Here is a 114,753-nt window from a genome sequence, read left to right on the forward strand (position 1 = left end):
GTGATATCAAAGTCTTTTGGTTTCTTACCCAGCAGTAAATCGCGTACGCCGCCGCCGACCAGGTAGGCTTCAAAGCCGGACTTATTCAGGCGGTACAGCACCTTCAGGGCGTTTTCACTGATATCTTTACGCGAAATCGCATGCTGCTCACGTGGGATCACGGTCATAGGGCGCGTTCCCTCGGCGGCGGATGACGGCGCGCGTTTACGCGGCGCAGGGCGACGGCCGGCATGCTCCCGGCCTTTATCGTCGGAGCGCGGGCGCGGTGCGGCAGGCTTCTGGGCGTCGGCGCGCTCTGCGCGAACCGGCTCGTGATCGTTGGCCGGCGCATCATCGCGGGCTGATTTGTCGTCGCCGATGAGTACCTTACGGCAGAAATTGGCTACTCGGGTAAAAATGGTACACCTCGATAGTGACGGATAAAAATGGCTCTCCCTTGCCGATGGCAAACCACAGCCGTATGGGGTTGCTGTGGTTTGACATCACTCGGGCTTATAAAAAAATAGCGGCTAATCATAGCTCACCATGGCGCCTTTGAGAATGCCGTTATGTTTTGCGGCAGGGCGAGGGCGGTCTGCCGCGGCACCTTCGCCAGCGTCCAGTTTTCTATTGCCCAGCTCAATAATAACGGCAGATCAAGATCTTGCCAGCTTTGCGGCAGCGGTTGCCGCAAAAAATGCAGCGCGGCGATCAGCACCGGTCGCGGATCGCCGTCTGGCAGCGGCGGCGCGTGATTTTGCTTCGACAGCTTCAGTCCCTGATTCCCCAGCGCCAGCGGCAGGTGGATATAATCCGGCACCGGCGCCTGCAGCTGACGGTACAGCGCAATCTGGCGTACCGTCGGTTCAATCAGGTCGGCGCCGCGCACGATTTCTGTCACGCCCTGAAAATGGTCGTCGACCACCACCGCCAGGTTATAGGCGAACAGGCCGTCGCGCCGGCGGATGATAAAATCTTCCTGCGCCAGCGCCGGGTCGGCATGCAGCTCGCCCTGCAGGCCGTCGTGGAAGCCGTAGACCGGCGCGCTCTGCCGCAGGCGGATGGCGGCGTTCTGTGGGCCGAGCCGCAGCGCGCGGCAGTGGCCGTCATACAGGCCGCCCGCCTGCTGAATACGGCTGCGGGTGCAGGTGCAGTAATAGCTGAGCCCCTGGCGTTGCAGCCAGTCCAGCGCGGCGCGGTAGGCGTCGTGACGTTGGGATTGATAGAGAACCTGGCCGTCCCAGTGGAGGCCATAGTGGTCGAGCGTGGTCAGAATACGGTCGGCGGCGCCGGCGACTTCGCGCGGCGGATCGATATCTTCAATGCGAAGCAGCCACTGCCCGTGGCGGGCGCGGGCCTGCAGAAAACTTCCCAGGGCGGCGATCAGCGAACCGAAGTGCAGATCCCCGGAAGGAGAGGGGGCAAAACGCCCCACATAATGACTTTCTGGCATAATAACTCTGTGCGGCGCGCCGGTATTGCGCGCCGCGGGTAATAACGACTGAATCAGCCGGCCATCTGCTTTTCGCGGATCTCGGCCAGGGTTTTACAGTCGATGCACAAATCGGCAGTCGGACGCGCTTCAAGGCGACGAATGCCAATCTCTACGCCGCAGGATTCGCAGAAGCCGAAATCATCGTCTTCCACTTTCTTCAGCGTTTTCTCGATCTTTTTGATCAGTTTACGTTCACGGTCGCGGTTACGCAGTTCGAGGCTGAATTCCTCTTCCTGAGTGGCGCGGTCCGCGGGATCAGGAAAGTTTGCTGCCTCTTCCTGCATGTGCGACACGGTACGGTCTACTTCGTCCCTGAGCTGGTTGCGCCAAGCTTCAAGAATGCGCTTGAAATGCGACAGCTGGGCGTCGTTCATATACTCTTCGCCCGGCTTCTCTTGATACGGCTCCACCCCAGCGATGGCGAGAATGCTCAAGGACGAGGTTTTACGGTTTTGCCCTTCTTGCATGTTGCTTCTCCTACATACACACGCACTATCGAATCCCCAATGCGGGGGAAAAACAGGCCGCTATAAATAACAGATGGTGAGTAGGTTGGCAATTATTCCTGTCGCCCGCTTGACAATGGTGTGAAGGAAGGCGTATTTGGCGATCTAATAATCGGCGGCCGATTTATTGGCAGCCAGACTATCTAATCGATAAAAAACGGTAACTTATCGGTGAGACTGATACCGTCAGGTGATAATTTAGCCCCATAACACACCACTTCTACTCCCGCCTGCTGAACCTGAGCCAACAGTGCCGCATAATGCGCATCTATATGATGAGCCGGGGCGACCTGGTCAATACCGCTGTGTAACACGGCAAAAAACAAGACCGCCCGCTGCCCGCTGTCGACCACGTTTTGCAGCTCGCGCAGATGCTTCTGGCCCCTGAGCGTCACGGCGTCAGGAAAGTAACCACGTTGTTGTTGCAGTAACGTGACAGACTTAACTTCAATATAGCAGTTAACCCGATTTTCTGCCTGTAATAACAAATCGATACGGCTGTTTTCGCTGCCGTATTTCACTTCGCTGCCAATTTTACTGTAACCAGATAATTCACTGATTAAATTGCGCTCAATTGCCTCGCGCACCAGCGCGTTGGCGCGCAGGGTATTGACGCAGATCCAATCCCCCTGTTGGGTGTGCGTCAGCTCCCAGCTGTGGGCGTATTTGCGCTTGGGGTTGTCCGAAGTGGAATACCAGACGGTATCGCCGGGCGTGGCGCAGCCGGTCATGGCGCCGGTATTGGCGCAGTGCAGGGTAAAGGTTTCGCCCTGCGGCGTGACGACGTCGGCCAGAAAGCGCTTGTAACGTTTAATCAGGGTGGCGGATTGCAGCGGTGGCGTAAATTGCATGCGGTGTCTGTCCTAACTGAGCGCCCACTGTTCCAGCGGGTGGTAACGGGTGCGGCCGTTGTCAAACGACGACTGGTATAAGGAAAAATGCGTGACCGGCAGGCTCCAGCCCGGCGTGGCCGGCGGCAGCGCCACCGGGCGCACGGCGGCGCGCAGCAGGGTGATATGCGGGTGAAACGGCAGCGGGCTCTGATAACAGCCGCTGCGCGCCGCCTGCGAGCGCAGCATCTCCGCCAGCTGCAGCAGCCCGCGCGGCGCGCGTTTGCAACCGAGCCAGACCACGCCGGGGCGCGGCCAGTGGCCAAGATCGTCAAGCTGTAGGCTGAAGCCGGGCTGGCTGATGCGTCCCGCCAGCCTTTTTAGCGCCGCCTCTTTCTGGCTGCTGACCTCACCGAGAAACGCCAGCGTCAGGTGCAGATTAGCGGCGGCAACCGGTCGGCCGTCCTGCGGCGCAAAGGCGCCGGCGCGCCAGCGGATGACCTGCTGCTGCAGGCTGTCCGGCAAGGGCAGGGCAAAAAACAGACGGCGCGAACTGGACATGTTTCCTCGGTAACTGAATGAATCTCTGGGCGCAATGCTACAATGAGCGCCGTTGATTAACTACCCCGTGGAGCGTTTTGTGTCTTTATTGCCCGTCAGCCAGGTGTTGGATGAATTGCTTGCCGCGCTGCGCAGCGCGCCGCAGGTGTTGCTGCATGCGCCGACCGGCGCCGGTAAATCCACCTGGCTGCCGCTGCAGATCCTGAGGCAGGCTGGCCAGCCGGGGCGAATCATCATGCTGGAGCCGCGGCGTCTGGCGGCGAAAAACGTCGCTTATCGCCTGGCGCAGCAGCTGGGTGAGGAGCCGGGCCAGACGGTGGGTTACCGCATGCGCGCAGAAAGTAAAAGCGGGCCGCAGACGCGGCTGGAAGTGGTCACCGAAGGCATTCTGACCCGCATGCTGCAGCAGGACGCGGAGCTGCAGGGCGTCTCGCTGGTGATTCTGGATGAGTTTCATGAACGCAGCCTGCAGGCCGATTTGGCGCTGGCGCTGCTGCTGGACGTGCAGCAGGGGCTGCGCGACGATCTGAAGCTGCTGATTATGTCGGCGACGCTGGATAACGTCCGTCTGTCGCAGCTGCTGCCGGACGCGCCGGTGGTGGTATCACAGGGGCGCAGTTTCCCGGTGGCGCGCCACTATCAGCCGCTGGCCAGTCATCAGCGGCTGGAGGACGGCGTCGCCTCGGCGGTGAAACGCCTGCTGGTGGAGCAGTCTGGCTCGCTGCTGCTGTTTTTGCCGGGCGTGGCGGAAATTCAGCGGGTGATGGAGCGTCTGCAGGGTGAAGTCGCCGGCGATGTCGACCTGTGCCCGCTGTACGGCGCGTTGCCGCTGGCGCAGCAGCAGCGGGCGATTCAGCCGGCCGTCGCCGGGCGGCGTAAGGTGGTGCTGGCGACCAATATTGCCGAAACCAGCCTGACGATTGAGGGGATCCGGCTGGTGGTGGACAGCGGTCTGGAACGCACGGCGCGCTACGATGTGCGTAACGGCCTGACGCGCCTGATGACGCAGCGCATCAGTCAGGCGTCGATGGTGCAGCGCGCAGGGCGCGCCGGCCGTCTGGAGGAGGGAGTCTGCTGGCATCTGTGTGCCAAAGAGCAGGCCGAGCGCGCCGCCGAGTACGCCGAGCCGGAAATCATGCACAGCGATCTCGGCGCTTTCTGGCTGGAGCTGCTGCAGTGGGGCTGCGTTGACGCCGGCCAGCTGAACTGGCTGGATCTGCCGCCGACTGCGGCGCTGGCGGCGGCTCAGCGGCTGTTGCAGACGCTGGGCGCCACCGATGAACAGGGCAAGCTGACGGCAGACGGACGCCGGATGGCGGCGCTCGGCTGTGAACCTCGCTTGGCGGCGATGCTGTGCGCCGGCGCGGCACTGGGGGAGGACGGCCTGGCGACCGCCGCGCTGCTGGCCGCCCTGCTGGAAGAGCCGCCGCGCAGCGGACAGCTGGATATGGATTACTGGCTCAGCCGACCGCAGCCGAACTGGCAGCGGCGCGCCCGCCAACTGACGCAGCGCCTGAAGGGGCGCGGCGGCCATGTGGACGCCACGCTGGCGCCGCAGCTGCTGGCGCACGCCTTTGCCGACCGCATTGCCCAGCGTCGCGGGCAGGACGGCCGCTACCTGCTGGCAAACGGCATGGGGGCGGCGATGAACCAGGACGAGGCGCTGTCGCGCGCGCCGTGGCTGATCGCGCCGGCGCTGCTGCAGGGGGCGAACAGCCCGGACGCGCGTATTTTGCTGGCGCTGCCGGTGGACGTCGAACGGCTGGCGGCGCAGCGGCCGGAGATTGCCCACCAGCGCACCGCGGTGGAGTGGGATGAGGAAAAAGGCACATTGCGCGCCTGGCAGCGTCTGCAGATTGGCCGTTTGACGCTGCGCGCCCGGCCGTTGGCGAAACCGGCGGATGAGGAGCTGCAGCAGGCGCTGGTCGACTGGGTGCGTGGCCAGGGCTTATCGGTGCTGAACTGGGAGGGCGCCGCCGGCCAGCTGCGCGCGCGTCTGCAGTGCGCCCGGGAGTGGTTGCCGGAGGCCAACTGGCCGGCGGTGGACGACGAGGCGCTGTTGGCGGGGCTGGAGCAGTGGCTGCTGCCGGCGCTCGGCGGGGTGCGCGATCTGCGCGGTTTGCGGCAGGTCAATCTCGCCGAGGCGCTGGGCAACCTGCTGGAGTGGCAACAAAAACAGCGGCTGGATAATGCGCTGCCCACTCATTACACTGTGCCGACCGGCAGCCGCCTGCCGATCCGCTATGAGGCCGGCAGGCCGCCGCTGCTGCCGGTGCGTTTACAGGAGATGTTCGGCGAGCGGCACAGCCCGATGCTGGCGGAGGGTCGCATCGCGGTGGTGCTTGAGTTACTCTCTCCGGCGCACCGGCCGCTGCAGATTACTGCCGATCTGGCGGCGTTCTGGCAGGGCACCTACCGGGAAGTACAAAAAGAGATGAAAGGGCGCTACCCGAAGCACGTCTGGCCCGATGACCCGGCCAATGCACTGCCGACGCGGCGCACCAAGAAGTATCAGTAGCTGAATTCGGATGTTTCTTCTGTTCAGCCGGCTGATGCGGGAACAGATTAAGCACAAACTTTCACGGCCATCCTGGCCGTGCAGCGTGGAGAGTAACAGCAATGGCCGGGGATGACCGCGAGCCCATCGGGCGCAAAGGGAAACCACCCAAGCGCAGCGCGCCGCGCAGGCCGCCGCGCCGTCGTCTGGATGACGACGATGATGACTACCAAGCAAATAACTTTCAGGATGAGTATGACGATGATGAATATAACGACGAGGAAGAACGCATGCCGCGTAAGGTAAAGGCCGCGCCGCCTCGTAAGAAACGCCGTTGGCTCGGCTTGATGCTGAAAATCATACTGGTGATCGCCGTGCTGCTGGCCGGTTACGGCGTCTATCTGGATTCGCAGATCCGCAGCCGCATCGACGGCAAGGTCTGGCAGCTGCCGGCGGCGGTGTATGGCCGTATGGTCAACCTGGAACCCGGCATGCCGTACAGCAAAGGCGAAATGGTCAAGCTGCTGGAGGGGATGCAGTACCGCCAGGTCAGCCGGATGACGCGCCCGGGCGAGTTTACCGTGAAGGCCAACAGCATTGAGATGCTGCGCCGTCCGTTTGATTTCCCGGACGGTAAAGAGGGGCAGATTCGCGCCCGTCTCGACTTCCAGAATAACCGTCTGGCGAAGATCGAAAACCTGGATAACCAGCGCAGCTTCGGCTTCTTCCGCCTGGATCCGCGCTTGATCACCATGCTGCAGTCGCCGAACGGCGAGCAGCGTCTGTTCGTACCGCGCAGCGGCTTCCCCGATCTGCTGGTGGACACGCTGATTGCCACCGAAGACCGCCACTTCTACGAGCATGACGGCATCAGCCCTTACTCGATCGGCCGTGCGGTGCTGGCTAACCTGACCGCCGGCCGCGCGGTGCAGGGCGGCAGTACCCTGACCCAACAGCTGGTGAAGAACCTGTTCCTGACCAACGAGCGTTCGCTGTGGCGTAAGGCCAACGAAGCCTATATGGCGCTGCTGGTGGACTACCGTTACAGCAAAGACCGCATTCTGGAGCTGTATCTGAACGAGGTGTACCTCGGGCAGAGCGGCAGCGACCAGATCCGCGGCTTCCCGCTGGCCAGCCTGTATTACTTCGGCCGTCCGGTGGATGAGCTGAGCCTCGACCAGCAGGCGCTGCTGGTGGGGATGGTGAAAGGGGCGTCGCTGTACAACCCGTGGCGCAACCCGAAACTGGCGCTGGAGCGCCGCAACCTGGTGCTGAAGCTGTTGCAGAACCAGGGCGTGATTGACGCGGAGCTGTATAACATGCTCAGCGCGCGTCCGCTGGGCGTTCAGCCGAAGGGCGGGGTGATCACACCGCAGCCGGCCTTTATGCAGCTGGTGCGTCAGGAGCTGCAGAGCAAGCTGGGGGACAAGGTGAATGACCTGTCCGGCGTGAAGATCTTCACCACTCTGGATCCGGTGTCGCAGGACGCGGCGGAGAAAGCGGTGGAAGCCGGCGTGCCGGCGCTGCGCGCTGCGCGTCACGTGAAAGATCTGGAGGCGGCAATGGTGATCGTCGACCGCTTCAGCGGGGAAGTCCGCGCGATGGTCGGCGGTGCCGAACCGCAGTACGCCGGCTTTAACCGTGCGCTGCAGGCCCGCCGTCTGGTGGGGTCGCTGGCCAAGCCGCCGACCTATCTGACCGCGCTGTCCGAGCCGGACAAGTACCGCCTGAACACCTGGCTGGCGGATGCGCCGCTGTCGCTCAAGCAGCCGAACGGCAGCGTCTGGCAGCCGAATAACTACGATCGCCGTTTCCGCGGCAAGGTGATGCTGGTGGATGCGCTGGCGCATTCGCTGAACGTGCCGACGGTAAATCTGGGGATGGCTGTCGGGCTGGATCAGATCAGCGCCACGCTGCAGCGCCTGGGCATTCCGAAGTCGGAAATCAATCCGGTGCCGTCCATGCTGCTGGGGGCTATCGGCCTGACGCCGATGGAAGTGGCGCAGGAGTACCAGACCATTGCCGGCGGCGGCAACCGTGCGCCGCTGTCTGCGGTGCGTTCGGTGATTGCCGAAGACGGCAGCGTACTGTACCGCAGCTTCCCGCAGGCGGAGCGCGTGGTACCGGCGCAGGCGGCCTATCTGACGCTGTACGCCATGCAGCAGGGTGTGGCGCGCGGTACCTCGCGTTCACTGTCGGTGAAGTTCCCGAACTATCATCTGGCGGCGAAAACCGGTACCACCAACGATCTGCGCGACAGCTGGTTTGCCGGCGTTGACGGCAAGGAAGTGGCGATCGCCTGGGTTGGGCGCGATAACAACGGCCCGGCCAAGCTGACCGGCTCCAACGGCGCGCTGACGCTGTATCGCCGCTATCTGGAAAACCAGACGCCGCTGCCGTTGCAGCTGCAGGCGCCGGAAGGGATCAACCAGATGAGCATTGATTCCGACGGTAACTTCCTGTGCGGCGGGGGCGGCTGGCGCACCATCCCGGTGTGGACCGATAACCCGGACGGCCTGTGTCAGGCCAGCCAGGCCGCGTTGCAGCAGCAACAGCAACAGGAACAGCAGACGCAGGAAGAGCAGAAAGGCTCCGACGGCGTCGCCGGCTGGATCAAGGATATGTTCGGCCAGTAAGGCCGAAGCGATAACGGCGGCTGCGACCGGCGGCGCGCCGATGCTAAAAACCCGTAACGGACGTTGCGGGTTTTTTTATTTTTCCGCTTAAGTTATTTCCATAGGGTTAACGGGGCTGAATCAGGTGACGGCCGTGGATTAGCGCGCCGAAATGCGCTTGCAGTTAAACTTCCCTTCTGCATAAAATGCGACGCTTATAATAATTATTATCGTTTACATTCTTCATTTAAATACATCAGAGAAACTAACATGGCTACCAAGCGTCCATCACCATCACCAACGGCGTTCAACCGTTTCCCCGTGCGCGGCAGCGCGATAGCCATCGCCGCCGCCCTGAGCGCCCTCAGCCTGTCGGTGCAGGCCGCCGAGAATAAAGCGGCCGGAGCAAAAGAAGATACCCTGACCGTGGTCGGCAGCAGTAACCGGCAGCAGGAAAGCGCCTGGGGCCCGGTCGGCACCTATGCCGCCAAGCACAGCGCCACCGGCACCAAAACCGATACCCCGCTGGTGAAAACGCCGCAGTCGGTCTCGGTGGTAACGCGCGAAGAGATGGAGATGCGCCAGTCGGAGACGGTGAAAAGCGCGCTGGGTTACACGCCGGGCGTGATGGTCGGCAACCGCGGCGCGTCCACCGCCTATGACTCGGTCAATATCCGCGGCTTCAGCTCGGTCGGCACCAATCTCTATCTGGACGGCCTGAAACTGCAGGACGACAACTACTCGATCTATCAGGTTGATCCCTATTTCCTGGAGCGCGCCGAAGTGCTGCGCGGGCCGGTTTCCGTCCTGTACGGTAAAAGTAACCCGGGCGGTCTGGTGTCGCTGGTCAGCAAACGGCCGACCGGCGAAGAGCTGCGTGAAGTGCAGTTCAAGATGGGCACCGATAACCTGTTCCAGACCGGCTTTGACTTCGGCGGCACGCTGGACGACGACGGCGTTTACTCCTACCGCCTGACCGGGCTGGCGCGCAGCGAAGACCAGCAGCAGGTGGGGGAACAATCCAAGCGTTATGCCATCGCGCCTTCCTTCAGCTGGCGGCCGGACGATCGCACCACCTTTACCCTGCTGAGCAGTTTCCAGGACGATCCTGACGTCGGCTACTACGGCTGGCTGCCGAAAGAGGGCACGGTGGAAAACGGCGTCAACGGCAAGCTGCCGACCAGCTTTAACGACGGCGAGCCGGGCTACAACAACATCTCGCGCAAGCAGCAGATGATCGGCTACAGCTTCGAGCATGCCTTTAACGACACATGGAGCGTGCGGCAGAACCTGCGCTACTCCAAGATGGACGTCGACTACCGCTCCATCTACGGCCTCGGCATCAGCCCGACCAACCCGAGCGAGCTGACGCGCGGCGTGATGAACTCCAAAGAGCATCTGTCCAGCTTTGCGGTTGATAGCCAGGCGCAGGCCAAATTCGCCACCGGCGATGTGGATCACACCCTGCTGATGGGCGTCGACTATATGCGTATGCGCAACGATATCGTGTATGAATACGGCACGGCGTCCAATCTCAACGTGGTGGCGCCGAACTACGGCAACGACAGCTACACCATCAACGGCAGCGCCAACCAGGTGAACCGTCAGGAACAGACCGGCCTCTACCTGCAGGATCAGGCGGAATGGAACAACTGGGTGCTGACGCTGGGCGGCCGCTACGACTGGAGCCAGACCTCCACCACCAACCGCGCGGCGCAGAATACGCGCAGCGAGCAGAACGACAGTGAGTTTACCGGCCGCGCCGGGCTGAACTATGTGTTCGACAACGGCATTGCGCCGTACTTCAGTTACAGCGAGTCGTTTGAACCGACCGCCGGCACCGACGCCTTCGGCAAACCGTTCTCGCCGTCGAAGGGCAAACAGTATGAAGCCGGGGTGAAATATGCGCCGGATAACCGGCCGATCACCGCCAGCGTGGCGCTGTACCAACTGACCAAGACCAACAACAAGGTGGCCTACCCGGACAACCCGGTGTTCAGCATCCAGGGCGGTGAAATCCGTTCCCGCGGCGTAGAAGTCGAAGCCAAGGCGGCGCTGTCGGCCAACGTCAACGTGCTGGGCTCGTACACCTATACCGACGCCGAGTACACCAAAGACACCACCAATCAGGGCCATACGCCGGCGGCGATTCCGAAACATATGGCGTCGCTGTGGGCGGATTACACCTTCCATGAAACCGCGCTGAGCGGCCTGACGCTCGGCTCCGGCGTGCGCTATGTCGGCTCCAGCTACGGCGACGAAGCGAACACCTTTAAAGTGAAAGACTACACGGTGGTCGATGCGGCGGTGAAATACGATCTGGCACGATTCAACCTGCCGGGTTCATCCGTTGGCATTAATATCAACAACCTGTTTGATAAAGAGTACGTCTCCAGCTGCTTCAATACCTACGGTTGCTACTGGGGCGCGGAACGTCAGGTGGTTGCGACCGCAACTTTCCGTTTCTAACCGGACAACCCCGGAGCGGCCGCGCTGCTCCGGGTAAAAATAGGGCCTATGCAGGATAAACATCTTCTCCAAGAGGCGACGTTCACGCTGGATAACGTGAGCTTCGCCGTCCCCGGCCGCATACTGCTGCAACCGCTGTCATTGACCTTTCCGCACGGCAAGGTCTGCGGGCTGATCGGCCATAACGGCTCTGGTAAATCCACGCTATTGAAAATTCTCGGCCGTCACCAGGCGGCGACCGGCGGGCAGGCCTTGCTGAACGATACGCCGCTGGCGCAGTGGGACAGCAAGGCGTTCGCCCGCGAAGTGGCCTATCTGCCGCAGCAACTGCCGGCCGCCGAAGGCATGACGGTGCGCGAACTGGTGGCCATCGGCCGTTACCCGTGGCACGGCGCGCTGGGACGCTTTTCCGCCGCCGATCGTCAGCACGTTGAAGAGGCGATCGCGCTGGTGGGCTTAAAACCGCTGGCCGGCCGGCTGGTGGACAGCCTGTCCGGCGGCGAACGTCAGCGCGCCTGGCTGGCGATGCTGGTGGCGCAGGACAGCCGCTGCCTGCTGCTGGACGAGCCGACCTCGGCGCTGGATATCGCCCATCAGGTGGAAGTGCTGGCGTTGATTCAGCGTCTGAGCCGCGAGCGCGGCCTGACGGTGATCGCGGTGCTGCACGATATCAATATGGCCGCCCGCTACTGTGACCATCTGGTGGCGCTGCGCGGCGGAGAAATGATCGCTCAGGGCGCGCCGCTGGAACTGATGCAGGGGCCGGTGCTGGAGCAGATCTACGGCATTCCGATGGGCACGCTGCCGCATCCGAGCGGCGGTTCACCGGTGAGCTTTGTCTACTGATGCATGATATGTCTTTTGATCCCTTTCGCCGCCGCCTGCTGGCGGCGCTGGCGCTGTCGCCGCTGCTGACCTCGCTGCCGGGCCGTGCTGCCGCGCCGCCTGATCTGGGGCGCATTGTGGCGCTGGAATGGCTGCCGGCCGAACTGCTGCTGGCGCTGGGCGTAACGCCGCAGGCGGTGGCCGATATTCATAACTACAACCTGTGGGTGCGTGAGCCGGCTCTGCCGGCGACGGTGGTTGACGCCGGCCAGCGCACCGAACCCAATCTGGAGCTGCTGCAACAACTGCAGCCGTCGCTGGTGCTGCTGTCGCAGGGCTATGGCCCGTCGCCGCAGCTGTTGGCGCCGATTGCGCCGACCATGGAATTCGCCTTTAACGACGGCAGCGGCAAACCGCTGACCGTCGCCAAAAACTCGCTGCGTCAGCTGGCGCAGCGGCTGGGGCTGGAAAGCCGCGCCGAGCGGCATCTGCAGCACTTTGACGCCTTCATCAGCGACGCGCGCGGGCGGCTGCAGGATTACACCCGCCAGCCGCTGCTGCTGTTCTCGCTGATCGATAACCGTCACGCGCTGGTGATCGGCCATCAGAGCCTGTTCCAGCAGGTGATGGACCAGCTCGGCATCGCCAACGCCTGGGCAGGGGAGACCAACTTTTGGGGCTCGGCGATCGTCGGTATTGAACGTCTGGCGGCGGTGAAAAATGCGCGGGCAATCTATTTCGATCACGGCAATCAGCGGATGCTGGCGCAGGTGAGCGCGACGCCGCTGTGGCAGTCGCTGCCGTTTGTGCGTCAGCAGCAGCTGCGTCGGGTGCCGGCGGTCTGGCTGTACGGCGCCACGCTGTCTGCTATGCGCTTTTGCCGACTGCTGGAACAGGCACAGGAGGCGCGCGCATGAATCACAGACTGCGTATTTTACCGATCGCGCTGCTGGCGTTGCTGGCGGCCGCCGCCGGCGGTCTGAGCGTCTTTAACCTGTTGCAGCAGCTGCCGCTGGCGCAGTGGGGGCAGGCGCTGCGGGCGCCGGACATCGATAACGTGCAGCAGATGGTGTTCCATTACAGCCTGCTGCCGCGCCTGTGCATTGCATTGCTGGCCGGCGCCGGCTTGGGGCTGGTGGGCGTGCTGTTCCAGCAGGTGCTGCGCAACCCGCTGGCCGAGCCGGCGACGCTCGGCGTTTCAGCCGGTGCGCAGCTGGGGCTGACTATCGCCACGCTGTGGATGCTGCCGGGCGGCGAGCTGACCGAACAGCTGGCCGCGATGGCCGGTGCGATCGTGGTGGGCGCGCTGGTGTTCGGCGTGGCCTGGGGCAAACGGATGTCGCCGGTGACGCTGATTCTGGCCGGTCTGGTGCTGGGGCTGTACTGCGGCGCGGTCAGCAGCCTGCTGGCGCTGTTTAACTATGAACAGCTGCAGGGGCTGTTCCTGTGGAGCACCGGTTCGCTGAACCAGCAGGACTGGAGCGCAGTGCAGTTTATCCTGCCGCGTCTGCTGCTGGCGGCCTTATTGGCCGCGCTGCTGATCCGCCCGCTGACCCTGCTGGGACTGGATGACGGCGTCGCGCGCAACCTGGGACTGGGGCTGGCGCTTGCCCGCTTCAGCGCGCTGGCGCTGGCGATCGTGTTCAGCGCCATGTTGGTCAATGCGGTGGGGGTGATCGGCTTTATCGGCCTGTTCGCGCCGCTGATGGCCAAAATGCTGGGGGCGCGCCGGCTGGCGCATCGGATGATGCTGGCGCCGCTGCTGGGGGCGCTGCTGCTGTGGCTGACCGACCAGCTGATGGTGTGGCTGGCGCTGGTCTGGCGTGAAATTCCGACCGGCGCCGCCACCGCCCTGATTGGCGCGCCGCTGCTGCTGTGGCTGCTGCCGCGCCTGCGCAGCGCCGCTACGCCGCCGCCGATGAACCTGGGCGACCGGGTGCCGGCCGAGCGTCAGCATCTGCCGCGCTGGCTGGTGTTGGGCGGCGTGCTGCTGCTGGCCGGGCTGGCGTTGGCGCTGATGCTGGGGAAAAACGCCGCCGGCTGGCACTGGAGCGTCGGCACGGAGTTTGAATCGCTGTGGCCGTGGCGCTGGCCGCGGGTGCTGTCGGCGCTGGCGGCGGGCGTGATGCTGGCGGTGGCGGGGACGCTGATTCAAAAGCTGACCGGCAACCCGATGGCCAGCCCGGAAGTGCTCGGCATCAGCTCCGGCGCGGCATTCGGCGTGGTGGTGATGATGTTTATCGTGCCGGGCGATGCCTTTGTCTGGCTGCTGCCGGCGGGCAGTCTGGGGGCGGCGCTGACGCTGCTGGTGATTACCGTGGTTGCCGGACGCGGCGGCTTCTCGACCGAGCGGATGCTGCTGGCGGGGATTGCGCTCAGCACCGCGTTCACCACCACCATCTATCTGCTGCTGGCCAGCGGCGACCCGCGTATGGGCGGCCTGCTGACCTGGATTTCCGGCTCGACCTATGCGGTAACCGGGGCGCAGGCAATCCGCACCGCGCTGATTGCCGCGCTGCTGGTGCTGCTGGCGCCGCTGTGCCGCCGCTGGCTGACCATCCTGCCGCTGGGCGGCGCGACGGCGCGTTCGGTCGGCATCGCGCTGACGCCGGTGCGCCTGAGCATTCTGCTGCTGGCGGCGACGCTGACCGCGATGGCGACGCTGACCGTCGGCCCGCTCAGTTTTGTCGGCCTGATGGCGCCGCATATGGCGCGTATGCTGGGCTTCCGCCGCGCGCTACCGCAGATGCTGATTGCCGCACTGCTGGGTGGTTTGCTGATGGTGTTTGCCGACTGGTGCGGACGGATGGTGCTGTTCCCTTACCAAATCCCGGCCGGCCTGCTGGCGACTTTTATCGGCGCGCCGTATTTTGTCTATCTGCTGCGCAGGCAGACCTCGTAGCGGCTCCGCCGGATTCTCCTCAAGTGCCCGGCCTACCGTAATGCCGGGCACTGAAGGTTATCGACATTGTTTTCAAAGGGATATTTTACCTTTTTAGTCCGATCTTTCTCATACTCCCGTACGGTCAGCATTAGCCTTCTGGTCGGTTTTTTTTGTCAGGATAGCGATATACTGAGAGGCAATAGGAGGTGGTGATGTGGGGATAACTGAAGAAGCATTATTGAGGTCAGGTTTTACGGCGAAAGACATACGGAAACTCAGAAATAATAGTGCCAACTATGGCTCAACCATGGATGTCATAGTTTCAGACTTGGCAAACCGATTTTTGATCAATGTGTGGGTAACATTGGGTGTTTTTGCTGTCTGCCTGATAGCCTTGGTTCTAGGTTCCGTTGGCAGTGTTTTATCAGGCGTAGTTGCCGGTTTATTTGTCTTGTTAATCGGCTGGTTCACCGTCCCTGCGGGTCTGGCGTATAAGTCCTGGCGTTTAAGAAAACAGACTTACGAGCAATCTATTCGTTGAGTATCGGTATCTAAGGTTTTTGTGTATTGGTTTTTTGATTCTATTGTTTTTTTATTGTGTACACCCTTGGGTACACGGAAAAAGGTCGTGCCCCATCATTCTGCCTGCTTTTTGCTCACACACTGCCGCCCTGGTCACTCAAGGGAGGTCTGCTTAGTGGACCAACTGGTGACTTGCGGGGCTAATAGCCGAATTTGTTCCAAAAAAATCCTTTGCCGTTGTTCCCATAGCTCTGGCAACACATCGTTCCCCCATCGAGCACTGAATTCCTCATCAATCGACTCTGGATATGTCTCTTCAAATTCGACGATATCCGCGATCAAGGTATCGATCTTCGATGATGGGTTGTCTTGAAGATAGAAACCTCTATAACGCAGGGAAGGGTTGTCGCCCCTGTGATTTCGCAGCTATCCTGTCCGAAATAAATTTGTATCAGATGTTCTGAGTGCGGAAAAGTTACCCATGACCTTTACTCAAGGTTTGAATGACTTTTTCGAGGAACCTCCGGGTGGAGTATCCCCATGCTGTTGGAGAAAATTCCCCTTCAGCTAGGTTTATAAAGGCAAACTCAAGTTGCGTATCATCCGGGTATAAACCCAGAAATATTTGGGCTTCATTCACTGTTTTTTGCACAGTCATAACATTTTCGGTGTCCCTGTAAGACTCAAGAATCTCCTCTACGGACTCCCCGAATAAATCACAATCTTGTCCGAAAAAAACACGGACCAGAGTACCAAGGTTAGGTGTTTGAGATGCCATACATTTCCTTATCTGATAATTGGATAGGCTGTCAAAATGTAATAGGGTTTACCGTTGTACACTTTCTTTAGCAGAACCACGCGTACGGAGTTAGAAGTTAACTTTATGGAGTTCCCTTGCCTGTAGCCAAAACCAATCGGTTTACCTGCGTTGTGTGTCAGTTCAAGCACGTTAGTTGATGTTGGCTGTTGTGCCCATCTCTTAATTAGCGCTTTATTGAATCTCAGTGTTCGACTTATCGCCTGTTCGGCGGTACGCAAATCAGTAAACGTTGATGCGGATTGCATGGTTGGGCTCTTAGCTAAACGCTCAAGTAGTTCCTCGGGTGTTTTGGCAATATGCTTGCTAATCGTATGTCCGCCGCCTTTTATACCGGGGACAGACTCATGCTCAATCAGCTTTACCTTACCCATACGAACAGAGGAAACACGCGCCGCGCCTATCACTGTCGCAAACACCAATGGCACCGCAACATCTACTGTAAGCCCTACGTTATAGGCCGTCTCATCATCCGCGCCTAGGGTTTTAGCCATTGCGACAGCAGATTGATAGGTATCGGTAGTTGTCGGCTGACCGGTGACGATCTGATTGGAAGCGGCCTTGATGCTGTCCAGGCTGTGAGTGCCCATAATAACGCAGCCGACTTTGGTTAAAAGCGTGGGGTCAGGTGCATAACACATCGCGCCAGCACCAATGAGTTCAACAACGCCACCAGCAAGACCCAAACCGCCAAACAGGCGATTGCTTAAGGTTTCCCCCTCAGTGACATTCTTGTCTGACATGGCTGCCGCCAGTTGTACCGGCGAAAGCACAACCCTTAAACCTTCCTCTTTTGTCATATCATTTCCATCCATTAGATTGGTTTAATAGAACACATAAATAACATGGAGGGGATTTTATGATCAGTATGAAATTACGATTTTAAGCTCCCCTTGCCTAGGCGTTATAAATCGTGAGGTTAGTTTAACACTGGGCTATTCCCCAAATCAGCGCCAGGATACGTAAAGGGAAGAGGTCACAAAAAAAAGGTCAAAACTGCCAGTAAAGCGGCTCGCCAAACGCCTCCACATAGTGATCGATCACCGCCCTGACGTTCAGCGGCGGGCGGCGGGCGTGCGGATAGACGGCGGCGATCTGCTGCGGCTCGGTCTTTATCGCCGTCTCAAACTCCGGCAGCAGCCTGACCAGCTCGCCGTTTTGCAGACGCTCGCCCATCAGCCAGTCGGGAAACAGCACCAGCCCCATGCCGCCCAGCGCGGCGACCAGCAGCGTTTCCGCATTGTTGGACGTTAACAGCGGGGAGAGCGGATAGTGCACCCAGGCGTCGCCGGGGGCGCGAAACAGCCAGCGGTTCGGCCCGGACGAGCCGCGGTACACCAGACAGCGGTGGCGGCTGAGCTCCGCCGGGCTTTGCGGCGCGCCGTAACGGCGCAGATAGGCCGGCGAGGCGGCGAGGTAGTAGCGCAGCTCGCCAAACACCCGGGCGTGGAAGGAGGAGTCCGTCAGCGTACCGATGCGGAAGATAACGTCTGCGGCATCGCGATGCGGATCGATAAAGTCATCGGTCTGCACCAGATCGATCAGCAGGCGGGGGTAGCGGGCGGCCAGCGCGGGCAGGGCGGGCGCCACGTGGCGCTGGCCGAAGAACACCGGCGTATTGATGCGCACCAGCCCGGACGGCTCCAGCGCCCGCTCCTGCAGTTCCTTGCGCGCCTCGTCCAGCTGTTCGGCCATGCTGCGCGCATAGTCGATAAACAGCCGCCCGGACTCGGTCGGTATCACCGCGCGCGTATTGCGGTAAAACAGCTGCTGCCCCAGCGCATCTTCCAACTGGTGAATAATGCGCGAGACCTTGGAGGCTGAAATGCCGCGCTGTCGCGCGACAACGGAGAAGTTCTGTGCGTCAAAGACATCAATAAAAATCTTTAACGCGCTGACATTAATCGCGTCGGTATCCAGCATTGATGCAAATCCTGCAAAGGTGTTTAACGGATTATACCGTTTTTCTTCGTTTTCTGCCGCTGTAAGCTTCTCCGCCTGATTCATCGGAGAGCATTTGCTATGCAACTTTTACTGATTTTACTGGTTATCGCAGGCGGGATGGGCCTGTCGGTAGAGGCGGGATTGCTGGGGCCGCTGGGCGGCGAGGTCGGCGATCTGTGGGCGACGTTCAGCATCTTCGGCGTTGGCGCCGCGCTGACTTTCCTGCTGATGCTGTTTTTCAGCCCGCGCAACAGCCCATCCTTTTTTGCCCAGCCGGGCTGGCAGCTGCTGGGCGGCGTGCTGGGGCCGATCTACGTGGTGATTCTGACCGTGGCGACGCCCGCCATCGGCGTGGCGCTGACCATGATCGGCATTCTGGCCGGGCAGGTCTTCAAAAGCCTGATTATCGACCATTTCGGCCTGTTGGGTACGCCGCACCGGAAAATAGACGCCAGACGCATTCTCGCGCTGGTTTTCATCATCGCCGCGCTGGCGCTGGTCGCGCAGGGTTAAGGGGGACACCATGACGATATTGATGATTTTACTGGCGGTGGTTGGCGGTGCAATGCTGAGCATTCAGGCGGCGATCAACGGCCAACTGGGCAGCAAAGTGGGCGTGTTCCGCAGCGCCTTTCTGACCTTTTCCGTCGGCGCGCTGGTGACCGCGCTGCTGATTTTCTTCTTTGAACCCAAACAGGCGGTCAGCCTGCTGGATGTGCCGAAATGGCAGCTGGTGGGGGCGCTGTTCGGCGTGCCTTACATTGTCATTATGGTGCTGGCGGTGCAGCGTATCGGCACGGCGGTGGCGACGGTGGCGGTGATTTTCGGCCAGTTGACGATGAGCATGCTGATCGACAACTTTGGCTGGCTGGGCAACGCCGCCATCGGCTTTTCCGCCAGCCGGCTGGGCGCGATTGTCTGTCTGGCGATTGCGCTGGGCTTTATCTACTCCAGCAGCCGGACATCGGCGAAGTAGGACGGTTTGGCAGGGTAAAAAAAAGGCCGGGCATGATGCCCGGCCTTTTTGTTTGGCGCTGGTTTATTTCAGACCGGCGGCGTCGCGCAGCAGGGCAGCCTTGTCGGTCGCTTCCCATGGGAAGTGTTCGCGGCCGAAGTGGCCGTAGGCGGCGGTTTCGCGGTAGATAGGCTTGAGCAGATCCATCATCTGAATCAGGCCGTACGGACGCAGGTCGAAGAATTCGCGCACCAGCAGGGTCAACTGCTCGGTCGGTACTTTCTCGGTGCCGAAGGTTTCCACCATGATGGAGGTTGGCTCCGCCACGCCGATGGCGTAGGAGACCTGGATTTCGCAGCGGTCGGCCAGGCCGGCGGCAACGATGTTTTTCGCCACGTAGCGCGCGGCGTAAGCGGCGGAACGGTCAACCTTGGACGGATCCTTGCCGGAGAAGGCGCCGCCGCCGTGACGCGCCATGCCGCCGTAGGTATCAACGATGATTTTACGCCCGGTCAGGCCGCAGTCGCCCATCGGGCCGCCGATAACGAAACGGCCGGTCGGGTTGATGTGGTACTTGGTGGCGGCGCTCAGCCACTCGGCAGGCAGAACCGGCTTGATGATCTCTTCCATCACCGCTTCTTGCAGATCTTTTTGCGCAATCTCTTCAGAGTGCTGGGTAGACAGCACCACCGCATCGATGCCGACGATTTTACCGTCATCATACTGGAAAGTGACCTGGCTTTTCGCATCCGGACGCAGCCACGGCAGCGTGCCGTTTTTACGCACTTCAGACTGACGCTGCACCAGACGGTGCGCATAGGTGACCGGCGCCGGCATCAGCACGTCGGTTTCGTTGGTGGCATAGCCAAACATCAGGCCCTGATCGCCTGCGCCCTGTTCCAGCGGATCGGTGCGGTCTACGCCCTGATTGATATCCGGCGACTGCTTGCCGATGGCGCTCAGCACCGCGCAGGAGTTGGCGTCGAAGCCCATATCGGAATGCACGTAGCCGATGTCGCGCACGGTGTTACGGGTGATCTCTTCGATATCGACCCAGGCGCTGGTGGTGATTTCGCCGCCAACCAGCACCATGCCGGTTTTCACGTAGGTTTCGCAAGCGACGCGGGCTTTCGGGTCCTGCTCCAGAATGGCGTCGAGTACGGCATCAGAGATCTGGTCGGCGATTTTATCAGGATGTCCTTCAGAAACGGATTCAGACGTGAAGAGGTGTTTAGCCATTGTATTCTTTACCTTGCATAAGACGGGTGGAAATTACTGCACAGCGCTGGAGATCCGGGCATCGAAGCGAAGGGTCTTCCGCTGATGGCGCGAGATGCATCCTGCAACGCCCCTCAGGCAAAGCCGTTAAGCAGTTTTTTCGGTTAACCAGTATATCCCTTCGTCTTCCACTCAGGCGGCGTCTTTGGCAGCCCGTTGACGTTCATCAGGTATATAGATGGATTAACATCTGGACGTCTATTTTAGGTTATGCTTTAGCCGGATTGCCAGTATTTTTTTGCCGTTTATCGCTTTTCCTCTGGCGCACCGACGCCATTTTCATCGCTTGAAACAGTTTGCGGCAAATTTTCATTTTGCATTTTGCCCGGGTTATCGGTATAAACTGCGCGCACGGCTCATTTGCTGGCCAATACGGCGACATAAGTTGTAAAGGTCTGTGAATCCGCTGCAGGCGTCCCGACGGACGCTGCCGCTTCATAGAACGGTCACGTTCTTACACTACTATTAGAGGCCTGGTCGTTCTGCTGAACGACGCGCGTGGAGGTGGTTGGATTAATGATCCGTTGTCTACCGGCTGTTGGTTCCCGACAGCAGTGCCAGTCCGGCACCAATTCTTCTGTCATCTCCCGTCTTTTCTCTATTTCACCTACCCGGTGTGATAAACACCTGGGCGCTACTCAGGATTCTCGGGCCGGCTAATCCCGCCTGACCGACGTTGCCGTCAGGCTGCGCCGGGCCGGCTGGTATTTCGCTCGTCTGAAGCACTGAACAAGGGTAGCCTGCAGCCTTCCTGTGGGATGTTTCTTGGCCTGATTCACGAGGTTTGAACAGGGTGTCTTACAATTATAGGGGTAACCAACCGATCGCCAGACGCGAACGGCCGGCTGATGTGCCGCCGCCAATGCGTCAGGCTGGGTTGTTCTCGCGGGATGTAGCTGCGATAGTGGCTGACTACGTCGTCAGAACGGGAAATGAGGCGAATTAATGTCTGATGATCTAATGAATAACCGCGCGTCAGCAGCGGGTGAACCAGTTTCTTTGCGCTCCATGCAGGAGGTTGCCATGAATGACCGTAACGCCAGCAAGATGCTGCGTACGTATAACGTCGCCTATTGGGGCAATAATTATTATGACGTCAATGAACGCGGCCATATCAGCGTGTGTCCGGACCCGGACGTTCCCGAAGCGCGCGTCGACCTTGCTGAACTGGTGAAAGAGCGTCAGAAAGAGGGGCAACGCCTGCCGGCGCTGTTCTGCTTCCCGCAGATCCTGCAGCATCGCCTACGTTCGATTAACGCCGCCTTTAAGCGTGCACGCGAGTCGTTCGGCTATCAGGGCGGCTATTTCCTGGTGTATCCGATCAAGGTCAACCAGCATCGGCGCGTTATCGAGTCGCTGGTCAACTCCGGCGAACCGCTGGGGCTGGAAGCCGGCTCCAAGGCGGAGCTGATGGCGGTGCTGGCGCATGCCGGCATGACCCGTTCGGTGATTGTCTGTAACGGTTATAAAGACCGTGAATATATTCGTCTGGCGTTGATCGGTGAAAAGCTGGGTCACAAGGTGTACCTGGTGATCGAGAAAATGTCGGAAATCAATCTGGTGCTGGAAGAAGCGGAGCGCCTGAACGTGGTGCCGCGCCTGGGCGTGCGTGCGCGTCTGGCGTCTCAGGGTTCCGGCAAATGGCAGTCCAGCGGCGGCGAGAAGTCCAAGTTCGGCCTGGCGGCGGTGCAGGTGCTGAAGCTGGTGGAAACCCTGCGCGAGGCGGGGCGTCTGGACAGCCTGCAGCTGCTGCACTTCCACCTGGGGTCGCAGCTGGCCAACATTCGCGATATCGCCACCGGCGTGCGCGAGTCGGCGCGTTTCTACGTTGAACTGCACAAACTGGGCGTCAATATCCAGTGCTTCGACGTGGGCGGCGGCCTGGGGGTCGATTACGAAGGCACCCGCTCGCAGTCCGACTGTTCGGTCAACTACGGCCTGAACGAATACGCCAATAACGTGATCTGGGGCATCGGCGACGCCTGTAATGAACACGGCCTGCCGCACCCGACGGTGATCACCGAATCCGGCCGCGCGGTGACCGCGCACCATACGGTGCTGGTGTCCAACGTGATCGGCGTAGAACGCAACGAGTTCAGCGAGCCGGAGCCGCCGGTGGCGGATGCGCCGCGCGCGCTGGAAAGCATGTGGGAAACCTGGCTGGAGATGAACGAGCCGGAAAACCGCCGCTCGCTGCGCGAATGGCTGCACGACAGCCAGATGGACCTGCATGACGTACACACCCAATATGCGCACGGGATGCTGGATCTGACCAAGCGCGCCTGGGCGGAGCAGCTGTATCTGAACATCTGCAACAAAATCCAGCAGCAGCTGGATCCGAGCAACCGCGCTCACCGGCCGATTATCGATGAACTGCAGGAGCGGATGGCGGACAAGTTCTACGTCAACTTCTCGCTGTTCCAGTCGATGCCGGACGCCTGGGGGATCGATCAGCTGTTCCCGGTGCTGCCGCTGGAAGGGTTGGATCAGCCGCCGGAAGGGCGCGCGGTGCTGCTGGACATTACCTGCGATTCGGACGGCACCATCGACCATTACGTCGACGGCGACGGCGTGGCGACCACCATGCCGATGCCGCCGTACGATCCGGAGAACCCGCCGGTGCTGGGCTTCTTTATGGTCGGCGCCTATCAGGAAATTCTGGGCAATATGCATAACCTGTTCGGCGACACCGCCTCGGTTGACGTGTATATATTCCCGGACGGCACCATCGAAGCCGAGCAGTCCGACGACGGCGACACCGTGGCCGATATGCTGCAGTATGTGCAGCTGGACCCGACGGCGCTGCTGGCCAAGTTCCGCGATCAGGTGAAAGAAACCGATCTGGATAACGCGCTGCAGGCGCAGTTCCTGGAAGAGTTCGAAGCCGGCCTGTACGGTTATACTTACCTGGAAGACGAGTAACGCCGCGGCGCGGATGGCGTCATCCGCGCCGACTTGAAGCCTGAGGAAAATCGGGCGATAATTCAGGCCATCAGCAGCGCTGAAAGCTGAAAAGAACGTTTACATCAATCCCTTCCTCGTCGGGCTAACGACGCGGAAGGGATTTTTTTTTGTTGGGCCTGTGACGTTGCGCCGCGGGCGAAATGTTGAACGATGAGGATTTACTATGAGCACCTTAGGTCATCAGTCCGATAATTCTTTAGTGTCCAATGCCTTTGGTTTCCTGCGCTTTCCGCTGAATTTCATGCCGTATGACAGCGATGCGGAGTGGGTGATTACCGGCATTCCCTTTGATATGGCGACTTCCGGCCGCGCCGGCGGGCGTCACGGGCCGGCGGCGATCCGCCAGGTGTCCACCAACCTGGCGTGGGAAGGCAACCGCTGGCCGTGGAGTTTTGACCTGCGTGACCGGCTGAACGTGGTTGACTGCGGCGATATCGTGTTCAACTTCGGCGATGCGCAGGACATGAGCGACAAGCTGCAGGCCCATGCGGAGAAACTGTTGCAGGCCGGCAAGCGCATGCTCTCCTTCGGCGGCGACCACTTTGTCACGCTGCCGCTGCTGCGCGCGCACGCCAAGCACTTTGGCAAGATGGCGCTGGTGCACTTTGACGCGCATACCGATACCTACGCCAACGGCAGCAAATTCGACCACGGCACCATGTTCTACCATGCGCCGAACGAAGGCCTGATCGATCCGCATCACTCGGTGCAGATCGGCATCCGCACCGAATTCGACCACGATAACGGCTTCACCGTGCTGGATGCGGCGCAGGTTAACGATCGCGGCGTGGACGATCTGCTGACCCAGATCAAACAGATCGTCGGCGATATGCCGGTGTATCTGACCTTCGACATCGACTGCCTGGATCCGGCCTTTGCGCCCGGCACCGGCACGCCGGTAATCGGCGGCCTGACTTCCGATCGCGCGCTGAAGCTGCTGCGCGGCATGCAGTCGCTGAATATCGTCGGTATGGACGTGGTGGAAGTGGCGCCGGCCTATGACCAGTCGGAAATCACCGCGCTGGCCGCGGCGACGCTGGCGCTGGAAATGCTGTATCTGCAGGCGGCGAAAAAGCAGGCGTAAGCGAGAGTAGTGCAAAACCCCGGTCTTGCCAAAGACCGGGGGATTTTATGGAGACAGGCATGCTGGCCAAACCATCTGTACGGCTGAACAAATATATTAGCGAAAGCGGGATCTGCTCGCGTCGCGATGCCGATCGTTATATCGAACAAGGCAATGTTTTTATTAATGGCAAGCGCGTGGCGCTGGGCGATCGGGTATTTCCGGGAGATGTGGTCAAGGTTAACGGCCAGCTCATCGAGCCGCGTAGTGAAGACAACCTGGTCTTCATTGCGCTGAACAAACCGGTAGGCATTGTCAGCACCACGGAAAGCGGCGAAAAAGACAACATTGTCGATTTCGTGAATCACAGTACGCGTATTTTCCCGATCGGGCGGTTAGATAAAGACTCGCAGGGGCTGATCTTCCTGACTAACCACGGCGATCTGGTGAACAAGATCCTGCGGGCCGGTAACGATCACGAAAAAGAGTATCTGGTGACGGTCAATAAACCGGTCACCGATGAATTTATCCGCGGTTTAGCGGCGGGCGTACCGATGCTGGGCACGGTGACCAAAAAATGCAAGGTGAAGAAAGTCTCCGCCTCGGTGTTTCGCATCGTGCTGGTGCAGGGACTTAACCGCCAGATCCGCCGCATGTGTGAACATTTTGGCTATGAGGTCACCAAGCTGGAGCGGACCCGCATTATGAATGTCGGGCTGGCCGGCTTACCGCTGGGAGACTGGCGGGAATTGACGGATGACGAACTGATCGCGTTGTTTAAACTGATTGAGGATTCCTCGTCGGAAGCAAAACCGGCGACCCGAAAACCGGTGGTCAACAAGGCCAAAAAAGCCAGTAAACCCGCCGCGCTTCCCGCCGGGCGCAAGCGGTTCACCCAACCAGGCCGTAAAAAGAAAGGGCGTTAGCGACAGAGCTGCGCCGCCGGCAAATTTGTCCGGCGGCGTATGCCGTTACGATCCCATCTCCCTGCTTTTCCTGCATCGCTGACTTTTTCCGCAGCCTGAAGACGTCAGCCCTTAAAATCCGCAGTTTCGCAGCTTACGGGCGCTGTGCCAGCGGCCGGGCCGGGCGCATTTTGCCAAACAGCACGCCGCCCGCCAGCAGCGTGACCAGCTGCGAGGCGATCAGCACCGCAAAGCCGGATGACACCGTGCCCTGAGCGGCCATCACCAGCCCCATGATCAGCGGAATAAAGGCGGAAAACAGATTGCCGATGCCGTTGATGATGCCGTAGGCGCTGCCGACCGCCTGCGGCTTGGCGTAGTGCTGCAGCAGCGTCGGGATCGCCGCGCCCTGCAGGCCCCAGCAGGCGTTGGCCGCCAGCAGGAAAAAGGCGATCCAGCCGGTCTGAGCGCTGTTTATCAGTCCGGCCACGCACAGCGCGGTGGCGCCGCCGCCGACGGCAAAAATCAGCGGCGCCTGATGCCGCTGCATCCGGTCGAGCAGCGCGCCGCCGAGATATTTCGCGCCGATGCTGACGATAAACGGCAGCGACGCCATCGCTCCCATCTGTTTAATTGAAAAGCCTTTTTCGTCGATCAGGTAGGCCGGCAGCCAGGCGCTGGAGCCCCACAGATAGCTGAGGGTGGCGATCTCCACCAGCATAATCCAGCCGAGCATCGGCGTATGCCAGGCGTCGCTAAAGGTGCGCCAGACGCGCGCCAGCACCGGCGTGGCGGCTCGCGGCGGCGGCGCGCTTTGCGCCGGGCGGATAAACGCGCGGATCAGCCCCAGTCCGGCCAGCAGATTAAACGCCGCCAGTAGGTAAAACGACATCGCCCAGCCGAAATGGGCCATCAGAAAGCCGACCAGCGGAAAGCCGAGCGCCAGCCCGAGCGACACGCCGAGCGCGCTGACGGCGTTGGGTTTACCTAACTCATCGGCCGCGAAGTGGTCGCTGATATACATGGTTTTCAGCGAAAACAGCGGCCCTTCGCTGACGCCGAGCAGGGCGCGCACCAGCAGCAGCCACAGGACGCTGCCCGCCAGCGGCGAGGCGGCGGTCAGCAGCGCCCACAGCAGCACGCTGAGCGTCAGCGCACGGCGGTAGCCCATCAGCGTTTCCAGAAACGGCGTCAGCAGCAGCGCCGCCAGGCCGTAACCGAGCAGAAAGGCGGTCATCAGCGTGCCCTGATGCACCCGGTTATCCCCCAGGCCAAAGTGATGCAGAAAATCCGGATTGACCACCATCACGGCGATATTTACCCGATCGACATAGGCGATGACGATCAGGAACAGCAGGGCGAACACGCCGTACCAGCGCTGACGAGCATTCACAAAGCACTCCTTAACACGGTGATAAACCTGCGCGGCGGGCGGCGTGGAGCGTTTGCCGGGCCTGAAGGCGGGGAATATCCCTCTGAATGTAAAATTATTGTTGCATGAAAGCGCGCGGTTATCGGCGCGAGAAAACTTTTACGCCGCTTTTTATGCAAAAATCAACGCATTTTGGCATATAAATTCACGATGTAATGCATAAATACCATCGTATTTTCATATCGGTGCATTTTTTCGTGATCTCCTCCGCATTTGCAATCTTTAAACAACCTTTTATTAACAATTATCGTCCAGCTCGCTTGACGAAACATTCGCCAGTTTTATAGTGGGCGTATTAAATAAGAAACTGAGTTTCATATATGAAACAAAGAGATAGAGGGTTTTAGCAATGAGCTGGAAGAACGTGTGCGAAGTGTCTCAGGTAAAAGAAGATTTCCCTTACTCGGCGACGGTAGACGGCAAAGAGGTCGGGGTGTATCTGATCGACGGGCAATACTACGCGCTGGAAGATGTTTGCCCGCACGCCTACGCCTTGCTCAGCCAGGGGTTTGTTGACGACGGCAAAGTGGAGTGTCCGCTGCACGAAGCGCTGTTTGACGTACGCACCGGCCAGTGCCTGCGTGAGCCGGGCGGCCGCGACCTGCAAACCTTTCCCACCCGCGTGATCGACAATCAGATCCAGATCACCGTCATCGAGGAGGAGTAATTCATGCAACACATTACCGATTTCAACCCGTGGCTGCCGGACACCCAGCAGGTGATCCCGGCGCGTGAGGGCGGCAACGGCCAGATCCATCAGCCGGGCAGCTACCAGAATGTGATCTGGCAGACGCGCGCCCGCGTACCGGACGGTTTTGAAACGGCGCTGGTCGCCGCGCTGGAAGAGATCTTCGAGGGCGGGGCGAGCGAACTGGATCAGATCGTCAGCGCGCTGAATCAGCGCCGTCTGTTCGATCGCAACGGTCAGCCATGGAACGAAGCGGCGTTCCGCGAATTCCTTCACGTTAACGGTTTCTGAGCAGCACTGGGAGAAGACAATGACAGCAAACATAACATCCTCCGCGCAGACGTTACAGAACTACCTTGATCAGGGCTTACGCGGTATGTGGTATCCGGTACTGGCCAGCTGGGAAGTGGGCAACAACCCGGTCGGCATCACCCGTCTGGAGCAGCAGATCGTGCTGTGGCGTGACGCGCAGGGCGCGATCCACGCGCTGGAAGACCGCTGTCCGCACCGCGGCGCACGGCTGTCGATGGGCTGGAACCTCGGCGATCGCATCGCCTGCTGGTATCACGGCGTGGAGGTCGGCGGCGACGGTGAGGTGAAAGACGTGCCGGCGGTGGATCGTTGCCCGCTGGTGGGGCAGAAATGCCTGCGTTCCTACCCGGCGCAGGAGGCCTACGGCGCGGTGTTCCTCTATTTCGGCGTCACCGCCGACGAAGCGCCGTCTGAACTGACCTTCCCGCAGGAGCTGGCCGACGACGCGTCTTACAGCAACTTCCTGTGCACCGCCAGCTGGGACTGCAATTACCAGTACGCGCTGGAAAACGTGATGGATCCGATGCACGGCACCTATCTGCACTCGTCATCGCACTCGATGGCCGAAGGCGATCGCAAGGCGGATATGGCCCTGGAGCCGACCGACAGCGGCTTTATCTTCAAGAAAAACGGCCAGATCGGCGTCAACTTCGACTGGGTGGAGTTCGGCAACAGCGGCGCGTACTGGATGCGGCTGTCGATCCCGTACAAACAGCGTTTCGGGCCGGGTGGCCACTTCTGGATCATCGGCATGGTGGTGCCGGAAGACAAGGATCACTGCCGGGTATTCTTCTGGCGTATCCGCAAGGTGAAGGACTGGCAGCGCGATCTGTGGCGCTTTATGTACCGCAACCGGCTGGAGGCGCTGCACTGGGACGTGCTCGAACAGGATCGCATCGTGCTGGAGAACATGGCGCCGAACGCCCGCAGCCGCGAATACCTGTACCAGCATGACGTGGGGCTGTCGCGCCTGCGCCGCATAATGCAAAAAGAGGCGCAAAAGCAGCTGGCGATGCTGAGTGAGCTGGAGGCGGCGCAGTGAGCGGCCTGCTGACGGACAAGCGCATTGTGGTCACCGGCGCGGCGCGCGGCCTTGGCCGCAGTTTCGCCGCGGCGATCGCCGAAGCCGGCGGCAGCGTGGTGCTGTGCGACATCCTGGCGGACGAACTGCAGAGCACCGCGGCGGCGCTGCGCGAGCAGGGCGCGCAGGTTGAGACGCAGGTTATCGATCTGGCGTCGCCGGCCTCGATTCGCTCGGCGTTCAGCGCCATTGGCGCGGGCGGTGCGATCGACGGCCTGGTGAATAACGCCGCGCTGGCGACCGGCGTCGGCGGCAAAACCATGATGGAATACGATATCGAGCTGTGGGACCGCGTGATGCAGGTCAACGTGCGCGGCACCTGGCTGGTGAGCCAGGCGGCGGTGCCGCTGCTGGCGCAGCGACCGCACGCCAAGATCGTCAACGTCGCGTCCGATACCGCGCTGTGGGGTGCGCCGCGCCTGATGGCCTATGTGGCCAGCAAAGGGGCGCTGATTGCGATGACGCGCTCGATGGCGCGCGAACTGGGCGAGCAGAACATTTGCGTCAACGCCATCGCGCCGGGCCTGACGCGGGTGGAAGCCACCGAATATGTGCCGGCGGAGCGCCACCAGCTGTACGAGCAGGGGCGGGCGCTGACGGGGGCGCAGCACCCTGATGATGTGACCGGCAGCGTGCTGTATCTGCTGTCGCCGCTGGCGAATTTCGTCACCGGTCAACTGCTGCCGGTGAACGGCGGTTTCGTATTCAACTGACCGCCGGACGGCGAGAAGAAGGAACAGAGCATGGCGGATGAACAAACGTGTAAATATCTGATCCCCGGGCTGGATCGCGGTTTGCAGCTGCTGTTGGCGTTCGGCGAGCAGCACAAGGAGATGACCTTTGCGGAGCTGCACCGTCTGGTCGCCATGCCGAAGGCGACCGCCTACCGGGTGGTGCAGACGCTGGAACATCTGGGCTTTCTGGAGCGCAACCCGCGCACCAACACCTTCTCGCTGGGCATCAAGGTGCTGCGGCTGGGGTTTGAGTATATCGCCTCGCTGGACGTGGCGCAGGTCGGGCAGCCGGTGATTGAGCAGCTGCGCGATCGCAGCCAGTGCAGCAGTCATCTGGCGATCCGCGACGGACGCGACGTGATCTACATTGCCCGCGTCAGCGCCGCCGGATCGCAGATCAATCAGGTCAGCGTCGGCACGCGTCTGCCGGTGCATCAGACCTCGCTGGGACGCATGCTGCTGACCCGCACCACGCGCGAGGAGTTTGAACGTCTCTATCCGCAGCAGAGCCTGCCGGGCAGCGGGCCGGGTACGCCGGCCGACCGTGAAACGCTGTGGCAGATGGTGCAGCAGGATAAGGCGCGCGGCTATGTGATCGGCGAGTCGTTTTTCCGCCACGGCATCTCCTCGATCGTCTACCCGATCTTTAACCGCGATCTGCAGGTGGAGGCGGTGGTCAGCATTATGGTGCCGTTCGATCAGATCCCGGCCGAGGATCGCGAGCGGCTGCGGATGGAGGTGCGCGACGCCGCCGGGAAGATTTCCGACTTCCTTGGCGCCCCGCCGCGGGCCGACGTCGGCTAATACTATTTCATGTGGGGCGGGGAGCGATGCCCGCCCACGGGTTTTCCCAACGACAAGGTTTAGCTACCGCGTGAGGCGCCTGAAAAGCAGGCGCCGGGGAACGATCATGCCTGAAACAGGCGTTTCAGAGAACGTGAGGCACAAACAATGAGCGTAATTGGCATCGAACAGCTGGAATTTGGCGTAGAAGATCTGCCAAAGTGCGAAAAATTTATGCGGGACTTCGGCCTGCAGGCGACGGCGGGCCAGCCGTCGGCATTTACCACCCTGAGCGGCGCCGGCGTGCAGCTGCGTCCGCTGGACGACGACGACCTGCCGCCGGCTTTCGAAAGCGGTTCAACGCTGCGCCGCATGACCTGGGGAGTCGCCGGCCCGGCGGAGCTGGCGGAGCTGGAAGCACGGCTGGCGCAGGCGCCGGGTTTTCAACGCCAGGGCGAGATGCTGGAGTGCCGCGATCCCAACGGCATGACGCTGCGTTTTGTCGTCAGTCGTCAGCGCGAGGTGTCGCTGCCGGTGACGCCGATTAATCAGTGGGGCGACGTGCGTCGTATCGACCAACCCAGCCCGGTCTATGAGCAGGCGCAGCCGATCAATATCGGCCACGTGGTGTTCTTTGTCGACGATCTGGCGGCCACCGAGCGCTTTTACCGCGAGGCGCTGGGTTTTCAGGTGTCCGATCGCTATATCGACCGCGCGGTCTTCCTGCGCACTCAGGCGCGCGGCGGCCACCACAACCTGTTTCTGCTGAAACTGCCGAACCGTGCGCGCGGGCTGAACCACGTGGCGTTTACCGTACGCGATATTCATGAAGTGATCGGCGGCGGTCTGGCGATGAATAAAGAGCAGTGGAGCACCTTTATCGGCCCCGGACGTCACCCGATCTCTTCGGCCTACTTCTGGTACGTCAACAGCCCGACCGGCGGCGCGTTTGAGTACTACACCAACGACGATTTCCTGACGGAGAACTGGCAGCCGCGCGAGCTGGAGCATTCGCTGGTGTCATTCACCGAATGGGCGGTGGAGGGCGGCATCGATCACGATACCCGCCGCCAACATAAACCGGCGGAGGCGCTATGAGTCAGCCGATTTCCGCAGGCATCGTCATCGTCGGCGGCGGTCAGGCCGGCGGCTGGGCGGCGAAAACGCTGCGCGACCGCGGCTATAGCGGCACGCTGTCAGTGGTGAGCGATGAACCCTACGACTTTTATGAGCGTCCGCCGCTGTCCAAGGCGGCGCTGCTGGACGACGAAGCGCCGCTCAGCCGCCTGTTCAGCGCCGAGACGGTGGCGGCGCTGAATATCGACTGGTATCGCCCGCTGCGCGCCGAAGGCATTAATACCGACGACCAGACGCTGCAGCTCAGCGACGGACGTCAGCTGCGTTTTACACAGCTGCTGCTGGCGACCGGCGGTCGGCCGCGCCTGCCGGACGCCCGCTGGGCCGACTGCCCGCAGGTGATGACCCTGCGCTCCTGGGACGACGCCGCACGCCTGCGGCAGGGGCTGCTGCGCAGTCGCCGTCTGGCGATCGTCGGCGGCGGCTGGATCGGGCTGGAAATTGCCGCCTCGGCGCGCAAACTCGGCGTCGAGGTGACGGTGTTTGAGCGTCAGCCCGCGCTGTGCATGCGCAGCGTCGGCGCTGACGTCTCGCAGGCGCTGCTGGCGCTGCATCAGCAGCAGGGCGTGACGCTGTACTGCGACTGTGGCGATATTCAGCTCGAACAGCGCGGCGGCGAGGCGCGGATCGCCAGCGCGGTCAGTGAGGCGCAGCCGTTCGATCTGGTGGTGGTCGGCATCGGCGTGGAACTGAACCTGGCGCTGGCGCACGGCGCCGGGCTGCAGGTGGACGGCGGCGGCATCGTGGTTGACGGCCAGGGGCGCACCAGCCATCCGGCGATTTTCGCCGCCGGCGATGTGGCGCGTCATCCGACGCTGGGGCTGTGCCTGCAATCCTGGGCCTACGCGCAGAATCAGGCCATCAGCACCGCCGGCGCGATGCTTGACGCCGATGCCCCGGCCTACGACGACGTCGCTTGGCTATGGTCGGATCAATATGACGTCAATATCCAGATCCTTGGCGTGCCGATGGGCGGCGTACATCAGGTGACGCGGCGCACGCCGCAGTCGCAGGTGTTTTTTACCCTGAATGCCGACCGGCAGCTGGTGCAGATGGTGGTGTTTAACGACGCGCGCGCCATCAAACTGGGCAAGCGCTGGCTGGCCAGCGGACGGGTACTGGATCCGGCGCAGCTGGCGGATGCGGAATTTTCTCTGATGGCGTTGAAGTAATCCCGGCGGCTTGCAGGCCGGGCCTGTAAGCGCCAGAGGGTAACGCCCAAGCGACGGGAGCGTTTCATGACTCTGCAACAGATTGACGCCCGCGACGGCCGGGTGGGGGAGGCCGTTGTCGAAAATCAGCCGCAACAGGTGCGCTGGTCGGTGCCTATTGCGCTGTTTGCCTGCGTACTGCTGGCGTTTTTCGACAAGATAAGCATTGCGGCGCTGTTCTCCGACGCCGACTTCCAGCAGGCGCTGGGCATCAGTTTCGATCCGACGCGTCTCGGGCTGCTGATGAGCGCCTTTCTGTTTTCTTACGGCTTCTCCTCGATGCTGCTGAGCGGCATTGGCGACCGGCTGAACCCGGTGCGGGTGCTGATCGGCATGATGGTGGTCTGGGCGCTGCTGATGGTGATGATGGGCTTTACCCGCTCCTATCACACCATGATGACGCTGCGCATTCTGCTCGGCATTGCGGAAGGGCCGCTATTGCCGATGGCCTACGCCATTATCCGCCAGGCGTTCCCGCAGCGCCTGCAGGCGCGGGCCACCATGCTGTGGCTGCTGGGCACGCCGCTCGGCGCGGCGCTGGGCTTTCCGGTGACGCTGTTTATCCTCAACACCTTTCACTGGCAGGCGACCTTCTTCTTTATGGCGTTGCTGACGCTGCCGGTGATGCTGCTGGTGCTGTTCGGCCTGCGCCATCTGAAGGTGCAGCGGGTGGCGCAGAACCAACAGAGCACGCCGGCCGAGCGTAAGCAGCACCGGCACGAGCTGCTGCGCAGCCCGCATTTCTGGATGATCTGCCTGTTTAATATCGCGTTTCTGACCTACCTGTGGGGCATGAACGGCTGGCTGCCGAGCTATCTGATTAAGGGTAAAGACATCCATCTGGAGCATGCCGGCTACCTCTCCTCGCTGCCGTTTATCGCCATGCTGCTGGGAGAGGTGCTGGGCGCCTGGCTGTCGGACAAACTCGACCGCCGCGCGCTGGCCTGTTTCCTGTCGCTGGCGGGCGCCGGCGTGGGGCTGGCGGCGGTGCTGCAGCTGTCGGGCACCTACAGCGTGATTGCCGCCATGGCGCTCAGCACCTTTATGTGGGGCGCCGGGGCGCCCAACATCTTCGCCCTGCTGGCGAAAGCCACCAGCAGCAAGGTCAGCGCTACCGCCGGCGGGATTTTCAACGGGATGGGGAATTTTGCCGGCGCGCTGGCGCCGGTGCTGATGGGGGCGCTGATCGCCGCCAGCGGCAATATGGATAGCGGTCTGCTGTTTTTGGTGGTGACCGCCTTTGTCGGCTGCATCATTTTGCTGCCGCTGCTGAAGAAGTATTGAGTTTGCCAAATCAATTGAGGAGTGAGAACCATGTCTCAGGTTGACAACAAAGCCGGCATCAAGCCGCAGGATATCGCCATGGCGGACTGGGTGGAATCACGCATCGCCCGCTTTGAAGGCCGCAAATATGACTGGAACGCGCTGAAGTTCCAGGCGGATTTCGACCCGAAATACCGCCGCGCGCAGATGCGCTACATCGGCACCGGCGCCACCGGCGTGGCGAGCGATACCAATACCGTGCCGGCCGGCAATTTCACCTTCTCCACCATGGTGCTGCCGTCGAAGTGCGAAGGGCCGCTGCACCTGCATGACGATGTGGAAGAGGTGTTCTTTATGCTGAAGGGCACCATCACGCTGATGATTCAAGACGGCGAGGAGTATTACGAAACCGTGCTGAAAGAGCGCGATCTGATCTCGGTGCCGGCGGGGATTTACCGCGGACTGTTCAACCACGGCGAGGAAGAGGCGCTGATGTGCGTGATGCTCGGCACCGCCAAGCCGGAGATCCCGACCTATCCGGCGGACCATCCGCTGTCGAAAGTGAAGCGCAACGGATGAACGCGCTGCCGGAACGTCAACAGGCGCAGTGCGGCGACTACCGGCTGAGCTGGCGCGAGGCCGGTCAGGGACGGCCGGTGCTGTTGCTGCACGGCATCAGCTCCGGTTCCGCCTCATGGCTGAAGCAGTTTGCCGATGCGGCCCTGCTGGACGGCCACCGGCTGATCGCCTGGGACGCGCCGGGTTACGGCGACAGCGCCGCGCTGGCGAACGCCGAGCCGCAGGCCGCCGATTATGCCAACGCATTAGCGGCGCTGGTCAGCCACCTGGCACTGCGCCAGCCGCTGTTGGTGGGGCATTCGCTGGGCGCGCTGATGGGCTGCGCCTATGGCGCCGCCCATCCTGACGGCCTCTGCGGCCTGGCGCTGGCCGACCCGGCGCAGGGCTATGCGTCGGCCGATGCGGAGAAACGCCGGCAGGTGTTCGCGCAGCGCCGGCAGATGATGGACACGCTGGGGCCGCAGGGCTACGGCGAACAGCGCGCCGCGGCGCTGCTGCGTGCCGATGCCGATCCGCAGGATATCGCCTGGGTGCGCCGCGGTATGCAGCAACTGCAGCCGGACGGTTTCCTCAGCGCCGCCTGGATGCTGGCCAACGACGATATCAACACCTATCTGGCGCGCTATAGCGGCCCGCTGCAGGTGTGGTGCGGCGAGCAGGACGCCATTACGCCGCCGGCGGCGGCAGAGGCGCTGGCGGCGCGGCAGGGTGCGCCGCTGCGTCTGATCGCCGCCGCCGGGCACGCCAGCTATCTGGACGCGCCGGCGTGCTTTAACCGCTACGTGCGGGACTTTACGGGAGCGATTCAACCATGAATTTCCAGATTGAAAACCGGGTCGCGGTGGTTACCGGCGGCTCATCGGGCATCGGTTTTGAGACTCTGCGCCTGCTGCTGGCGGAGGGGGCCAGGGTGGCGTTCTGCGGCCGCAGTCAGGACAAACTTGACGGTGCGCTGGCGCAACTGCAGGCCGAGTTTCCGCAGGCGCAGATTTTGGCGCAGCGCTGTGACGTGCTGGTGCCGGAGCAGGTGGCGCAGTTTGCCGGGCAGGTCGAGGCGCGCTTCGGCGGCGTGGATATGCTGATTAATAACGCTGGGCAGGGCTTCGTCTCCCACTTTGACCAGACGCCGCGCGCGGCCTGGCTGCACGAGGCCGAGCTGAAGCTGTTCGGCGTGATTAACCCGCTGCAGGCATTTTTGCCGGCGTTGGAGCGCTCGGATATCGCCTCGATCACCTGCGTCAACTCGTTGCTGGCGCTGCAGCCGGAAGAACACATGATCGCCACCTCGGCGGCGCGCGCCGCGCTGCTCAATATGACGCTGACGCTGTCGAAAGAGCTGGTGACAAAGGGCATCCGCGTGAACTCCATTCTGCTGGGGATGGTGGAATCGGGCCAGTGGCGCCGCCGCTTTGAAGAGCGCAGCGACCGCGAGCAGAGCTGGGAATCCTGGACGGCGGCGATTGCCGAACGGCGCGGCATTCCGATGAAACGGCTGGGCAAACCGCAGGAACCGGCGCGTGCGCTGCTGTTTTTGGCGTCGCCGATGGCGTCGTTTACCACCGGCGCGGCGCTGGACGTCTCCGGCGGCTTCAACCGCCATCTGTAGGAGCAGAGTAATGAAGAAAATCATGATGATTGGCTACGGCGCGATGGCGAAGGAAGTGTTGTCCCGCCTGCCGGAAGGCGTGGAACCCGGCTGGATCGTGGCGCGCGAGCCGCATCATGCGGCGATTGCCGCCGCCTTTGACGGCCGGGTGCAGGCGCTGAGCGATCCGCGCCAGTGCGACGGCTGTCCCGATCTGGTGCTGGAGTGCGCCAGTCAGCAGGCGGTCGCCGAGTTTGGCGAAGCGGTAGTGCGGCGCGGCTGGACGCTGGCGGTGGTTTCCACCGGCGCGCTGGCGGACGCCGGGCTGCAGCAGCGCATCCAGCAGGCCAGCCGCGAGCATCACGGGCGGGTTTGGGTGCTGTCCGGCGCGGTGGCGGGCATGGACGGGCTGGCGTCGGCGCGCGAAGGCGGACTGACCAGCGTCACCTATCAGGCCAGCAAAAGCCCGGCCAGCTGGCGCGGCAGCCCGGCGGAAAGCCTGATCGACCTCGATGCGGTCAGCGAGGCGCAGGTGTTTTTCGAGGGCAGCGCGCGTGAAGCAGCACGGCAGTTCCCGGCCAACGCCAACGTGGCGGCTACCATTGCGCTGCACGGGCTGGGTATGGACCAGACGCGGGTGCGCCTGCAGGTGGATCCGCATACGCGGCGCAATACGCACCGGCTGCAGGCGCAGGGCGCGTTTGGCGAATTTCAGATTGAGTTAAGCGGCAATCCGCTGGCCAGCAACCCGAAGACATCGACGCTGGCGGCGCTGAGCGCGGTACAGGCCTGCCGTCGTCTGCTTGACGGCCAACTGACGGCATAAAGGGGAATAACAGTATGGCGATACAAAAGATTTTTCTGGCCGGGCGCTGGTGCGAAGGGCGCGGTGAGCCGATGCGCTCCACCTTCCCGGCCGACGGTTCGCTTAATGCGGAGCTGCGCGCCGCCGACGTGAATGACGTCAACGAAGCGGTTGAAGCGGCGGAGCGCGCCTGGCGTGACCCACAGTGGCGCGGCCTGGTGCCGCATCAGCGCGCGGCGATTTTATACCGCGTCAGCGATCTGATTAGCGAACGGCTGGAGACGCTGGCACAGCTGCAAACGCGCGACAACGGCAAACCGCTGGCGGAAACCCGCGGCCTGGTGGCCAGCGCGGCGGCCACCGCGCGCTATTTCGCCGCCGCCTGCGAAGTGCTGGAAGGGGAGTTGCCCACCCAGCGCAACCGCGAGGTGATGACGCTGAGCCAGTATCAGCCGCTGGGGGTGATCGCCGCCATTACGCCGTGGAACTCACCGATCGCCAGCGAAATGCAGAAAGTGGCGCCGGCGCTGGCGGCCGGCAACGCGGTGATCCTGAAGCCGGCGGAAGCCACGCCGCTGATGGCGCTGAAACTGGCGGAACTGTTTGAGCAGGCGGGTCTGCCCGCCGGCTTGCTCAGCGTGCTGCCGGGCAAAGGTTCGGTGATTGGCGAGGCGCTGGTGCGTCACCCGCTGGTGAAAAAGATTTCCTTTACCGGCGGCACCGGCACCGGCCGTCACCTGGCGCATATCGCCGCCGAAAAACTGATCCCCACTTCGCTGGAATTGGGAGGCAAGTCGCCGACCATCGTGCTGGAAGACGCCGATCTGGAACAGGCGGCGCGCGGTATTTGCTACGGCATTTTCAGCTCGGCCGGCCAGGCGTGCATCGCCGGTTCGCGGCTATTTGTGCACCGTTCACTGTATCAGCCGCTGCTGGCGCGGCTGTGCGAACTGGCGGGCGGGCTGCGTCTTGGCAACCCGCTGCAGCCGGGCGTGCATTTAGGGCCGCTGATTAATGACAAACACCGCCAGAGCGTGGCGGAATACGTTGCGCTGGCGCGGCAGGAGGGCGGTCGGGTACTGATCGGCGGCGAAGCGCCGGCGGATCCGCAGCTGGCGGACGGCAGCTATTACCTGCCGACCATCATTGACGGTTTGAATAATGACGCACGGGTCTGCCAGGAGGAGATCTTCGGGCCGGTGCTGGTGGCGATGCCGTTTGACGATGAACAGCAGCTGATCGCCATGGCCAACGATTCGGTCTACGGCCTGGCCGCCGGCATCTGGAGCCGCGATTTCCCGCGCGCCATGGCGCTGGCCGAGCAGCTGGAGACCGGCACCGTCTGGGTCAACACCTACAAAACATTCTCGATTTCCACGCCGTTCGGCGGCGTGAAACAGAGCGGCCTGGGACGGGAAAAAGGGTTGCACGGCATCAAGGCCTATATGCAACAGAAAAGCCTGTATCTGGCGCTGAGCCATCAGGTGAACCGCTGGAGCGACTGAGCGCGGCGCACGATGTATCCCTACGCATGACTATGATAAGAAGGCAGATGATGAGCGATAAAATAACGGTTGGTGAGGCGATAGCCCGGACTCTGGAGCAATACGCGGTGTCGGCGATGTACGGCATCATCTCGATTCATAATTTGCCGATCGCCGATGCCGTCGGACAGCGCGGCGCGATCCGCTTTGTGCCGGCGCGCGGCGAGGCGGGCGCGGTGACGATGGCCGACGCCCACGGTCGTTTCTCCGGGTTGGGCGTGGCGCTGACCAGCACCGGCGCCGGCGCCGGCAACGCGGTGGGCGCGATGATTGAGGCGCTGAACGCCAACACGCCGCTGCTGCACATCACCGGCCAGGTGGAAAAGGCGTATCTGGATGCCGACGCCGGCTTTATTCACGAAACCAAGGATCAGATGGGCTTTCTGCGCGCCTGTTCGAAGCGCGCCTACCGGGTCAACAGCGCCGAGCAGGCGGTGGCGGTGATTCAGCGGGCCATTCAGGAGGCGCAAACCGTGCCGTGCGGCCCGGTGGCGGTGGAGATCCCGATTGATATTCAGAGCAGCCTGGTCTCCCGCGCGGTGCTGACGCCGGCCATTGCTCCACCTGCCTTACCGGCGGCGGATACGGCGGCGGTCGAGCGTTTGTATCAGCGCCTGAAGGCCGCCAAGCGACCGCTGCTGTGGCTGGGCGGCGGCGCGCTGAGCTGTGAGGCGGCGGTGCGGCGGCTGGCGGACGCTGGCGTGGCGGTGATGTCCAGCACCCACGGCCGCGGTATTCTGCCGGACAGCCACCCGCGCAGCCTGCGCGCTTTCCATAATTCGCCGAGCGTGGAGCAGATCCTCAATCGCTGCGATCTGACGCTGGTGGCCGGTTCGCGCCTGCGCAGCAACGAAACCCGCACCTGGACGCTGCCGCTGCCGCGCCCGCTGGTGCAGATCGACATCGACCCGGCGGCGGCCAACCGCAACTATCTGGCGGATGAGCAGGTAAACGGCGACTGCGGCGCGCTGCTGACGGCGCTGGCGGCGCGTTTTGCACCGGGCGAGAAAGTGGACGCCGGATGGGACGCCGAGATAGCCGCTGCGGTGCAGCAGGCGGAGCAGGCGCTGCGCGAGCAGTCCGGCGAATATGCCAAGCTCAGCGACGCGATTGCCGCCGCCCTGCCGGATGACGGCCTGCTGGTGCGCGATATCACCGTGTCCGGCAGCGTGTGGGGCAGCCGTCTGTTCCGCGCCGTGGCGCCGCTGTGCAATATTCACTCGCTGGCCGGCGCCATCGGCATGGGGCTGCCGATGGCGATTGGCACCGCGCTTGCCAACCCGCAGCGTAAAGTTGTCGGGCTGGTGGGGGACGGCGGTCTGGCGCTGGGGCTGGGGGAGCTGGCGACCATGGCGCAGGAGCAGGCCAATATCACGCTGCTGATCATGAACGACGGTGGCTACGGCGTGATGCGCGGCATTCAGGATAAGTACTTCGCCGGCCGTCAGTACTACAACGAGCTGCATACCCCGGCGTTTACCCAGGTGGCGGAGGCGATGGGGCTGAAGGCCTGGAAGATTGACAGCGCCGCGCAGTTCGGCGGCGTGCTGGCGGAGGCGATCAACTACCCGGGGCCGTCGGTGGTGGAAGTGGATATGAAACAGGTCGGGCCGTTAACCTTTGCCGGGCCGCCGCAAAAGACGCTGTACTGAATCAACAACAGGGACGGCTTGCCGTCCCTGTTGTTGATAGCGATAAGCGGGGACTGAGCCCCGCCAATGGCCGGGTTACTTGCCTTCGGCGGCGATGCGATCGCGGATGTGCTGCGCGCGCGCTTCGGAGGACGGGTGATCGTCAAACATGCTGCTCTGACGCCCGGCTTCCATCTTGGCCAGTTTTTCGAAGCTGGTGGCCAGCCCGTTCGGGTTGATGCCGCGTTTCTTCAGCAGATCGAACGAGTAGTCGTCCGCTTCGCTCTCCTGCTTTTGGGAGAACTGGGCGCTGACCAGCTTCTCGCCGATATCCGCCAGCTGTGACTGCGACAGCGAGCCGATGATGCCGCCGGTCGAGGCCGCCGCGGTGCGCAGCGCGACCGTGCCGTACGCCACCTGCATCGCCTTGCGGGTATGGCCCAGCGCCACGTGGCCCATTTCATGGCCCAACACGCCTTCCACTTCGTTGTCGTTCATCATGTCCATCAGGCCGCTGTAGACGCGGATACATCCGTTGGCCATCGCCCAGGCGTTAACGTCTTTGGTGACGTATACCTTGTAGTTGGCCGGCGTGCCGTCAATATTATCGCCCAGCGCTGCCGCAATTTTGTTCAGGCGTTTGACGTAGCTGCTGTTGGCCGGCGCGATTTTTGCCTTGCTGTCCATCTCGACGCAGGATTTATCACTTAACGCTTTGACATCGTCGTTGCTCAGGGTCGCCGCCTGGAACGCCTGCGCGCCGGACTGCATCAGGGCGTTGGGATCAAGGCTTTGACAGCCGCTGACCAGGGTGGCAATGCCTAATGCAATCAAAGAGGTACGGATTTTCATGAAGCCATCTTCCTATGATAGTAACAAGGGAGTTTATACAAATGAGCAGAAACAATTTCGCTCGCAACAGCCTAGTGTACGACACTCGGCGGCAAAATAGTGTTATTCCGAAAATAGGGCCAATCGTGCTAATAAGTTGTGAACTCGCTCTCATTTACTATTAGGGATTGCCGTTCTTATGCCGAGTCTGAGAAAATGGCAAACTTGACTGCTTTTTTCATCCGACTTGGAGTAAAACATGTCCTCTCGTAAAGAGCTTGCCAACGCCATCCGCGCACTCAGCATGGACGCCGTACAAAAAGCAAAATCCGGTCACCCGGGCGCCCCTATGGGCATGGCCGATATCGCCGAAGTCCTGTGGCGCGACTACCTCAGCCACAACCCGACCAACCCGCACTGGGCCGACCGTGACCGCTTCGTCCTCTCCAACGGCCATGGCTCCATGTTGATTTACAGCCTCCTGCACCTCACCGGCTACGACCTGCCGATGCGCGAGCTGGAAAACTTCCGTCAGCTGCACTCCAAAACCCCGGGACACCCTGAATACGGCTACACCCCGGGCGTCGAGACCACCACCGGCCCGCTCGGGCAGGGCATCGCCAACGCCGTCGGTTTCGCCATCGCCGAACGCACCCTGGCCGCGCAGTTCAACCGCCCGGGCCATGACATCGTCGACCACAACACCTACGCCTTTATGGGCGACGGCTGCATGATGGAAGGCATCTCACACGAAGTCTGCTCCCTGGCCGGCACCCTCAAGCTCGGCAAGCTGACCGCCTTCTACGATGACAACGGCATCTCCATCGACGGCCACGTCGACGGCTGGTTCACCGACGACACCGCCAAGCGTTTCGAAGCCTACGGCTGGCACGTGGTGCGCGGCGTGGACGGCCACGACGCCGACGCCATCAAGGCGGCGATTGAGGAAGCCCGCAAGGTTACCGACAAGCCGTCCCTGCTGATGTGCAAGACCGTTATCGGCTTCGGCTCGCCGAACAAGGCCGGCACCCACGACTCCCACGGCGCGCCGCTGGGCGACGCCGAAGTGGCCGCCACCCGCGAGCAGCTGGGCTGGCACTACCCGCCGTTTGAAATCCCGCAGGACATCTATGCCCAGTGGGACGCCAAGGAAGCCGGTCAGGCGCGCGAAGCGGCCTGGAACGACAAGTTTGCCGCCTACGCCGCCGCCTTCCCGGAGCTGGCCGCCGAGTTCACCCGCCGCATGAGCGGCGAGCTGCCGGCCGACTGGCAGGCGCAGGCCAAGGCCTACGTCGAGCAGCTGCAGGCCAACCCGGCCAACATCGCCAGCCGCAAGGCGTCGCAGAACGCGCTGGAAGCCTACGGCAAACTGCTGCCGGAATTCCTCGGCGGCTCCGCCGACCTGGCGCCGAGCAACCTGACCATGTGGTCCGGCTCCAAAGCGCTGAACGAAGACCCGGCGGGCAACTACATCCACTACGGCGTGCGCGAGTTCGGCATGACCGCTATCACCAACGGCATCGCGCTGCACGGCGGCTTCCTGCCGTACTCGGCGACCTTCCTGATGTTTGTGGAATACGCGCGTAACGCGGTGCGCATGGCGGCGCTGATGAAGCTGCGCAACGTGTTCGTCTACACCCACGACTCCATCGGTCTGGGCGAAGACGGCCCGACCCACCAGCCGGTGGAGCAGCTGGCCAGCCTGCGGGTAACGCCGAACATGAGCACCTGGCGTCCGTGCGACCAGGTGGAGTCGGCGATTGCCTGGCAGTACGCCATCGAGCGCAACGACGGCCCGACGGCGCTGATTTTCTCGCGTCAGAACCTGGCGCAGCAGCCGCGTACGGCGGAGCAGCTGGCGAACGTGTATCGCGGCGCCTACGTGCTGCAGGACTGCGACGGCACGCCGGACGTTATCCTGATTGCCACCGGCTCGGAAGTGGAGCTGGCGGTCGAGGCGGCGGGTCAGCTGACGGCGGCGGGCCGCAAGGCGCGCGTGGTGTCGATGCCGTCGACCGACGCGTTCGACAAGCAGGATGCGGCCTACCGCGAGTCGGTGCTGCCGGCGGCGGTCACGGCGCGGGTGGCGATTGAAGCGGGCATTGCGGACTACTGGCTGAAATACACCGGGCTGAACGGCGCGGTGGTGGGCATGACCACCTTCGGTGAGTCGGCGCCGGCGGACCAGCTGTTCAAGGAGTTCGGCTTCACCGTGGAAAACGTGGTGGCGCAGGCGCAGGCATTGCTGAAGTAAGCGGCTGAAAGCAGCCATCAATAAAGGCGCCCTTGCGGCGCCTTTTTCGTAGAGATAACCGTATATTCGGCTATGGACTGATTACGCCTTGGATGGTTCCAGTTGGGTCAGTTTTTGCACGTTCAGGCTTTCCAATTTCCCATCCAGCGCTTCCAGGAAATCGTCGTGATAGCTCATCGCCACGTGTTCTTTCAGAGTCTGTTCTGACGTCCAGCGCTCAATAAACACGAAGGAAACTTTCCCCTGGTTCTGCAGATCGCGCACATCGGGAATTTCGCGTGTTTCATGCAGGTCATACTGCAGGCAGCCGGCCTCGTTGTGGGTCTGCGGCACCATCTTTCTGGCTGCGGTTCTGACGGCGTCAACGAATTCCGGCCGCGGGGTCAGGGTGGCGACAATCTTAACTTCACTCATTATTGGCTCCTTGTATATGCCCTGTAAATGTAGGGCGTATGGGAAAAGGCAGATGAAAAAGCGATCGGTGACATGCTGTGGCTAGTAAGCAAAAGTGTGCGCCAGATCATTTTATTACCGCAAAGTGTCCGCGAGTTGACAGACAAGGTGTCGGATCTGTTCCTTTTCAAAAAACTTTGGTTTATGCTCGGCTGAAGCGTTTCAGTTGGCACGATTGGCCGCTGAAAATGGCAGAGTGAGCGGTTATTTTTACATATATGGTTGGTGAATAATATTACGCAGCGATTCACAGCAGACGGTACGCTAAAGTATTCTATACAGATTAGCAGGATAACTCGTCAGCGCCACCCGTAATCCGGTGAATAGATCCGGCAGGGAGGGCCATTTAGCAGGAACAAGCATGACCATCCGCATAGCGATAAACGGCTTTGGCCGCATTGGCCGCAGCGTTTTACGCGCCCTGTATGAATCAGGACGACGCGCCGAAATTTCCGTAGTGGCGATCAACGAACTGGCGCATGCCGAAGGGATGGCCCACCTGCTGAAATATGACTCCAGCCACGGGCGCTTTGCCTGGGAGGTGCGTCAGGAGTGCGACGTACTGACGGTGGGCGACGACGCGATTCGTCTGCTGCATCAGCCGGCGCTGGAGCAGTTGCCGTGGGGCGAGCTGGGCGTGGATGTGGTGCTGGACTGCAGCGGCGTGTACGGCAGCCGCCAGGATGGCGAAGCCCATCTGGCGGCCGGCGCGAAGAAAGTGCTGTTTGCCCATCCCGGCGGTAACGATCTGGACGCTACCGTCGTATTCGGCGTCAACCACCAGACGCTGCGGGCGGAACATCGCATCGTCTCCAACGCCTCCTGTACCACCAACTGCATTATTCCGGTGATCAAGCTGCTGGACGATGCCTACAGCATCGAATCGGGTACGGTCACCACCATTCACTCGTCGATGAACGATCAGCCGGTGATAGACGCCTATCATACGGACCTGCGCCGGACGCGGGCGGCAAGCCAGTCGATCATTCCGGTCGATACCAAACTGGCCGCCGGCATCACCCGTATTTTTCCGCAGTTTTGCGATCGTTTTGAAGCGATCTCGGTGCGTGTGCCGACCATTAATGTCACGGCGATCGATCTTAGCGTCAGCGTGAGTTCGCAGGTGAAAGTGGCAGAGGTCAACCAGCTGCTGCAAAAGGCCGCACAGGGATCATTTCGTGGTATAGTTGACTATACGGAACTACCATTAGTCTCGATTGATTTTAACCATGACCCGCACAGCGCCATCGTCGACGGCACGCAGACGCGGGTCAGCGGACAGCACCTGATCAAGACCCTGGTCTGGTGCGATAACGAATGGGGCTTTGCCAACCGGATGTTGGATACCACCCGGGCAATGGCCGCAAGCGGTTTCTAGTACGGCGGCGCCGTTTGGCGCGGTCGTTTAAACCCGCAGGATTCCAGGCGACAGGTCTGAAAGAGGCGGGGATAGGCAACTTTTAAGAGAATCAACCAAGAGGGTTCACCATGTCTGTAATTAAGATGTCCGATCTGGATCTGGCAGGAAAACGCGTTCTTATCCGTTCTGACCTGAACGTACCAGTGAAAGACGGTAAAGTGACTTCCGATGCGCGTATCCGCGCTTCCCTGCCGACTATCGAAGCTGCGCTGAAACAGGGCGCGCGCGTGATGGTAACCTCCCACCTGGGCCGTCCTACCGAAGGCGAGTACAACGAAGAATTCTCTCTGCTGCCTGTCGTCAACTACCTGAAAGAGCACCTGAGCAACCCGGTGCGTCTGGCGAAAGACTACCTGGAAGGCGTTGACGTTGCCGAAGGCGAGCTGGTGGTGCTGGAAAACGTGCGCTTTAACAAAGGTGAGAAAAAGGACGACGAAACCCTGTCCAAAAAATATGCGGCGCTGTGCGACGTGTATGTGATGGACGCCTTCGGCACCGCACACCGTGCGCAGGCCTCTACCCACGGCGTTGGCAAATTCGCACCGGTCGCCTGTGCCGGTCCGCTGCTGTCCGCAGAGCTGGAAGCGCTGGGTAAAGCGCTGGGCAACCCGGCCCGTCCGATGGTCGCCATCGTCGGCGGCTCCAAGGTTTCCACCAAACTGACCGTCCTGGATTCCCTGTCTAAAATCGCCGATCAGCTGATCGTCGGCGGCGGCATCGCCAACACCTTCGTGGCGGCGCAGGGCAACAACGTAGGCCAGTCGCTGTATGAGCCTGATCTGATCGACAACGCCAAGAAACTGCTGGAAACCTGCGATATTCCGGTGCCGACCGATGTGCGCGTGGCGACCGAATTCTCTGAAACCGCAACGGCGACGGTCAAGCAGGCCAACGAAATTCAAGACAACGAGCAAATTCTGGATATGGGCGACGTTTCAGCCGAGCGTCTGGCCGTTATCCTGAAGAACGCCAAAACCATTCTGTGGAATGGCCCGGTTGGCGTATTCGAGTTCCCTAACTTCCGTAAGGGGACCGAAATCGTGGCGCGCGCCATTGCAGACAGCGATGCTTTCTCCATCGCTGGCGGCGGCGACACCCTGGCGGCGATTGACCTGTTCGATATCGCCGACAAAATTTCCTACATCTCCACCGGCGGCGGCGCGTTCCTGGAATTTGTTGAAGGGAAACAGCTGCCGGCGGTAGTGATGCTGGAAGAGCGAGCTAAGCAGTAATTCTGACAACGGGGGGCGCAAGCCGCCCGTTTGTTTTATTCCGCGCCGGTTGCGGCGCGGGGTAGAAACGATTTACATCCATCTACCCGATGACCCTTGGCCGGACGCCTGGCGTACGAACGGGGGAAAGAGGGTACAACGGCAGACGAAACGGGACAAAGTAACATGTCTAAAATTTTTGATTTCGTAAAACCGGGTGTCATCACTGGCGATGACGTTCAGAAAGTCTTTGCAGTCGCTAAAGAGAACAACTTTGCGCTGCCGGCGGTAAACTGCGTCGGCTCCGATTCCATCAACGCAGTACTGGAAGCCGCGGCTAAAGTACGTGCGCCGGTAATCGTGCAATTCTCCAACGGCGGCGCCGCGTTCATCGCCGGCAAGGGTCTGAAGACTGACGTTCCTCAGGGCGCAGCGATTCTGGGCGCTATCTCTGGTGCTTACCATGTGCATCAGATGGCTGAACATTACGGCGTGCCGGTTATCCTGCATACCGACCACTGCGCGAAAAAACTGCTGCCATGGATTGATGGCCTGCTGGACGCCGGTGAAAAACACTTTGCCGCTACCGGCAAGCCGCTGTTCTCTTCCCATATGATCGACCTGTCTGAAGAGTCGCTGGAAGAAAACATCGAGATCTGCTCCAAATACCTGGCGCGCATGGCTAAAATCGGCATGACGCTGGAAATCGAACTGGGCTGCACCGGCGGTGAAGAAGACGGCGTGGACAACAGCCATATGGACGCCTCTGCGCTGTACACCCAGCCGGAAGACGTGGCTTACGCGTACGAAAAACTGAACGCCATCAGCCCGCGCTTCACCATTGCTGCCTCGTTCGGCAACGTGCACGGCGTGTACAAGCCGGGCAACGTCAAGCTGACCCCGACCATCCTGCGTGATTCTCAGAAATTCGTTTCCGAGAAGTTCAACCTGCCGCACAACAGCCTGAACTTCGTGTTCCACGGCGGCTCCGGCTCCAGCGACGCAGAGATCAAAGAATCCGTCAGCTACGGCGTGATCAAAATGAACATCGATACCGATACCCAATGGGCGACCTGGGACGGCATCCTGCAGTACTACAAAGAAAATGAAGGTTATCTGCAAAGCCAGCTGGGTAACCCGAAAGGCGCCGATCAGCCGAACAAGAAATACTACGACCCACGTGTCTGGCTGCGCGCTGCGCAGTCAAGCATGGTGACGCGTCTGGAACAGGCCTTCAAGGATCTGAACGCGATAGACGTTCTGTAATCCCCGGCCGGTGCGCCATGAGCGCGCCCGTGTCTGATGCTGAAAGGCTCCCTCTGCGGGAGCCTTTATTTTTGGGGCGTATCCGATATTTTTGCCCAACTTTTGCTGGCAGAGTTGGCAACGCGCACCATTGTTGGTTACCCTTACCCGGTGGTTTCCGCATCGGTCAATGCGATGTATTTTTGCGATTTCTCCCGCTGGGAGCTTTTTTAATTAGGACGTTAGAATGGAAGATCTCAACGTAGTAAACGGTATTAATAATGCCAGCAGCTGGCTGGTAAAAAATCAGGATCTGCTGATTCAGTATGCGGTGAATATCGTCGCGGCTATCGCGATTCTGATCGTAGGTATGATCATTGCCCGCGTGGTCAGCAATGCGCTGAACCGGGTGATGAAAATGCGTGGTATTGACGCCACGGTTTCTGATTTCCTGTCGGCGATGGCGCGTTACTCCATTCTGGCCTTCACCTTTATTGCGGTGCTGGGACGCGTCGGCGTGCAGACCACCTCGGTGATTGCCGTACTGGGTGCCGCCGGTCTGGCGGTTGGCCTGGCGCTGCAGGGCTCGCTGTCCAACTTTGCCGCCGGCGTGCTGCTGGTAGCGTTCCGTCCGCTGCGTGCCGGTGAATACGTCGACCTCGGCGGCATTGCCGGCACCGTCGATCAGGTGCAGATTTTCTCCACCACGCTGCGTACCCCGGACAATAAAACCATCGTGGTGCCGAACGGCAAAATCATCGCCGGCAACATCACCAACTACTCCCGCGAGCCGAACCGCCGCGTGGATATCGTGGTGGGCGTCGCCTATAACGCCGATATCGACACGGTGAAAAAGGTGCTGAACGATGTGATCGCCGCTGACAAGCGCATCATGCACGATAAGGGTGTGACCGTACGTCTGAACGAAATGGCGCCGTCTTCCCTGAACTTCGTCACCCGTTCATGGACCACCAATGCGCAGTATTGGGATGTTTACTTCGATCTGATGGAAAACTTCAAGCGTGCGCTGGATGCCAACAATATCGGCATTCCGTTCCCGCAGATGGACGTTCATCTGTATCGTACCGACGGCACTTCCGCTAAAGCGGAATAATGCCGCAAGGGGGCTTGAGGTTGATGACAAGGTTGTCGGATGGCTCGAGATCCACGGGCCGGGCGCTGCGGCGGCTGATGCCGCTACGACCTCATCGTCACGCTCTCCCTAATCACTGACTTTGTCAGTACTCTGAGGGGCCGCAAGGCCCCTTTTTTCCCCTCCTGCCCGAGTCATTAATATCCTTAATGGCGAATTAGAATTATCAATTTCACCTAATAATAGCTTCCTCGTATGATGCGCTCGGTTAATCGACGTATCTGATGAGGACTTGCCATGCTTGCCGTTTTTCTACAGGGGTTTGCGCTTAGCGCCGCGATGATTTTGCCGCTGGGGCCGCAAAATGTGTTTGTGATGAATCAGGGGATCCGCCGGCAGTATCATCTGCTGGTGGCATCGCTGTGCGCGCTCAGCGATATTGCCCTGATCTGCGCCGGCATTTTCGGCGGCAGCGCGCTGCTGCACCGCTCGTCGCTGCTGCTGATGCTGGTTACCTGGGGCGGCGTCGCCTTTTTGCTATGGTACGGCTGGGGGGCATTTCGCACCGCCTTTAGCCGCCATATCGCTCTGGCCAGCGTGGCCGAACTGGCGCAGAGCCGCTGGCGTATTGTGGTGAGCATGCTGGCGGTCACCTGGCTGAATCCGCACGTCTATCTGGATACCTTTGTGGTGCTGGGCAGTCTGGGCAGCCAGTTCGCGCCGGAGGTGCGCTCCTGGTTCGCTTTCGGTGCGGTCAGCGCCTCTGCCGTCTGGTTTTTCGCGCTGGCGCTGCTGGCCGCCTGGCTGTCGCCGTATCTGAAGACGCCGCTGGCGCAGAGAATCATCAATATTCTGGTGGGGCTGGTGATGTGGGCCATCGCCGCGCAGCTGGCCTGGCACGGCATGCAATAAAGCCGCCGCTGGGGGCAGGATCATAATTTGGCACTAATCTGAATTAAAAAAACCGGACGATATGCTAGGGTTGATGGCAAGGAACTGATTATTCATTCCGGGTGATGACTGCGTAAATGATGGTAAATTGACTGTCGGCCGCGGTGAAATATCGGCATGAATAAGCAGGAATCAGAACAGCCTGTCATTTAAGGAGACACTGTGAAGCTAAAAGCATTGGCTATGGCCGCAATGGTTGGATTAGGAACGTTACCGATGGCGCTGCAGGCGGCGGAAGTGCCTGAAGGGCCGCACGTGGTGACCTCCGGGACGGCCAGCGTCGACGCCACCCCGGATATCGCAACGTTGGCGATTGAAGTCAGCGTATCCTCCAAGGATGCGTCGCAGGCAAAAAAACAGGTTGATGAACGCGTTGCGCAGTATTTCGACTTCCTGCAGAAAAACGGCATTGAGAAAAAAGATATCAGCGCCGCCAACCTGCGTACGCAGCCGGAATACGATTACCTGAAGAGCGGCGAGTCAGTGCTGAAAGGCTATCGTGCCGTGCGTCAGGTGCAGGTGACGCTGCGCAAGCTGGATAAACTGAATGAGCTGTTGGACGGCGCGCTGAAGTCCGGCCTGAATGAGATCCGCGCGGTGGAGCTGGGCGTGGCGAATCCGGACGAGTACCGGCAGAAGGCCCGTCAGCAGGCGATTGAGAATGCTACGCAGCAGGCGGCGTCGCTGGCCCAGGGCTTTAAAGCCAAGCTGGGGCCGGTGTACAGCATCCGCTACCACGTTGCCAACTATCAGCCGATGCCGGTTGCCCGTATGTATAAGGCTGCCAGCGCCGCGCCGGAAACCAGCGCCGCGCAGACTTACGAGCAGCAAAGCATTCACTTTGACGATCAGGTTGACGTGGTGTTTGAACTGCAGCGCGGCGGCGCGCAGTAAGCCGCAGATAGTACAGCAGGGCGCCTGAGGTTGATGACAACGTTGTCTGATAGTCTGAGATTTCCGGGCCTGGCGTAACGAGGGGCATTATGGGACGCATCCCTGCGTCCCACCCTACGGGCCAACCTGACGGTTGTTCAAATTTGCTCCCGGCAAATTTGTCCGGCGGCTAACGCCGCTACGACCCCATCGCCACGCTGTCCCTAATAGCACACGTTATCAGTAGTCTGAGGCGCCGGTCACGGCGCCTTTTTTAATCCTGGCGCAGAACCTGACGGCCGTGATCCAGCAGGGCGTCGGTCACTTTACGCATCATGCGGCTTTCCGGCGCGAAGCGGTGCCAGAACAGCATCCGGCGCTGGAGCAATCCCGGGGTTAAATCGACAAGTTCGCCGGACGCCAGCTCTTTCTCGATCTGCAGGTGCGGGATCATACAGCAGGTGGTGCCCTGGCGCGCCAGCTGCACGAAAGCCTCCGACGAGTTGACGATATGGCAGGGTACGCTGCCCGGCGAAAGATCGAAGTTTTGCTGCAGGAAGGCCTGATGCATGTCGTCCAGATGGTCGAAGGCGACCGCCGGCGCTTTCAGTAGCGCCGAGCGGGTGACGCCGTTCGGGAAATAACGTTCGGCAAAGCCCGGCGAGGCGACGAACAGGTAGTCCAGCGCACCGAGCTGATCGACCAGGCAACTGGGCAGCGGCTGCGGCTGAATACTGACCGCGCCGACCACCTCGCCGCGTCGCAGGCGCTCCTGGGTGCGGGTTTCATCTTCCACCTGCAGGTTCAGACGAATCGGCGAGTCGGCCAGCACCGGTTTTAACGCCGGCAGCAGCCAGGTTGCCAGACTGTCGGCGTTGACCGCCAGCGACAGCAGCAGCGGCGTATCGACACCGGTATCGTTGCCCAGCCACTCTTCCTCCAGCAGCTCCACCTGGTGCAGCAGCGCCAGCAGCTTTTGCCCCTGTTCGGTGGGGCGCGGCGGTACGGTACGGACCAGCAGCGGCTGGCCAAACAGATTTTCCAGCTGTTTGATGCGTTGAGATACAGCCGATTGGGTGATGCAGAGTTTTTGTGCCGCGCGTTCAAAGCCGCGTTCACGGATCACCGCGTCCAGCGCTTGTAGCGTTCTGTAGTCTGGGCGTTTCATCGGAGAGATATCCCTTAACGTTAATGGTTTCTGGCACTATACCTTAAATAGCGCCGCTTGCATCACAGCACAGGCGTGACGCTTGGCGCGCACGGGCCACAATTTGCGATCCATACCTGCATTCAGCGGGGCGATTTACCCTATAATACGCATACGTTTTCGTATATAGGCAATGGAAAATAGCATGACGCAGGATGAACTGAAAAAAGCGGTAGGCTGGGCGGCGCTGGAATACGTGAAGCCGGGCACCATCGTCGGCGTGGGCACCGGGTCGACCGCCGCCCACTTTATTGATGCGCTGGGGTCAATCAAGGATCAAATTGAAGGCGCGGTGTCCAGCTCCGACGCCTCCACCGCCAAGCTGAAAAGCCTCGGCATCCACGTATTCGACAGCAACGAAGTGGACTCGCTGGATATTTACGTCGACGGCGCGGACGAAATCAACGGCCATATGCAGATGATCAAGGGCGGCGGCGCAGCGCTGACGCGTGAAAAAATCATCGCCGCCATCGCCCGCAAGTTTATCTGCATCGTGGATGCCTCCAAACAGGTGGACGTGCTGGGCAAGTTCCCGCTGCCGGTGGAAGTGATCCCGATGGCGCGCTCCTACGTAGCGCGCGAACTGGTGAAGCTGGGCGGTCTGCCGGAGTATCGTCAGAATGTGGTCACCGATAACGGCAATGTGATTCTCGATGTGCACAACCTGAGCATCACCGACGCGGTGGCGCTGGAGAACAAAATTAACGGCATCGCCGGCGTGGTGACCGTCGGGCTGTTCGCCAACCGTGGCGCCGATGTGGCGTTGGTCGGCACGGCGGACGGCGTCAAAGTGGTCGAATAACCACCGGCTGTGTATGCAGGCTGCGCCGCCCGGCGCAGCCCGTTGCCGGCATAATTTTCAGCAGAAAACATCTTTTCTTTAATCCGCCAAATTTGGTGACATATGTCACATTCTCGTCATAACTTCGGTTAAGCTTCTGCCAAATTCTTCCTACATGGCATTTTCAACCAGAATTGCCCCTCTGAACTGCCCCTTGTACTGAAGGGTGGGCAATCGTTTGTATTGCCGCCCGCGTTATTTTTGTTATGTTGGTGGTCGAGCTGTTTTATCTCTTCCCGTCATCCGGCTGCCGGCAAGGTGGAAACCCTGCGGGGCGCCCGCGAGCGGAAGAGGGGACAGCCGCTTCTGAAGTCTGAACATAGGGTCGGGTAAATGGCAAAAGTATCATTGGAGAAAGACAGGATTAAATTCCTGTTAGTGGAAGGGGTTCATCAAAGCACGGTGGATAATCTGCGCGCTGCCGGTTATACCAACATTGAATATCACAAAGGTGCGTTAGACACCGAGTCACTCAAGGCATCGATCCGCGATGCTCATTTCATCGGCATCCGATCGCGCACGCATCTGAGCGAAGATATCTTCGCCGCGGCCGAGAAGCTGGTGGCGGTAGGCTGCTTCTGTATCGGCACCAACCAGGTGGATTTGAAAGCGGCGACCAAACGCGGCATCCCGGTGTTCAACGCACCTTTCTCCAATACCCGATCCGTTGCCGAAATGGTGCTGGGCGAGCTGCTGCTGATGCTGCGCGGCATCCCGTCGGCCAACGCCAAGGCGCACCGCGGCGTGTGGAACAAGCTGGCCATGGGCTCGTACGAGGCGCGCGGCAAGAAGCTGGGCATCATCGGCTACGGCCATATCGGCACTCAGCTGGGCATCCTGGCCGAAGGGCTGGGGATGAAAGTGTTCTTCTACGACATTGAGAACAAACTGCCGCTGGGCAACGCGCAGCAGGTGCGTCATCTGTCCGATCTGCTGAATATGAGCGACGTGGTGACCCTGCACGTGCCGGAAACGCCATCGACCAAAAACATGATGGGCAAGGACGAGATGGCGCTGATGAAGCCTGGCTCGATCCTGATCAACGCCTCCCGTGGCACCGTGGTGGATATCCCCGCGCTGTGCGAGGCTCTGTCCAGCAAACACCTGGCGGGCGCGGCGATTGACGTGTTCCCGGAAGAGCCGGCCACCAACAGCGATCCGTTCAATTCGCCGCTGTGCGAGTTTGACAATGTGATCCTGACGCCGCATATCGGCGGTTCTACCCAGGAAGCGCAGGAAAACATCGGCGATGAAGTGGCCGGTAAACTGGCGAAGTATTCCGATAACGGCTCCACGCTGTCGGCGGTTAACTTCCCGGAAGTGTCGCTGCCGGCGCACAGCCCGAACGCCAGCCGCCTGCTGCATATCCATGAAAACCGCCCCGGCGTGCTGACCCAGATTAACCAGATCTTTGCCGAAGAGGGCGTCAACATTGCCGCTCAGTATCTGCAGACCGGTCCGGAAATTGGTTATGTGGTCATTGATATTGAAGCGGAAACCGAACGCGCCGACGCGGCGCTGCAGCGAATGAAGGCCATCCCAGGCACCATTCGCGCGCGTCTGCTGTTCTGATTGGCGTTTTAACGCGGATTAAAGAGGCCGGGCTTGTCCCGGCCTTTTGCTATTGGGCGATTTGCCAGGCCCAGACTTTGGACGGGGTGACGATTTCCGGCAGCGGGATATCCCAGTGCTCGGTCGGGATGCCGTCCACCTGCTGGCAGTCGTGCGCCAGCCCTATCGGATAAGGGCCGCCGTGCTGCCACTGTTGCAGCGTGCGGTCATAGAAACCACCGCCCATGCCCAGACGCTGCCCCTGGCTGTCGAACGCGACCAGCGGCGCCAGAATGACCGCCAGCTGTGAGGTCGGCAACACGTTGCGCACGTCCAGTTCGGGTTCGAGGATGTTAAAACGGTTGGGACGCAGCACGCTGTCGGGGTGGTAGTGTAAAAACAGCAGGTTGCCCGCGCTGAACGGGTGCAGCACCGGCAGATAAACCCGTTTGCCCATATGCCACAGGCGCTCGATTAACGGGCGGGTATCCAGTTCGCCGTCAAAGGAAAGAAACGCCGCCACGCTGTCAGCCGCAATAATACGCGGATGAGAAGCGATGCGTTCGGCGGTTTGCCGGGCGAAAGTATGCTGTTGCTGCGCGGAAAGCGCACGGCGTCGCTGACGGATTTGCTGACGGATGTCTTGCCGCTGTTTGGCGAACTGAGGTTGGAAATGCATCATGGGCATGATCGCATAGCGCGTTAAAGGTCGCGTAAACCTGATAAAAGGGGGAATCTCCGAGATGCCGTCGCAGGCTGTAACCCTTGAACCCGAGGTTCAAGGTGAACGTACCGTCGCAATCTTAAGGCTTCTCGACAAGCGAGCATGCTCACCGATCGCGGAGCAATACATTCTGTTTGTACTAAATATCGGCTCAGGGGACTGGCCCGCTGGCAAACATCTCAGAGAAATTTTGTACTCATTGCCGAACCGTTAGCGTTCAGCAACTTATGTTATTCGAATTGTGCATCATCCTGGCGGTCAGAGATGCGACCTTGCTCAAGCAGCGCCTGTTCAATGGTCTGTTGCAGCATACGGATGCGTTGTTCCATATTGGACGCATAATCACGTGTTTTCAAGCGTTCTTGCGCAAGTTCGTGACAAACATTCAACGCGGCAATGAAAACCAGCTGTTCAGTATTTGTGACTCTAGTGCGAACTTTGAGATCTTGCAACCGCTGGTTAAGATCGTCCGCCGCCATGTTCAACGCATCTTGTTGTTCTGGCGGGCAATTAACCCTTAACGAACGGCCAAAAATTTGAATATCTACTGGTTGTGCAGACATGCCACCTTCCTGCCTAAATTTCGCGCCGGCTCCGGTCTATCGAAGCGGGGCGCCACTATATATACCTCGGTACCAAGATACAACCCCTTAAAACACGGCGTTTTATCCCGTGGTTATTCAGTAACCTGATGATAATCTACTGTGCGTCGCGCCGGCAGTCAAAAAAATAGCCAGGCTGCTGCGAACGCTGTCGTTATCCCGGCCAACCCTGACCACAGACGGATTGTCACCAGCCACTGAAGGGGCGTGCTTATCTGGTGTAACCACGAGCCTTGGTGGTAGCATAACACGAACTTATCCTGCCAACGATGACGAATACGCATGTCTATACAGAATACATACCCAAATTACTTCACCTTGTCCGCCGCCCTGAACCAGCAGGCGGTGGCGCTCACCGCCGCTGAAATGCACGGTTTAATCAGCGGCTTGCTGTGCGGCGGTAATAATGACGCCAGCTGGCGCACGCTGGTGCACGACCTGACCAATGAAGGCGTGGCGTTCCCTCAGGCGCTGAGCCAGCCGCTGCAGCAGGTGTATGATCTGATTCATGAGACGCTGAGCGATGATGAATTTATGTTCCAGCTGATGCTGCCCGAAGGCGAGGCGGTTACGGTGTTCGAACGCGCTGATGCTCTGTCCGGCTGGGTCAATCACTTCCTGCTGGGCCTCGGCATGATGCAGCCGAAGCTGGCGCAGGTGAAAGACGAGGTTGGCGAAGCCATTGACGATCTGCGCAGCATCGCGCAGCTGGGCTACGACGAAGACGAAGACCAGGAAGAGCTGGAGCAGTCGCTGGAAGAAGTAGCGGAATACGTCCGTATGGCGGCAATCCTTTGCTATAACGAATTCAACCGCCGTAAACCGACCGCGGTGGAAAACGTCAAACCTACATTGCACTAAAGATTCGTATCGACCGTGCGCTTCGGCCGACTTGATTTCAGGAGAAGGACATGACTCAGCAGGAATTTCAGAACCGCCGCCAGGCGCTGTTGGCGAAAATGGCGCCGGGCAGCGCGGCGGTGATCTTTGCCGCGCCGGAAGCAACGCGCAGTGCAGATTCAGAATATCCTTACCGCCAGAACAGTGATTTTTGGTATCTGACCGGTTTTAACGAGCCGGAAGCGGTGTTGATTCTGATCAAGAGCGATGAAACGCACAGTCATAGCGTATTGTTCAACCGGGTGCGCGATCTGACGGCTGAAATCTGGTTTGGCCGTCGTCTGGGGCAGGAAGCGGCGCCCGCAAGGCTGGGTGTCGATCGTGCGCTGCCGTTTGATGAAATCGATGAACAGCTGCATCTGCTGCTTAACGGCCTGGATGTGGTGTATCACGCGCAGGGCGAATATGCCTATGCGGACCGGATCCTCTACGCCGCGCTGGATAAGCTGCGCAAGGGCTTTCGCCAGAACTTCCAGGCGCCGGCCACCGTCACCGACTGGCGGCCGTGGCTGCATGACATGCGGCTGTTTAAATCGGCCGAAGAGCTGGCGGTAATGCGCCGCGCCGGGGAAATCAGCGCGCTGGCGCACACCCGCGCGATGGAAAAATGCCGGCCGGGCATGTTCGAATATCAGCTGGAGGCGGAGATTCATCACGAGTTTACCCGCCTCGGCGCCCGCTACCCGTCGTATAACACCATCGTTGGCAGCGGTGAAAATGGCTGCATTTTGCATTACACCGAAAATGAAAGTGAGATGCGCGACGGCGATCTGGTGCTGATCGACGCCGGCTGTGAATATCAGGGCTATGCGGGCGATATTACCCGCACTTTCCCGGTCAACGGCAAATTCAGCGCGCCGCAGCGGGCGGTGTACGACATTGTGCTGGCGTCTCTCAACAAGGCGCTGGCGCTGTTCCGGCCGGGCACCAGCATCGGCGAAGTGAATGCGGAAGTGGTGCGTATTATGGTCACCGGTCTGGTGGAGCTGGGCGTGATGAAAGGCGAGGTTGAACAGCTGATTGCCGAACAGGCGCACCGCCAGTTCTTTATGCATGGCCTGAGCCACTGGCTGGGGCTGGATGTGCACGACGTCGGTCATTACGGTTCGCCAAACCGCGACCGGGTGCTGGAGCCGGGCATGGTGCTGACGGTGGAGCCGGGGCTGTATATCGCGCCGGATGCCGATGTGCCGGAAGCCTATCGTGGCATCGGCATCCGTATTGAGGACGATATCCTGATTACGCCGGACGGCAACGAGAACCTGACCGCCAGCGTAGTGAAAGACGCCGATGCGATTGAAGCGTTGATGGCGGCGGCAAGATAAGATGAGCGTAATTATCGTTGGCGGCGGGATGGCCGGAGCGACGCTGGCGTTAGCGCTGTCGTCGCTGACGCAGGGCCGGGTGCGCATTGACGTGGTTGAGGCCACGCGGCCGGGCGACCGGATGCATCCGGGATTTGACGCGCGCGCCATTGCGCTGGCGCAGGGCACCTGTCAGCAGCTCAGCCGCATCGGCGTCTGGCCTGCGCTGCGCGACTGCGCGACGCCGATCTCGCAGGTGCACGTCAGCGACCGAGGCCACGCCGGCTTCGTCAATCTGTCGGCGCAGGACTATCAGGTCGAGGCGTTGGGGCAGGTGATCGAACTGTACGACGCCGGCCAGCGGCTGTTTGCCCTGCTGGAAAACGCGCCGGGCGTGACGCTGCACTGTCCGGCCAAAGTGATCGATGTGACGCGCAGCCGCGAGCAGGCCGAGGTGCTGTTGGATAACGGGCAGCGCCTGAGCGGCCAGTTGATGGTTGCGGCGGACGGTTCGCGTTCCGCGCTGGCGCGCGCCTGCAACGTGCAGTGGCGGCAGCAGGACTACCCGCAGTTCGCCACTATCGCTAATGTGACCAGCGAGCAGGACCCGCAGGGCCGCGCTTTTGAGCGCTTTACCCGCCACGGGCCGCTGGCGTTGCTGCCGATGTCGCAGGGGCGCAGCTCTCTGGTCTGGTGTCATGACCGCGACGATCGTGAACGGGTGGACGGCTGGGACGACGCGCGTTTTCTGCAGGAACTGCAGCAGGCGTTCGGCTGGCGTCTGGGGCGGATGCTGCAGGTCGGCAAGCGCCACAGCTACCCGCTGAGTCTGTTGACCGCGCAGCAGCACGTTTCCCACCGTCTGGCGCTGGTGGGCAATGCGGCGCAGACGCTGCACCCAATCGCCGGGCAGGGCTTCAACCTGGGGCTGCGCGACGTGATGTCGCTGGCGGAAACCGTGGCGGAAGCGTCGCAGGCCGGCGAGGATCTCGGCGCCTACGCGGTGCTTGGCCGCTATCAGCAGCGGCGGCAGCAGGACCAGCAGGCAACCATCGGCGTGACCGACGGCCTGATCAAATTATTCGCCAACCGCTATGCGCCGCTGGTGGTTGGGCGTAATCTGGGCCTGGTGGCGATGGAACATTTGCCCGTGGTGCGCGATGCCTTTGCCAAACGCACCCTGGGCTGGGTCGAGCGCTAGGCCGATGGCCGCGATGTCGCTCCCCGTTATTTAAGGCGTTTTTAAGGAATTTAGCAGCATGCAATCATTCGATGTGGTTATCGCCGGCGGCGGTATGGTGGGACTGGCGCTGGCCTGCGGCCTGCAGGGCAGCGGCCTGCGCGTGGCGGTGCTGGAGCACCGGCAGCCGGAGCAGGGCGTTCCGGAGCAGCTGGCGCTGCGCGTTTCCGCCATTAATGCGGCCAGCGAGCGCCTGCTGCAACAGATTGGCGTCTGGGACGATATTCTGCAGCTGCGCGCCAGCGCCTACAATGCGATGGAAGTATGGGATCGCGACAGCTTCGGCAAAATCGCCTTCCGCGGCGATGAGTGCGGCTTCAGCCATCTGGGGCATATTGTTGAAAACAACGTGATCCAGCAGGCGCTGTGGCGCAAGGCGCAGACGCTGTCGGACGTCACGCTGCTGACGCCGGCGGCGTTAAAACAGGTCGCCTGGGGCGAGAACGACGCCTTTATCACGCTGGAGGACGGCCGCATGCTCAGCGCACGTCTGGTGGTGGGCGCGGACGGCGCCAACTCCTGGCTGCGTCAGCACGCCGATATTCCGTTGACCTTCTGGGATTACCGCCACAGCGCGCTGGTCGCCACGATTCGTACCGAAGAGCCGCATCAGGCTACGGCGCGTCAGGTGTTTCACGGCGACGGGATTCTGGCCTTCCTGCCGTTTGGCGACCCGCACCTGTGCTCGATCGTCTGGTCGGTGGCGCCGGAGGAGGCCGAACGGCTCAGCCAGCTGTCGCCGGAGGCGTTTAACCGCGAATTGAGCATGACCTTCGATATGCGTCTGGGGCGCTGTACGCTGGAAAGCGAGCGGCTGACCTTCCCGCTGACCGGACGCTACGCCCGCAGCTTTGCCGACCATCGTCTGGCGCTGGTAGGGGATGCGGCGCATACCGTACACCCGCTGGCCGGGCAGGGTGTCAACCTGGGCTTTATGGACGCCGCAGAGCTGATCGCTGAACTGAAGCGCCTGCAGCGGCAGGGCAAGGATATCGGCCAGCACCTGTATCTGCGACGTTATGAGCGCCGCCGCAAGCACGGCGCGGCGGTGATGCTGGCCAGCATGCAGGGGTTCCGTGAGCTGTTTGACGGCAATAATCCGGCCAAGAAGCTGCTGCGCGATGTCGGCCTGCGGCTGGCCGACAGCCTGCCGGGCGTCAAGCCGAAACTGGTGCGCCAGGCGATGGGGTTAAACGACCTGCCGGAGTGGCTGGCGTAAGACTGCCGCCGCGAAATATCTTATTTGGCATCGGGGGCGCTATCACGGCGCCCCTGTTTTTTTAGGCCTTCAGTCATCAATTTTCCTTATATTACCCTTCATTTGAAATAATCTAATTTAACGCCTGATTAATCATTAGTTTTTTTTATCCGAACAAAAAAAGCCAAAGGCCATAATCCCTTCCGTGGCGGCATGTTTGTTATATAACATCGGATATTTGCCGCTTTAATTGTTAATTTTGTGCCTTAAGACGCATTTTTACAGTGAAAAACTCTGCACACTAGCACGACACTTTCCCTCCCGCACGCCGGGCTGAGCCTATTTTAACTTATGGTTAAAAACGACGTTCGGTGATAAGTTCGGGTAAAGGGTATCGTTTGCGTCGTGCTGATTGGCGCCTTTTTTCGCCACGGTTTCGCACGGCATTTCAACCCCGGAATGTATTCCGCCAGCCGCCATGCGGCCGGCATGATGACGGGGACATTGTGGAAAGAGGGATAAGATGGCAAAGCAAACCCCACTGTATGAGCAGCACGTGGCATGCGGCGCTCGCATGGTCGATTTTCATGGTTGGATGATGCCGCTGCATTACGGCTCGCAGATTGATGAGCATCACGCCGTGCGTCAGGACGCCGGCATGTTCGATGTCTCCCACATGACGATTGTCGATTTGCACGGCGCCCGCACCCGGGAGTTCCTGCGCTATCTGCTGGCGAATGACGTCGCCAAACTGACCCAGCCCGGCAAGGCGCTGTATACCGGCATGCTGAACGCTTCCGGCGGCGTGATTGACGATCTGATCGTTTACTTCCTGACGGAAGACTATTTCCGCCTGGTGGTTAACTCCGCCACGCGCGACAAAGATCTGGCGTGGATTGAACAGCATGCCGCGCCGTACGGCGTAGAGCTGCAGGTGCGCGACGACCTGGCGTTGATCGCGGTGCAGGGGCCGCAGGCTAAAGAGCGCGCGGCCATTTTGTTCAATACGGAACAACAGCAGGCGGTGGCCGGTATGAAACCGTTCTTCGGCGTACAGGCCGGCGAGCTGTTTATCGCCACTACCGGCTATACCGGCGAGGCCGGCTATGAAATCGCCTTGCCGACAGAGCAGGCGGCCGACTTCTGGCAGCGCCTGCTGGCTGCGGGCGTGAAGCCGGCCGGCCTCGGCGCGCGCGATACGCTGCGTCTGGAAGCCGGAATGAACCTTTATGGTCAGGAGATGGATGAAGGCGTATCGCCGCTGGCGGCCAATATGGGCTGGACCATCGCCTGGGAGCCGCAGGACCGTCAGTTCATCGGCCGCGACGTGCTGGAACAGCAGCGCGAGCAGGGCACCGAACAACTGGTCGGATTGGTGATGACGGAAAAGGGCGTATTACGTAATGAGCTACCGGTGCGTTTCACCGATGAAGCGGGCCAGACGCACGAAGGGGCGATCACCAGCGGGTCGTTCTCGCCGACGCTGGGCTTCAGCATCGCGCTGGCGCGGGTGCCGGCCGGCATCGGCGACCAGGCCATCGTGCAGATCCGCAACCGTGAAATGCCGGTGAAGGTCACCAAGCCCGGTTTTGTACGTGCCGGTAAGTCACTGATTGATTAATGATTGATTTTATTTGAAGGAGCCGCGGGCGATGAGCAATGTACCAACTGAACTGAAATACGCCACCTCTCACGAGTGGGTGCGTAGCGAAGGCAATGGCGAATATGTAGTGGGCATCACCGAACACGCGCAGGAACTGCTGGGCGATATGGTGTTCGTCGATTTGCCGGAAGTGGGCCGCAAGCTCGCCGCCGGTGAAGATTGCGCGGTGGCGGAGTCGGTGAAAGCCGCGTCCGACATCTATGCGCCAATCAGCGGTGAAATCATCGCGGTGAATGAAGAGCTGGACGGCTCGCCGGAGCTGGTCAACAGCGATCCTTACGCTGACGGCTGGCTGTTCCGCATCAAGGCCTCTGACGAAGCGGAGCTCGGCAAGCTGCTCGATGCCGCCGGTTATCAGGCGTCTATCGAAGAGTAATGGTTACCACGCCCCGCACGCCGACGCGTCGGGGCGTTTTAGTTATTAAGGCTACATCCCGTACCACGTAAGCATTCAGGAATTTGTCGCAATGACTCAGACACTCAGCCAACTTGAACACAGCGAAGCGTTCATTGAACGCCATATCGGCTCTTCTGCACAGCAACAGCAAGAGATGCTGGAGGCGGTGGGCGCCCGCTCGCTCAGCGCGCTGATCCAACAGATTGTGCCGGCAGATATTCAGCTGCCGGGGCCGCCGCCGGTTGGCGATGCGGTGACTGAACATCAGGCGCTGGCCGAACTGAAGGCGATCGCCGGCCAGAACCAGCGCTACAAATCCTATATCGGCATGGGCTACAGCTCGGTGCTGACGCCGCCGGTGATCCTGCGCAACATGCTGGAAAATCCGGGCTGGTACACCGCCTATACGCCGTATCAGCCGGAAGTGTCGCAGGGCCGTCTGGAAGCGCTGCTGAACTTCCAGACCGTGACGCTCGATCTGACCGGGCTGGATCTGGCCTCTGCCTCGCTGCTGGATGAGGCTACCGCCGCCGCCGAAGCAATGGCGCTGGCCAAGCGCGCCAGCAAGTTGAAAGGCGCCAACCGTTTCTTCGTCGCCGACGATGTGCACCCGCAGACGCTGGACGTGGTGCGTACCCGCGCCGAAACCTTCAACTTTGAGGTGATCGTCGATAAAGCGGAAAAAGTGCTGGAGCTGGAAGGAGTGTTCGGCGTGCTGCTGCAGCAGGTGGGCACCACCGGCGAGCTGCACGACTACGGCGCGCTGCTGGCCGAACTGAAATCCCGCAAAATCATCACCAGCGTGGCGGCCGACTTTATGGCGCTGGTGCTGCTGACCGCGCCGGGTAAGCAGGGCGCCGACGTGGTGTTCGGCTCCGCGCAGCGCTTCGGCGTGCCGATGGGCTATGGCGGCCCGCACGCGGCCTTCTTTGCCTGCCGTGATGAATTCAAGCGTTCGATGCCGGGCCGTATCATCGGTGTTTCCCGCGACGTTGCCGGCAATACCGCGCTGCGTATGGCGATGCAAACCCGCGAACAGCATATCCGTCGTGAAAAGGCCAACTCCAATATTTGTACCTCGCAGGTGCTGCTGGCCAATATCGCCAGCCTGTATGCGGTGTACCACGGGCCGCAGGGCCTGAAGCGCATTGCCGAACGTATCCACCGCCTGACCGATATTCTGGCGGCCGGGCTGCAGCAGGCCGGCCTGCAACTGCGTCACAACAGCTGGTTCGACACCCTGACGGTAGAGGTGAAAGACAAGGCGGCGGTGCTGGATCGCGCCCTGAGCTTCGGCCTGAACCTGCGCACCGATATTCACGGCGCGGTCGGCATCACGCTGGATGAGGCCACCTCGCGTGAAGACGTGCAAACCCTGTTTGCGGTGCTGGCCGGCGACGGCCACGGGCTGAACATCGATGCGCTGGATGCGGCGGTCAGCGCGGCAAGCGCCTCCATTCCGGCGCCGATGCTGCGTCAGGAAGCGATCCTGACCCACCCGGTGTTCAACAGCTACCACAGCGAAACCGAAATGATGCGCTATATGCATCGTCTGGAGCGTAAGGATCTGGCGCTGAACCAGGCGATGATCCCGCTGGGTTCCTGCACCATGAAGCTGAACGCCGCGGCGGAAATGATTCCGATCACCTGGCCGGAGTTCTCCGATATGCACCCGTTCTGTCCGCCTGAGCAGGCGACCGGCTACCAGGTGATGATCGGTCAGCTGTCCCAGTGGCTGGTGCAGTTGACCGGCTATGACGCGGTCTGCATGCAGCCGAACTCCGGCGCGCAGGGGGAATATGCCGGCCTGCTGGCGATTCGCCGCTATCACGAAAGCCGCAATGAAGCGGGGCGTCACGTGTGCCTGATCCCAAGCTCGGCGCACGGCACCAACCCGGCTTCCGCCCAGATGGCGGGCATGAGCGTGGTGGTGGTGGCCTGCGACAAGAATGGCAACATCGATCTGCACGATCTGCGCGTCAAGGCCGAACAGGCAGGCGCGGAGCTGTCATGCATTATGGTGACCTATCCGTCCACCCACGGCGTCTATGAAGAAACCATCCGCGAAGTGTGCCAGATCGTGCATCAGTTCGGCGGCCAGGTGTATCTGGACGGCGCCAACATGAACGCGCAGGTCGGTATCACCACGCCGGGCTACATCGGCGCGGACGTTTCTCACCTCAACCTGCATAAAACCTTCTGTATTCCGCACGGCGGCGGCGGCCCGGGCATGGGGCCGATCGGCGTGAAAGCGCATCTGGCGCCGTTTGTGCCCGGCCACAGCGTGGTGCAGATTGACGGCGTAACCACCCAGCAGGGCGCGGTGTCCGCCGCGCCGTTCGGCAGCGCGTCGATTCTGCCGATCAGCTGGATGTACATCCGCATGATGGGGGCGGAAGGCCTGAAGCAGGCCAGCCAGGTGGCAATCCTTAATGCCAACTACATCGCCACCCGTCTGAAGGATGCCTATCCGATTCTGTACACCGGCCGTGACCACCGCGTGGCGCACGAATGTATTCTGGATATTCGTCCGCTGAAAGAGGAAACCGGCATCAGCGAGATGGATATCGCCAAGCGCCTGATCGATTACGGCTTCCATGCGCCGACCATGTCGTTCCCGGTAGCGGGCACGCTGATGGTTGAGCCGACGGAGTCAGAAAGTAAGGTTGAGCTGGACCGCTTTATCGAGGCGCTGCTGTCGATTCGCGCAGAAATGGAGAGCGTGAAGCAGGGGGCATGGCCGCTGGACGATAACCCGCTGGTGAATGCGCCGCACGTGCAGGCCGAGCTGGTGGGCGACTGGCAGCACGCCTACAGCCGCGAGCTGGCGGTATTCCCGTCCGCTGCGGTGCGTGAGAACAAGTACTGGCCGACCGTGAAGCGTCTGGATGACGTTTACGGCGACCGCAACCTGTTCTGCTCCTGCGTGCCAATCGGCGAATATCAATAACGCATAAGCGAACGCTGAACATCAAGGGACACCGCATTATGCCGTGTCCCTTTTTTATTGCGGCGTTTAACAGCCGCAGAGCAGGTGAATATCCTCGGGTTCGCGGGCGAACAGTTCGGCGAGCTGCCGGCATCACCGCCCGGCAAACCGTTATGCATCGTGCAACAGCGCGCTGCGGAAGGAGAGGATATGCGCCTGCGCCGCGCTTTCCGCCGCGTCCGCATCCTGCTGCGCCAGCGCGGCGATAATCGCCCGGTGTTCGTCGATAACTTCCTGCATATGGCCCTGCCGGGACAGCGAAGTCGCCCAGAAGCGCTGGGCGCGTGCGTGCAGCACGCTGAGAATATCCGCCAGCATGGCGTTGCCGGCGATCTGCGCCAGTGCCTGATGGAATTCATGATCCAGCGTCATCATGCGCACCCGATCGCGCGCCTGGCAGGCGGCTTCGATCTGCTGGTTGATGGCCTCCAGGCTGGCGATCTGCGGTGCGCTGGCGCGCTTGCTGGCCAGCCGCATACACAGCAGTTCATTGGCCAGCCGCACGTCAATCAGCTCCAGCGCATCGTCGATCGACAGCGGTGCCACCATCACGCCTTTACGCGGGATCACCTGCAGCAACCCTTCATTCGCCAGCCGGTGGATCGCCTGATTGATCGGCGTGCGCCCCATCGCCAGATCGTCCATCACCTGCGCCGTATTCAGGTACTCGCCGGGCTTATAGCTCAGCGTCACCAGCGCCTGTTTAAAGCGTCGGTAGGCCAGTTCGTTCTGCGACAGGCCGGCTTCCTCTACCGTCGGGAGTTCCCGGCGCTCTGCGTCAACGGTCTTCACACTTTGCTCCTGCAACCAGAAAGTTTTTAGACATAGTACACAAAAACATGGCACGGAAATCGCTTATTTAGCAACTGAAGATATAGTGAAATTTCACTGGAATTTAACACCAAGGAAACAGATGCCATGCAACTAACCTTCACTTTACCTGATTCGGCGGGGGCTGAGGCGCTGAATGTGGCGATCGATCATCTGGTGATCGCCGGCTGGACCGGGCGCGACCATGAGGCCATTTTGCACCATATCAGGGAACTGGCGGAGCTGGGCGTGCCCCAGCCGAGTGCAATTCCGCTGTTTTATCGCGTGGCGGCCAATCAGCTTAGCCAGTGCGACAGCGTTGAGGTGGTCGGCGGCGCCAGCTCCGGCGAAGCCGAACCGCTGATCTTCACCCACCGCGGCGAGCTGTATGTGTCACTGGCTTCCGATCACACCGACCGTCAGCTGGAGGCGCACAGCGTCGCGCTGTCGAAGCAGCTGTGCGTCAAGCCGGTTGCCGCTGCGGCCTGGCCGCTGCATGAGGTGGCGCCGCACTGGGACAGCCTGATTCTGCGTTCCTGGATCCGCGAGGAGGGGGAGTTTCGTCTTTACCAGCAAGGCACGTTGGCCGGCCTGCGCACGCCGGGGGACTTGCTCGAACGTTATCTGGGCGGTGTGCAGACGCCGGAGTGTCTGACAATGCCGCAACCGCCGGAAGGGCTGGCGATGACCTGCGGCACCCTGGCGGCGATCGGCGGCATCCGTCCGGCGGCGGAGTTTCGTATGGAGCTGGTGGACGAAGTGCTGGGTCGCACCATCAGTCACGCTTATCGCAGCGTTGAATTACCGGTGGTGGCGTGATGGAAAACTGGACATTACGACAGGCCGCCGCCGCGCTCGCCAACGGCGATATCACCTCTGAACGGCTGACCGCCGCTGCGCTGGTGCGAATTGACGATCCGCAGGGGGAAGGGGCGCGAGCGTTTGTCCGCGTGTATCACGACTGGGCGCGGCGACAGGCGCAGGACGCCGACCGCCGGCGTGCGGCCGGGCAGCCTCTCTCTGCGCTGGACGGCGTGCCGGTGTCGGTTAAAGACCTGTTTGACGTGGCGGGCGAGGCCACTACCGGCGGCTCACGGGCGCTGATGCAGGCGCCGGCGGCGCAGCGTCATGCGGCGGTGGTGGCGCGGCTGCTGCAGGGCGGCGCGGTGGTGATCGGCAAAACCAATATGACTGAATTCGCCTACTCCGGCCTGGGCATTAACCCGCATTACGGCACGCCGGCCAATCCGTGGCGGCGGGAGGAGCGGCGTATTCCCGGCGGCTCCTCGTCCGGCGCCGCGGTGGCGGTCAGCGACGGCATGGGCTTTGGCGCGATTGGCAGCGATACCGGCGGCTCGGTGCGCATTCCGGCGGCGTTCTGCGGCCTGACCGGCTATAAGCCCAGCGCCAGCCGCATCGACATGACGGGCGTGCAGCCGCTGTCGCCGTCGCTGGACTCCGTCGGCGTGATTGCCCACGGTCTGGCGGACTGCATCGCGCTGGATGCGTTGATTGCGCAGCAGCCGCTGCTGCCGGCCGCCCAGCCGTTGGCGCAGGCGCGTTTTGCGCTGCCGCAGACGCTGGCGCTGGATGAACTGGACGAGACGGTGTCCGCGGCGTTTCAGCGTGCGCTGCGGCGGCTGGCGCAGGCGGGCGCGCGGATTGACGCCCTGCCTTGCGATGAGTTTGCCGAACTGGCGGCGATCAACGCGGCCGGCGGCTTTACCGCGCTGGAATCCTGGCAGTGGCACCAGACGCTGATTACCGAGCAGGCGGCGGCCTATGACCCGCGGGTGCTGTCGCGCATCCGCCGCGGTGCGGCGCTGGGCGAACTGGACGGCTGCCGGCTGCGGGAGCAGCGGCTCGACTGGCAGCGGCGGGTGGCCGATTCGCTGCAGGGCTACCACGCGTTGCTGATGCCCAGCGTGCCGTTTGTCGCGCCGACCATCGCCGAGCTGGAGGCCGATGAGGCGCACTACTTCCGGATCAACGGCGCCGCGCTGCGTAACCCTTCAATCATTAATTTCCTGGACGGCTGCGCGGTGTCGCTGCCGATTCAAGCGCCGGGCGAAGCGCCGGTAGGGCTGATGGTCGCCGGTCTGGCGCAGCAGGATGAGGCGCTATTGGGCTGGGCGCTGTCCGTTGAGCGCTGTCTGGCCGGCGCGTAATTTCCGGCGGGCGCGCCCGCCTCATAATGAGCTAACAGGAGAGTCCCATGACCGGAACCCCGAACGGAATGCTGTTTGTTGCAACCGATGTCGCCGCGCAGGATGAGGCGGATTTCAATCGCTGGTATGACCGTGAACACGTGGAAGAGCGGGTGCGCATCGACGGTTTTTTAAGCGGCGCGCGCTATCAGGCGCTGCAGGGCGGACGCAAATACCTGGGCCTGTATAAAACCGTCTCGCTAGACAGCTTTACCTCTGCGGCCTATCACGCGGCGTTTACCCGGCAAACGCCGTGGTCGGTAGCCAGCCTGGATAAAATGGTGGACCCGATGCGGCGGGTATGCGCCGTGGCGGCGGTCATCGGCTTTGGCTGCGGCAGCCATCTCGGCGTGATAACGCTTCCGGCGGAAGACGCCGCCGTGCTAACGCCGCGCGTTTCCCAACTGGGGGAAATGCTGTCCGCCGAGGCCGGGTTTGTCTGCAGCAGCCTGCTGCTGCCGGACGCGGCGCTCAGCACGCCGCTGCCGAAAGAAGCGCCGGATAACCGCACGCTGTCGCCGATGCTGCTGATTGAAAGCAGTAGCGCCGAAGCCGGCGAGCGTCTTAACGCGCTGGCCTGTCAGCAGTTGAATATCGCCGCAGATGCCGTGCTGCGTTACGCCCTTGGCTGGCAACTTACCGCACAGGAGCTGAAATCATGAGCACCTCAACCACCGATACGTCGCTCGATAGCGCGGCATCGCGCAGCGAGGCTGCGCCGAACACCGGCAAACTGGCGGCGGCCAGCTCCATCGGCACCGCGTTGGAATGGTACGATTTCACCGTTTACAACATTATGGCGGCGCTGATTTTTAATCACGTTTTCTTCCCCTCCTTCGACCCGCTGGTCGGCACCATACTGGCGTTTTCCACCTATGCGGTCGGCTATGTGTCGCGGCCGATCGGCGGTATGGTGTTCGGCCATCTGGGCGACGTGCTCGGCCGACGCTTTGTGCTGGTCACCACGCTGCTGATCATGGGCGCCACCACCGCGCTGATGGGGATGCTGCCCGGTTACGCCAGCTGGGGCATCTGGAGCCCGCTGATGCTGGTGACGCTGCGCTTTATTCAGGGTATTGCGCTGGGCGGCGAGTGGGCCGGGGCGGTGCTGCTGGCGATGGAGCACGGCAAACCGCAACAGCGCGGGCGCAACGCGTCGTTTGCCCAGGTCGGCCCCTCCTGCGGGACGCTGGTGGGCACCGGGTTTATCACCGTGGTGACGCTGGCGATGTCGGCGGAGGACTTCCAGCAGTGGGGCTGGCGCATTCCTTTTCTGCTGAGCCTGGCGCTGGTGGCGTTCGGCCTGTGGCTGCGGCGCGGCGTGGGCGAGACGCCGGCGTTTCTGCAACTGGCGGCGAACCGCGATGTGACGCACGCGCCGCTGCGTGAAGTCTTCAGCCACTATAAACGCCCGCTGCTGATCGCCGGCGGCTCGCGTATCGGCTCCGACGTGCTGTACGCGCTGGTGGTGGTGTTTACGCTGACCTATGTCACTACGGTGCTGAACCTGCCGCGGCCGCTGGCGCTGGCCGCCACCATGCTGGGGGCGGTGGGCAATGCCATTACGGTGCCGCTGTTCGGTGCGCTGTCCGATCGTCTGGGACGGCGCCCGGTGTATATCGGCGGCGCGCTGGCGGCAATCGTCTGGGCCTTTGTGTTCTTTGTGCTGCTGGACAGCACGCAGCCGGTGCTGATTTGTCTGGCGGTGGTGGTGGGACTGCTGATTCATGCGGCGATGTACGGCCCGCAGGCGGCGTTTGTCACCGAACAGTTTCCGACGCGGGTGCGCTATGCCGGCTCGTCGCTGGCCTACACGCTGGCGGGGATTGTCGGCGGCGGCTTTGCGCCGCTGATTATCACGTCGCTGTTTAAATCGTATGACAGCACGCTGGCGATCTCGGCCTATGTGACCCTGACGCTGCTGATCACCCTGTGGGCGGTGTTGGCGGCCAAGGAGACCGCCCATAAGCCGTTGTAACATCAACGCCGGGCGCAGGCCCGGCGCTTTATCACTTCAGCCAGCCTTTACGCTGCGCGTCCTGCAGATGGTGCAGCAGATGTTGCCACAGCTCCGGATAGACCTCGGCAATCATCTCGTTGCGCGACAGCACCTGCTCCAGCGAGATGCCGTTCTCCACCCAGCTTTGCCCCTCATTATGCAGGTTCATCAGCATCGGCATGGTGCGGTCCAGCACCAGCGCAAAGCGCGCGTCGGCGGTTTCGGCATCTTCATATTCCTGCCATAAAGCGGTGAAATACTCGCGCTGTGGCTCCGGCAGCATGCCGAACAGGCGGCGCGCGGCGGCGACTTCCTGATCGTGAATGGCGGCGCGGGCGGCCAGGTCGTACACCAGCACGTCGCCGGCGTCGATCTCGACGATATCATGCAGCAGCGCCATCTGAATCACGCGCTGGATATCAACGTCCTTGCCGGCGTAGGGCGCCAGGCTCATGGCGGCGATGGCAAAGTGCCAGCTGTGCTCGGCGGAGTTTTCCTGACGCTGGGTGCCCAGTATTTTGGTGCGGCGCTGAACGCTCTTGAGCTTATCGATTTCCATCAGGAACCGGATGACTTCGGTCATGGCGCCAAATTCTAATGCGGGTACGGCAGATGACATGGTACAGCCTCGGTGTAGGTGACGTTAAAACCCAGCGATTGTAGACCAGCGGCGGGGGGATTTCGATATTTTCAGCATGTTACAAGCGTTCACATTTTTATTTTAGCGTACACGTGCACACTGGAATTATTCTCAGTTAAGCTGCTTTTGCGTTAATTTCACGCAATGCAGGCGTTTTTGAGGGCTGGAATATTATGGGTAAAACGGACGTGGCGAAAGCCGGGACGCAGGCGGACAATACGGCGAAATCGGCCTATCCGTGGGCGGAAGAGATCGCCAACAGCGTCAGTCACGGTATTGGTCTGGTTTTTGGCATTGTCGGCCTGGTGCTGCTGCTGGGGCAGGCGATCGACACCGGCGCCGGGGCGACGGCGATCACCAGCTATAGCCTGTACGGTGGCAGCATGATCCTGCTGTACCTGGCCTCAACGCTGTACCACGCCATTCCTCATCAGAAGGCCAAACACTGGCTGAAAAAATTTGACCACTGCGCCATTTACCTGCTGATTGCCGGCACCTATACGCCTTTCCTGCTGGTGGGGCTGGGGTCGCCGCTGGCGCGCGGGCTGATGGCGGTCATCTGGGGCATGGCGCTGCTCGGCGTGCTGTTCAAACTGGCGTTTGCCCATCGCTTTGAAGCGTTGTCGCTGGTGACCTATCTGACTATGGGCTGGCTGTCGCTGATCGTTATCTATCAATTGGCGACGCGGCTGGATATCGGCGGCGTGACGCTGTTGGCGGTCGGTGGGGTGGTGTACAGCCTGGGAGTGATTTTTTACGCCTCCAAGCGCTGGCGCTTCGGGCACGCCATCTGGCACGCTTTTGTGCTGGGCGGCAGCGTATGCCACTTTATGGCGATTTATCTCTACGTCTGATGATTGCCGCCCGGCGGTGCTGCCGGGCGGCGAAGGTTACTTCTCTTCCGCCAGCGAGTAAGGCAGCGGCATAATGCTGAGTTCGCCGCCGGCGTCCTCGCGCAGCCGCAGCTTGCTGTCCGCCGCCAAATCGTTATTCAGCACCGCCTGCACCCACAGCGTACCGTCGGCCAACTGGCTGGCGGCCAGCACGGTGCCGGTACGGCGCCAGTTCTCCCCCAGCTGCAGTTCCAAATCGTCCGCAGCGGCCGGCACCCGGCTGCCTTTCCCCGCCAGCCAGTACAGCGCGCGTTTGTTGGCGCCGCGGAATTTGGCGCGCGCCACCATTTCCTGGCCGGTATAGCACCCTTTACTGAAGCTGATGCCGTCCAGCGCCTGCAGGTTGGTGGCCTGCGGGATCAGCTGCGCGCTGGTGGCCGCGTCGATGATCGGATAGCCGGCTTCAATATCCAGCGTCAGCCACTGACGGCTGTCATTTTGTTCGGCCTGCTGCTGCAGGCGGCTGACCAGCTGTTCGGCGACCGCCGCGCTGGTCACCAGCAGGAAGCGTTCCGCCGGCTGGCTGAAGTGCAGCAGCGTGGTGTCGCCGTCCTGCGCCACCGGATGCTGTGCATCGGGTAACTGGCTGAAGACGTCCGCCAGGGCGGCGCGCGCCTGGAAGCCGGCCACGCCGAGCAGCACTGCATCGTTGTCGGCGGCGATGGTCACTTTTGAGAACACCGCGTATTTTTTGATCTCTGCCAACTGGCTGTCCAGCAGGCTGCGGCGTTCCAGATAGGCGAAGCCTTCACCACGCCGGAACAGGCGCAGGTTGCTCCACATTTTGCCCTTGGCGTCGCAGTGCGCGCAGAGAACGTGCCGATCGTCCGCCAGCGCCTCAACGTCGGCGGTAACCTGCCCCTGGAGATATTTCACCGTGTCGGGGCCATTCATCGTCACCAGCGCCCAGTCTTCCAGAGAAATCAGCGTCAATGGCAGATGGGAAGAGGCGGAAGGCTGACGAGGTGGAAAAGGAGTTGTGAACGTCATAGTCGGTTCCTGATTAACGTTATACCCGGCCGCGCTGCCGCTTTAATGATTCCGGGTATCCGGCTTACCTGAAGGCGTAGACCTACCATGGTAAAAGAGGGCGCAGGCTTTGCAAACAGTTATTCCGCCGCAGCGCTTTTTTTGCTATTTCGCGCTAACATTCTTCCCGCCGTGTATGTCAAATTGTTACTCTATACGCTTATGGCTCGTGCTACTCTTGCACATCGCTCGTGAGCCGACGGAATTATATTGCGCGTGTGTTGCCATACGGTGTGTCGGTTGAACCCTACGCTGGCTTTGCCACGCTGAACAGAGGTTGGTCATAACAACATGGATATTAATAACAAAGCGCGTATTCACTGGGCTTGCCGCCGTGGAATGCGTGAGCTGGACATCTCCATCATGCCGTTTTTCGAGCATGAGTACGATTCATTGAGCGAAGAGGATAAGGCGCTGTTCGTGCGTTTGTTGCAGTGTGACGATCCCGATCTGTTTAACTGGCTGATGAATCATGGCGCCCCGCAGGACGCTGAATTGCAAAGAATGGTGACGCTGATCCAGACGCGAAATAAAGACCGTGGCCCAGTGGCGATGTGATGTCCGCATCTCCTGGCGTACTCAGCTTATCTCGTTGTTGGCGCATGGCGCGCTGATATTGCTGATCCTGATTTCGCCGTGGCCGGAGAGTTACGATCCGGTCTGGCTATTGCTGCTGACGCTGGTGGTTTTTGAATGTATTCGCAGTCAGACGCGTATCGCATCGCGCCAGGGGGAGCTGCGTCTGCTCTCTGCGCCGCAGCGGGTAATCTGGCAAGGCAAGGAGTGGCGGCTGGTCCGGCGCCCATGGATGCTGCGCTACGGCATGCTGCTGACGCTGCAGGCGAGCGGGAAGCGTAAACGCCGGCGGCTGTGGCTGGCGTCGGACTGCATCAGCAGCGCGGAGTGGCGGCAGTTGTGCCAGCGGATGCGGCTGGCCGAGGATGAATCTGAAGGCTAGGTTTGAGGGGCGCAGAGGCGCCCCGAACGTTTACAGCAGCGGCTCCATTTCCAGCAGGATCTGTTCGCACCATTGCTGCAGCCGATCTTCGCTCATTTCATATTGATTGACGTCATCCAGCGCCAGGCCGACAAAATGTTTGCCGTCGGCGGCCAGCGGTTTCGGGCTGGTAAATTCAAAGCCTTCGGTAGGCCAGAAACCGATAAACTGTACGCCGAGCGGTTTAAGATGATCGTGCAGCATGCCCAGCGCGTCGAGGAACCACTCGCCGTAGCCGAACTGGTCGCCCATGCCGTACATGGCGACGATTTTACCTTTAAGGTCGAGCGTGGCGATTTGCGGCCAGACCGCTTCCCAGTCCTCCTGCAGTTCGCCGAAGTCCCAGGTCGGGATGCCAAGAATCAGTACGGAATAATCTTCCATCAGTGTGGGGGAGACGTCTTTCAGATTATGCAGGTCGACCAGATCCTCACCCAGAATTTCACGGATTTTTTCCGCCGCCATTTCGGTGTAGCAGGTGCTGGAACCGTAAAACAGACCAATCTTCATGTTTAAACCGTTATGTTGCCGTTCATGGAATTGCAACCAGTGTACCATAAGGCATAATGCCGCAGGTTGAATCAAATCAAGAGAGGTTGGCGTGCAACAGCAGGAGAATGCGCTGGTTGAGCAATTTTTAGATGCGCTGTGGCTGGAACGTAATCTGGCTGAGAATACGCTCGCCTCTTACCGTCTGGATCTGCAGGCGCTGACGGCCTGGCTGGCCGGACGTGACCGCACCTTGCTGGACGCCGAGGCGCTGGATCTGCAGGCGTTTCTGGCCGAACGGGTGGAGGGCGGCTATAAGGCGAGCAGTTCGGCGCGGTTGCTGAGCGCCATGCGGCGGCTGTTCCAATACCTGTACCGGGAAAAACAGCGCGCCGACGACCCGACCGCGCAGCTGGCGTCGCCCAAGCTGCCGCAGCGCCTGCCGAAAGATCTGAGCGAGGCGCAGGTCGATGCGCTGCTGCAGGCGCCGTGCGTCGATCAGCCGCTGGAGCTGCGCGACAAGGCGATGCTGGAAGTGCTATACGCCACCGGCCTGCGGGTGTCCGAACTGGTCGGCCTGAGCATCAGCGACGTCAGCCTGCGACAGGGCGTGGTGCGGGTGATCGGCAAGGGCGACAAAGAGCGGCTGGTGCCGCTGGGCGAAGAGGCGGTGTACTGGATTGAGAACTACCTTGAACACGGCCGTCCGTGGCTGGTGAGCGGGCAGACGCTCGACGTGTTGTTTCCCAGCCAGCGCTGCAAGCAAATGACCCGGCAGACCTTCTGGCATCGTATCAAACACTATGCGATCCTAGCCGGCATCGACAGCGAACGTCTGTCTCCGCACGTGTTGCGCCACGCGTTCGCCACCCATCTGCTGAACCATGGCGCAGATTTACGTGTCGTACAAATGTTGCTGGGGCATAGCGACCTCTCCACGACGCAAATTTACACGCATGTAGCAACCGAACGACTGAAACAGCTACATCAACAGCATCATCCGCGCGCCTGATGCGCCGGGTTCGAAAGGAATGGAAGAATGAAAAAAGGTTTAATGCTGCTCTCCCTGCTGGTGGCTTCGGTGACCGGTTCCGCACATGCCGACGATGCGGCGATCAAATCGGCGCTGGGCAGTCTGGGCATCAAGCAGGCTGACGTACAGCCATCCCCGGTGGCGGGACTGAAAACCGTGCTGACCGACAGCGGCGTGCTGTACGTGTCCGAAGACGGTAAACACGTGCTGCAGGGGCCGCTGTATGACGTCAGCGGCAAAGAGCCGGTTAACGTGACCAATAAACTGCTGGGCGGCAAGCTGGACGCGCTGAAAGACCAGATGATTGTCTACAAGGCAGCGAAGGAAAAACACGTGATCACCGTGTTTACCGATATCACCTGCGGCTACTGCCACAAACTGCATCAACAGATGAAAGAGTACAACGATCTGGGCATCACCGTGCGTTATCTGGCGTTCCCGCGTCAGGGGTTGAACTCCCAGGCGGAGAAAGACATGCAGTCTATCTGGTGCACCGCCGATAAAGCCAAGGCGTTTGACGCGGCGATGAAGGGCGACGCGGTGTCACCGGCGACCTGTAAAACCGATATCAGCAAACATTACGAGCTTGGCGTGCAGTTCGGCATCCAGGGTACGCCGGCGATCATCCTGCAAAACGGCATGGTCATCCCGGGCTATCAGGGACCGAAAGAGATGGCGGCGATGCTGGACGCGCATCAGGCCGCCCTGCAAGCCGGTGGTTAATCACCGGTGAGTATGATCAAAACGCAATTACGCCGCCGTGAGGCGGCAAGCGACGCGCAACTGCCCGCACAATTGCACCCTTTGCTGCGCCGGCTGTACGCGCTGCGCGGGGTCAGTGAAGAGCGGGAGCTGGAACGCAGCGTCAAAGGCATGCTGCCGTGGCAGCAGCTGGACGGCATCGATACGGCGGTGGATATTCTGCAGCAGGCGCTGGCGGACGGCCGGCGCATCATGATCGTCGGCGATTTTGACGCCGACGGCGCCACCAGTACCGCGCTGACGGTGCTGGCGCTGCGCAGCATGGGCGGCGGTGACGTGCAGTATCTGGTGCCGAACCGCTTTGAGGACGGCTACGGCCTGAGCCCGGAAGTGGTGGAGCAGGCGGCGGCGCGCGGTGCTGAGCTGATCGTCACCGTGGATAATGGCATCTCTTCCCATGCCGGCGTCGATGTGGCGCACGAGAAAGGCATGCAGGTGCTGGTGACCGATCACCACCTGCCGGGTGAGACGCTGCCGGCGGCCGAGGCGATCGTCAACCCTAACCTGCGTGGCTGCATATTCCCGTCGAAGGCGTTGGCCGGCGTCGGCGTGGCTTTCTACCTGATGCTGGCGCTGCGCGCCCGGCTTCGCGACAGCGGCTGGTTCGAACAGCGTGCGCTGGCCATGCCGAATCTGGCTGAACTGCTGGATCTGGTGGCGTTAGGCACCGTGGCCGACGTGGTGCCGCTCGACGCCAATAACCGTATTCTGGTGTATCAGGGGCTTAATCGCATCCGCGCCGGTAAGTGCCGTCCCGGCATCCGCGCGCTGCTGGAAGTGGCCAACCGCGAGGCGCGCAATCTGGCGGCCAACGATCTGGGCTTTGCCCTCGGCCCGCGGCTGAATGCGGCGGGACGTCTGGATGACATGTCGATCGGCGTGGCGTTACTGCTGAGCGATGATATTGCGCAGGCCCGTATGCTGGCCAACGATCTGGACGCATTGAACCAGACGCGTCGCGAGATAGAGCAGGGCATGCAGGCCGAAGCGCTGCAGCTGTGCGACCAGTTGGAGCGCAGCAGCACGGCCCTGCCTTACGGGCTGGCCATGTACCACCCGGAGTGGCATCAGGGCGTGGTCGGCATTTTGGCCTCGCGCATCAAAGAGCGTTTTCACCGCCCGGTGATCGCGTTCGCGCCGGCGGGCGACGGCATTCTGAAAGGCTCCGGCCGTTCGATTGCCGGCCTGCATATGCGTGATGCGTTGGAGCGGCTGGACACGCTGAATCCCGGGCTGATGATGAAGTTCGGCGGGCACGCGATGGCCGCCGGTCTGTCGCTGGAAGAGGCGCGCTTTGACGAGTTTCGCCAGCGCTTTGGCGAGCTGGTGGGCGAGTGGCTCGACCCGGCGATGCTGGAGGGCGTTATCTGGTCTGACGGCGAACTGGCGATGCAGGAGCTGACGCTGGAGACGGCGGAGCTGCTGCGCGAAGGCGGGCCGTGGGGGCAGGCGTTCCCGGAACCGACGTTCGACGGCAAGTTCCGCATTCTGCAGCAGCGGCTGGTGGGCGAGAAGCACCTCAAGCTAATGGTGGAGCCGCTGGGCGGCGGCCCGCTGCTGGACGGCATTGCGTTTAACGTGGACACCACGCTGTGGCCGGACAGCAGCGTGCGTGAAGTGGAACTGGCCTATAAGCTGGACGTTAACGAGTTCCGCGGCAACCGCAGCGTACAGTTGCTGATTCAGCACCTGTGGCCGTACTGACGGCAGCCAAAAGATAGCATTCAGGGGCGCCGCGCGGCGCCCTTATTTTTCCCTGGATAAACGCTATAAACTGTGCTCTGGATCCGTTAGAATTAACGGTTCTATGGCGATTGGGTCGCCTATATTCTCTCTGGTTCACGCCGCATTGCGCCGGTTCCCTTGCCGGGGGATATACAACCTCTAACGAAAGAACGCGAAAAATCATGTTTGAAATTAATCCGGTAAAAAACCGTATTCAGGACCTGTCTGAGCGTACCGCCGTTCTTAGGGGGTATCTTTGACTATGATGCCAAGAAAGAACGCCTGGAAGAAGTAAACGCCGAGCTGGAGCAGCCGGACGTCTGGAACGAGCCTGAGCGCGCACAGGCGCTGGGTAAAGAACGTTCGGCGCTGGAAGCCATCGTTGAGACAATCGACAGCCTGAAACAGGGCGAAGAAGACGTTAACGGCCTGCTGGAGCTGGCAGTTGAAGCCGACGATGAAGAAACCTTTAACGAAGCCGTGGTTGAGCTTGATCAACTGATCGTCAAGCTGGAACAGCTAGAATTCCGTCGTATGTTCTCCGGCGAATACGACAGCGCCGACTGCTACCTGGACATTCAGGCCGGGTCAGGCGGTACTGAGGCGCAGGACTGGGCCAGCATGCTGCTGCGCATGTACCTGCGCTGGGCCGAAGACAAGGGCTTTAAAACAGAAATTATCGAAGAGTCTGACGGTGACGTTGCGGGGATTAAATCCGCCACCATCAAGATTATCGGCGACTACGCATTCGGCTGGTTGCGTACTGAAACCGGCGTTCACCGCCTGGTGCGCAAGAGCCCGTTTGATTCCGGCGGCCGTCGTCATACCTCGTTCAGTTCGGTGTTCGTTTACCCGGAAGTGGATGACGATATCGATATCGACATCAATCCGGCGGATCTGCGCATCGACGTTTACCGCGCTTCCGGTGCGGGCGGCCAGCACGTCAACAAAACCGAGTCTGCGGTGCGTATTACCCACCTGCCGACCAACATCGTGGTGCAGTGCCAGAACGACCGCTCACAGCATAAAAACAAGGATCAGGCATTCAAACAGCTGAAGGCGAAGCTGTATGAATACGAGATGCAGAAGAAAAATGCTGATAAGCAGGCGATGGAAGACAACAAATCCGATATCGGCTGGGGCAGCCAAATCCGCTCTTACGTGCTGGATGACTCCCGGATCAAGGATTTGCGCACCAGCGTAGAAACGCGTAACACGCAGGCCGTATTGGATGGCGACCTGGATAAATTCATTGAGGCAAGTTTGAAAGCCGGGTTATGAGGAACAAAAATGTCTGAGCAACAACCACAGGGCGCCGATCAGGCGTCGGATCTCAATAACGAGCTGCAGTCACGTCGTGAAAAACTGGCGGCGCTGCGCGAGAACGGCATTGCGTTCCCGAATGATTTCCGTCGTGACACCACGTCCGACAAGCTGCACGCAGAATATGACAGCAAAGACAACGAAGAGCTGGAAGCGCTGGGCGTAGAAGTGACCGTCGCCGGGCGTATGATGACCCGCCGTATCATGGGCAAAGCCTCCTTCGTTACGCTGCAGGACGTTGGCGGCCGCATTCAGCTGTACGTCGCGCGCGACGACCTGGCGGAAGGCGTCTACAACGAACAGTTCAAGAAGTGGGACCTGGGTGATATTCTCGGTGCGCGCGGCAAGCTGTTTAAAACCAAAACCGGCGAGCTGTCTATCCACTGCACCGAACTGCGTCTGCTGACCAAGGCGCTGCGTCCGCTGCCAGACAAGTTCCACGGCCTGGCCGATCAGGAAACCCGCTATCGTCAGCGCTACCTGGATCTGATTGCCAACGAAGAATCTCGCCACACCTTCAAGGTGCGTTCGCGCATCATGTCCGGCATCCGCAACTTTATGGTGGGCCGCGACTTTATGGAAGTGGAAACCCCGATGATGCAGGTGATCCCGGGCGGTGCGTCCGCGCGTCCGTTTATCACCCACCACAACGCGCTGGACATCGATATGTACCTGCGTATTGCGCCGGAGCTGTATCTGAAGCGTCTGGTGGTCGGTGGTTTTGAGCGCGTTTTCGAGATCAACCGCAACTTCCGTAACGAAGGCGTATCGCCTCGCCATAACCCTGAGTTCACCATGATGGAACTCTATATGGCGTATGCGGATTACAAAGACCTGATTGAGCTGACCGAGTCGCTGTTCCGCACGCTGGCGCAGGACGTGCTGGGCACCACCAAGGTGCCATACGGCGATGAAGAGTTCGACTTCGGCAAGCCGTTTGAAAAACTGACCATGCGTGAGGCGATCAAGAAGTATCGTCCTGAAACCGACGTGGCGGACCTGGATGATTTCGATAAGGCGAAGGCGATTGCCGAGTCTATCGGCATCAAGGTAGAGAAGAGCTGGGGTCTGGGCCGCGTAGTGACCGAGATCTTTGAAGAGACGGCGGAAAGCCATTTGATTCAGCCGACCTTCATCACCGAATACCCGGCGGAAGTTTCCCCGCTGGCGCGCCGCAACGACGAGAACCCGGAAATTACCGACCGCTTTGAGTTCTTTATCGGCGGCCGTGAAATCGGCAACGGCTTCTCCGAGCTGAATGACGCAGAAGATCAGGCGCAGCGTTTTGCTGACCAGGTTGCCGCTAAGGATGCCGGCGACGACGAAGCGATGTTCTACGACGAAGACTACGTGACCTCTCTGGAACACGGTCTGCCGCCGACCGCTGGTCTGGGCATCGGTATCGACCGTATGGTGATGCTGTTTACCAACAGCCACACCATCCGCGACGTTATCCTGTTCCCGGCAATGCGTCCGACGGCCAAGTAACCGGCCGCAGCCTTAATCAACCGGTGCGGGTGACCGCGCCGGTTTTTTTATGCGCAGCGCATGTTCAGAATAACTAACTGCTTAAAACATCGGCAGTTATGCGTTAACTCCGCTTGCCCGCCGCCAAGAAGCGGTTATAATGCCAAACGCACACCTAAGCGGGTGTAGTTCAATGGTAGAACGGCAGCTTCCCAAGCTGCATACGAGGGTTCGATTCCCTTCACCCGCTCCACGCATTTCTCTCTGATAAATTTCATTTAAAATCAGTGAGATAGTTAAAACCGATTTGTGAAGTACGTCGATACTTAACGTACAATCTAACCGAGTTTTAACGTGCCGGATAAGCCTTTCACTTTCCCAACTCCATCGAATACCAGCCTGAACGAGAAGTACACACGCCGTTAACTGATTGCGCGAGCATAGAGGAAGTCACCTATGGCAAGCAATAAAAATCAGTACCTGACGTTGGATAAACACGGCTGCTGGATGTTCCAGATATTCGTGCCGCTGTACATGCGCCATGTCTGCGGCGGTAAGAGGCTGCTGCGGCGCTCTACCGGAACTCGTGATTTAGACCAAGCGCGGAATTATCGCGACCATATGCTGATTGAGTGGGGCAAGTTGAAGGCGCGGTTCAAACCAGAAACTCACCACAACCGCATCCAGAAGGGGATTATCGCCCTTTATCAAGAATTCAATGCACCGCCCCCGGCAATGTGTGAGCCAGCACCAGAGCATGATCAGGTGGCTTCTTGTCAGCAGGTTCAGCAGGTAATGCTGCAAGCTGTTACTTTCGAATATCTAGCGGAGTACGATAAAACCCGCAGCCCCAGCACCCTCAGCAAGCACGCGCTGGCGGTTCGACTTCTGCTCGGCCATTTAGCCGTCGTCGATACAGAGATAACCGCCATCACCCGTACATCGGTGACGCAGTTCATCCGGGCGCTAAAACCGAAGAAATCCGTCCAGACAATTCAGAATTACCTGTCCGGCCTGAACTCGGTGTATGAGTACGCCCGGCGCTGCTATGACGGCATCCCCGCCGCGTCACCATTCACAGGGCATCGGCTTGAGGCGAAGCGGACAGTTAGCAGTTACCAGCCGTTCACGCAGACAGAGATTACAACCCTTCTAAGTAAGGCCGAGGAAGAACTTCACGACGTGATTTTTATTGGCCTGTACTCAGGGATGCGTCTGAATGAAATTGCCTCTCTAGGTGTTGGTGACGTGCCGGAAATCGACGGTGTGCGCTGCTTTCGAGTTCAGGCAGCCAAGACAAAAGCAGGCGTTCGGCTGGTGCCGGTGCATCCCGCTTTGATAGGCATCATCGAAAAGTACAAACGGCAGAACACGAACGGCCAGCACGGGCGGTACCTGCTACCTAAAGCAAACGCCATCAAAAGGGCTGACGCTAAGCGTGGGCCGTGGTTCAGTCAGCAATTCACCCGCCTACGGAATAAGGCGCTGCCGAATGCTACAGACCGCCAGTGCTTCCACAGCCTGCGAGGAATGTTCATCACTGCGCTTGATCGGGCTGGAGTTCCAGAGGACAGGATAGCGTTGATTGTCGGCCACGAAAGAGGCAAGACGGAGTCTTTCAGGACATACAGCGGCGGGGCTGAGTTAGCTGAATTAAGCAAGATCGTCCAGCTAGTCAATTACAAGGGGCGGTGATATGGGCGACGACTTCTCTTTTATCGATAAAACAGCGCCAACAGCGGAAGAGCTGGCGTTTTAATGCCTAGCGCTGGCGCACGCTGCATTGAGTACGAACGAGCCAGCCGTCAGGGAAGCGCTGCTGTTTATTGTATCCGAAAAGGCGGAGCAGCTTTATTCGGCGCTCTCCTGATGGTTCAAACCGATCGTTTTGGCCGATCGATAGGTAAATATTGATCTGCGTAATCAATTGGGAAGTAAGGGCAGCGCCTGTCAGAATATCCTTAACTTTATTGTGACAGGGATAAGCTTGTGCGGTCATTAAGGCGTAAAGCATGGATTGCCGTTTTCATTGGTTGCGCAGTGTTCTGGGCGGCGCTGTTGTTTTTTATCTGGGTGTTGTGGCGGAACATCACCGGGTAAATGCACAGGCCGTTCATGAATGCACAGACGAAGCGAGGTCACTCCCGGTACGGTCTTTATCCTGATCGAGGTAACTATTATTTAGGAGGTTGCAGCGTTATAATGAAAGAATCATTAAGGCAATGAACTTGTATTATGAAAATAGAAATAGTTGTATTATCCGTTGCTGTTATAGTTGCGGCTATATCTGCTGCTGTCATATCCACATCAGCGCCTACCTATACCCCTGCATATAAAGATGATGCCATTCTTTATGTAAAGCAAGGTGTGGATGTGTTAGAACTTAATAAAGTCCCGATAAGGCGCTTTAACGGTTGGATTTACAGTGAGGGATGTGTACTCCGAGTTAATAATAATTTCGCTATTGCAACACCGGAATCCTGTATTAAATTATTCGACCAGACTGTTGCTCAGTTCGATAAAGTGTATCCGTCAAAGCCGAGAGAGTTCATTATCAACGGAGTCAACGTTGGTGAGTGTTCTAATAATCAAAACCCCCGGTGTCGCAATCGTAGTAACTAGTGAGCCGCTACCCATGACAGGCGAAGTCACCATGCAGCTCCATCCGCATCGCCTGCACAGCTCCTGTCAGCATGGCCAGATTTCTGGAGCGTATCCGCCAGCGGGTGCCGTTGCTCTGCACCTGCGCTTGGTACGATTTACCGGTAGCGGTAATACCTTTCGGCAGACTGCCAGCCCTTTTACGTGTGTTCCAGTTGTTCTCAGCACGAGAGCAAAGCCGCAGGTTATCCAGCCTGTTATTCCCTCGGTTGCCGTCGATATGGTCGATACATAACCCCGCTGGGATTTCTCCATTCACTAGCCACCACAGCACGCGATGCACTGCCAGCTTCCTGCCCTTGACTTGAACCGACCAATAGCCATCCTTGCCGAGAGTACCGGCGACGCTGCCAGCCTTGACTCGATTAGCTAAAGGCTGTTTCCATACAAGCCCACTGCCGGAACCGGCATCAGGTGCAATCGCATACTGAAGCGCCAGCTCAATTTCTTTCGGGAAAGCCATCGTACTTCTCCTTAGATTTCACGTAGCAGCGTGAGGCTTTGTTCGCTGGAACTCATTCTGTCCAAGGCGGCTAGTTTCTGGGGTGATAGGTAAACCGTCTTACCACGGTGCCGGGGCTGCTCCTGCCTTTGCTCTGGGCGATCCTTGTCCACAATAGCGGTCAGCAGTTGGATTTCCCGGGCAAGCTGTAAATGCTCGCGTACCACCTCTGCGGGCACGTACAGACATTCGTTGTCAATATCGTACCCATGCCCCACGAACATGATGTTTTTCCAGCCGATCTGCACATGCACCTCGTAATTCATCGGCGCAAGGTGTTGCTTTCTATGCTGTTCGCGCTCCTCCCCCGGCCAGTACACCGTGCAAGGTGTCCCGGCGATAGGGCCACCGGCTCCACCCACCGTCCCCGGGAGCCTGTGCCGTAGACCGGATGGGGAATCATCGGCCAGTACAAACTGCTCCTCTAGGCGCGGAATATCAGGGATTTCTTTATAGAACATGCTGCGCCTCCGGTTGTGCCGCCTGCTGAGCTAGCCCCTGAACGGCTTTCAATGTGGCGAGGCCAGCACGCACCGCAGCGCAACTAAAGATCTTCCCATCCACCCCAACACGCTGCGCACCGGTCTTGGTGATGCTCCCGGCGTACTCCCCGGGGGAGCGATGTTTAGCGCCGATCCCACGATTAGGAACTCGCCAAACAAGGCCGGTAGGAGAATCAGGAGAGAGAGCCAGCACTTCGTTAAAACGTGCGGCCTGCTGGATTGATACCGGCAACGGGCGTCGCCCCATCTGTTTTGGTTTTGTCTGCAATGCTGGGATTGATTTCATACTGTGCTGCACTGTATTCCTCCACACCCAGCGTCAGCCGGGTTTACTCAGGTTCATAGATAGCCTCCGGGTTGAGACGCAACGCATCGTGCACGTGCTCCCAGATGGTATTAAAGGCGGGGTCTTGTTTACGTAGATTTCTAACGGTGAAGGAATCGGGTTCATGCAGTGAGATAGCAACAGCCACACCGGCCAAGTTCTGCCCGAGGAAGTCACCATCACGGAACACCCACCAACCGCAACGGATTTCACCCAGCTTGCGAATCCGGCTCCGCAGGTCACGCTGGTACATCAACTCTTGCCTACGGGCTTGATATTCGGCTGAACGTTCTTCAGACAGCGGTGTATACACCGAACCGACGCCCTCGATAATCTTGAAACAAAGCGGAATGCGTTGCCCTGCGCAGTAAGCACATGCCAGATTCCGCGTGTACCGCTCGCTGTTGCCACAGGTGGGGCAGGCCCACCCGTGTTGATAAAAGCGTTTACGGCCATCCATCACGGCTGCGTATCGCTCAGGATTATTCTTTTTGATACTCATCAGGCGAGGCTGATACTCGGCGTACCCCAGCCGCATTAGCTGGAGTTCGCGATTGGTGGGATGCTTGCCGTTCGGTAAAGGATTAATACTGGAGTTCATCAGCGAAAACCTCCCCGATGTACGGCTTCATGCGGGCTTGAATGTTCCGCATCCGGTCAATCTCTGCTCGCTCCTGTAGCGCCGCAGCACGGGCTGCTGGTGACGCCTGCACCGGGTACCAACCTGAATCCGTCCACACGCTCAGAATCCATTTGCCGCCCGGCTGTACAGACATGTTGAAACTGGTGCCGCTTGCGCTGACGGGAGCCTCTGGGTTTTCAAGCGGCGTGTAGCTGAATGAGCAGTGTCCGCTTGCAGTTGCCTGCTCCGCCCACGCATCAGCCGCCGTGCGATAATCGGTACCAAGCGCAGCATGGATAGCCGGAATATCGATGCCATCCCCGGCCATTTGTCGGGCAAACTGCGTCTTACCATCGGCCACCATGTTCAACAGTTCCTGCGCTTCGGCTCCGCTGAATTTCTTGTTCAGCAGATGCCGCTGGATGTGACCATTGGCAACGACTTGGTAATCAGCGGCCAGCTTCGCGGCTGCTGCGGTACGGCGCTGGTGTTCGGCGGTTTGTATCCCGTCACGCTTCGCATGGTTGTATTTATTCACCAGCTCAGCGGTCAGCATCCCCAGCAAGTCGTCAATGTCAGCCGGTGAATGCACCTGCCAATCGCGGGTAAAGCCTTTCAGCTCCAGAGCTACGCGGCTGCGGGTGCTACTGCGGTATCGCCAAGATAACTCGTCATCGGTGTAGCGGATCGGCTTGAGCAGTGTGGGAAGCTCTGCAATCGCCTCGGCGGCCTGTACAGTACCAGCGTACGCAAAGGCGGTCTGCGCCGCACCACGGCCTGCTGAGAGCGTCTCAGGGGCTTTATTGAACGTACTCGGGGCAGGGGTTGCTTTATCCTGTGGCTGCACCACTTCCGCTGGTTTATTGGCAGTGACGCCGGGGACGTCCAGAACTGTTACGGTCGGGTTATAGCCTGCTGGCTGTGATTTCGTTTGTGATTGTACCTTCATGGGATCTCCTACTTGATTGACTAACGGGTTTAACTGATTGATTTTTGTGCATCAGTAGAACTGATCGCCTTACTCTGCGTCCCGTACAGCATCCAGCACCTGCGCCCACTCCCCGGCGGTACTGGTGCCCGTCTTACCGTCAGCGGAGCCTGTCTTGGCGTACAGGGCGATTAAACGGGCATCCGCACCGGTAATCTCCCGATCACCAATCAATTGCTCTAGCTGGCGTTGATACAGCGCGTGCTGATTCGCGTTCGCCCCACGCATACGGCTTCCGAGGTCGTGCAGCGTTTGCTGCTCCTGATAGCTAAAAGCCGATGCAAAGGAACGAACAGCACGGCGGGTGCCTTGATCCGGTTTTCGGATAATGGATTGTTGGCCTTTCCGGTAATGCTGGTTCAGGCTGTCGGCGATACCGCTGTTTGATTTAAATAAAGAATTGAAGTTGCTGGACATACGTCTCCTTGAAAGTTGATTAGTTAATGTTGCTCGGTTGCTATCGACCACTGCGCAGGGCATGAAAAGAAGCCCGACGGAAAGCCCGCCGGGGTGAGCCGTGCTCAGTTAGGAGATAACAGGGAAATTGATAAAAGAAACGCCACGCCGGTAAGGACAAACCCGGTAACCAGCCGGAACCGGCGCAGCGTTGTTATTCTGTTTGGTGTGAGTAGGTGAGTTCTGTCTTATATCTATAGATATAATGAAATATGCCTTTTTTAGGTGTACGCAACTGTACGCAAATCGCGTACAGCTACTTAACCCATCGTTGAACGGTGCTGCGGCTGCGGCCTGTGGCTTTAGCAATTTCACCGAGGGATTTACCAGATGCACGCATACTGCGAGCCAGCTCTTTCGGGTCTTGCCCGGCATCTTCGATAGTATGACGTTTCTCTGTCGCGGACTGGAACGCTTCCAATGCTGCTACTTGGGCTTTTAGTTCGGCCACCTCATATGACATGGTATCGAGCGTGCGCTGTGTGCCAGCTTCCATCATGAGGCGAACCAAAGTCATGCTGACGGTATCTTGAGCCATACTGTTTACGCCTTGCTTACCAATACGGGATGTTATTGCGGCGTAGGCGGGGTGGGGTTTATTTGCCTCGATAGCCCTGCGCATGCGTTTACGCTGCCCTTTGCGGTTGGCCACAGCTCGAGCATGTTCTTTAGGTACGTAGCCCCCGACGATGCCGCTTGCCGAGCGTTTTTCTCCATCTTGATAAAAGTCCAGCGCATCACGCACCATTCCGTTGTAGTCCGTTTGTGGCACACGGTATTGGTTCGGGTACATAGCGCGAACAGCAGCGTAGTACTTACGTTCTGCCTTCTTTAACTCGGAGAAAGCCGCCGCTGTGCCGGAGGCATTCCGGCCTGTGGCTTCACAGAACAACTCCCATGTAGTGCGGTATGCGGGTATTTGCTGTAACGCGGTGATATCCGGTTGCGCCCCATTGGCGAACCTATCCCACCACTGCTGGGCATACGCAGGCAAGGTATCGCGTGGGTTTGGAAATTGGTCAGGTAAATCCATATCGTTGATCAATTCTTCCTCCTGTGTTGACCCCGTTCAGGCGTGATTCATCGCATCACGTGCAGTGGTGTAATGCTTGATCGGGACGTTATTGTTTTAGGAGAAAGCGCACCTGCATGACGTCTCAGCGAAACGTCATGCGGATACCCTCTCGGATAGGTCGGAAATGCGGCGCGGCTTCCTTCCCCCTTAGAGTGCATAGTCTATTGTTGAAAGCCTGCGTCTCCCCTTAGAGTGGGTAGTCTGGATTATTGCATTTAAATTAACGCTTAAATTAGCGGTTATTGGCGAGTTCCTTTTTAATTCGGTAAAAGGTGGCACGGCCACAGCCAACCAATTTAATAATCTCGTCGTTGCTGTGGGTACCTCGGCGAATATATCCGTGTATTTTCTCCCTTAGTTCCTCATCTTTCTGGCGTCCCTTGAAAACTCCGCGCTCTTTGGCTGCGGCGATCCCTTCACTTTGTCTTTGACGGATAAAGCTGCGCTCCAGTTCACCAACAGCGCCCAGCATAGTGATCATGAATTTACTGGTCGGATTATTATCAAACGTCATGCTGTTATCAATGAACGTTACGCTAACGCCTTTCGTGGTCAATTCCTCCAGCAGCTCGAGTAAGTCCTTTGTATTACGTGCCAAGCGGTCTACCGACTTAACATAAACAGTATCCCCGGCTCGAACCATTCCCCGGAGTTTATTCAGCTCTGGGCGGTCTGCGTTCTTACCACTAACTTTGTCTATTAGAATTTCATCGCAGTTGGTAAGTGCTAGTGTCTGACGGTCAGTGTTTTGATCTTTCGCTGATACACGAACATAACCAAAAATTTTATTACTCATGATGGCCTCTTAAGTCTCTTAAATATGATGTCAATGATACTGTATCTTTTGAGTTATACAATCGGTTATTTGATACTTTTTAGGGTCAATGCTGCGGAGTATCAATAGAGAATACTCAAATGGGACTCTTCAACGATGCCCCGAAGTTTCCAGCTCTCAATTAGGGGATTTTGTAACACATTGTATTTAAGTAATAAATTAGACTAACCACTATAAGGAGGAACGACGTGATGAAAGAACGTAGGATCGACGCGTAGCCGCCGGAATACATAGGCGGAACGGACAGAAGGGACAGCGCAGCACTGAAGAGTCACACAGAATGCCAGGCGAAGAGTACAGGAGCTGAAGCAGCGAAGAACACAGGGATGCGAAGAGTGGTGTAGCGACGTGAAGAAGGCACAGGAGTGCACCCGCGAAGAAGGCAAGCGCACCGTGAGCACGCCCGCCACCCTCCAAGCACCACGCAGAGCACCAGCACACACCACCCGACCACACCGCAGAGCGACGAACGAGCACGAACGACGAGCACGACGCCGCAAGGCGGAGGGCGAGAAGTGAGGGGTGCCGCACGCAGCCCAGCCGGACAGAAGGAGACGGGCGCACGCGATCAACTCCGCGTGCACACGCCAGCACACCCGCACGCACGAGCACACGCACACCCCTGCGCGAACGCACACGCACACGCGGGAGGGCACGGGGGACGCTGAGAGCTGTAGTGGTGGAGGGAGGCACTCGCATGAGTGAAACAAAAATCGAGTGCAGGTTAGAACGCGCGTTTTTGAGGGAATCAGTCTATTGGCTTTAGTTTTTTATTATGATCTTCATAGAACTCAAATTCATCCCAATTATATAGAAATAATGTGGAAAATTTACCCGTCTCATTTTTTATTGATTCCTTTACATACATTTTTCTTTTGTTTTCGAATTCAGGGTTGTTAAATAAAACAATCGCCCTTGATCTTAGACCACCACCTGACCTGAAGAAAACACTAAACTCATCACAGGTGTACTTATTAAAATTGGCACAGTTTGACGAGTCTTTGTCAAGTTTACAAATAGTAAATTTAATTTTGTCGTACAAACCCACTAACTCTATGAATTTGTTGCTATCCGCATGCTCACTTGTTAGTTTATTGAACTCCTTTATATATTCGCTATCATTTTCCACTTTCAAGGGGTAGCGAGCTTGAATTAATATGTCTTTCGATACCATGCGTAGTAAGTTTATTTCATGTTCATTTATATCTAAACCTAGCTCTTTCGCCATAGTGTCCAACTTATGGCCATAATCACGGAATATTTTCTCTATGGTTTCTTTTGTTGCTCCATAGTTCAAGAGTAATATTGCAGATTTCAAAAGCATTTCAAAGGCATAACCGAGAAGTAACCTACTTGATTTATCCGATGCAGATACAATATTAATTAGAGTAGTAACTTCGCCACTCCCGCTTTCCATTTCTCTTATTCTCTGTCTAGTGGCATCACCTTGCTCACGTAGTAGCTTTGCAGAAACATAAAGTTTTTGGGATTCGCTAACCCATTCCTTTCTGTTGAATATACCATTACCATTTTTTTGAGTGATAATTCTGCTTTTCATCTCATGCCCACATTGGATAATAAACGTATGATTCTGTCATGGTTTTTAGGCGATACCAGCCATAAAGCCCCGGTTAGTGATACCTAAACAGCGGAGCGTCAGCGACAGCATCATATTAGCATAGCGCCCCATCGTTATCAGGTCGCCCGTGCATCCTAACGGAACCGTGGGCCAGCCGGAGATAGGGCCGGGTCTTTCGCTACCGGTGCGTATCACTTGAGCCTGTTTATCCCTGCGAAGGGGCATCGGGGCTAAATGCTGCGGTGCGCTATGTTTTGGGAGAGTTTAAAGCCGGTGGTGCGGCATCGCCGTTCAAGTTCATCTATCGCAGTTTGAGGCGTAGAACTACTGCCAGCTTTTGAGGTATGCTCCCGTAACCACATCCACAAAAAGCAACAGTTAGGCCTGTGTTTTTAACGTGATTGGTAACGATGGAAATAACGAAAGCGTATGGCGCGGGGCTTTGAGGAATTATTAGTCGATTCCCTTCACCCGCTCCACGCATTTCTTATCAATCAACTATCTGACTTGTAAGCACTATCAGAAAGATAATTCCTCATCTGCACTGCTCTTCGCTCAATTGAACGACGCCTGTAGCTGCTACCGTCTGGGGTGTGTTAGATCTGTGAGCATATAAAACCGTTGGCGGCCGTTACAGCGTCTTACCGCGATAGCACAACAAGAAAAACCAAGCCGTGCCACAGGCTCTAAACACTCACAGAAATCTCACAGTAAGGCGTATTTAAGTCCGATGTCACTAAACAGGTTCATGGTGATTTTCGTCCCTGCACACGATATGCAGGCTCTGCTAGCGTTTCGCCGTGCCTGTTGTAGGATGGGGCATTCTTGCCGGCGATATTGCTGCAATTGCATTTAAAGCAACGGTTAAGTACAACACGATAGCTCGTGGGAGTGACAAGTTATGGTAACTGATGAGGATGTTTTAGCGTTTTTTCGTAAAGAACTGCCCATGGTTACTACTTTGCGTTTGAAGCCTGTCCCGCTTGAGTTGGATACCGTTTTACAAGAGTTCTCAGAGATAGATGACTTGGCGCCGGCAATAGATAGGTACAGCGAAACATTCAATATTGATGTGTCCATACTGGATATTGAATGTTATTACCCGTGGGCGATCCCATGGTTTTTCCGCAAATGGTTTACGACAAAACCCGTTAAGCAGTCCAAAAAACCTCTTACCGTGCGTATGTTCGCGGAGTCTGCCAAGGCCGGTCGCTGGCTGTATGATTAACATTCATTATCGAATTAGGCACATCAGCGGTGCTCTCCTTGCTCATCGTTTGGTTCGCTAACGTAAGTTCAAGTGGCCAAAAAAAGGGCGGTGAGAGCACCCTGGATGGACGTTGCCAGAATTTCCTGGTCGATAAGCCTCTCCCGCGCTTTAAATCCCGCTGAACCAGTTGTAGCCCTGGTCTTCCCAATAGCCGCCGGGGTTGGTGTCGCTGACGAAAATGGCGGCGATATGTTTGGCGTTTTTAAATCCCAGCTTGGTGGGCACCCGTAGCCGCAAGGGGTAGCCATATTCCGCCGGCAGCGCCTTACCAGCAAAATCCAGCGCCAGAATGGTTTGCGGATGCAGCGCGGTGGCCATATCAATGCTGGAGTAGTAGCGATCCGCGCATTTAAAACCGACGTAACGCGCGTTGAGATCGGCGCCAACATGCTGCAGAAAGACGCGTAGCGGCACGCCGCCCCACTGGCCAATCGCGCTCCAGCCCTCAATACAGATTAAGCGGGTGATCTGGCTCTGCTGCGGCAGGCGCTGCAGTTGTTCGAGGGTCCACGGCGCTGTTTTCGCTACTTTGCCGGAGACTTCCAACTGATAACCGCTCAAATCGACTTCCGGCACGTTGTATTCCGGGTAGTAGGCGTTAAACGGAAAAGGATGCGTGATCTGATCCGGACGATAGGTCTGCGCCAGGCGCTGCCCGTTGAACAGCCAGGCCTGGACCCGATCGTTCCAGCGTGACATCGCCCACAGCACTTTATCAACCCGATCGCCGTCTTGCAGATTACAGCCGGTCAGCATTGCCACGCCGCCCAGAGTCAGGCCAGAGCGCAGTAGCAGCCGGCGCTGCAGATTCACCAGCTGTTTTTTCTGATCCGGTTCCAGCGTCGGCGCGCGGGGAGACGGCTTTTTATCCTTCACGTTTACCTCCTGCCAGCATGGCCCACAGCGTGCGCGGTACGACGATCACCATCAGCAGGTGAATGATGACAAACAACCCGACCGCTGCCATGGCGAAAAAATGCACATAGCGTGCGGTGTCAAAACCGCCGAACAGCGCCACGAGCCAGGACAGCTGCACCGGCTTCCAGATCGCCAGCCCGGAGAGCACCAGCAGCAGACCGAGCGCCACAACGCCGAGGTACATCAGCTTTTGAATCGCGTTGTATTTGCCGTGGCGGTGTTGCAGCCGCAGCGTCAGCGCCAGCCCGATATCACGCCGCAGCGCGTCAAGGCGCAACGGCAGCAGATCGTGACGCAAATGGCCGCTGCACAGGCTCCATAGCAGATAGCACAGGCCGTTGAATGCCAGCAGCCACATCAGCGCCAGATGCCAGCCAATGGCGCCGCCCAGCCAGCCGCCGAGCGTGACGGCGGGCGGAAAGCGGAAGTCGAACAGCGGCGAGGCGTTGTAGATCTCCCAGCCGCTCATAAACATGCACGTCATGGCGAACAGATTAACCCAGTGGGTGATTCTGACCGGCCAGCGGTGCACCGGTCGCGACATAGGTGCTTTCATCACGCCCTCCCGCATTACATCGGCGGTACGGTACCGTTTTTACCGGCGGAAATTCGGGTAGCGACGCGTTCACCTTTGTCGTCAGCGGCAGAGAACAGCACGATATGGGTGCCGGGCTGCAGCAGGCTGCGATCGCCGGGATCGAGCGTCACAATCGGCGTACCGTCCGGCACGATGACGGTTTTTTGCTGGTTGTTGTAATTGACCGTCAGGGTGCGGCCGTTGGCGTTCACCAATTTACCGACGGTGCCATTGGTCATGGTATCGACTTTGCCATCGGCGGATTGCCAAGGGGAGTGGCCTTCGCCGGAACCGCGCAGGCTGGCGGCGAAGACGTGAACCTCCAGCGCTTTTAGACTGCCGTCGGCCTGTGGGACTGCTGCGGTGCCAATAAAGCTGTCGGGTTTGATATCTGCGGTCGACCCTTTCGATACACTCAGCACTTTGGTCTGGTCGTTGAGTTTCACGCTGACCTTTTCCCCTTTACGGTCGGTCAGCTGCAGGCTGGTGGCGGAAACCTGATCGATAGTGCCGCGCAGCGGGGCGATGACTTTGCCTGGCATTTGCGCGGCGGCAATACCGCTGCACATCAGCAGGCCGGACAGCAGTAAACCGGCAATACGACGTTGAGTAAGCATTATGTTCTCCTGTGGTTGATTGCCGATTAAGCATGGTTGAAGGATTGGGACAGCACCATGTCTGTTTGATGACATTAATGTCATCAAGCCGCGTGGCTGAAACTGCTACTCTGTTTGCAGAAAGAGTGAGGTGGTGAGAATGCGCATATTAGTGGTTGAAGACGATACCAGCACCGGCGATTACCTGAAAAAGGGGCTGGGGGAGGCCGGATACGGCGTTGATCTGGCGCGTAACGGCACCGATGGCCTGTTCCGGGCGTTGGAGCATGGCTACGATGCCATCGTGCTGGACGTGATGCTGCCCGGAATTGATGGCTGGCAGATTATTGAGGTGCTGCGTAAGAAAAGCGATGTGCCGATCCTGTTTCTGACGGCGCGCGACGGCGTGCAGGACCGGATCCACGGCCTTGAGCTGGGCGCCGATGATTACCTGGTCAAACCGTTTTCGTTTACCGAACTGGTGCTGCGCCTGCGCACGCTGCTGCGTCGCGGCACGGTGCGTGAGTCCGATCACTACGCGATCGCCGATCTGCACATCGATGTGCTGCGGCGCAAGGTGATGCGTCAGGAGACGCTGATTCCGCTGACCAATAAAGAGTTTATGCTGCTGCATCTGTTGGTGCGGCGGGAGGGGGAGGTGCTGTCTCGCACCATGATTGCCTCTCAGGTCTGGGATATGAATTTTGACAGCGATACCAACGTGGTGGATGTCGCCATCAAGCGGCTGCGCGCCAAAATCGACCGGCCATTTGCGATCAAATTGATTCATACCGTGCGCGGTATCGGCTACGTCTGCGAGGCGCGTCCATGAGTACGTTGGCCCGGCGCTGGCGGACGATGTCCCTGACGTTACGCAGCGCCATCCTGTTCGCCGTGGTGGCGGCGCTGGTGGTCAGCGCTGCGGGCAGCTACCTGTATGGCGCGATGCGTCAGGAAATGGTCAACCGCAGCGATCTGCAGGTGACCGGACGTATCGACTATTACCGGAAATTACTGGGTCAGCGCTTTTTAGTGGAGCGGCTGGTTGCCAATACCGGGTTGTTCGAAAATATGCTGGGCAACGAACAGGACGTCCTGATCTTCCAGCTGCAGGGGCAAAAACCGTTAATCAACGTTAACCCGGCCAGGCTGACGCTGCCATCGGTGGTGCCAACGCCGGTCGGTCAGCCGCAGCGGCTGAAGGCAGTGCGCGCCGGAGAGACGCCGCAGGGCGTGCCGATCCGGCTGGCATCGGCGCTGGTGAAACTGGAGGACGGCAAAGTCCTGCAAATTTCGGTGGCGCATGTGATGGCCAACGAACAGAAAATGCTGGCGCGTTATTTGTGGCGCGTGCTGGCGGCGGTGGGGATGGCCTTCGCGCTCATTGCGCTGCTGGGATACTGGGTGATGCGCCGTGAGCTGCGGCCACTAAGGCGCATGGCGGCGCAGGCGGCGGCGATCGCGCCCAGTACGCTGTCAACCCGGCTGAGCGTGCACGGAGCGCCGCAGGAACTGCGGCAGCTGATAGTGTCATTCAACGCCATGCTTGACCGGATAAACGACGGCTATCAGCGCTTGACGCAGTTCTCCGCCGATCTGGCGCATGAGATCCGCACGCCGGTAGGCGCTCTGATGGGCCAGTGTCAGGTGGCCCTGTACCAGCCCCGCAGCGTAGAAGAGTATGAAACCCTGCTCTCCACCAATATGGAGGAATTGGAGCGTATCTCACGCATGGTGGAGAATATTCTGTTTCTGGCCCGTGCCGGCAACGCGCAATCCGCGCTGAATTACCGCACGCTGGATATGGCGGCGGAGCTGCAGCGGGTGGCTGATTACTTTGAAGGCTTGGCAGAAGAGCGTGGTATTCAGCTGACTTGCCAAGGGGGCGGGCGGCTGTGGGCCGATGCCATGCTTTTTCAGCGGGCGCTGAGCAATCTGGTCGCCAATGCGGTGCGTTATGCCGATGGGAACAGCCAAATCATACTGCGGGCCGGGACGGAGGGGGACGCGTGCGTGGTACGGGTGATCAATCAGGGGGCGCCAATCGACGCCGCACACCTGGATAAACTGTTCGACCGGTTCTATCGCGCTGACGCCGCACGCAGCAGCCAGGCCAGCGGGCTTGGGCTGTCAATTGTACGCGCCATCATGACGTTGCACGGTGGCGAGGCCTGTGCCCAGTGTTACCCGCAGCCGCCGGCCGCCCAAATCGTGTTCAGCCTGCTATTTCCGGCAAATCCGCAGGAGGCGCATGACGGGAGAGGGTAAAAACCGGCTCCCGTCATGCGCCGTTTCCCTTCGGCAGACGACGTATTAAGCCCTTAATGCTTCGTAAGACACCATAACGTGTTCGCGGAAGGCGGGGCGTTCCGTCAGCCGATCGTAGTAGCTGCGCAGGTTTGGCAGTGGTTGTCGGTCGATGTCTATATCGTAGTAACGATACAGCACGTGCCCGAATTGGATATCTGCGGCGGAAAATGTGTCGCCAGCCAAAAACGTCTGGCCTGCGAGGCGCTGTTCGGCAATCATCAGTTTGTTCTCAAAGGCCTGCAGCGCTTGGTCGATCGCGGCGGGATCGCGTTCAGCTGCGGGCGTACGCACCACGCGCCAAAAGATCGGCGCGGTAAACAGCAGCGCTACGTTCAGTTTTGACCATTCCATCCAGCGGTCTACATTGGTTCTGGCGATTAAGTCGGCGGGCCAGAATTCGTCCGGTGCATAACGGTTTGCCAGATAGCGCAGGATGGCGCCGGTTTCCCACAGCGGCGGGAGGTCGCCATCTCGGAGTACGGGGATGGTACGGTTCGGGTTCAGCGCATAAAATTCGTCGCTGTCCGTGCCGCCGAATCGGTGCCCGACGTCATGTCTTTGATACGGTAAACCCAGCTCGCCAATGCACCACATAAGCGCCTGTACATTGGATGAGCTCTTTCTTCCCCAAACTTCCAGCATGAATCTGTCCTTCTTGCCAATTGATGTACGCTAACGGGAGCGTTCCATTAGAAAAGTCGAAAATAGAATGATGGCGGGAAAGCCCGCTTTTTGACTGCCCGTTTTCAGGTGTTAACATAGACGGTTATTATGCACCTTGCGTATACCATTATTGACATACGGCTGATTGAGGATAGGTTTTGAGCAGAGGGAATATATCTGCGGCGTGGCGCCGTCTGGCGGTGTGTCTGACGCTTGGCCTGCTGTTGGCGGGCTGCTCAGGCAAAAATAGCTACAACCGTGATTATGATAAATTGCCTAAAGGCAGCTACAGCGGTAGTTCCTATACCGTCCAGCGTGGCGATACGCTGTATTACATCGCCTGGATTACCGGCAATGACGTCAGCACGCTGGCGCGCACCAACAATATCCGTCCGCCTTATAGTCTGGCCGTCGGGCAAAAATTAAAAGTCAGCCCCGGCGCGACGGCGAAAAGCACAAGCCGCAAATCCGGCGGTCGCTCCTCCGGCAGCGTGCTGACGAAGAGTACGCCGCCGCCGGGCGTCTCACGCTGCTGGCGCTGGCCGACCGATGGCAAGATCGTTGCCAGGTTCTCAACCTCTGACGGCGGTAATAAGGGTATCGATATTGCGGGCCGCCGCGGGCAGCCGGTTTACGCCAGCTCCAAGGGCAAAGTGGTGTATGTCGGCAACCAACTGCGCGGTTACGGCAATCTGATCATGATTAAGCATGGTGAAGATTTTATTTCGGCCTATGCGCATAACGACACTACGCTGGTGCGTAACGGGCAGGATGTGAAAGCCGGGCAGAAAATTGCCACCATGGGCAGCAGCGGCGCCAATTCTGTCCGCCTGCATTTCCAGATTCGCTATCGCGCGACGGCGCTGGATCCGCTACGTTATTTACCGCCGCAGGGGCGTGTTCCTTCCTGTTAAACGCAAGGGCCGGCAATTACGCCGGCCCTTTTTACTTACAGCGTTTTGACCAGCGAATCCCGGGTGATCTCGCCGATGGTTTTGGCGCCGGTCAGCGTCATCGCGACCCGCATTTCTTTATCAATCAGATCCAGCAGGTTCGCCACTCCGGCTTCGCCGGCCGCCGCCAGCGCGTACACGAAGGCGCGCCCCAGCAGGACGCTGTCGGCGCCCAGCGCAATCATCCGCACCACATCCAGCCCGTTGCGGATGCCGGAGTCGGTCAGAATGGTGATATCGCCTTTGACCGCATCGGCAATCGCCGGCAGAGCGCGGGCGGTGGAAAGAACGCCATCCAGCTGGCGGCCGCCGTGGTTGGAAACCACAATACCGTCAGCGCCGAAGCGTACGGCGTCTTTGGCATCTTCAGGATCAAGAATGCCTTTAATGATCATCGGCCCCTGCCAGAACTCGCGGATCCACTCCAGATCTTTCCAGGAAATCGACGGATCGAAGTTGGCGCCGAGCCAGCCGATATAGTCCTCCAGGCTGGTGGGCGTACCGCGATAGGCGGAGACGTTGCCAAGGTCGTGCGGTTTACCGTTGATACCGACATCCCACGCCCATTGCGGGTGGGTCATCGCCTGTAAGACTCGGCGCATGGCGGCGTTCGGGCCGCTCATGCCGGAGTGCGCATCGCGGTAGCGCGCGCCGGGAACCGGCATATCGACGGTGAACACCAGGGTTTTAACCCCGGCCGCCTGCGCCCGCTCCAGCGCGTTGCGCATAAAGCCGCGATCCTTCAGCACATACAGCTGAAACCACATCGGCCGGTTGATGGCCGGCGCCACCTCTTCGATCGGGCAGACCGAGACGGTCGACAGCGTGAAGGGAATGCCCTTGTTGGCGGCCGCGCGCGCCGCCTGCACTTCACCGCGCCGTGCGTACATGCCGGTCAGGCCGACGGGCGCCAGCGCTACCGGCATCGCCAGTTTCTCGCCGAACAGGGTGGTTTCCAGGCTTAGCTCGGACATGTTGCGCAGCACGCGCTGGCGCAGGGCGATATCGGCCAGATCCGCCGTGTTGCGCTGTAGCGTGTGTTCAGCATAGGCTCCGCCATCAATGTAGTGGAACAGAAAAGGCGGAAGTTTTGCCTGTGCTGCGGCCCGGTAGTCGGTTGAAGCGGAGATGATCATAATGCGTCCCTTACTTTATCGTTAACTTAAACTTACTGTGATTCGCTCAGAATGCCAGTATCAGCGCCATGCCAGCGGCGAACGCGCCATAAACCAGCATGGGCAATATGGTTTTTCTGATGATCTTGCCCTCGGCCTGAGTAATGCCGAGGATTGAGCAGACGGCGATGATATTGTTCAGGCAAATCATATTGCCCATCGCTCCGCCTACGGACTGCAATGCCAGCGTCAGGTTGACGTTCAAACCGCTGCTGACGGCGATGGAGTGCTGAATACCGCCAAATGTCAGGTTTGAAACGGTATTCGAACCGGAGAAGAACGAGCCGAGTGCGCCGAGAAGGGCGGAAAACAGCAGCCAGCTGGCACCGGTGGTATCGGCCAGCGCTCTGCCGATAATCATCACCGGCGCGTTATCCCCGCCCAGCATCAACAGATTGACCATAATCAGCGCACCGAGCAGGGCGATAAACGGCTTGCCGATACTGCGGGTGGTATCACCGAAGATCCGATGTACCTGTTGGCCGCTTAATCTGAACAGCGGAATGGCGAGTAACACCACCAGCAGGAAAGGAATCAGGGCCGGCACGTACAGCGTTTTATAACTGGCCTGGGCGCTGGTGCCCAATACCTGCTGCAGTTCAATAATCAGCGCCTTGCTGATGCTGAGTTCACCGAACCATCCCAGACTGCCCTGCCACAGCGGAGCGGTACTGTTAAGCAGGGATTTCAGCCCCAACTGGTGGATGCGCGTGACGATCAGAATCACGATCAGCAGCAGCGTCGGCGCCATGGCTTTAAGCACTTGGCCAAAGGGTACCGGCTGAGCGGTGGACGGGGTTCTGTCGCGCGTCAAGCCGATATTGGCGCGGGCCAGCAACACCGATAATGCCAGGCCGATGGCGCCGCCCAGCAGTGCCGGAAACTCGTAGTTAACCTGCGCCAGCAACAGGTAAGGCAGCGTGCAGCTGAGTGCGCTCAGCAGGATAAACGGCAGATTTTGGCGGATCTGCCGCCAGGAAACGATAAAGCGCAGCGCCAGAATCGGAATGATCAAGCCGGCGACGGTGTGGATTAACGCGGTTTGGCGACCAATGTCCAGCAGGTCGGCGTCGCTCAGCCCCAGGTTGGCAAAGCCGAACCAGGTCGGGGTGCCCACGGCGCCGAAAGAGACCGGCACCGAGTTCATCACCAGCGTCAGGATAGCAACGCGCAGTGGATTAAACCCCAGCCCAACCAGAATCGGCGCGGCGATAGCGGCCGGCGTGCCGAAGCCGCTGGCGCCCTCAATCATAAAAGCAAACGCCCAGCCGATGATCATTAGCTGGGCGACAGGGTTGGGGCTGATATTTTCCAGCCAGTTGCGCACCACGTTTTCCGCCCCGCTGATTTGCATCAGTTTATTGAGCAAAATGGCGCCGGCGATAATGGTAATCGGGGTGAAAACCGCAACCAGCGCGGTAATCACATTGGCATGTAATAGGAGCAAGTCGCCGTTGAACCACAGCAGCTGTAAAGCATAGACCACAATGGCGGTTAACGGCAGAGCGATATAAGCGGGGACGCCTTGGTGTTTCGTCATCATCCATATCAATAAGATGATCGGAGCGATACTGAAAAACAGGGACATAGGATCCTCAGCGATTATTATTTTTATGCGATAGGGCGATCGGAAATCGTCAATGTTTGCCACGGTATTATTCTAATCACAACATTATTCGATGTTCTACGTTGCATTTTTGCAACAATTGTAGAACGGACAGAACAGAGCATTCGGCTGGAATGAGAAGAGAAAGCGTGCGTGTTTTATTGTGATTTAAATCATTAGGTTAACGTGTGGTATTGTATGATAAAGGCGCGTGGTCACATTTATTAGGCGTTAATCAGCCATAGATTATCGCTTAAAATCACCTAATCGAACGCTCACCGCTGCCAGAATGGCGGCCGATAACGTGACGGCCTTCAAAAATAATGGCTGATCCTTTTATAACTACCAATGATATGTTCGATCAGCAGGCGGGTTTTTAACGGTAAATTACGGGTGTAGGGGTAAACGGCATAGACGCCGAGCACTTTTCCGCAGTGGCCATTTAATATTTCCACCAGTTTTTCATCCTGCAAATCCTCATACACCATGCAGCGGGGAACCATCGCGATGCCATGCCCGGCGATCACCGCTTTGCGAATGGCGCGGGCATTATTGGCGGAAAGATTGCCGTTGACCTGCAGTTCCTGAATATCGTCGTGGCCGGGCTGTTTGACCAGCCAGTTGGCGGTGCCGCTTTCTTGATAGGTATAGGTCAGACAGTTATGCGCCAACAGATCGGCGGTGGTTTGCGGCTGCGGGTGTTGTTCAAGGTAGGCCGGGGAACAGACGATCACCCAGCGCGAGTCCAGAATGTGCCTGGCGATCAGGCTGGAGTCGGGCATGGTGCCGGTGCGTATCGCTAAATCGATGCCTTCGTTGACCAGATCGACAAAGCGATTTTCCAATCGCATTTCGACCTTGAGCTCAGGATGCTGTGCGCAAAATTCGGCGACGCTTTCGCTGAGCAGCAGTTCACCGGAAATGGTGGGCACCGACATCCGTATGGTGCCGGTCAGCGCTTCGCTTTTTTCACTGACCGCATACAGCGCCTCCTGCATTTGCGCGCTCAGGGTTTTGGCATGATGGTATAGCATCGCACCGCTTTCGGTTGGCGTCAGGCTACGGGTGGTGCGATACAGCAGCCGCGCGCCGAGTGATTTTTCCAGCTTGCCGATACGTTTACTGATGACGGAACTGGTGATACCGGCGCTTTCCGCCGCTTTGCTGAATGAGCCGCAATCGACGATAAGCGCGAAGAGTATCAGATCGTTGGCGTATTCATGGGTTGGCAACATAGCGGCCGGCTGTCCTGTATCAATGTGGTTGCGGATAGTGTACGGGCTGCTGGCAGGGAAACAAACCTTCGCGGAGAGTTTTAACCGGGTTGCGCCAGTCAACTGGTCGGAGCAGAACAGATCCCAAGATTCATCGAGATTATATAAGAATTATCCTTCAATGTTATTTATATGATATATGATAAAAAATACATATATAGTTTGTTTTTTTGCTCACATCATTGGCGTGAAATAAGAAACATCCTGTTATTACCTTGTGTCAAAGTGCATCATAACGTAATGATTAGATGAAAATCTTATTGATATACTTATTTCTGATGGTTATTCTTCTCTCAGCTTTTATATGCAAAGAACTCTATAATAGGAAACTACATTTTAATAAGTGTGAGTTATTTTTTCGCGTTTATTGAAAATAATCATCCCCTCAGGATGAAGCAATGGTAAATTCGTAGCAGCTAAACATAAGGATATAGCAATGAAAAAAGTAACTCTGCCGGCAGCGGAAGCGGTGATTGGCGGGACGTGCAAAAAAAATTGCACGGACAGTTTTGAATGGATTGGTTCCGCTCCAAACCAGGTATGCACCCTGGTTCGTTCCTGTACCGACAAATATGGTAAGATACATCAGACTTCCATGCCGGCAGTTGACAGTAAACAATGCCGACCAATTGGTTAATTGATTTTGCTTATAACTGATGTGAATTTATATCAGTAAATCAAAATGTATACGGATGTGGCGTGTTGTGCCACATCCGATTTTTGTATCGTAGAGGTTAAGGCATGTGCGTAATATGCATTTAGCCTTAAATAAACAGGGGGTGATCTATTCCCTCAGTTTAATGGGATTACGTTACTTTTCAGGATGAATAATCATGTTTAAAAAACCATTACCCCTTATTGCATATACATTATTTATTGTTGTTATTTCTTCGCTGATCACTACAGCCTATATCCATTATTTTGTGGTAGGGGCGAATAGTGGTGATGACGGGGCGCCGGCATTGACGTCGATTAGCGATGAGCGGATTAAAAAAAGCCCGATAAAAGAAGAAAACGCAATTGTCGAAATTTTCTCTTATGGCTGCCACTACTGTGCAATTAATGAAAAGAACGTCAAAGAACTTGAGGCACAGTTGCCGCCTGGCAGCAAGCTAGTTCGCCTGCATATTGGCAACCCGCAAAACAGCGGTCTGTCTGCCTATGCGCCGCTGTTCGCCACGCTGTCGGTGATGGGGCTGGAAGACAAGTACCGTGAAAGCGCCTACCGGGCGATTATCAAAGAGCGGCTCGATCTGAGTGACCCGGCGCAACTGGGGCAATGGCTGCAGGATAACGGCATCGATCGTACGGACTATCGAAGCGTCAGCCAGTCACAGGACGTCAAGGAGTTGATGGCTTATATGACGGCGGTTAGCGAGTACTACCAGGTTAATGCTACCCCGAGCTTTATCGTCAATAAAAAATGGCTGGCGCAGCAGGATAGCGATTTCTCTACCTTTAGCAAAAAGCTGTTGTCGCTGCTGAAGGACGATAGCCCGCTGGAGCCGTAATGCGTTTCGTTGCCGTATGGGTTTACCTAAGCGCCTGTAACTTGTGGGATCGCGCGATCGGCCAATGGCACCGGGTGCTCAGGCTGCGCGCCCGGCTGATCTGCCTGATACTGCGGCATACCGATTACCGTCTGGCTTTGGCGGTGAGCGAAGCGAGCCGCTGGTTGCCGTTCGTCAATCGCGGGTTGCGGGGGCGTGCGGCGGTGGCACGCGCCAATCAGCACTCTTTGCTTGGCGACGGGCCGCAGGTGGACTTTATTCGTCAGATGCGTCGGCGACAGGTGCTGGAACTGGCGGCGACCTACGGACGTAATCGTCAACTGTTGGCGCAGATGGCGTCTTGCAGCGCCCAACTGAATCAGGTGGTTGCACCGCTGCATGCTGCTGGTTCTCCGGTGATTTTGGCGCCGCTGCATATGGTTTCTGACATCCTGGCCGGGATGGTGGGAGGGGATACCTTTCCTGGCAAGGCGACGGTCATCGTATCGTCCGGTGCCGAGATGTATCAGGAGCAGACACGCAGACAGGGCGGCGTTAATCTGGATTACTGCTCGATTCATGATGATAACCGCGCTATTGCCGGCAACCTGACGTCCGCACTGATGGAAGCGGCGGATAATCAGAGAAATATCATTATTTTTCCAGATATTACACCAGATTATACGGTGACCACCAACCGCGCCAGAACGGCGAAACTGCCTTGTCGCTTGTTCGGCCGCCCTGCCAACGTGCACAGCGGCGTGGTGCGTTTGGCGCGCGCGCTGTCCGCCAGCGTGGTGTTTTATTACCTCTATTATGACCGTGGCATCAGGATTCATATTTTTCCGCCGGTAGAGGCCGGCGCACTGCCGCAGGCATTGCCGGAGGTTATTGAAACCGCGTTGCGGCAACGTCCTGAGGTATGGATGCTCTGGCATGCGCATTCGTTGTTTTTTATCAATGAATAACCTGGAACTGTAAAAGAGATCATGGAAAAGATAATCCCGACGCAGGTGTTTCAAAGCGAGACGAACGAATGCGGCCTGGCCTGTATTGCGATGCTGGCGGAAACACAGGGCATTGATGCGCCATTGGAAGCGTTGCGCACACGCTTTCCAGCTTCCCAGCACGGCATGTCGCTGGCGACGTTAACCACTATCCTCGGCGAACTGGCGATTCCTGCCTATCCGGTGTCTTTTGAGCATCAGGAACTGGCTGAACTGCCGCTGCCGGCGATTTTACACTATGGCGCCAGCCATTACGTTTTACTGGCCTACCGTAAAGGCAATCACGTCTGCGTGATGAACCCGGCGATCGGTCAGCAGTTATTGCCTCTGGAGGCGCTCAAGCAGGAGATCAGCGGCTATGCGCTGGTGCTGGATCATGAAACGCCGCCGGATGCCGCGGCATTGGCGGGGGTGAAGCGCAGCCAGTCTTTCAGCGCGCTGGCGTGTATGAGCATGCAGGAAACCTCGCGCCTGCCGGGTATTTATCGCCTGATGACGCTGGCGTTTCTGATTTCTCTTACGCTGTTTATTATGCCGGTAATGGTCAGCAGCGCGATTAATGATGTTTTTTCGAGCGCCGGCGCGACGGATTTCCCTTATTTTTACTACCTGCTGGCGTTTGTCATCTCTACCTCGCTAGCTTTTGGCGTACGAGTGATTACAGAGCGTTTTATCAAACGGTTCGTGGTGCTCAACAGCGTGGCCGGTTTCTCCCGGCTGTTAGCCAACTCGTTAAACTTTTTTGATAAACGTGCGCCTGGCGAAATATTCAGCCGTTTTGCCAACTGGCAGTCGGCCGCCGGGCAAAAAATTGAGCTGGATAACGGTCTGCGTACCGACTGGATCGTCGGGACGATTGCGTTGGGGGTAATGTGTTATATGAGCCCGCTGTTGGCGCTGGTGTCCGTCGTCGGCGTGACGATGATGGGGCTGGTCAGCGTATGGGCCATTTACCGCGATCGTTACTATACCCAGCAGTTGCAGGAAAAAAGCGCCGAGCAGAGCGATTTTATTCTGGAGACTATCCAGGGGTTTTCTACCATCAAATCCGCCGGGCTGGCCAGTCTGCGCAAAGGCGCGTTTGCCCAGTATGCGCTGTCGCTGTTTACCTGCCGGCAAAAGCAGAAAGTTTATGAGCAGATCAAGAGCAGTATCTATCAGCTGATCGGCAGCCTTGAGATGGTGTTTTTTATGCTGCTGGCTCTGCCTTTACTGAAGAGCGGCGCGTTAAGCCTCGGGGAGTTTTTCGCCTATAGCTTCGTGCGCGAGATTTTCACTTCGTATATCACCAAAATATTCTTCGCTATATTGCAAAAAAACCAGCTGCACGTGATCGACAAACGCGCACGCGATCTGTTCCCTGTCGGTGAGGAGGCGGCAGAAACATCGTCGGTTCCACCGGCTGCACCGCCGTTTTCCCGTAGCCTGGGCTACCGCAATATCGTGTTCGCCTATGACGCCCAGCAACCGGTGTTGCAGTGCCTGTCATTTTCGCTGCGGCGGGGGGAAAGCATCGCCATTGTCGGCGAGTCCGGCGCCGGCAAAAGCACCCTGCTGAAAGTGATGTGCGGCCTGATGCCGTCTCAGCAGGGCGATATCATCGTTGACGATGTCCCTATTGATTATCGACAGGCGCACGCGTTGTTTTTCCTGCAAAGTCAGGAGGATATCTTGTTTAATGCCGCCGTGTTGCAAAATATCACGCTGTTTGATGAAGGCTTCGACGAAAGTCGGAAAGCGCAAATTGAACGCTCTCTGCGCGGACTCAATCTGGAGCAGGCGATTGCCAGGCTGCCGGGCGGCATGAACGCGCTGATTCGTGAAAGCCACGCCGGTCTGTCGCTGGGGCAGCGTCAGCGACTGCTGCTGGCTCGAGCCATGTACAGCGACCGTCCGATTCTGGTGCTGGATGAACCTACCGCTAACCTGGATGAAGAGACGGCACAGCAGGTGATGGACACCCTGCTGGCGCACTGTCGTGAGCAGGGCAAAACCCTGATTACGGTTACCCACAGCGAAAGCGTGTTGCCGAAGTTTGATCGGGTGTACCGCATGACTGAGGGCCGGATAGCCGCGATGACGCCATCTAGGGCGCAGCCGGCAGCGTCAGCAATGCCGTGCGGAGAGGTCTGCTGATGCAACGACGGAAAAATCGCAAAGCCGCCCTTGTGTTACTGCCGTTGCTGGTGGTGGCCATCGTTGTGGTTATCAGTTTCTACATGCGCAGTGCGGCGGAGCATATCCCCGAGCCTACCGCGGTGGTCAGCCGGGGTGATATTGAAAAAACCGTGCTGGCGACCGGTATTTTGAAGCCGTCGCTGCAGGTTAACGTTGGCGCACAGGTCAATGGTCAACTGACCAGACTGTATGTCAAACAGGGTGACCGTGTGACCAAGGGTCAGCTGCTTGCAGAGATTGATCCGACGCTGCAGGAAAATGAGGTTCGCAAGTCGGAAGCGCAACTGCAAAGCGCGGTCGCGCAGAAGCAGGCTTCAGAAGCGAACCTGACGCAGTACCAGCTGGAGTTAAAGCGTCAACATCAGTTGGATCGCGAGGGGGCCGGGGTAAAAAGCGATCTGGAAAAAGCGCAGGCACAATATGCCACTCAGGTTGCTCAGGTGCGAATGAATGAAGCGCAGATCGTGCAAATGGAAATGGCGCTGGAGACGGCCAGGGCCAACCTGGGCTATACCCGAATTCTGGCGCCTATTGATGGCGAAGTGCTGGGCATTGTCACCAAAGAGGGGCAGACGATCGTATCGTCGCAGAGCGCTCCGACGATTCTGGTGTTGGCAAATGCCGACACCATGACGGTGCATACACGTATCTCAGAAACCGATATTTTGAAAGTGCGTGTCGGGCAGCCGCTGTGGTTCTACGTCGTGGCTGACCCCAAACGCCGCTATGACAGCGTAATGGGTTCGATCCAGGAGGCGCCGAATGAAGCGCTGCGTGAAGACAACCCGACGTCCTCTTCCAGTCAGCAGCCGACGGCGGTGTATTACAACGGCGTATTTGCCATTGCCAACCTTGAGCGTCAGCTGCGTACGTCGATGACTGCACAGGTGTTTATTATCACCGCGCAGGAGAAAAATGTATTGCGGATCCCGCTGGCGGCGCTGGGGCAGCCGCAGGGAAAAGACCGTTACCAGGTGCAGGTCAAGCGGGGCTCGGCACTTGAGCCGCGCACGATCGTCACCGGCATCAGCGACCGGCAGTTCGTTGAGGTTAAAAGCGGGTTGAAAGAAGGGGAAGACGTGGTGCTGACGCAGATTGCAGGGGGGCAATAATGACCGCTGCGGAACCTATCATTGCGTTAAATAATATTTCACGTCAGTTCTCGTCAGGTCTTGAAACCGTCACTGTGTTGAAAAATATTTCACTGATGATTAATGCCGGCGAGATGGTGGCGATCGTCGGCGCCTCTGGCTCCGGTAAATCTACCCTGATGAATATTATCGGCTGCCTGGATAACCCCACGTCGGGCGAAATGCGTATCAAATCGCTCTCGACGCAGTCGGCCAGCGGTGAGCAGTTGGCACAGCTGCGCAGCCAGTACATCGGTTTTATTTTTCAGCGTTATCACCTGATGCCCTATCTGAACGCTGCGGAGAATGTAGCGATTCCCGCGCTGTATACCGCGATGCCGGCGAGCGATCGTCAGACGCGAGCCGAGTATTTGTTACAGCGGCTGGGGTTGCCGCATCGTATGACGTACAAGCCCGCACAGCTTTCCGGCGGCCAGCAGCAACGGGTCAGCGTCGCCCGGGCGCTGATGAACGGTGCAGAAATTATTCTGGCCGATGAGCCGACAGGAGCGCTGGATCGCAGCAGCGGTCAGGAACTGATGGAGATATTGCATTCGCTGCATCAGAGTGGCCATACCATCATCATCGTTACTCACGATCACGACGTTGCCAGACAGGCGCAGCGCATTATTGAGATCAGTGACGGTGAAATTATTGCCGATCGCCTGAATGATAGCGCGATGCAGGACGATAAGCCCCGGACATTGCCGGCGGCAACCGCCACCGGCCGTGCCCCTCTGTGGCAAGGCGTTCGCGAGGCCGTGCGCATGGCCTGGCGCTCTCTGTTGGGCCACCGGGTACGCGCTTTTTTATCGATGCTCGGCATTATTATCGGGATCTCATCAGTGGTATCCGCCATTGCCGTGGGGGAAGGTGCGCGCCAGAATATTCTGGAGAAGATCAGCCAGTTGGGTACCAGCACGATGGAGATACGGCCCGGTCTTGGCTGGGATAAGCCGCGGCCTGACTTTGAGCGTTCCCTGACGATAGACGACGTGGAGATGTTGGCGAAGCAGCCCTATATCGACGGTATTTCGCCGCAAATCAATAAATATACCAGCATTATTCGCGGCGGAAAGCAGGTGATGGCATCGCTTTCCGGCATCAGCGATGACTATTTTCACGTGCAGGGTGTGACGTTGGTGAGCGGCAATGCGCTAACCAGGCACGACCTCGATGAACGCGAACCGGTGGTCGTTATTGATGCCGAATTGGCGAAAACGCTGTTCCCGGACGGCGAACAGCCGATCGGCGCGATCGTTCAAATCGGCGGTACGCCGTTTCGCGTCAGCGGGGTTGCGGTGAAGAAGGGGCCGTTTATGGGCGGGCAGCTCAACGCCTGGATGCCGTATACCTCGTTGCAGGAGCGTCTGGCGGGTGACGCGCCGCTGGAGTCTATCTCACTGCGGGTGGTTGATGGCTATGCGCTGGCGCAGGCGCAAAAAGACGTGGAGCTGCAGTTGGAGATGTTCCACGGCCGCCGCGATTTCTTCACTCAAACCAACGATCAGATGACGCAGACCATTCAGCAGGCGTCTGACTCCATGCGGCTGTTGATCACCGCGATTGCCGGCATTTCTCTGCTGGTCGGCGGGGTTGGCGTGATGAATATCATGCTGGTGTCCGTGACCGAACGTACGCATGAAATCGGCATTCGCCTCTCGGTCGGCGCACGGCCGCTGGACATTATGCGCCAGTTTTTAATTGAGGCGATGGTGATCTGCACGTTGGGGGGATGGTCGGCATCGCCGGAGCGATGTTGGCGGGCGTTATGTTCTCCTGGTTTACCGACGAATTCACCATGGTCTTCACCTGGCCGCCGATTGCGCTGGCCTGTGGTTTCTCTGCGCTGATCGGGCTGGGGTTTGGTTTTTTCCCAGCGCGCAATGCGGCGCGGCTTCACCCTACGGAGGCGCTGGCGCGCGAATGAGACAGAAAAAAAGCGTGGTGTTGTTGAGTTGTTTGATGTTGTCCGGCTGTGGCGCGCTGGTGAAAAGCGAATATCAGCAGCCGGAGGTATCGGTTCCGGCGCAATGGCGTACGGAAATTACCGGGCCGGCTTATTTGGCAAGTCATGAACATTGGTGGGATAACTTCAACGATCCGCAACTTTCGCAGTTAATCGCCCATGTACTCAGCAGCAATAACGATCTGGCGAAGGCGGGGCTGCAGCTGCAGCAGGCGCGTCTGGAAGCCGGCTTGAGCAATACCAACTTGACGCCGGACGTGACGCTGAGCGGCGGTGCCAGCAACAGCAAGAACTTGCGAGGCGGTGGCGCCAGCGAGGATTACCGTACGTCGCTAAGCCTGAGTTATGAGCTGGATCTGTGGGGGAAACTGGCGCGTACGCGCGAGCAAGCTGCCTGGTTGGTACAGGCTTCTGAGCTGGATAGGCAAAACGTCGCGCTGACGCTGATTGGCAATACCGCTGATTATTATTGGCAAATTGCCAAGCTTAATCAGCAGCTTGATGCGCAGCAACAGATGATGAGCATCGCACAGGAAACGCTTCGTCTGGTGCACGCGCGCCATGCCGCCGGCGCCGCCAGCCAAATAGAACTTTTGCAGGCGCGCCAATCGGTGAACGACCGGGAAAATCAACAGCAAAGCCTGCAGCAGCAGCGTGAAGCAGCGCGTAATGCTCTGGCTATTTTATTCAATAATTCGCCGGACGTACGTCAGCCGGAGCGCCGTGCGCTGGATGCCGGACAGGACGTGCCGATCGCCGCTAGCGTACCGTTGGCGGTAATCGGTCGCAGGCCGGACGTTCAGGGGACGGAGAGGCGTTTGAGAGCCGCCCTGGCCGGCTCCGATGTCGCGCGGCTCAATTTTTATCCGTCGCTGTCTTTGACGGCATCGCTGAGCGCCGGCAGCGCCATATTTCAGCAGTGGTTCAGCCAGCCGATCAGAGCATTGGGCAGCAGCGTAGCGCTGCCTTTCGTACAGTGGAACACCATGAGGCTCACGGCAGAAAAAGCCAAGCTTGATGTCCAGCAGCAGGTTATTGCGTTTCGTAGTGCGGTATATAACGCACTTTCTGATGTGGATAACGCGATGGCGCAGCGGCTGAGTTATCAGCAGCAGAAACGGCGCCTGTTGGAAAACTTGCGGCTTAGCCAGCAGCGGCTGACGTTGGCTGAGAGCCAGTACCGCGCCGGTGCGGTGTCGTTCCAGACATTACTTGATGCGCAGGATGCCCGCTTGAGCAGTGAAAACAGCCTGGCGGAAATGCAATACAACTACCTGAACGCCACGATGAAATTATGGTTGGCCTTGGGGGGCGCAGTGGATAAGGACGAAATGACAGAGGGAAATACTCATGGATAACATGTCTTCGCCACGTCGGGTGGTGGTCACCGGCTATGGTGCGGTAACGCCGCTGGGAGAGAATGCGCAGCAGAGCTGGGCGGCAATGATGGATTATCGCCTGGGCTATCAATATCACGATCGATCCGCCGCGGGGATTCAGTCACGCTTTTTTGGCGTGGTCGCGTCAGAACCTGATTTGAAGTCAGTACCGGCGGCGATTCGGCGTCGTTTGCCGCGCTTTGCGCGTTTGGCACTCGGAGCGGCCAAAGAAGCCGTCGAGATGGCGTTTCAGGGGGCTGCGCCCGTCGATTACTACGACCCGCTGGAGTGCGGCGCGATTATTGGCAGCGGCTGGGCCGGACAGGATGAAAGCTATGACACCTTTGATATGTATCAGCGCAGCGGGTTAGGGTCGCCTTTTGCCTGTTTCCTTTCCATGCCGAATGTTGCGACCGCTGCCTGCAGTTTGCTGTGGGGGCTGCGCGGCTATCAGAATACGCCAATCGCCGCCTGTGCGACCGGCACAATGGCTATCGGCGATGCGTTTGAGGCAATCCGCCATGGGCGCGCCTCCATGATACTGGCGGGCGCTGGTGAATCGCTGCGCTCCGACCCGGCTGTGTGGGATATTGACGTGTTGCGCGCGTTGGCGCGTGAGCAGCAGGATATCACCAAAGCCTGCTGCCCATTTAGTCTGGATCGCAACGGATTTGTGCTGTCGGAAGGCGCGGCGGTGCTGTGTCTGGAAGAGCGTGATGCCGCGTTGGCGCGTGGCGCAGTGATTCTTGGCGAGATAAAAGGCTACGGCAACTATTCTGATGCGTTTGATTTCACTGCACCGGCAGACGATAAGGTCGCCAGAGTGAAAACCATCCGGCGGGCGTTGGCGCAGGCCGGCATTAGTGTACATGACGTGGATTACATCAATGCGCACGGGACATCGACGCCGCTGAACGATCTTAATGAGACCGAGGCAATTAAACTGGCCTTTGGCAAGGCGGCATATACCACGCCGCTATCGAGCACCAAATCTTATTCCGGCCACCTGATTGCCGCTGCCGGCAGCTTTGAGTCGATTATCTGCTTACAGGCAATGGAACATCAGTTGATGCCGGCGACCTGTAACCTGAAAAATCCCGATCCGGCCTGCGATCTGGATTACATCAGCGAAGGGCACCGGGCGGCGTCATTGCACAATACGCTAAACCTGAGTTTCGGCTTTGGCGGTGCCAATGCGGCACTGGTTATCGGCAGGGGTAACGATGCGGTGTAACTATACGCGTAGCGATGCGGAGCAATGGGCGGCATTTTCCGGTGACTACAACCCGATACATTTTGACCTGCAATGGGCGCGCAAACTTGGCAGTGAGCGGCTGACGGTGCACGGTATGCGCGCCATGCTGGACATGAAGCAGGCTTTAAGCGAGGCATTGCGGCCTGTACCGCCGGATGCGCACTTTTTCCGCTTTAGCGCCCGACTGCGGCAGCCGGTACGCTGCGGCCTTGATTATCGGCTGGACGTCGTCGCCACGGAGTATCAGGCGAGTGGCAGGTTGCTGGATGAGCGCAGCGGTGAGAGCTGTTTCAGCGCCAAATTGGTCCCTTCTGTTGCGTTTGACATTGCTGATGTTCCCCATATTCAGCGGCTGAAACGGCAGGATGTCGAAGCACTTGGCCGGCGTTTCCCGGGAGCACCTCTGCTGCAATGGAGCTTTTTGGATGCGCTGCTGTTCCAACGTATCGTGTCGTCGGCGGAAATCTTGTCGGCAATAAAAGAACGATTGCCGACAATGCAGGCGCGGACGCTGATTGATGTTTTTGCACAACTGTCGGTGGTACAGACGCATCATGACGTGCATTTTAACGTTGATTTGTTGGCGTCCGGCGCACTGTGTTGTGGCGACGATGCCTTGTCTTACGTCATATTGCCGTCACTGATTGTCGGTGATGGCGACAGCGGGCTGGTGGTACGGATAGAAGTGCAGTGCTGGACGCCGCAAAGCCCTTTATTGGCGAGCGCGGTAACGTTAAAAACGGCGAGTTATACGCAACGGTAGACTGCATAAAAACATACTGATAAATAAGGATATAACCATGGAAAAGTATCAACAAGTTTATGACACCTTATGTGAGATGATCTGCGATGCCAAAGATCTTGACGCGTCTCAGCTTTCCCCTGATATGCCGCTGCTTCAGCTGAAGCTGGATAGCCTGGACTATGTTGAGATGATGGTGCTGGCTAAGCGGGAGTTTGGCGCCACGCTGAGCGCAGAAATGTTTATTGAGCACCCCGAGATGACATTGGGCGAGCTGTGCCATACGCTGGCCGAACAGAAAAAATAAGCCGATGAATAACTGGGTATTAGTGACCGGAGGCAGTCGGGGAATCGGCCGAGCGTTGGTGGAGGCGTTGGCTCAGCGTTGGAATATCGTTTTTACCTGGCGTAATGATGAGCAGGCCAGTATCGAAGTGGCTACCTCTTGCTCGGACTCACCTGGCTGGGTCGCCGGCTATCAGTGTGATGGCAGCAAGCAGGAGGATGTCGATCGCCTGGCGCCTGAATTACTCGCCCGTTATGGCGCTCCCTATGCGGTGATTCATAATGCCGGCGTTACGCTGGATGGGCTGCATATGCAGCAAAATGGAGATACCTGGCGTCAGGTTATAGAGACTAACCTTAATGCGGTGTTTTACTGGAACAAGCATCTGTTGCCGGCAATGATGTCACAGGGGGAGGGGGCACTGTTGCTGATGTCCTCAGTCAGTGCGATTAAAGGTAATATCGGGCAAACGGCCTACGGAGCCAGTAAGGCCGCGATGGTGGGGTTAGGACGCTCCTTGGCTCAGGAACTGGGGCGCTTTGGCATTCGCGTCAATTGCTTACTGCCGGGAATTATTGACAGCGATATGACACGTAACATGCCGTCGGAAGCGTTAAAAGCGCTGCGTAAGCAAGTGCCGCTGCGGCGGCTGGGGACAGCGCAGGAGGTTGCCGCCGCGGCGACGTTTATGATCGGGGCTGAGAGCCGTTATATGACGGGGCAAACGCTGGTGCTCGATGGGGGGCTAACCGCCTGACGCTATCAGCTTTCTCGGTGATTGGACGAAAGGAACGAGCCTGTCTTGTTCCTTTTTTTATCCGAATTAAACCTACTAGATGCTATTGATTATACCGGTGCTGATTTTGATAAGTATACCTGATATATATTAAACCACTTTCGGATTTTAAATAATTATTGTGAATGTTACATGGTGATCATTGGTGCTGTTTTCTATCTTACGTTAAGAATATTCTATTTTACTGGCGTTTCAGAGCTATTTCTTATCATCATTTTTTCTCTGGCTCTATCGGAAAAATATGGCGGCCGCCTGTTTTTTTGATTTATATTACACCTTCACGAAGTTCGGATTTTATCTACTCCATATCGGTTCGAATAATCCACCGGGTTTAATCCGTCATAGTTAATACCTATCTTTTGATCTCGGTAGAAAAATACGCTCGTCGGTCAATAATTGCACGCTCAGTGGGGTGAGATGGGATGTGGCTGTTACCTGAAAGCAAATCCGTTATACTCGCCACAGGATTGAGGACCTATCCTTTTAGATGGAGTAACGGCTCCAAACATCAGTTGTGGACATAAAGAGGGAATTAATACATCCACATTTTCTTTGTGAGAAACAATGAGGCACTATGAAAAACCGCAAACATCTGACCCCATCCGAAGTGGAAAAATTGCTTGAGGCAACGCTGAGAGGTAAGAATCCTGAGCGAGACTACTGCTTGATTTGGATGTGTTTTATTCATGGGTGCCGTGTCAGTGAGATCAACAGTTGGCGGCTGTCAGACATCGATCTGGAAGGGGGGAATATTTACATTCATCGTTTAAAAAATGGTTTTTCAACCATTCATCCTGTATACGTGCGCGAAAGAAAATGTTTGCAGCGCTGGTTGGCGAAGAGAAAAAGCTACCGTGGTGCTGATAGTGAATGGTTATTTCTTTCCAACCGAGGCTCCCGACTTTCTCGTCAGAGGATCTACTGGCTGATTAGGAATTACAGTCAGGCGGCAAACCTTGAAGTTAATGCGCACCCTCATATGCTACGTCATGGCTGCGGATATGCATTAGCCGATCGCGGTATTGATACGCGTTTGATTCAGGATTATCTGGGACATCGAAATATTCAGAACACTGTATTATATACAGCGAGCAATGCCGGGAGATTTAAAGAAGTTTGGTAACTAGGTCGGTAACCAAATATTACTAATGAGTCATTTTGAACTAAATTGCAACATACTCTAAATTCGCCCCCCAATAATGTCAACACTCGTCATGGTAGAATTCCCTTCCTCTGTGAAAAATCCTTTTTAAACATTGTGTTATCTGCGATTTTTCCGTCACTGCCCACACGAAACAAACAAAGACCCTTCCTATGAAATCACACAGAAAAATCCCAGCAACGGCCTCAGTCAGCAATTAGTTAGTTTTATTGACTGATATTTTTTGATTTTATGGGATTATATTCCTTGTTTAATT

At 58.8% G+C, this 114,753-nt stretch carries 108 protein-coding genes, 1 tRNA gene, 1 other RNA gene and 2 pseudogenes (1 of these 112 only partly in view); 76 read left to right on the plus strand and 36 right to left on the minus strand.

From position 1 onward, the window contains the following. The 5 genes from pcnB to thpR all read right to left on the minus strand — a co-directional run. Positions 1–167 carry the start of a polynucleotide adenylyltransferase PcnB gene (pcnB, locus tag FO014_RS14655; RefSeq protein ID WP_246167969.1) on the minus strand. 1,150 nt of this gene lie to the left of the window's left edge, so 167 of the gene's 1,317 nt are visible here — the first part of the coding sequence; it begins with the start codon at positions 165–167; the stop codon falls past the left edge of the window. A gap of 353 nt (positions 168–520) precedes the next feature. Continuing rightward, positions 521–1,432: a tRNA glutamyl-Q(34) synthetase GluQRS gene (gluQRS, locus tag FO014_RS14660; protein WP_160030069.1), complete on the minus strand. Its 912-nt coding sequence runs from the start codon at positions 1,430–1,432 to the stop codon at positions 521–523. 53 nt (positions 1,433–1,485) lie between these two features. Then, the gene (dksA, locus tag FO014_RS14665; protein WP_015673734.1) at positions 1,486–1,941 is read right to left on the minus strand and encodes an RNA polymerase-binding protein DksA; all 456 of its coding nucleotides are present in this window, start codon (positions 1,939–1,941) and stop codon (positions 1,486–1,488) included. A 182-nt stretch (positions 1,942–2,123) separates the two neighbouring features. Beyond that, positions 2,124–2,831, minus strand: a complete 708-nt coding sequence (gene sfsA, locus FO014_RS14670) for a DNA/RNA nuclease SfsA (protein WP_105232453.1) — start codon at positions 2,829–2,831, stop codon at positions 2,124–2,126. A 12-nt stretch (positions 2,832–2,843) separates the two neighbouring features. Further along, a complete protein-coding gene (thpR, locus tag FO014_RS14675) occupies positions 2,844–3,371 on the minus strand; it encodes an RNA 2',3'-cyclic phosphodiesterase (RefSeq protein ID WP_160030070.1) in 528 nt (175 codons plus the stop codon). Between the two features lie 79 nt (positions 3,372–3,450). Here thpR and hrpB point away from each other — a divergent pair, with 79 nt between their 5' ends. From hrpB to FO014_RS14710, 7 genes are all read left to right on the plus strand, one after another. Further along, complete coding sequence (hrpB, locus tag FO014_RS14680; RefSeq protein WP_201282868.1) at positions 3,451–5,889, plus strand: ATP-dependent helicase HrpB; 2,439 nt, start codon at positions 3,451–3,453, stop codon at positions 5,887–5,889. A 101-nt stretch (positions 5,890–5,990) separates the two neighbouring features. Further along, positions 5,991–8,504: a bifunctional glycosyl transferase/transpeptidase gene (gene mrcB, locus FO014_RS14685; protein WP_105232451.1), complete on the plus strand. Its 2,514-nt coding sequence runs from the start codon at positions 5,991–5,993 to the stop codon at positions 8,502–8,504. A 249-nt stretch (positions 8,505–8,753) separates the two neighbouring features. Then, a complete protein-coding gene (fhuA, locus tag FO014_RS14690; protein ID WP_160030071.1) occupies positions 8,754–10,952 on the plus strand; it encodes a ferrichrome porin FhuA in 2,199 nt (732 codons plus the stop codon). 48 nt (positions 10,953–11,000) lie between these two features. Continuing rightward, a complete protein-coding gene (gene fhuC, locus FO014_RS14695) occupies positions 11,001–11,798 on the plus strand; it encodes a Fe3+-hydroxamate ABC transporter ATP-binding protein FhuC (RefSeq protein ID WP_160030072.1) in 798 nt (265 codons plus the stop codon). Continuing rightward, positions 11,798–12,694 (plus strand): Fe(3+)-hydroxamate ABC transporter substrate-binding protein FhuD, encoded by an 897-nt coding sequence (gene fhuD / locus FO014_RS14700; RefSeq protein ID WP_160030073.1) that lies wholly within the window; start codon positions 11,798–11,800, stop codon positions 12,692–12,694. The genes fhuC and fhuD overlap by 1 nt, the downstream gene beginning before the upstream one ends. After that, positions 12,691–14,679, plus strand: a complete 1,989-nt coding sequence (gene fhuB / locus FO014_RS14705) for a Fe(3+)-hydroxamate ABC transporter permease FhuB (RefSeq protein WP_160030074.1) — start codon at positions 12,691–12,693, stop codon at positions 14,677–14,679. Before fhuD ends, fhuB begins: the two co-directional genes overlap by 4 nt. A 196-nt stretch (positions 14,680–14,875) precedes the next feature. Next, a complete protein-coding gene (locus FO014_RS14710; protein ID WP_160030075.1) occupies positions 14,876–15,202 on the plus strand; it encodes a hypothetical protein in 327 nt (108 codons plus the stop codon). Positions 15,203–15,658: 456 nt separating this feature from the next. On the opposite strand, the gene FO014_RS14720 is transcribed toward FO014_RS14710, so the two are convergent. The 3 genes from FO014_RS14720 to FO014_RS14730 form a co-directional block, all read right to left on the minus strand. Then, a complete protein-coding gene (locus FO014_RS14720) occupies positions 15,659–15,961 on the minus strand; it encodes a contact-dependent growth inhibition system immunity protein (protein WP_160030076.1) in 303 nt (100 codons plus the stop codon). Positions 15,962–15,969: 8 nt separating this feature from the next. After that, positions 15,970–16,800 carry an RNase A-like domain-containing protein gene (locus tag FO014_RS14725; protein ID WP_160030077.1) on the minus strand — a complete coding sequence of 277 codons (831 nt, stop codon included), beginning with the start codon at positions 16,798–16,800 and terminating at the stop codon, positions 15,970–15,972. 190 nt (positions 16,801–16,990) lie between these two features. Next, a complete protein-coding gene (locus FO014_RS14730) occupies positions 16,991–17,923 on the minus strand; it encodes a LysR family transcriptional regulator (protein ID WP_105232444.1) in 933 nt (310 codons plus the stop codon). 99 nt (positions 17,924–18,022) lie between these two features. Between FO014_RS14730 and FO014_RS14735 the strand changes: the two genes are divergently transcribed. Then, entirely contained in the window at positions 18,023–18,457 is a 435-nt protein-coding gene (locus tag FO014_RS14735; protein WP_105232443.1) for a DMT family transporter, read from the plus strand. Positions 18,458–18,467: 10 nt separating this feature from the next. Continuing rightward, positions 18,468–18,920 (plus strand): DMT family transporter, encoded by a 453-nt coding sequence (locus tag FO014_RS14740; protein WP_105232442.1) that lies wholly within the window; start codon positions 18,468–18,470, stop codon positions 18,918–18,920. A 63-nt stretch (positions 18,921–18,983) separates the two neighbouring features. On the opposite strand, the gene metK is transcribed toward FO014_RS14740, so the two are convergent. Continuing rightward, the gene (gene metK, locus FO014_RS14745) at positions 18,984–20,138 is read right to left on the minus strand and encodes a methionine adenosyltransferase (RefSeq protein WP_105232441.1); all 1,155 of its coding nucleotides are present in this window, start codon (positions 20,136–20,138) and stop codon (positions 18,984–18,986) included. Positions 20,139–20,693: 555 nt separating this feature from the next. Between metK and FO014_RS24315 the strand changes: the two genes are divergently transcribed. The 4 genes from FO014_RS24315 to rluF all read left to right on the plus strand — a co-directional run bounded on the left by FO014_RS24315 (position 20,694) and on the right by rluF (position 25,130). Continuing rightward, positions 20,694–20,837 carry a hypothetical protein gene (locus FO014_RS24315; RefSeq protein WP_464776527.1) on the plus strand — a complete coding sequence of 48 codons (144 nt, stop codon included), beginning with the start codon at positions 20,694–20,696 and terminating at the stop codon, positions 20,835–20,837. Positions 20,838–21,122: 285 nt separating this feature from the next. Beyond that, positions 21,123–23,099: a biosynthetic arginine decarboxylase gene (gene speA / locus FO014_RS14750; protein ID WP_160030078.1), complete on the plus strand. Its 1,977-nt coding sequence runs from the start codon at positions 21,123–21,125 to the stop codon at positions 23,097–23,099. Between the two features lie 205 nt (positions 23,100–23,304). Beyond that, positions 23,305–24,225 carry an agmatinase gene (gene speB, locus FO014_RS14755; protein ID WP_105232439.1) on the plus strand — a complete coding sequence of 307 codons (921 nt, stop codon included), beginning with the start codon at positions 23,305–23,307 and terminating at the stop codon, positions 24,223–24,225. A 59-nt stretch (positions 24,226–24,284) separates the two neighbouring features. Beyond that, positions 24,285–25,130 carry a 23S rRNA pseudouridine(2604) synthase RluF gene (rluF, locus tag FO014_RS14760; protein ID WP_105232438.1) on the plus strand — a complete coding sequence of 282 codons (846 nt, stop codon included), beginning with the start codon at positions 24,285–24,287 and terminating at the stop codon, positions 25,128–25,130. 133 nt (positions 25,131–25,263) lie between these two features. Here rluF and FO014_RS14765 read toward each other — a convergent pair whose 3' ends face one another. Next, positions 25,264–26,502 (minus strand): MFS transporter, encoded by a 1,239-nt coding sequence (locus FO014_RS14765; protein WP_160030079.1) that lies wholly within the window; start codon positions 26,500–26,502, stop codon positions 25,264–25,266. A gap of 388 nt (positions 26,503–26,890) precedes the next feature. Between FO014_RS14765 and FO014_RS14770 the strand changes: the two genes are divergently transcribed. From FO014_RS14770 to FO014_RS14835, 14 genes are all read left to right on the plus strand, one after another. Continuing rightward, a complete protein-coding gene (locus FO014_RS14770; RefSeq protein ID WP_105232436.1) occupies positions 26,891–27,208 on the plus strand; it encodes a Rieske (2Fe-2S) protein in 318 nt (105 codons plus the stop codon). Positions 27,209–27,211: 3 nt separating this feature from the next. Then, a complete protein-coding gene (locus FO014_RS14775) occupies positions 27,212–27,520 on the plus strand; it encodes a recombinase-like helix-turn-helix domain-containing protein (RefSeq protein WP_105232435.1) in 309 nt (102 codons plus the stop codon). Positions 27,521–27,539: 19 nt separating this feature from the next. Further along, the gene (locus FO014_RS14780) at positions 27,540–28,583 is read left to right on the plus strand and encodes an aromatic ring-hydroxylating oxygenase subunit alpha (protein WP_160030080.1); all 1,044 of its coding nucleotides are present in this window, start codon (positions 27,540–27,542) and stop codon (positions 28,581–28,583) included. Beyond that, positions 28,580–29,335, plus strand: coding sequence for an SDR family oxidoreductase (locus FO014_RS14785; protein WP_160030081.1), 756 nt, complete (start codon positions 28,580–28,582; stop codon positions 29,333–29,335). Before FO014_RS14780 ends, FO014_RS14785 begins: the two co-directional genes overlap by 4 nt. Positions 29,336–29,365: 30 nt before the next feature. After that, entirely contained in the window at positions 29,366–30,160 is a 795-nt protein-coding gene (locus FO014_RS14790; protein ID WP_105232432.1) for an IclR family transcriptional regulator, read from the plus strand. Between the two features lie 147 nt (positions 30,161–30,307). Then, on the plus strand, positions 30,308–31,237 hold the full coding sequence (locus tag FO014_RS14795) for a VOC family protein (protein ID WP_160030082.1): 930 nt from the start codon (positions 30,308–30,310) through the stop codon (positions 31,235–31,237). Beyond that, a complete protein-coding gene (locus FO014_RS14800; protein WP_160030083.1) occupies positions 31,234–32,448 on the plus strand; it encodes an NAD(P)/FAD-dependent oxidoreductase in 1,215 nt (404 codons plus the stop codon). The genes FO014_RS14795 and FO014_RS14800 overlap by 4 nt, the downstream gene beginning before the upstream one ends. A 66-nt stretch (positions 32,449–32,514) precedes the next feature. Then, positions 32,515–33,771: an MFS transporter gene (locus tag FO014_RS14805; protein ID WP_105232429.1), complete on the plus strand. Its 1,257-nt coding sequence runs from the start codon at positions 32,515–32,517 to the stop codon at positions 33,769–33,771. Positions 33,772–33,801: 30 nt separating this feature from the next. Further along, a complete protein-coding gene (locus FO014_RS14810; protein WP_105232428.1) occupies positions 33,802–34,329 on the plus strand; it encodes a cupin domain-containing protein in 528 nt (175 codons plus the stop codon). Further along, entirely contained in the window at positions 34,326–35,144 is an 819-nt protein-coding gene (locus FO014_RS14815; protein WP_160030084.1) for an alpha/beta fold hydrolase, read from the plus strand. The genes FO014_RS14810 and FO014_RS14815 overlap by 4 nt, the downstream gene beginning before the upstream one ends. After that, positions 35,141–35,935, plus strand: a complete 795-nt coding sequence (locus FO014_RS14820) for an SDR family oxidoreductase (RefSeq protein WP_105232426.1) — start codon at positions 35,141–35,143, stop codon at positions 35,933–35,935. The genes FO014_RS14815 and FO014_RS14820 overlap by 4 nt, the downstream gene beginning before the upstream one ends. Before the next feature lie 10 nt (positions 35,936–35,945). Beyond that, positions 35,946–36,740, plus strand: a complete 795-nt coding sequence (locus FO014_RS14825) for an aspartate dehydrogenase (protein WP_160030085.1) — start codon at positions 35,946–35,948, stop codon at positions 36,738–36,740. 14 nt (positions 36,741–36,754) lie between these two features. Next, entirely contained in the window at positions 36,755–38,224 is a 1,470-nt protein-coding gene (locus FO014_RS14830) for an aldehyde dehydrogenase (RefSeq protein WP_160030086.1), read from the plus strand. 50 nt (positions 38,225–38,274) lie between these two features. After that, positions 38,275–39,915 (plus strand): thiamine pyrophosphate-binding protein, encoded by a 1,641-nt coding sequence (locus FO014_RS14835; protein ID WP_160031421.1) that lies wholly within the window; start codon positions 38,275–38,277, stop codon positions 39,913–39,915. A 75-nt stretch (positions 39,916–39,990) separates the two neighbouring features. Here the strand turns inward: FO014_RS14835 and loiP are convergent, their stop codons facing one another. Next, positions 39,991–40,746, minus strand: coding sequence for a metalloprotease LoiP (gene loiP / locus FO014_RS14840; protein WP_105232422.1), 756 nt, complete (start codon positions 40,744–40,746; stop codon positions 39,991–39,993). Positions 40,747–40,984: 238 nt separating this feature from the next. On the opposite strand from loiP, the gene tkt reads away from it, so the two are divergent. Further along, a complete protein-coding gene (tkt, locus tag FO014_RS14845; RefSeq protein ID WP_160030087.1) occupies positions 40,985–42,979 on the plus strand; it encodes a transketolase in 1,995 nt (664 codons plus the stop codon). A gap of 81 nt (positions 42,980–43,060) precedes the next feature. Here tkt and FO014_RS14850 read toward each other — a convergent pair whose 3' ends face one another. Continuing rightward, on the minus strand, positions 43,061–43,393 hold the full coding sequence (locus FO014_RS14850; RefSeq protein WP_105232420.1) for a putative quinol monooxygenase: 333 nt from the start codon (positions 43,391–43,393) through the stop codon (positions 43,061–43,063). A 400-nt stretch (positions 43,394–43,793) separates the two neighbouring features. Between FO014_RS14850 and epd the strand changes: the two genes are divergently transcribed. The 7 genes from epd to FO014_RS14885 all read left to right on the plus strand — a co-directional run bounded on the left by epd (position 43,794) and on the right by FO014_RS14885 (position 50,246). Then, positions 43,794–44,810, plus strand: a complete 1,017-nt coding sequence (gene epd, locus FO014_RS14855; RefSeq protein WP_160030088.1) for an erythrose-4-phosphate dehydrogenase — start codon at positions 43,794–43,796, stop codon at positions 44,808–44,810. 110 nt (positions 44,811–44,920) lie between these two features. After that, positions 44,921–46,084, plus strand: a complete 1,164-nt coding sequence (pgk, locus tag FO014_RS14860) for a phosphoglycerate kinase (protein WP_105232418.1) — start codon at positions 44,921–44,923, stop codon at positions 46,082–46,084. A 165-nt stretch (positions 46,085–46,249) separates the two neighbouring features. Then, on the plus strand, positions 46,250–47,329 hold the full coding sequence (fbaA, locus tag FO014_RS14865) for a class II fructose-bisphosphate aldolase (RefSeq protein ID WP_105232417.1): 1,080 nt from the start codon (positions 46,250–46,252) through the stop codon (positions 47,327–47,329). A 36-nt stretch (positions 47,330–47,365) separates the two neighbouring features. Beyond that, positions 47,366–47,542, plus strand: coding sequence for a hypothetical protein (locus FO014_RS14870; protein ID WP_158684836.1), 177 nt, complete (start codon positions 47,366–47,368; stop codon positions 47,540–47,542). 13 nt (positions 47,543–47,555) lie between these two features. Next, positions 47,556–48,422, plus strand: a complete 867-nt coding sequence (gene mscS, locus FO014_RS14875) for a small-conductance mechanosensitive channel MscS (RefSeq protein WP_160030089.1) — start codon at positions 47,556–47,558, stop codon at positions 48,420–48,422. A gap of 276 nt (positions 48,423–48,698) precedes the next feature. Further along, positions 48,699–49,313 carry an arginine exporter ArgO gene (argO, locus tag FO014_RS14880; protein ID WP_105232415.1) on the plus strand — a complete coding sequence of 205 codons (615 nt, stop codon included), beginning with the start codon at positions 48,699–48,701 and terminating at the stop codon, positions 49,311–49,313. A gap of 201 nt (positions 49,314–49,514) precedes the next feature. Beyond that, positions 49,515–50,246 (plus strand): oxidative stress defense protein, encoded by a 732-nt coding sequence (locus tag FO014_RS14885; protein ID WP_015673690.1) that lies wholly within the window; start codon positions 49,515–49,517, stop codon positions 50,244–50,246. A 253-nt stretch (positions 50,247–50,499) separates the two neighbouring features. On the opposite strand, the gene FO014_RS14890 is transcribed toward FO014_RS14885, so the two are convergent. Next, positions 50,500–51,393, minus strand: a complete 894-nt coding sequence (locus tag FO014_RS14890) for a LysR family transcriptional regulator ArgP (protein WP_160030090.1) — start codon at positions 51,391–51,393, stop codon at positions 50,500–50,502. A gap of 184 nt (positions 51,394–51,577) precedes the next feature. Between FO014_RS14890 and rpiA the strand changes: the two genes are divergently transcribed. Beyond that, positions 51,578–52,234, plus strand: a complete 657-nt coding sequence (gene rpiA, locus FO014_RS14895) for a ribose-5-phosphate isomerase RpiA (protein ID WP_015673688.1) — start codon at positions 51,578–51,580, stop codon at positions 52,232–52,234. A 372-nt stretch (positions 52,235–52,606) separates the two neighbouring features. Then, entirely contained in the window at positions 52,607–53,845 is a 1,239-nt protein-coding gene (gene serA, locus FO014_RS14900) for a phosphoglycerate dehydrogenase (protein ID WP_160030091.1), read from the plus strand. 49 nt (positions 53,846–53,894) lie between these two features. Here the strand turns inward: serA and FO014_RS14905 are convergent, their stop codons facing one another. From FO014_RS14905 to zapA, 3 genes are all read right to left on the minus strand, one after another. Then, the gene (locus FO014_RS14905) at positions 53,895–54,503 is read right to left on the minus strand and encodes a 5-formyltetrahydrofolate cyclo-ligase (RefSeq protein WP_160031422.1); all 609 of its coding nucleotides are present in this window, start codon (positions 54,501–54,503) and stop codon (positions 53,895–53,897) included. 52 nt (positions 54,504–54,555) lie between these two features. Further along, positions 54,556–54,737: non-coding RNA, 6S RNA (gene ssrS, locus FO014_RS14910), on the minus strand. 41 nt (positions 54,738–54,778) lie between these two features. Beyond that, positions 54,779–55,111, minus strand: coding sequence for a cell division protein ZapA (zapA, locus tag FO014_RS14915; protein ID WP_160030092.1), 333 nt, complete (start codon positions 55,109–55,111; stop codon positions 54,779–54,781). Between the two features lie 321 nt (positions 55,112–55,432). Here zapA and FO014_RS14920 point away from each other — a divergent pair, with 321 nt between their 5' ends. The 7 genes from FO014_RS14920 to gcvP all read left to right on the plus strand — a co-directional run bounded on the left by FO014_RS14920 (position 55,433) and on the right by gcvP (position 64,802). Further along, complete coding sequence (locus FO014_RS14920; protein WP_105232410.1) at positions 55,433–56,011, plus strand: YecA/YgfB family protein; 579 nt, start codon at positions 55,433–55,435, stop codon at positions 56,009–56,011. A 50-nt stretch (positions 56,012–56,061) separates the two neighbouring features. Then, positions 56,062–57,375, plus strand: a complete 1,314-nt coding sequence (pepP, locus tag FO014_RS14925) for a Xaa-Pro aminopeptidase (RefSeq protein ID WP_160030093.1) — start codon at positions 56,062–56,064, stop codon at positions 57,373–57,375. Position 57,376: 1 nt separating this feature from the next. Continuing rightward, positions 57,377–58,555 carry a 2-octaprenyl-6-methoxyphenyl hydroxylase gene (gene ubiH / locus FO014_RS14930; RefSeq protein WP_160030094.1) on the plus strand — a complete coding sequence of 393 codons (1,179 nt, stop codon included), beginning with the start codon at positions 57,377–57,379 and terminating at the stop codon, positions 58,553–58,555. A gap of 58 nt (positions 58,556–58,613) precedes the next feature. After that, positions 58,614–59,813, plus strand: coding sequence for an FAD-dependent 2-octaprenylphenol hydroxylase (gene ubiI / locus FO014_RS14935; RefSeq protein WP_160030095.1), 1,200 nt, complete (start codon positions 58,614–58,616; stop codon positions 59,811–59,813). A gap of 502 nt (positions 59,814–60,315) precedes the next feature. Beyond that, positions 60,316–61,413, plus strand: a complete 1,098-nt coding sequence (gcvT, locus tag FO014_RS14940; RefSeq protein ID WP_160030096.1) for a glycine cleavage system aminomethyltransferase GcvT — start codon at positions 60,316–60,318, stop codon at positions 61,411–61,413. A gap of 31 nt (positions 61,414–61,444) precedes the next feature. Then, positions 61,445–61,831, plus strand: coding sequence for a glycine cleavage system protein GcvH (gene gcvH, locus FO014_RS14945; protein WP_160030097.1), 387 nt, complete (start codon positions 61,445–61,447; stop codon positions 61,829–61,831). Between the two features lie 91 nt (positions 61,832–61,922). Beyond that, complete coding sequence (gene gcvP, locus FO014_RS14950; RefSeq protein WP_160030098.1) at positions 61,923–64,802, plus strand: aminomethyl-transferring glycine dehydrogenase; 2,880 nt, start codon at positions 61,923–61,925, stop codon at positions 64,800–64,802. Positions 64,803–64,952: 150 nt separating this feature from the next. Here gcvP and FO014_RS14955 read toward each other — a convergent pair whose 3' ends face one another. After that, entirely contained in the window at positions 64,953–65,633 is a 681-nt protein-coding gene (locus FO014_RS14955) for a GntR family transcriptional regulator (protein ID WP_105232403.1), read from the minus strand. A gap of 126 nt (positions 65,634–65,759) precedes the next feature. On the opposite strand from FO014_RS14955, the gene FO014_RS14960 reads away from it, so the two are divergent. The 4 genes from FO014_RS14960 to FO014_RS14975 are packed head-to-tail and all read left to right on the plus strand — an operon-like array spanning position 65,760 to position 69,836. Beyond that, positions 65,760–66,470, plus strand: a complete 711-nt coding sequence (locus FO014_RS14960; protein WP_160030099.1) for a DUF2848 domain-containing protein — start codon at positions 65,760–65,762, stop codon at positions 66,468–66,470. Then, positions 66,470–67,819 carry an amidase gene (locus FO014_RS14965; protein WP_160030100.1) on the plus strand — a complete coding sequence of 450 codons (1,350 nt, stop codon included), beginning with the start codon at positions 66,470–66,472 and terminating at the stop codon, positions 67,817–67,819. The genes FO014_RS14960 and FO014_RS14965 overlap by 1 nt, the downstream gene beginning before the upstream one ends. A gap of 47 nt (positions 67,820–67,866) precedes the next feature. Further along, the gene (locus tag FO014_RS14970) at positions 67,867–68,520 is read left to right on the plus strand and encodes a DUF4286 family protein (RefSeq protein WP_160030101.1); all 654 of its coding nucleotides are present in this window, start codon (positions 67,867–67,869) and stop codon (positions 68,518–68,520) included. Beyond that, a complete protein-coding gene (locus FO014_RS14975; protein WP_160030102.1) occupies positions 68,517–69,836 on the plus strand; it encodes an MFS transporter in 1,320 nt (439 codons plus the stop codon). Before FO014_RS14970 ends, FO014_RS14975 begins: the two co-directional genes overlap by 4 nt. A 31-nt stretch (positions 69,837–69,867) precedes the next feature. On the opposite strand, the gene FO014_RS14980 is transcribed toward FO014_RS14975, so the two are convergent. Beyond that, positions 69,868–70,476: an HD domain-containing protein gene (locus FO014_RS14980; protein ID WP_160030103.1), complete on the minus strand. Its 609-nt coding sequence runs from the start codon at positions 70,474–70,476 to the stop codon at positions 69,868–69,870. A 194-nt stretch (positions 70,477–70,670) separates the two neighbouring features. On the opposite strand from FO014_RS14980, the gene trhA reads away from it, so the two are divergent. After that, the gene (gene trhA / locus FO014_RS14985; protein ID WP_160030104.1) at positions 70,671–71,351 is read left to right on the plus strand and encodes a PAQR family membrane homeostasis protein TrhA; all 681 of its coding nucleotides are present in this window, start codon (positions 70,671–70,673) and stop codon (positions 71,349–71,351) included. Between the two features lie 36 nt (positions 71,352–71,387). Here the strand turns inward: trhA and ygfZ are convergent, their stop codons facing one another. Next, entirely contained in the window at positions 71,388–72,380 is a 993-nt protein-coding gene (ygfZ, locus tag FO014_RS14990) for a tRNA-modifying protein YgfZ (RefSeq protein WP_105232396.1), read from the minus strand. A gap of 330 nt (positions 72,381–72,710) precedes the next feature. On the opposite strand from ygfZ, the gene sdhE reads away from it, so the two are divergent. Both sdhE and FO014_RS15000 read left to right on the plus strand, forming a co-directional pair. After that, positions 72,711–72,977, plus strand: coding sequence for an FAD assembly factor SdhE (gene sdhE, locus FO014_RS14995; protein ID WP_105232395.1), 267 nt, complete (start codon positions 72,711–72,713; stop codon positions 72,975–72,977). Then, positions 72,958–73,377, plus strand: a complete 420-nt coding sequence (locus FO014_RS15000) for a protein YgfX (protein ID WP_160030105.1) — start codon at positions 72,958–72,960, stop codon at positions 73,375–73,377. Before sdhE ends, FO014_RS15000 begins: the two co-directional genes overlap by 20 nt. A gap of 30 nt (positions 73,378–73,407) precedes the next feature. On the opposite strand, the gene fldB is transcribed toward FO014_RS15000, so the two are convergent. Beyond that, positions 73,408–73,926 (minus strand): flavodoxin FldB, encoded by a 519-nt coding sequence (gene fldB / locus FO014_RS15005; protein ID WP_105232393.1) that lies wholly within the window; start codon positions 73,924–73,926, stop codon positions 73,408–73,410. 91 nt (positions 73,927–74,017) lie between these two features. On the opposite strand from fldB, the gene xerD reads away from it, so the two are divergent. The 8 genes from xerD (at position 74,018) to FO014_RS15045 (ending at position 82,315) form a co-directional block, all read left to right on the plus strand. After that, positions 74,018–74,917: a site-specific tyrosine recombinase XerD gene (xerD, locus tag FO014_RS15010; RefSeq protein ID WP_160030106.1), complete on the plus strand. Its 900-nt coding sequence runs from the start codon at positions 74,018–74,020 to the stop codon at positions 74,915–74,917. A 27-nt stretch (positions 74,918–74,944) separates the two neighbouring features. Further along, the gene (gene dsbC, locus FO014_RS15015) at positions 74,945–75,661 is read left to right on the plus strand and encodes a bifunctional protein-disulfide isomerase/oxidoreductase DsbC (protein WP_015673664.1); all 717 of its coding nucleotides are present in this window, start codon (positions 74,945–74,947) and stop codon (positions 75,659–75,661) included. Between the two features lie 12 nt (positions 75,662–75,673). Beyond that, on the plus strand, positions 75,674–77,404 hold the full coding sequence (gene recJ / locus FO014_RS15020; protein WP_160030107.1) for a single-stranded-DNA-specific exonuclease RecJ: 1,731 nt from the start codon (positions 75,674–75,676) through the stop codon (positions 77,402–77,404). A gap of 203 nt (positions 77,405–77,607) precedes the next feature. Then, positions 77,608–78,706, plus strand: a protein-coding gene (gene prfB / locus FO014_RS15025) for a peptide chain release factor 2 (RefSeq protein ID WP_105232390.1) whose coding sequence is annotated in 2 segments (ribosomal slippage) — positions 77,608–77,682 and positions 77,684–78,706 — 1,098 coding nt in all. Because the reading frame shifts where the segments join, the coding sequence is not laid out codon by codon here. A 9-nt stretch (positions 78,707–78,715) separates the two neighbouring features. Then, the gene (gene lysS, locus FO014_RS15030) at positions 78,716–80,236 is read left to right on the plus strand and encodes a lysine--tRNA ligase (RefSeq protein ID WP_160030108.1); all 1,521 of its coding nucleotides are present in this window, start codon (positions 78,716–78,718) and stop codon (positions 80,234–80,236) included. Between the two features lie 158 nt (positions 80,237–80,394). Continuing rightward, positions 80,395–80,468, plus strand: a tRNA-Gly gene (locus tag FO014_RS15035). Between the two features lie 203 nt (positions 80,469–80,671). Further along, positions 80,672–81,910 carry a site-specific integrase gene (locus FO014_RS15040; protein ID WP_160030109.1) on the plus strand — a complete coding sequence of 413 codons (1,239 nt, stop codon included), beginning with the start codon at positions 80,672–80,674 and terminating at the stop codon, positions 81,908–81,910. 294 nt (positions 81,911–82,204) lie between these two features. Beyond that, positions 82,205–82,315 (plus strand): YmiA family putative membrane protein, encoded by a 111-nt coding sequence (locus FO014_RS15045; protein WP_160030110.1) that lies wholly within the window; start codon positions 82,205–82,207, stop codon positions 82,313–82,315. Between the two features lie 529 nt (positions 82,316–82,844). Here the strand turns inward: FO014_RS15045 and FO014_RS15050 are convergent. The 9 genes from FO014_RS15050 to FO014_RS15090 form a co-directional block, all read right to left on the minus strand. Next, complete coding sequence (locus FO014_RS15050) at positions 82,845–83,339, minus strand: HNH endonuclease (RefSeq protein ID WP_160030111.1); 495 nt, start codon at positions 83,337–83,339, stop codon at positions 82,845–82,847. Between the two features lie 11 nt (positions 83,340–83,350). Then, positions 83,351–83,839 carry a hypothetical protein gene (locus tag FO014_RS15055; protein WP_160030112.1) on the minus strand — a complete coding sequence of 163 codons (489 nt, stop codon included), beginning with the start codon at positions 83,837–83,839 and terminating at the stop codon, positions 83,351–83,353. Then, the gene (locus FO014_RS15060) at positions 83,829–84,167 is read right to left on the minus strand and encodes a hypothetical protein (RefSeq protein ID WP_160030113.1); all 339 of its coding nucleotides are present in this window, start codon (positions 84,165–84,167) and stop codon (positions 83,829–83,831) included. The genes FO014_RS15055 and FO014_RS15060 overlap by 11 nt, the downstream gene beginning before the upstream one ends. Before the next feature lie 43 nt (positions 84,168–84,210). Continuing rightward, on the minus strand, positions 84,211–84,807 hold the full coding sequence (locus tag FO014_RS15065; RefSeq protein ID WP_160030114.1) for a hypothetical protein: 597 nt from the start codon (positions 84,805–84,807) through the stop codon (positions 84,211–84,213). After that, entirely contained in the window at positions 84,791–85,777 is a 987-nt protein-coding gene (locus FO014_RS15070) for a hypothetical protein (RefSeq protein WP_160030115.1), read from the minus strand. The genes FO014_RS15065 and FO014_RS15070 overlap by 17 nt, the downstream gene beginning before the upstream one ends. 69 nt (positions 85,778–85,846) lie before the next feature. Next, positions 85,847–86,233 carry a hypothetical protein gene (locus FO014_RS15075; RefSeq protein WP_160030116.1) on the minus strand — a complete coding sequence of 129 codons (387 nt, stop codon included), beginning with the start codon at positions 86,231–86,233 and terminating at the stop codon, positions 85,847–85,849. A 295-nt stretch (positions 86,234–86,528) separates the two neighbouring features. Further along, entirely contained in the window at positions 86,529–87,317 is a 789-nt protein-coding gene (locus tag FO014_RS15080; RefSeq protein ID WP_160030117.1) for a helix-turn-helix domain-containing protein, read from the minus strand. Between the two features lie 262 nt (positions 87,318–87,579). Further along, complete coding sequence (locus FO014_RS15085) at positions 87,580–88,143, minus strand: recombinase family protein (protein WP_160030118.1); 564 nt, start codon at positions 88,141–88,143, stop codon at positions 87,580–87,582. A gap of 787 nt (positions 88,144–88,930) precedes the next feature. Further along, the gene (locus tag FO014_RS15090) at positions 88,931–89,740 is read right to left on the minus strand and encodes a hypothetical protein (protein ID WP_160030119.1); all 810 of its coding nucleotides are present in this window, start codon (positions 89,738–89,740) and stop codon (positions 88,931–88,933) included. Positions 89,741–90,558: 818 nt separating this feature from the next. Between FO014_RS15090 and FO014_RS24290 the strand changes: the two are divergent. Both FO014_RS24290 and FO014_RS15095 read left to right on the plus strand, forming a co-directional pair. Then, positions 90,559–90,669 (plus strand): annotated as a pseudogene (locus FO014_RS24290) (STM2901 family protein); the annotation flags it as partial. Then, on the plus strand, positions 90,663–90,989 hold the full coding sequence (locus tag FO014_RS15095) for a DUF1493 family protein (RefSeq protein WP_111736530.1): 327 nt from the start codon (positions 90,663–90,665) through the stop codon (positions 90,987–90,989). The pseudogene FO014_RS24290 and the gene FO014_RS15095, both read left to right, overlap by 7 nt. Positions 90,990–91,139: 150 nt before the next feature. Here the strand turns inward: FO014_RS15095 and FO014_RS15100 are convergent, their stop codons facing one another. Genes FO014_RS15100 through FO014_RS15110 form a run of 3 tightly spaced genes read right to left on the minus strand, consistent with a single transcriptional unit; the run spans position 91,140 to position 93,143 of the window. Beyond that, a complete protein-coding gene (locus FO014_RS15100; protein WP_160030120.1) occupies positions 91,140–91,907 on the minus strand; it encodes a molybdopterin-dependent oxidoreductase in 768 nt (255 codons plus the stop codon). Next, a complete protein-coding gene (locus FO014_RS15105; RefSeq protein ID WP_160030121.1) occupies positions 91,897–92,505 on the minus strand; it encodes a cytochrome b/b6 domain-containing protein in 609 nt (202 codons plus the stop codon). The genes FO014_RS15100 and FO014_RS15105 overlap by 11 nt, the downstream gene beginning before the upstream one ends. Before the next feature lie 14 nt (positions 92,506–92,519). Continuing rightward, positions 92,520–93,143 carry a DUF5666 domain-containing protein gene (locus tag FO014_RS15110; protein ID WP_111736532.1) on the minus strand — a complete coding sequence of 208 codons (624 nt, stop codon included), beginning with the start codon at positions 93,141–93,143 and terminating at the stop codon, positions 92,520–92,522. Positions 93,144–93,282: 139 nt separating this feature from the next. On the opposite strand from FO014_RS15110, the gene FO014_RS15115 reads away from it, so the two are divergent. Both FO014_RS15115 and FO014_RS15120 read left to right on the plus strand, forming a co-directional pair. After that, positions 93,283–93,954, plus strand: a complete 672-nt coding sequence (locus tag FO014_RS15115; RefSeq protein WP_111736533.1) for a heavy metal response regulator transcription factor — start codon at positions 93,283–93,285, stop codon at positions 93,952–93,954. Further along, a complete protein-coding gene (locus FO014_RS15120; protein WP_160030122.1) occupies positions 93,951–95,390 on the plus strand; it encodes a heavy metal sensor histidine kinase in 1,440 nt (479 codons plus the stop codon). The genes FO014_RS15115 and FO014_RS15120 overlap by 4 nt, the downstream gene beginning before the upstream one ends. Positions 95,391–95,435: 45 nt before the next feature. Here FO014_RS15120 and FO014_RS15125 read toward each other — a convergent pair whose 3' ends face one another. Next, positions 95,436–96,074, minus strand: coding sequence for a glutathione S-transferase family protein (locus FO014_RS15125; protein ID WP_105232384.1), 639 nt, complete (start codon positions 96,072–96,074; stop codon positions 95,436–95,438). A 179-nt stretch (positions 96,075–96,253) separates the two neighbouring features. Here FO014_RS15125 and actS point away from each other — a divergent pair, with 179 nt between their 5' ends. Continuing rightward, positions 96,254–97,009 (plus strand): amidase activator ActS, encoded by a 756-nt coding sequence (gene actS / locus FO014_RS15130; protein WP_160030123.1) that lies wholly within the window; start codon positions 96,254–96,256, stop codon positions 97,007–97,009. A 35-nt stretch (positions 97,010–97,044) separates the two neighbouring features. Here actS and lldD read toward each other — a convergent pair whose 3' ends face one another. From lldD to FO014_RS15145, 3 genes are all read right to left on the minus strand, one after another. Then, positions 97,045–98,184 (minus strand): FMN-dependent L-lactate dehydrogenase LldD, encoded by a 1,140-nt coding sequence (lldD, locus tag FO014_RS15135; RefSeq protein ID WP_160030124.1) that lies wholly within the window; start codon positions 98,182–98,184, stop codon positions 97,045–97,047. A gap of 46 nt (positions 98,185–98,230) precedes the next feature. Beyond that, positions 98,231–99,811 (minus strand): L-lactate permease, encoded by a 1,581-nt coding sequence (locus FO014_RS15140; RefSeq protein WP_160030125.1) that lies wholly within the window; start codon positions 99,809–99,811, stop codon positions 98,231–98,233. Between the two features lie 332 nt (positions 99,812–100,143). Then, positions 100,144–101,064, minus strand: coding sequence for a LysR family transcriptional regulator (locus FO014_RS15145; RefSeq protein ID WP_111736537.1), 921 nt, complete (start codon positions 101,062–101,064; stop codon positions 100,144–100,146). 475 nt (positions 101,065–101,539) lie between these two features. Here FO014_RS15145 and FO014_RS15150 point away from each other — a divergent pair, with 475 nt between their 5' ends. The 12 genes and pseudogenes from FO014_RS15150 (at position 101,540) to FO014_RS15205 (ending at position 114,458) form a co-directional block, all read left to right on the plus strand. Further along, on the plus strand, positions 101,540–101,740 hold the full coding sequence (locus FO014_RS15150) for a DUF4762 family protein (RefSeq protein WP_160030126.1): 201 nt from the start codon (positions 101,540–101,542) through the stop codon (positions 101,738–101,740). Positions 101,741–102,065: 325 nt separating this feature from the next. Further along, positions 102,066–102,614, plus strand: a complete 549-nt coding sequence (locus FO014_RS15155) for a DsbA family protein (RefSeq protein ID WP_343039559.1) — start codon at positions 102,066–102,068, stop codon at positions 102,612–102,614. Continuing rightward, the gene (locus FO014_RS15160) at positions 102,614–103,561 is read left to right on the plus strand and encodes a lysophospholipid acyltransferase family protein (RefSeq protein ID WP_160030128.1); all 948 of its coding nucleotides are present in this window, start codon (positions 102,614–102,616) and stop codon (positions 103,559–103,561) included. The genes FO014_RS15155 and FO014_RS15160 overlap by 1 nt, the downstream gene beginning before the upstream one ends. 21 nt (positions 103,562–103,582) lie before the next feature. Continuing rightward, the gene (locus FO014_RS15165) at positions 103,583–105,736 is read left to right on the plus strand and encodes a peptidase domain-containing ABC transporter (protein ID WP_160030129.1); all 2,154 of its coding nucleotides are present in this window, start codon (positions 103,583–103,585) and stop codon (positions 105,734–105,736) included. Beyond that, positions 105,736–106,890: an efflux RND transporter periplasmic adaptor subunit gene (locus tag FO014_RS15170; RefSeq protein ID WP_160030130.1), complete on the plus strand. Its 1,155-nt coding sequence runs from the start codon at positions 105,736–105,738 to the stop codon at positions 106,888–106,890. Before FO014_RS15165 ends, FO014_RS15170 begins: the two co-directional genes overlap by 1 nt. Then, positions 106,890–108,838, plus strand: a pseudogene (locus FO014_RS15175) (ABC transporter permease). Before FO014_RS15170 ends, FO014_RS15175 begins: the two are co-directional and overlap by 1 nt. Beyond that, positions 108,835–110,235, plus strand: coding sequence for an efflux transporter outer membrane subunit (locus tag FO014_RS15180; protein WP_160030131.1), 1,401 nt, complete (start codon positions 108,835–108,837; stop codon positions 110,233–110,235). Before FO014_RS15175 ends, FO014_RS15180 begins: the two are co-directional and overlap by 4 nt. Beyond that, on the plus strand, positions 110,228–111,490 hold the full coding sequence (locus tag FO014_RS15185) for a beta-ketoacyl-[acyl-carrier-protein] synthase family protein (protein WP_160030132.1): 1,263 nt from the start codon (positions 110,228–110,230) through the stop codon (positions 111,488–111,490). The genes FO014_RS15180 and FO014_RS15185 overlap by 8 nt, the downstream gene beginning before the upstream one ends. Then, positions 111,480–112,274, plus strand: coding sequence for a MaoC family dehydratase (locus FO014_RS15190; RefSeq protein ID WP_160030133.1), 795 nt, complete (start codon positions 111,480–111,482; stop codon positions 112,272–112,274). Before FO014_RS15185 ends, FO014_RS15190 begins: the two co-directional genes overlap by 11 nt. Before the next feature lie 37 nt (positions 112,275–112,311). Next, on the plus strand, positions 112,312–112,560 hold the full coding sequence (locus FO014_RS15195; RefSeq protein WP_160030134.1) for an acyl carrier protein: 249 nt from the start codon (positions 112,312–112,314) through the stop codon (positions 112,558–112,560). Between the two features lie 4 nt (positions 112,561–112,564). After that, entirely contained in the window at positions 112,565–113,296 is a 732-nt protein-coding gene (locus FO014_RS15200) for an SDR family NAD(P)-dependent oxidoreductase (RefSeq protein WP_160030135.1), read from the plus strand. 613 nt (positions 113,297–113,909) lie between these two features. Further along, positions 113,910–114,458: a tyrosine-type DNA invertase gene (locus FO014_RS15205; protein ID WP_160030136.1), complete on the plus strand. Its 549-nt coding sequence runs from the start codon at positions 113,910–113,912 to the stop codon at positions 114,456–114,458. Positions 114,459–114,753: the final 295 nt, after the last annotated feature.

The sequence above is a fragment of the Serratia rhizosphaerae genome (genome assembly GCF_009817885.1).
Classification (GTDB): Bacteria; Pseudomonadota; Gammaproteobacteria; order Enterobacterales; family Enterobacteriaceae; genus Serratia_B; species Serratia_B rhizosphaerae.

Bases quoted from the DNA above. Each gene is read 5' to 3' on its own strand.
- speA (WP_160030078.1), top strand. From the start codon at position 21,123: ATGTCTGATGATCTAATGAATAACCGCGCGTCAGCAGCGGGTGAACCA.
- gluQRS (WP_160030069.1), bottom strand. From the start codon at position 1,432: ATGCCAGAAAGTCATTATGTGGGGCGTTTTGCCCCCTCTCCTTCCGGG.
- argO (WP_105232415.1), top strand. From the start codon at position 48,699: ATGCTTGCCGTTTTTCTACAGGGGTTTGCGCTTAGCGCCGCGATGATT.
- FO014_RS15040 (WP_160030109.1), top strand. From the start codon at position 80,672: ATGGCAAGCAATAAAAATCAGTACCTGACGTTGGATAAACACGGCTGC.
- FO014_RS14920 (WP_105232410.1), top strand. From the start codon at position 55,433: ATGTCTATACAGAATACATACCCAAATTACTTCACCTTGTCCGCCGCC.
- FO014_RS14725 (WP_160030077.1), bottom strand. From the start codon at position 16,800: ATGACAAAAGAGGAAGGTTTAAGGGTTGTGCTTTCGCCGGTACAACTG.
- FO014_RS14805 (WP_105232429.1), top strand. From the start codon at position 32,515: ATGACTCTGCAACAGATTGACGCCCGCGACGGCCGGGTGGGGGAGGCC.
- fhuC (WP_160030072.1), top strand. From the start codon at position 11,001: ATGCAGGATAAACATCTTCTCCAAGAGGCGACGTTCACGCTGGATAAC.
- FO014_RS14825 (WP_160030085.1), top strand. From the start codon at position 35,946: ATGAAGAAAATCATGATGATTGGCTACGGCGCGATGGCGAAGGAAGTG.
- lysS (WP_160030108.1), top strand. From the start codon at position 78,716: ATGTCTGAGCAACAACCACAGGGCGCCGATCAGGCGTCGGATCTCAAT.
- fhuB (WP_160030074.1), top strand. From the start codon at position 12,691: ATGAATCACAGACTGCGTATTTTACCGATCGCGCTGCTGGCGTTGCTG.
- FO014_RS15090 (WP_160030119.1), bottom strand. From the start codon at position 89,740: ATGAAAAGCAGAATTATCACTCAAAAAAATGGTAATGGTATATTCAAC.
- FO014_RS14970 (WP_160030101.1), top strand. From the start codon at position 67,867: ATGACCGGAACCCCGAACGGAATGCTGTTTGTTGCAACCGATGTCGCC.
- tkt (WP_160030087.1), top strand. From the start codon at position 40,985: ATGTCCTCTCGTAAAGAGCTTGCCAACGCCATCCGCGCACTCAGCATG.
- thpR (WP_160030070.1), bottom strand. From the start codon at position 3,371: ATGTCCAGTTCGCGCCGTCTGTTTTTTGCCCTGCCCTTGCCGGACAGC.
- FO014_RS15095 (WP_111736530.1), top strand. From the start codon at position 90,663: ATGGTAACTGATGAGGATGTTTTAGCGTTTTTTCGTAAAGAACTGCCC.
- FO014_RS15190 (WP_160030133.1), top strand. From the start codon at position 111,480: ATGCGGTGTAACTATACGCGTAGCGATGCGGAGCAATGGGCGGCATTT.
- FO014_RS14835 (WP_160031421.1), top strand. From the start codon at position 38,275: ATGAGCGATAAAATAACGGTTGGTGAGGCGATAGCCCGGACTCTGGAG.
- rpiA (WP_015673688.1), top strand. From the start codon at position 51,578: ATGACGCAGGATGAACTGAAAAAAGCGGTAGGCTGGGCGGCGCTGGAA.
- epd (WP_160030088.1), top strand. From the start codon at position 43,794: ATGACCATCCGCATAGCGATAAACGGCTTTGGCCGCATTGGCCGCAGC.
- FO014_RS15185 (WP_160030132.1), top strand. From the start codon at position 110,228: ATGGATAACATGTCTTCGCCACGTCGGGTGGTGGTCACCGGCTATGGT.
- gcvP (WP_160030098.1), top strand. From the start codon at position 61,923: ATGACTCAGACACTCAGCCAACTTGAACACAGCGAAGCGTTCATTGAA.
- loiP (WP_105232422.1), bottom strand. From the start codon at position 40,746: ATGAAAATCCGTACCTCTTTGATTGCATTAGGCATTGCCACCCTGGTC.
- FO014_RS15065 (WP_160030114.1), bottom strand. From the start codon at position 84,807: ATGAACTCCAGTATTAATCCTTTACCGAACGGCAAGCATCCCACCAAT.
- FO014_RS14815 (WP_160030084.1), top strand. From the start codon at position 34,326: ATGAACGCGCTGCCGGAACGTCAACAGGCGCAGTGCGGCGACTACCGG.
- mrcB (WP_105232451.1), top strand. From the start codon at position 5,991: ATGGCCGGGGATGACCGCGAGCCCATCGGGCGCAAAGGGAAACCACCC.
- FO014_RS14735 (WP_105232443.1), top strand. From the start codon at position 18,023: ATGCAACTTTTACTGATTTTACTGGTTATCGCAGGCGGGATGGGCCTG.
- dsbC (WP_015673664.1), top strand. From the start codon at position 74,945: ATGAAAAAAGGTTTAATGCTGCTCTCCCTGCTGGTGGCTTCGGTGACC.
- fhuD (WP_160030073.1), top strand. From the start codon at position 11,798: ATGCATGATATGTCTTTTGATCCCTTTCGCCGCCGCCTGCTGGCGGCG.
- FO014_RS14905 (WP_160031422.1), bottom strand. From the start codon at position 54,503: ATGCATTTCCAACCTCAGTTCGCCAAACAGCGGCAAGACATCCGTCAG.
- FO014_RS15160 (WP_160030128.1), top strand. From the start codon at position 102,614: ATGCGTTTCGTTGCCGTATGGGTTTACCTAAGCGCCTGTAACTTGTGG.
- FO014_RS14730 (WP_105232444.1), bottom strand. From the start codon at position 17,923: ATGCTGGATACCGACGCGATTAATGTCAGCGCGTTAAAGATTTTTATT.
- FO014_RS15120 (WP_160030122.1), top strand. From the start codon at position 93,951: ATGAGTACGTTGGCCCGGCGCTGGCGGACGATGTCCCTGACGTTACGC.
- FO014_RS15195 (WP_160030134.1), top strand. From the start codon at position 112,312: ATGGAAAAGTATCAACAAGTTTATGACACCTTATGTGAGATGATCTGC.
- fhuA (WP_160030071.1), top strand. From the start codon at position 8,754: ATGGCTACCAAGCGTCCATCACCATCACCAACGGCGTTCAACCGTTTC.
- pepP (WP_160030093.1), top strand. From the start codon at position 56,062: ATGACTCAGCAGGAATTTCAGAACCGCCGCCAGGCGCTGTTGGCGAAA.
- speB (WP_105232439.1), top strand. From the start codon at position 23,305: ATGAGCACCTTAGGTCATCAGTCCGATAATTCTTTAGTGTCCAATGCC.
- FO014_RS14980 (WP_160030103.1), bottom strand. From the start codon at position 70,476: ATGTCATCTGCCGTACCCGCATTAGAATTTGGCGCCATGACCGAAGTC.
- mscS (WP_160030089.1), top strand. From the start codon at position 47,556: ATGGAAGATCTCAACGTAGTAAACGGTATTAATAATGCCAGCAGCTGG.
- FO014_RS14780 (WP_160030080.1), top strand. From the start codon at position 27,540: ATGACAGCAAACATAACATCCTCCGCGCAGACGTTACAGAACTACCTT.
- zapA (WP_160030092.1), bottom strand. From the start codon at position 55,111: ATGTCTGCACAACCAGTAGATATTCAAATTTTTGGCCGTTCGTTAAGG.
- FO014_RS15070 (WP_160030115.1), bottom strand. From the start codon at position 85,777: ATGAAGGTACAATCACAAACGAAATCACAGCCAGCAGGCTATAACCCG.
- FO014_RS15145 (WP_111736537.1), bottom strand. From the start codon at position 101,064: ATGTTGCCAACCCATGAATACGCCAACGATCTGATACTCTTCGCGCTT.
- FO014_RS15110 (WP_111736532.1), bottom strand. From the start codon at position 93,143: ATGCTTACTCAACGTCGTATTGCCGGTTTACTGCTGTCCGGCCTGCTG.
- sdhE (WP_105232395.1), top strand. From the start codon at position 72,711: ATGGATATTAATAACAAAGCGCGTATTCACTGGGCTTGCCGCCGTGGA.
- FO014_RS14790 (WP_105232432.1), top strand. From the start codon at position 29,366: ATGGCGGATGAACAAACGTGTAAATATCTGATCCCCGGGCTGGATCGC.
- FO014_RS15150 (WP_160030126.1), top strand. From the start codon at position 101,540: ATGAAAAAAGTAACTCTGCCGGCAGCGGAAGCGGTGATTGGCGGGACG.
- FO014_RS14800 (WP_160030083.1), top strand. From the start codon at position 31,234: ATGAGTCAGCCGATTTCCGCAGGCATCGTCATCGTCGGCGGCGGTCAG.
- serA (WP_160030091.1), top strand. From the start codon at position 52,607: ATGGCAAAAGTATCATTGGAGAAAGACAGGATTAAATTCCTGTTAGTG.
- FO014_RS14870 (WP_158684836.1), top strand. From the start codon at position 47,366: ATGCTGAAAGGCTCCCTCTGCGGGAGCCTTTATTTTTGGGGCGTATCC.
- FO014_RS24315 (WP_464776527.1), top strand. From the start codon at position 20,694: ATGATCCGTTGTCTACCGGCTGTTGGTTCCCGACAGCAGTGCCAGTCC.
- trhA (WP_160030104.1), top strand. From the start codon at position 70,671: ATGGGTAAAACGGACGTGGCGAAAGCCGGGACGCAGGCGGACAATACG.
- FO014_RS14975 (WP_160030102.1), top strand. From the start codon at position 68,517: ATGAGCACCTCAACCACCGATACGTCGCTCGATAGCGCGGCATCGCGC.
- ygfZ (WP_105232396.1), bottom strand. From the start codon at position 72,380: ATGACGTTCACAACTCCTTTTCCACCTCGTCAGCCTTCCGCCTCTTCC.
- FO014_RS14720 (WP_160030076.1), bottom strand. From the start codon at position 15,961: ATGGCATCTCAAACACCTAACCTTGGTACTCTGGTCCGTGTTTTTTTC.
- FO014_RS14960 (WP_160030099.1), top strand. From the start codon at position 65,760: ATGCAACTAACCTTCACTTTACCTGATTCGGCGGGGGCTGAGGCGCTG.
- ubiI (WP_160030095.1), top strand. From the start codon at position 58,614: ATGCAATCATTCGATGTGGTTATCGCCGGCGGCGGTATGGTGGGACTG.
- FO014_RS14740 (WP_105232442.1), top strand. From the start codon at position 18,468: ATGACGATATTGATGATTTTACTGGCGGTGGTTGGCGGTGCAATGCTG.
- FO014_RS15200 (WP_160030135.1), top strand. From the start codon at position 112,565: ATGAATAACTGGGTATTAGTGACCGGAGGCAGTCGGGGAATCGGCCGA.
- FO014_RS15055 (WP_160030112.1), bottom strand. From the start codon at position 83,839: ATGTTCTATAAAGAAATCCCTGATATTCCGCGCCTAGAGGAGCAGTTT.
- FO014_RS14810 (WP_105232428.1), top strand. From the start codon at position 33,802: ATGTCTCAGGTTGACAACAAAGCCGGCATCAAGCCGCAGGATATCGCC.
- fbaA (WP_105232417.1), top strand. From the start codon at position 46,250: ATGTCTAAAATTTTTGATTTCGTAAAACCGGGTGTCATCACTGGCGAT.
- FO014_RS15205 (WP_160030136.1), top strand. From the start codon at position 113,910: ATGAAAAACCGCAAACATCTGACCCCATCCGAAGTGGAAAAATTGCTT.
- FO014_RS15125 (WP_105232384.1), bottom strand. From the start codon at position 96,074: ATGCTGGAAGTTTGGGGAAGAAAGAGCTCATCCAATGTACAGGCGCTT.
- FO014_RS15180 (WP_160030131.1), top strand. From the start codon at position 108,835: ATGAGACAGAAAAAAAGCGTGGTGTTGTTGAGTTGTTTGATGTTGTCC.
- pgk (WP_105232418.1), top strand. From the start codon at position 44,921: ATGTCTGTAATTAAGATGTCCGATCTGGATCTGGCAGGAAAACGCGTT.
- FO014_RS15170 (WP_160030130.1), top strand. From the start codon at position 105,736: ATGCAACGACGGAAAAATCGCAAAGCCGCCCTTGTGTTACTGCCGTTG.
- FO014_RS15060 (WP_160030113.1), bottom strand. From the start codon at position 84,167: ATGAAATCAATCCCAGCATTGCAGACAAAACCAAAACAGATGGGGCGA.
- dksA (WP_015673734.1), bottom strand. From the start codon at position 1,941: ATGCAAGAAGGGCAAAACCGTAAAACCTCGTCCTTGAGCATTCTCGCC.
- fldB (WP_105232393.1), bottom strand. From the start codon at position 73,926: ATGAAGATTGGTCTGTTTTACGGTTCCAGCACCTGCTACACCGAAATG.
- metK (WP_105232441.1), bottom strand. From the start codon at position 20,138: ATGGCTAAACACCTCTTCACGTCTGAATCCGTTTCTGAAGGACATCCT.
- gcvT (WP_160030096.1), top strand. From the start codon at position 60,316: ATGGCAAAGCAAACCCCACTGTATGAGCAGCACGTGGCATGCGGCGCT.
- FO014_RS15115 (WP_111736533.1), top strand. From the start codon at position 93,283: ATGCGCATATTAGTGGTTGAAGACGATACCAGCACCGGCGATTACCTG.
- FO014_RS14775 (WP_105232435.1), top strand. From the start codon at position 27,212: ATGCAACACATTACCGATTTCAACCCGTGGCTGCCGGACACCCAGCAG.
- FO014_RS14830 (WP_160030086.1), top strand. From the start codon at position 36,755: ATGGCGATACAAAAGATTTTTCTGGCCGGGCGCTGGTGCGAAGGGCGC.
- FO014_RS15085 (WP_160030118.1), bottom strand. From the start codon at position 88,143: ATGAGTAATAAAATTTTTGGTTATGTTCGTGTATCAGCGAAAGATCAA.
- rluF (WP_105232438.1), top strand. From the start codon at position 24,285: ATGCTGGCCAAACCATCTGTACGGCTGAACAAATATATTAGCGAAAGC.
- recJ (WP_160030107.1), top strand. From the start codon at position 75,674: ATGATCAAAACGCAATTACGCCGCCGTGAGGCGGCAAGCGACGCGCAA.
- sfsA (WP_105232453.1), bottom strand. From the start codon at position 2,831: ATGCAATTTACGCCACCGCTGCAATCCGCCACCCTGATTAAACGTTAC.
- FO014_RS15165 (WP_160030129.1), top strand. From the start codon at position 103,583: ATGGAAAAGATAATCCCGACGCAGGTGTTTCAAAGCGAGACGAACGAA.
- FO014_RS14965 (WP_160030100.1), top strand. From the start codon at position 66,470: ATGGAAAACTGGACATTACGACAGGCCGCCGCCGCGCTCGCCAACGGC.
- FO014_RS15140 (WP_160030125.1), bottom strand. From the start codon at position 99,811: ATGTCCCTGTTTTTCAGTATCGCTCCGATCATCTTATTGATATGGATG.
- FO014_RS14890 (WP_160030090.1), bottom strand. From the start codon at position 51,393: ATGAAACGCCCAGACTACAGAACGCTACAAGCGCTGGACGCGGTGATC.
- FO014_RS15075 (WP_160030116.1), bottom strand. From the start codon at position 86,233: ATGTCCAGCAACTTCAATTCTTTATTTAAATCAAACAGCGGTATCGCC.
- FO014_RS14770 (WP_105232436.1), top strand. From the start codon at position 26,891: ATGAGCTGGAAGAACGTGTGCGAAGTGTCTCAGGTAAAAGAAGATTTC.
- FO014_RS14820 (WP_105232426.1), top strand. From the start codon at position 35,141: ATGAATTTCCAGATTGAAAACCGGGTCGCGGTGGTTACCGGCGGCTCA.
- lldD (WP_160030124.1), bottom strand. From the start codon at position 98,184: ATGATCATCTCCGCTTCAACCGACTACCGGGCCGCAGCACAGGCAAAA.
- FO014_RS14795 (WP_160030082.1), top strand. From the start codon at position 30,308: ATGAGCGTAATTGGCATCGAACAGCTGGAATTTGGCGTAGAAGATCTG.
- FO014_RS15105 (WP_160030121.1), bottom strand. From the start codon at position 92,505: ATGAAAGCACCTATGTCGCGACCGGTGCACCGCTGGCCGGTCAGAATC.
- ubiH (WP_160030094.1), top strand. From the start codon at position 57,377: ATGAGCGTAATTATCGTTGGCGGCGGGATGGCCGGAGCGACGCTGGCG.
- FO014_RS14850 (WP_105232420.1), bottom strand. From the start codon at position 43,393: ATGAGTGAAGTTAAGATTGTCGCCACCCTGACCCCGCGGCCGGAATTC.
- gcvH (WP_160030097.1), top strand. From the start codon at position 61,445: ATGAGCAATGTACCAACTGAACTGAAATACGCCACCTCTCACGAGTGG.
- FO014_RS15050 (WP_160030111.1), bottom strand. From the start codon at position 83,339: ATGGCTTTCCCGAAAGAAATTGAGCTGGCGCTTCAGTATGCGATTGCA.